This window comes from Nonomuraea sp. NPDC050451 (assembly GCF_044458585.1).
Window position 1 is genome coordinate 230,687 of the sequence record NZ_JBITHZ010000014.1, and the last position, 92,506, is coordinate 323,192.

The window sequence follows — 92,506 nt, forward strand, 5'->3', positions numbered from 1 at the left end:
CCAGGAGGTCGTCGGCGAGGTCGCGGGCGTCGAGGAGTTCGAGGGTGCGCGCGTGGACGGCGAACGCCCTGGTGATGTTGGGCTGTTCGGCACGCCGTTCGAAGAGGCGGCAGCGGACGCCGGCGAGGGCCAGCTCGCAGGCCAGCATGAGCCCGGTCGGCCCGGCGCCGACCACGATGACGTCGGTCTCGTTCATGGGGTTCTCCCATCGGATTCGATGCCCTCACGATGCCGCCGCAACCGGTCCGGTCGAATCGGTGACGTACACAGTCGTACCCACCGGTTTCGACACATGAGTAGGCCCTACTCATGCTGCCCTGTCCGATCCTGCCTACCTTCAAGGCAGAGATCGTTCCCGAAGGGCAGGAAGACATGAACAAGACATTTCGCATCGCGGCGACTGCGGCGATGGTCGTGGCCGGGTCGGCCTTCGTCGCCCAGCCGGCCTCCGCGAGCTCGTGCGAGATCCAGCCGTACGGGCTGATCGGCGACTACTGGAGCTCGCTCGGCGGGGAGAACGCCATCATCGGCTGCCCCACCGACGAGGAGCGCAGCGTGCCGAACCGCAACGGCCGCAGACAGAACTTCGACGACGGCCAGATCGCCTGGTCACCGGACCAGGGCCCGAAGATGATGGTCGCTGCCTACTCCGCCAAGATCAACGGCAGGAACGGCCTGGTCTTCCGCTGGGGGCCGACCACGCCCTTCAACTACGACTACTACAGGGTGACGCTCAGCGGCGGGCTGAAGGGCGAGCTGAAGCTGAAGGACCAACCGCGTACGCGCGGGCGCCTCGTGGTCTACCCCGGCGCGGGGAAGCGGGTCAGCTTCACCGTCATGGGCTGCGACAACAAGTTCCCCTCCGACACCTGCCGTCAGGGGTGGACCCTCTGGGTCGCAGCCACCTCCAGCTAGGGCCCGCCGAGCTCAGGCCCGGCCGCGATGCCCCGTGCACTGCAGCCCCGGGCCTGGCATCGGCGGCGCGGGCCGGACACAGCTTGAGCAGAGCGACGTGGCCACGGTCGTCCAGCAGCACGGTACCGGGCGAGCGGATGCGCGCGGCCGAACTGCTCGATGGCGACCGGATCCACCCGCCCCGATGGTCATGAAAATAAGTTGTAGTACGCGTGCCCCGCAGAAAGTATTCCTGCATGATCCGGGTCGAGGGGTTGGAGCTGCTGGTGTTTGAGTGTGCATGAAGGTGCATGATGTGACTCTGGTTACGCCATCGCCGCAGTGCGGACTCGACGGCATGTGCGCGCAGCAGCCAGTCCTCCTACGCTCATGCTGCTGTCGCGCCGGGCGCGGGTCCCAGCTCGGCCTGCGGAGGCTGCGTTGCGCATCCACCAACAGTCTCGTGCACATGTTCTACCCAGCAGGGTAAACTCTTGGTATCGTTACGGCCACGCAACGTGAACTCCGGGAGGGGGCCGAGTGCCAGTCATGCGAGCGTGCCCGTTCGACCGCCATCCAGCGGCGCCGACCGCCGGTGCTCGCCGGACGGCCCCGGATCGCGCTGTCATCGCATCGAAGGCCCTCCAGCATGGCTGAGTTGCGCCCGATCGCTGCCGCGTTCGTGGCACCTGGTCCGTCTGGTGTCGCCGTCCGCGACCGGCTCAAACACCTCACGCCCGAGGATGACAAGGTGTTGCGCCTGGTCGGCGCGCATCTGGGCGCGCTGGCTTCCGCCGACCTGAAGACCAGGTGCGCCGACGGGCTGGGGCACTGCGCCCAGACCTGGGCGGCGCGCAAGCGCGAGCTGACCGCGTTGTCGTCGGCGCGCTGGGCCGGGGCCATCACCAAAGCGTCCCACGATCAGTGGACGCTGGCTCGCCGCTGCCAGGCCGACCACATCCGCGACCTCCAGGCCGCCATCGCCACGATCACCCGCCGGCTGTCCCTGCCCGTCGGGAAGAAGGGCACCCGCACGGAGCCGGGCGGATACCGTTCGCGGCAGGAGTGGTTCGCCAAGTCCCGCCGCCTGCGCCTCCTGCAAGACCGGCTGCAGCGCCGGCGGGCCGACCAGCAGGCCGGGCGGGTGCGCGTAGTGCGGGGCGGCAAGCGCCTGCTGAACACTCGCCACAACGTGGAGGCTGCGGGTCTGACCGAGGCTGAGTGGCGGCAGCGGTGGGAGGCCGAGCGCTGGTTTCTGGCCGCTGACGGCGAGTCCGGGAAACGCTTCGGCAACGAGACCATCCGCATCAGCCCCGACGGCGAGGTGTCGATCCGGCTGCCCGCGCCGCTGGCGCATCACGCGAACGCGCCGCATGGCCGCTACGTGCTCGCCTGCCGGGTGGCCTTCGCGCACCGGGCCACTGAGTGGGCTGATCGGATCGAGGCCAACCGGGCCGTGGCCTACCGCATTCACCTGGACGTGCAACGCGACCGCTGGTACATCACCGCCTCCTGGCAGATTCCCGCAGCCCCGGCCGTGCCCATGACCACCGCGCTCGCCCACAGGGTGATCGGCGTGGACACCAACGCCGACCACCTGGCCGCCTGGCACCTGGACACCCACGGCAACCCGATCGGCAACCCCCGCCGCTTCTCCTACGACCTGAGCGGGTCGGCCGGGCATCGCGACGCCCAGGTCCGCCACGCCCTGAACCGGCTCCTGCACTGGGCAAAAGCCTGCGGCGTGAACGCCATCGCCATCGAAGACCTCGACTTCGCCAAGGAGAAGACCCGGGAGAAGCATGGCCGCCGCAAACGCTTCCGCCGGCTCATCTCCGGCATGCCCACGAGCAGGCTGCGCGCCCGGCTGACCTCGATGGCTGACCAGAGCGGGATCGCGATCATCGCCGCCGACCCGGCCTACACCTCCCGGTGGGGCGCCCAGCACTGGCAACAACCCCTCACCACCACCAAACGCACGACCACCCGCCACGACGCAGCCGCCGTGGCGATCGGCAGACGCGCCCAAGGGCATCCGATCCGGCGACGGACGGCACCGCCCCCTGCTCACCGGAGCGATGGACAGGGGCATCGGACCGTCCAGGCCGGACCGGAAGCCCGCGGGCGTGAGGGACCCCGCCCCCGCATCCCCGGACCACGGACACGATCCGTCGGCGCCGGACGCGGAGCGTACGCGGGCGACCAGAACGCTCAACACCGCTCGGAGCGTTCGACTGAGCATGTGCCACTCATGCTCAGTCCTTAGGAACGGTTGAGCGGGCGTAGCAGACGAGCCAATGGATGTCGTTCATGCCCATCAGGGGGATCATGGCCAGGGCGTGGGCCGTCAGGCGCAGGCCGTGCAGGAAGGCGATCTCCGCCAAGCCCCAGCCCGCCAGCGATGGGAAGGAGACGAAGGCGAACCCCTCGTCCAGCTCATGGGCAAGCGAATGGGCATCGCCCAATTCGGCAACCTGCTCGTGGGCTTGACGCTGCTCGCTGTGGCCAGCCAGAACGCACAGGTCCGGTGGAACGCCTGGCTGATCGTCTTCTGCCTGACGGCGATCATCGGCGGCGCCCTCATCGAGGCCGCCTTCTTCCTGGCGCTCTGCTCCCTGTCGCTCCGCATGATCGACACCTTCGCCCTGCGGGCCTTCGTCCACGACGTCTTCAGCAAGTTCGGCTCGTACCCGATGAGGATCTTCGGTGGCGTGGTGGAGTGGCTGCTCACGTTCGTGCTGCCGGTCGCGTTCGTGGCGTACGTGCCCGCGGACGTCGTGCTGGGCAAGATCGTCAGCCTTGGGCACTGACCGCCCTGCTGGTGGGAGTGATCCTGATCATGCTGGCGTACCTCGCCTGGCGGCGTCAGCTCGACCACTACCAGAGCGTCGGTCATTGATCAGTAGGAGTAGCCGCTTGCGGCCTGAGCGGCGCTGCAGGCGCGTTCGGCGGGCAGCACGGGAGGCGCCCATGGCCGCCATGGGCTCCATACCTGCACAGTCGGAGGCCACACCCGGGCGAACAGGCAGCCCCCGTCCGGCTCCTGCAGAGCGATGCCGATCTTGCCGTCGAACTCAGCCACGTCCTGGCGGATCCGCGGGTCGAGGTTCAGGCCACGCACCGCACGGCGGGCGGCCCCGAGATCAAGAGTCGTGAGCAGATGCTTCTTCAGCCACGGATGAGTCTGGGCCGGCAGCGCAGCCGGAGGGCGGAAAACGCGGGGCCTGCCCTCCGGGCAGTCGATCTCGGTGACGCTCACTCTTCGGTCATCTTTGGTGACCCTGGCATCCTTCGCTACGGGGTGGAAGAGCACCACCTCCAAGTCGAAGCACAGGGACACCGACACTGCAGGCGACGAAACACCTGGTGAGTGCACAGGAGGCCGGGGCGTGCGGTCCTTGCCGCGAACCTTGATCCGAACGCGTCTTGGGTCACCGCTGGAGACGTCGTATACCGTGACATATTCCTCGTCCCGCGTGAGGTAGTAGCCGACGTCTTCAGGAACCCACGGGTCGAAACCTGTCAGCAGGTCGGCGATCTGGTCGAGGTGATCCTGTGCATCCTGCACGGCCGGGTCGGCGGTGCACGCGGTGAGCGTGAGCAGCGAAGCCAGGGCGAGGAGCGTGAGTCGGTGCACATCTCCCTTCGACCTCGCCTCGGACACTCCTGTTCGCGCCAGTCACACAATGCCGCGATTTCGTGATCAGCGGCTGCTGGCCGCTCTCACGCCGCGCCGAGCCAGAGGTCCGGGCCGAACACCTCGTAGTGGATGTCGCGCGGGGCGACCCCGGCCGCGATGAGCTCGCCGCGCGCCGTCCGCATGAACGGCACAGGCCCGCACATGTAGACGACCGCGCCCGCCGGGATGTCCACGTCGTCCAGGGACATCCTCCCGGTACGGGGGTGGCCTTCCTCGTACCAGAAGATCCGCTCCCCGCCGGGCAGGGTGTCGGCCAGGCGTTCCATGTCCGCGCGCAGGGCGTGGGCGGCCGGGGAACGGTCGGCGTGCAGCACCAGGACCCGGCGGGTGTCGTCGGTGAGCGCCAGGTGCTCCAGCATCGCGGTGATGGGGGTGCAGCCGATGCCCGCCGAGACGAGCACGAGCGGGGCCTCGCCGCCGTCGAGCGCCACGTCGCCGAACGGCGCGGACAGGGTCAGTTCGTGACCCTCCTTGACGGTGGCGTGCAGGAGGCTGGACACCTCGCCGTCGCCGACTCGCTTGACCGTGATGCGGCGCAGGCCGTCCGCGCCGTGCCCTGACAGCGTGTACTGCCGGAGCTGGCGGACGCCGTCGGGCATCCGTACCCGTACGCTGACGTACTGGCCGGGCCGGGCGGGCGGGGCCGGCGCGTCGCCGACCGGTCGCAGCACCAGCGACACGGCGTCCGCGGTCTCCTCGCGCCGCTCCACCACCTGCCACTGCCGCCAGGTCTCGCCGTTCCGCGCCCCCGCCTCGGCGTACAGGCGGGCCTCGATGGCGATGAGCGCGCCCGACATCAGCCAGTACACCTCGTCCCAGGCCGCCGCGACCGCGGGCGTGACGGCGTCGCCGAGCACCTCGGCGATCGCGCCGAACAGGTACTTGTGGACGATCACGTACTGGTCGTCGGTCACCCCCACCGCCGCGTGCTTGTGCGCGATGCGCCCCAGCAGCGCGTCGGGGCGCTCGTCCGGTTGCGCGATCAGCGCGCCCGCGAACGCCGCGAAGGCGCCCGCCAGGGCCTGCCGCTGCTCGCCGTTGCGCTGGTTGCCGCGGTTGAACAGCCCGTCGAGCAGCTCAGGGCGGTCGGCGAACATGGACTCGTAGAACCTGGCCGTGATCGTCTCGAGCCGCGCTTTCACGACGGGCAGGGTTTCGGCCACGATCGCCGCGCTCTCAGCGGACAGCATGAAGACCTCCCAGAAAGGACCATAAATTGGTATCTGGGATTCATATTATGCAAGGGTGGGGTCGGTGCCCTTCCCGGGGGGCGTCAAGGACAGCAGGACCGGCCCGGTCGGCGATTCCACCAGGGACGCGACCGTGATCGTGTCGAGCGAGGCGTAGAAGGCCTCCTGAGCCTGGCGCAGCGCGGAGCGCAACCGGCAGGCCGCCCGCAACGGGCAGGGCGGGTCGTCCTCGCACCCCACCACGTCGCCCGCGGCCTCGAGCGCGCGGACCAGGCCCCCGACCGTCGCGTCGCGCCCGGTCGCGGTGAGCTGCAACCCGCCGCCACGGCCTCGCCTGGCCTCCACCACGCCCAGTTCGCTCAGCCTCGCGACGGCCTTGGCGGCGTGGGTGTAGGGGACGGCGAGCAGTTCGGCGGCGACCCGCGTGGTCAGCAGGTCGTTCGGATCCGCCACGGCCAGCCGCATCACGATGCGCAGGGAGATGTCGGTGAAGGCGGTCAGGCGCATGCACCCACGGTAGGGGGTGTCCCGCAGTGGTACGGCAGCCTGCTCCGCCGCGGTTTCCTCTATCCTGCCCAGCTATGGATCTTCGAGGCAGGACCGTCGTCGTGGCGGGCAGGTTCCGTACCGAGTCCGTCGCGAGCCTGAAGGCGCGGCTTGAGGAGGCCGGGGCGAGCGTCGTGGACGAGGTGTCGCGTTCCGTGGACGTCGTGTTCGACGGGTACGACGGCGGTCACCCGAACGAGCGCGTCCGTGCGGCGGAGCGGCTGGGCGTGCCGGTGTTGCCGGTGACGGAACTGCTGGCGCCGGCCGGACGTGCGGGGTACGGAGATTTCCCCGATCTGGAAGCGGCGCGCGACGATCCCGCGGCCCTGCTCGAACTGCTGGAGGAGGCCGACTGGTCGGCGTTCGAGCCGGAACGGGACCTGCTCCCGCTGCGTGCCCTGCTGGCCGGCGTGGAAGAGCGGCACGGCGTCACCGGTGCGCACCTGCTGGCCACCGAGCGCCTGCGCGAGCGCGGGGCGCGGCTGCGTCACCCGTACACCATGTTCGGGGGCGGTTTTCAGGACTACGCGCTCAGCCCGTGCGGCCGCTACCTCGCCACGGGCCGGGGCCTCACGAAGGACAACTACGACGGCACCGGTCCCCTGCAGGTGTGGGAGATGGCCACGGGGCGCGTCGTCAACTCGATCGACATCATGTACGGCGTCGGCTGGCCCGGCCGCCGCGACACCGTGCAGTGGTCGGCGGACGGCACCCGGGTCGCGCTGGCGTTCTGCACGAACAACGTCGGAGTGTGGGACCCGTTCGGCGCGCGTACCAGTCCGTACGGGAGCGCGGACGTGACGGACGGGTACGACGCCGCGGCCATCTTCGCCCTGGCCCCCGACGGCCGCCGGGCCTACATCTCGATGAGCAGCGAGCACGAGATGATGGGCTGCGTCGCGGCGCTGGACGAGGGCAAGGTCTTCTACAACGACTACCGCCTCCACAACACGGGCCCCGAGCCGGCCATGCTGACCGAACCGCTGCCGGAGGAGGCGAAGGAGCGACTCAAGGACGACTCCTTCTCCTTCCGCCGAGTGCGCTGGTCCCGCGACGGCGGGCGGCTGCTCGGCGACAACGAGACATGGGCCGCCGTGGTCGATCTCCCGGGCGGGCGGATGCGCTGGCTGGCGCTGACCGCCGGCCCCGTCGCGTGGAGCCCGGACGACCGGTACGCCGCGGCGCTGACGCCGGGCCGCCCGCGCCGGCTGACCGTCTTCGACGCCGACACCGGGCGGCCGGTGGGCGACCCCGCGCCCCAGGCCGAGGGGTCGCTGCACTGGGGCATGCGCGGGCCCGAGGCCCGGCTGGCGGTCGTGGTGGAGAACGGCGGCGGCGTCGACGTCTACGACGCGCACGGCCGCCACCGGTACCACCTGCCCATCGCCACCACGAAGCGCATCGGCCGGTACTTCTACGACGGCCGGCAGCGCCCCTGGGCCTGGGAGAGCGCCGGGGACTTCGGCGCGTGCCTGACCGCCGACGGGCGGGCGGAGGTGTGGTCGCTGGGCGGCGAACCGGCCCGGGTCGCGTCGATCGAGGTGCCGGAGGGGACGGAGGCGGTGTTGTGGGGCGCGGACGGGGTGCTCGCGCTGATCGGCGAGCAGACGCTCCGTTTCGTCGGCGCCTTCACCGGTGCCGTGCTGGGCGACTTCGTGTTCGGCCGGTACTTCGACAGTGAACGGAGTCCGCTCGACGACGACTGCGCGACCCTGCACGGGATGTTCCGGTCGGACGCCTTTCCCCTGGCGGACTCCTCGTGGTGCGCCATCGCCGACCCGGCTGTCGGTCCCGCCGCGGCCCTGGTGATCGCCGACGGGGACCGCCTGGACTCCCTGGACGCCGTCCTGGCCTGGACCGTCGACCGCCGCTTCTCCTGGCCTGTCCGCTGGGGCACGCTCGACATCGTCGCGAGCGCCGAGGCGGCCTCCGCTCGCCTCCGCCGGACCTGAAGAACGGCAGGCAGGGCCCGCTGAGCCGTCCGCACCCGCTGTTACGTGCCCTGCTGCGGTTCAGGCAGCGCCGTCCGCGCCCGCCGCCACGTGCCCTGCTCGAGGACCAATAGCGCCGGGCGGGCGTTGGCGGCCGCGGCCCGGGCCCGCCGTGAGCGCGGCCAGTCGGTCACCCGGATCGCCCGCGAGCTCGGTGCCGGCCGCTCCACGCTTTACCGGGCGCTGGAGAACGACGACCCGCCCGCCGCCGCGCCCTCACGCGGGACCGATGAGTTTCGGTGCCGCACGTGGTCAGAACTGGCGACATGCGTTCACTCCGAGGGAGACCGCGATGAGCAACGACCCCGCACTGCAGGCCCTGGCCCGGCTCGTCGGCACGTGGAAGATCACCGGCGGTCATGAGGGAACCGTCACCTACCGCTGGATGAACGACCACTTCCTCCAGCAGGACGTCCAGCTCGGTGACACCTTCGGCATCGAGATCATCGGCCGGGGGCGCAAGCTGATGGCCGAACCTGGCGCCGACATCACCTCCCGCTACTACGGCGATGACGGCAGCACCCTGGACTACACCTACGAGATCCTCGGCGACACCCTCACCATCTGGGCCGGCGAGCGCGGCTCACCCGCCTACTACCAGGGCACCTTCAGCGCCGACGACACAACCCTCAACGGCGCCTGGGTCTACCCGGGCGGAGGCGGCTACATCTCCAACGCCGAACGCGTCTCCTAGGCGCAGGCTCAGTGACCCGCGTCCCGTCCCCGAGCAGCCGAGGACGGGGCCGGCGCCCGCAGGGATCCAGCCGGGTGCCGAGGAACTGGCGGAAGTCCTCCACAAGCTCCTGACGAGCACGAGCCAGGTCGGGTCATCGAGCGGCCGGTCCTCATGGCGTTTTGCCGGGGAAGAGCGGGCAGGCATCCCCACAGCCCATGGTGATGACCGTACCGCCGGCCTGCACCGCCTTGATGGTGAACACCTTGGGCATCTCACCGGCCAGGTCGATGCCGGCCTCGGCCATGGCCGCCACGACGGCCGGGTTGACCTGGTCGGCGGGCACAGACCCGGCCGAGCGCACCTCGATCGCTCGGCGGGCCGACGGGTGAGGAAGGCGGCGGCCATCTGGGAGCGGCCGGCGTTGTGCACGCACGCGAACAACACCGAAGTCGGCGGCTGGTCGTCGTGCCGGAGGGAGGTCGAGTCGGACACCGCGATCTCTTGGGGGCCGGGTCGGCGGCTGCCTGCCGTACCGGCGCGGCCGCTCCGGCATAAGGCGGGATGCGGTCCGCAGTGGAGCAAGGCGCGGCGGGCGGGCTCTGTCGACTCGGGTAGAGCCAGCGGATGGTCAGGCCGCCGAGGACGACTCCTGGGCCTGCGTGCCGTGGGAGGCGACAGACCCTTTGGTGGTCGAGGAAGCGAAGAAACGATCGTTAGCAGGTCGGGGTGGGAGAGGGCCTGGCCTCGCTTGGTGTCGCCGGCCACTCAAGATGGTGATGAACGCGACGTTCACGATGGTGATGGAGCCGCGTGGAAAGACCCCGCCGGACGTGCCGGGCGGGGTCGTGGTGCGCAAGGTTCAGAAGGGCCTGGGCGGGGGATGGTGCGTCGGCTGGGAGGCCGCAGGTGCCGGCACGGATCGTGTAGCGGCGGCCTTCGCGGAACACCTCCTTGGGATCTGCCCCTCGCCTGTCACTTCTTGGAGATCAGGACCTCGTGGCCGTCCGGGTCGGTGGCCTTGATGTAGGTGCCCCAGGACTCCTCCACCGGGTCGGTCACGGTGACGCCGACCTCGCGCAACTGACGCACCGTCTCGTCGATGTCATCGCAGGCGAAGGTGAGATAGGCGCCCTCGCCTGGCTTCTTACCGAACGCCTCCGCGCTGTGCAAGGTGATCGAGGTCTGTCCGTTCGGTGGCTTGACCTCCACCCAGCGCGCGCCTGGCCACATCTCGGCGTCGACGGTCTTGGTGAAGCCGAGCTTGTCGACGTAAAAATCCACCGACTGCTGCTGATCGGCCACGTACATGACGGCGACGTTGATATGGGTGATCATAGATATCCCTTTCTGTAGAACCAGACCAGCTCTGGCCCGCGCAGACCGACGAATTCCTGGCGTGCATTTCGGCCGAATGGGCCGGTGGGCGCGGGACCACGTCGCCGATTTCGGCGACTGAGCCGGTCAGGCGGTGCCGTGGGGGTTGTCGATGACGTAGCGCCATCGGCCGTCGGGGCCGCGGCGGACGACGTCGGTCGCGGTGCCGCTCATGTCGATCTCGGTGCCGTCGCGTGCCGTGCCGCGCATGGACCAGTCGACGATGAGCAGGGCGATGTCGCCGGCCACGTACGCGTGCCTCGGACGAGCCTCGATCGGCAGCCCGAAGCTCTGCAGGTGCTGGTTGGCGGCGAGACGTGCGGGACCGGTGACGGGATGGCCGGGCACCGGTACGAGGACGGCATCGTCCTCGTAGACGTGATCGATCGCCTGGGGATCGCCGGCGTTCATGGCCGCGACGAAGCGAGCCGCGGGGCCGTCGGGGGCTCCGGCGAGAAGTATCTGAGGCTGAAATCTGTCATGACTATCCATGACAAAATGATCATATCACATTTCGGCCCGCGGTCGCGGCTGCTGTACGGGCACGCGCCGGTAGGGATCATCTGTCCGTCGAGCCATCACGATCGTGGTCACTTGTGGGACAGGAGGCGGTCGACCAGCGTGCCGGCGTAGTCGGGAGTGAGCGGGCCCGCTCCGAACAGGATCCGGATGTACATCGGGGCCAGGATGTGGTCGAGGACGTCCAGGACGTCCGGCGGGTGTTCGCCCCGGTCGCGGGCCCGGTCGAGCATGGCCTGGAGCTGGCGGGAGCGTTCGCCGAGGAACGTGTCGCGCGCCCGCAGGCCGTCCTCACCCGCCGTGGACAGGGCGATGACCAGGCGCAGGACCGCCAGGCCGTCGGCGCCGGTGACGTCGCGGGCCACGTTGGTGGCGTAGGCGCGTAGGTCGCCCGCCAGGCTGCCGGTGTCGGGGATCGGCGACTGCGTGGTCAGCCAGGTGATCGCCACGTCCATGAGCAGGGCCTCGAGGTTGCCCCAGCGGCGGTAGACGCTGGTGTCGGCCACGCCGGCGCGGGCCGCGACCTCGCCGACCGTGAAGTTCCCGTAGCCGCGTTCGGCGATGAGGTCGGTGACGGCTTGGTGCACCGCCGCCCGCACGCGGGCGCTGCGGCCACCGGGCACATGACCAGCGTCATCGAGCAGATCGACCGGGCCATCGACATGACGGCCGCCATCGTCAAGGGGGTCGACCCCGGCCAGCTCGGAGCCGGCACGCCGTGCCCGGAGTGGGACGTACGCACCGAGCTCAACCACCTGGTGGGCGGCATGCGCATCTTCGCCGCCGAGCTCACCGGGAGCGAGGCCGGGGCCGATCACGAGTCCGACTGGCTGGGCGCCGACCCGCACGGCGCCTTCGCCGTCGCAGCCGACCTCGACCGCGCGGCCTGGCACCGCCCCGGTGCCCTGGAGACGAACGTGCGCCTGGGGTTCGGCACCGTACCGGGGACGATGGCGGCGCTCATCCACCTCACCGAAGTGCTGGTGCACGGCGTCGACCTGGCACTCGCCACCCACCAGGAGCATCTCGTCGACCAGCGCTCCTGCGAGGAACTGCTGGCGGTCATGCGCGGCATGGACTTCGACGCCTTCCGCCGGCCGGGCATGTTCGGCCCCGAACTGTCCGCGCCGACCGGCGCCACCGCTCACCAGCGGCTCCTCGCCTTCCTCGGCCGCACCGTGACCTCCGAGACTGCGCGCTGATCATCCAGCCGGCCTGCCCACGCCGCCAAGGGCTACCCAGCAGAGGGTCCCGCCCTTGCACGGCCGACGTCCACCTGCCGACGTCCACCTGCCGACGTCCACCTGCCCTCGCCACGCCGGAGAGCAGGCGCCGGACGCCCGTCCACACCGGAGGCCAGGCCGTAGACGCCCGCTGCGCTGGAAGGCAGGCGGTAGGCGCCCCGCCACACTGGAGGCAAGGCGGCGGGCGCCCCGCTGTGCCGGTGGCAGGCGGCAAGATGCCCGGTTACGCCGGCGGCCAGCTTGCCCCCGGGCCGAGCTCTTCGGCGATCCCCGCCCGCATCGCCTCCAGCGTCTGCCGTCGCGCCCGCGCCTTGGTAGCCGCGTGCGCCCTCATGTTGAGGGCGGTCAGCGCCTCGGCCGTCTCACGAGCGGCGTCGGACACCCGACCGGGCTCCACCACCCGGTCCAGGAATCCGGCCGCCACCCCGTCGTCGGGCGAGAAGGTCTCGGCCAGCAGCACCGCCCGCGTGAAGCACGCGGGCGTCAGCCGCTGCCGGAGGATCTCCAGCGCCGCGTACGGCATCGTGATGCCCAGCGCCACCTCGTTGGCCACCAGCCGGTACGGCCCGGCCGCGCCCACGCGGTAGTCGGCCGACAGCAGCAGGAACGCGCCCATCGCCACCGCGTGCCCCGTGCAGGCGGCCACCACCGGCGTCGGGAACGACAGCAGCCGCGCCGCCAGCTCGAACCCGCCCCGCACCATCGCCAGGGCCCCGTCGCCGCCCGCCGCGAGCACCTTCAGGTCGAACCCGGCCGAGAAGACCCCCTCCCGGCCCTCCAGCAGCACAACCGCCGAGTCGGCGGCCGCCCGGTCGAGGGCGGCGCCGAGCTCGGTCAGCATCTGGACCGAGACCGCGTTCACTTTGCCGTCGTCCATGGTGATGGTGGCGACGGAATCCTTGAGCTGATAGCTGACGAGGGTGCCCATAGGGCTTAGAATAATGTTCTGGACGCTAGCCGTCACGCAGTCCCGCGAACAGGTCCTCCTCATGGTCGGGCGCGTCCACCTTGCACAGCTTCCGCTCGAACGCCTCGTGCGAGAACGCCTGCTGCTGCACCTCCTCGGGCATGCGCAGCAGGAAGATGTTTTCGCCCTGGCTCTCGTGCGCCCTGAGCGCCTTGAGCTTGCGCTCGACGAACGGCGCGATGTCGACGACGCTGGTGACCCGCTCGTCGGGGGTGCCGAAGTCGTCGGACGGCTGGAAGTCGCCGAGGTCGACCCCGTTGGCCCGCATCATCTCGAACATCTGCTTGATGCCGGAGCGGGGCATGGCCGTGTAGTAGAACTTGTCGGGAATGCCGGTCTGCTCGACGGCCGCCACCGTGACGCGGTGGGCCTGGACGTGGTCAGGATGGCCGTAGCCGCCTCCTCCGGTCTCGTCATAGGTCACCACGACCTGCGGCCGGTAGTGTTCCATCAACGCGCCCAGCTTTGCGGCGGCCGTCTCGACCGGCACGTTGGCGAACGCGTCGGGGTGGGCGTTGGCGTCCCAGCCCTGCATCCCGGAGTCGCGGTAGCCGAGCAGCTCCAGGTGGTCGATGCCCAGGTGGGACACCGACTCGCGCAGCTCGGCCAGCCGCTGCTCGGCCACCGCCGCGTCGTCGTGGCCGTCCTCGCCCGGCTTCACGCCGCCCTGGCCGTCGCCCTGCTCGCCGTTGGTGCAGGTGACCAGGACCGTGCGGATGCCCTCGTCGGAATAGCGGGCCAGGATGCCGCCGGTGCTCAGGCACTCGTCGTCGGGGTGTGCGTGTACGACCATCAGGGTGAGTTGCCGTTCCATGGCCGCAAACACTACCCGCCGGCTCCGACAGTTTCCCCGGCCAGGACCGGCCGCCGTTACAGGCCACTCCCCGGCTAAGACCGGCCGCCCTTCCGCGCCAGTTCGCCGGCGCGCAGGCGGGCGGCCGTGGCGGCGCCCCGCTCGCCCAGCTCATCGGCGAGAGCGGCCTGCTTGAGCCAGTTGTACGGGCTGCACGGCCGGACGCTGACGCGCTCGCTCACCAGCACCCGCGCGACATCCCGCCGCCCCGCCCGCAGGGCCGCCTCCAGCAGCGTCTTCTGCACGGCGTCCCGCTGCGCGTGGCTGCCGCCGAACTCGTTGACCCGGTGCCTGACCGGATAGAGCAGGTCCACGACCGCGTCGTAGTCGCCCCGCCCGAAGGCCACCAGCGAGCGGCACACCGGCAGGCCCACCCGGAGCGTCATGTCCCGGTTGGTGACGCCCGGACGCGGCTCCAGCACGTACGCCTCCCGCGTCGCGATCAGCTTCTCCGCCTCCCCGACCCGCCCGGCCCCCACGTACGACATGACCGCGTGCATGTCGTTGAACGCGTAGAACGGCTCGGCCACCCTGCCCGGCCACGCGTCGGCCAGAGCGCGCCAGCGTTCGTGCTGCTCGGAGCCCTCCAGGTGGAGCCGCCAGAGCAGGGCGGCGGCGTCCAGCAGCTCCATGCAGGTCTCCCCGCCCGCGAGCACCGAGTCGTAGATCGCCAGCGCCCGCGCCTCGTCACCGGACTCCAGCGCGTACAGGCAGTAGTGCCACCAGTTGTGGATGTTGAAGAACGTTCCAGTCGACCAGTCGGGGACCCGCGCGTCGAGGTAGCGCACCCCCTCCCCGAACCGCCCCTGCATCTCGTACGTGTGCACGACCGCGTGAATGCCCCACACGTCGCGCGCGTTCAGCTCGACCGCCCGCAGCCCTGTCTCCTCCGACAGGTCGTAGTGCCCCGCCTCCTCCAGGCCGAAGGCGTACATCCCCAGCACGTGCCCGAAGTGCGGGTCGTCCTCCCGCCAGGCGTTCAGGGCCCCGCCGACCCGGTCGCGCAGCGAGCGCGCGTCGCCGGTGAAGAAGTCGACCTGGTGCCCGGCCACCAGCGCCAGGGCGTCGCGCGGGTGCTCCACGGTGATCTCGCCGAGCAGCCGCCCGCACGTCAGCCAGTCGCCGTCGAGCAGCGCCTGCACGGCCGCCACGTGGGCGCGCTCGCGGGGCAGCAGCGACGTCTCGTCGACCCTGTCCCGGAAGGCGCCGAACCGCCCCCGCGCCTTACGCGCGTCATCGACCTCGGTGGTGAGCAGCCCGAGATACGCGCTCAGGACGTTGCCCATCGGGAAGTCGGGCGACTCGGCCAGCGCCGCCTTGGTCTCGGCGGCGACCTCCACCCGCAGGTGGAGCAGTTCGTCGATCGCGCGGTCGTAGTGCCGCGCCGCGGCGGCGCCGGCCCCGGTCATCGCCAGGCCGTGCTGGTCGTTCCTCACCGGACCAATGTACCCACTGATCCGGTGGGGAATAGGCCGACGCCCCAACGCGTCCCTACGCCTGCCGTCCGCTCACCACGGCCCTGCCCATGGCGGGGTCGTCGCAGAAGGCCCCGTCGATCCCCAGGTCGATCAGCTTCGACAGCCACGCCATCACGTTCCCGGTGGCCCGGGGGTAGACGGGGCTGGCCGGGTTGCCGAGCCGGTAGTCGGCGGGCAGCTGGGAGTTCTCGTTCCGTACCGTCCAGACGTGCACGTCCAAGCGGCGCCGGTGCGCGTCGGCGATCAGCGTGGTGGGTTCGAGGGTCTTGCCCGAGGCGTCCTGGGGCACCACGCGCCGGGTGTCCACCCCGATCCCGTTCGCGTACGAGGCCACCTCGCGCAGCCCGTCCGGCTTGACCATGTCGTCGTACGTGCGGGTACTCCCGGAGGCGACCCAGTCGTACGGCGCGCCCCCGAACGTGATCAGCTGGATCAGCGGCAGGCGGGTCCTGGCGCGCAGCTCGCGCAGGTTGGCGGTCTCGAAGGACTGGATGTACGCCTTGCGCACGCGATACCGGTTGAGCACGTCCAGCAGCGGCTCCTCCAGCGACAGGCCGATGGAGTCGAAGTACGTCGGGTGCTTGGTCTCGGGGTAGACGCCGACGCCGCGCTCCTGCGCCAGCTTCACGACCTCCTCGAACGTCGGGATCTCCGGCAGCCCGTCGAACGCGGTGTTGTCCGGCCGCAGGTCGGGAATGCGTTCCTTGGCGCGCAGCGTCTTCAGCTCGGCCAGCGTGAAGTCCTCGGTGAACCAGCCGGTGATCGCCCGGCCGTCCACGGTCTTGGTGGTGCGCCGGTCGGCGAACTCCGGGTGCGCGGCCACGTCGGTCGTGCCGGAGATCTCGTTCTCGTGCCTGGCGACCAGCACGTGGTCCTTGGTCGAGACGAGGTCGGGCTCGATGTAGTCGGCGCCCATGGCGATGGCGGTCTCGTACGACAGGAGCGTGTGCTCGGGCCGGTGGGCGCTCGCGCCCCGGTGGCCGATCACGATGGGTGCGTGGCCGCGGCGGTCGGCCGTGGCGGGAGTCGTCTGGGTCAGCACGACCGCGACCGTACCGCCGGCGACGACTCCGGCCAGCACACTCGCGAGTAACCTGCGCATTCTCATGCGCGCACCGTAGACCGCCCAGGTGGACCGCGAGTTACGCGTGAGCACACAGTGGAAGACGTACGGAAACGCCCCATTCCAACGTGCCGTCAACGTCTCTGTCACGGGGAAGATTGGGTGACATGACCCAACTCACTGGCCGCGTGGCCCTGCTGACCGGCGCGTCGGGCGGCATCGGGCAGGCGATCGGACGCCGCCTCATCGCCGCGGGAGTCAGGACCGCCTTGACGTACGGCACCCGCTCCGAGCACGCCGACGACCTGGTGGCGCGGGCGCGGGCCGCCGGCGTGGACGCGATCGCGCTGCCGGGCGACCTGGCCGACCCGCAGGTCCCGGTCGCCCTGCTGCGCGCCACGGCCGACGCGCTCGGCCCCGTCGACCTGCTGATCTCCAACGCCGGCTATGCCTTCCAGCAGGAGTACACGGCGGTGGACGCGGTGACGTGGGACCGCACGATGGCCGTCAACCTGCGCGCGCCGTTCCTGCTGGCGCAGCAGGCGCTGCCGGGGATGGCGGCGCGGGGGTACGGGCGGGTGCTGTTCATGTCGTCGATCGCGGCCTTCACCGGCGGCATCGTCGGCCCGCACTACGCCGCGTCCAAGGCGGCCCTGCACGGCATGCTGCACTTCCTGGCCGCCCGGGTGGCCTCGCACGGCGTGACGGTCAACGCCCTGGCGCCCGCCCTGATCGAGGACACCGCGATGCTCCCGGCCACGGCGAGCCCGAGCCACCTCCCGGTCGGCCGCTTCGGGCGGCCGGAGGAGGTCGCCGACCTGGCCCTGGCCGTCCTGCGCAACGGCTACCTGACCAGCCAGGTCCTCAGCCTGGACGGCGGCGCCTACCCCCGCTAGCTACCTGGGAGCGGGCAGCTCGCCCGAACCCCGGACGACCAGCCGGGTGGGCACCAGCGTCCTGCGGGCCTTGGAGCGGTCGCCGTCCAGCCGCGCCAGCACCTGCTCGGCCGCCGCGGCCCCCATCCGCGCCGGGTCCTGGGCCACGACGGTCAGCGGCGGGTCCAGGCACTCGGCCAGGGGCAGGTCGTCGAAGCCCACCAGCGCCACGTCCCTGCGGCGGGCCCGCGACAGCGCCACCACAGCGCCCGTGGAGGCCAGGTTGTTGCCCGCGAACAGGGCGGTCGGCGGATCGTCGAGGGCTAACAGCCGCATCGTGGCCTGGGCCGCGGCCTCCTGGTCGTGCCCCGTCTCCACCAGGCCCCGGTCGAACGGCAGCCCCGCGCCTTCGAGCGCGTCGCGGTAGCCCTGGAAGCGTTCGCGGCGCGTGTAGAGGGCGGCGGGCACGTCGCCGACGAAGCCGATCCTGCGGTGGCCGTGGGCGATCAGGTGGGCGACGCCGGCCCTGGCGCCCTCCCGGTTGGCGCTGACCACGCTGTCGGCGGTCAGGCCGACGGCCGGCCGGTCGAGGAAGACGATGGGCAGGCCCGCCACGCGTTCGTTGCGCAGGTGGCGGTGGTCGCTGGTGGCCGAGGGGACCACCATGAGCGCGCTCACCCTGCGGGCCAGGAACGTCGCGATCAGCGACTGCTCCAGGTCGGCGGTCTCGCTGGAGTTGCCGACGATGAGGGTGAGGCCGCGGGCGCGGATGGCGCTCTCGATGCCGCCCGCGACCGTGCCGAAGAACGGGTTGCCCATCTCGGGGATGACCAGGCCGATCGCGGCGTCGCGCGCGCCGACCCGCATGTTGCGGGCCATCAGGTTGGGCTGGTAGCCCAGCTTCCTGACGGCCGCCATGACGCGCTCGCGGGTCTCGACGGCGACCGGGCCGTCGTCGTTGAGCACCCGCGAGACCGTCTTCGCCGTGACGCCGACCTCACGCGCCACATCTGTCATCGTCGGACGCCGCATTGCGCCCATGTTAGTGGCCGCTCATCAGGACAACCCGATCGCCTCCGCGGCGCCCTGATCCGCCACCACCGCCTTGCCGTCCGAGACCTGGAGGGCGCCGGTCATGATGGCCACCACCTCGGCCATGCTGTGGTCGCCCGGCTTGATCTGGGCGACCCGGCGGCCGAGGCGCTGGACGTGGATGCGGTCGGCGATCTCGAAGACGTGCGGCATGTTGTGGCTGATCAGCACGACCGGCGTGCCCCCGTCGCGGACCCGCTTGATCATGTCGAGCACCTGGCCGGACTCCTTGACGCCGAGCGCGGCGGTGGGCTCGTCCATGACCACGACGTGCGTGGCCCACGCGACCGCCCTGGCCACGGCCACGCCCTGCCGCTGGCCGCCGGACAGCGACTCGACCGGCTGGGTGAGCGAGCGCAGCCCGATCTTGAGCTCGGCCATGTACCGGGCGGACTCCTCGCGCATGCGCTTCTTGTCGAGCATGCGGAAGACGCTGCCGAGGATGCCGGGCTTGCGGATCTCGCGGCCGAGGAACATGTTCGTGGCGATGTCGAGCGAGGCCGCCACCGCGAGGTCCTGGTAGACGGTCTCGATGCCCTGCCGGCGCGCCTCCAGCGGGTCGCGGAAGCGCACCGGCTTGCCGTCGAGCAGGATCTCGCCGGTGTCGGGCTGGAGCGCGCCCGTGAGCGCCTTGATGAGGCTGGTCTTGCCGGCGCCGTTGTCGCCGATGACGGCGAGCACCTCGCCGGGCATCAGGTCGAAGTCGGCGCCGTCGAGCGCGGTCACGTGGCCGTACCGCTTCACCAGGCCGCGGGCCTGGAGCACGGGGGTCGTCATCGGTTCCTCCTGCGGGAGAGCTGGTCGACGGCGACGGCGAGGATCACCAGGATGCCGGTGATGAGCGTCTGATAGATCGACGGTACGCCCATCAGCTGCAGCCCGTTGCGGAACACCCCCACGATGAGCGCTCCCACCAGCGTGCCGATCACCAGGCCGCGGCCGCCGAACAGGCTCGTCCCGCCCAGGACGACCGCGGTGATGCTGTCCAGGTTGTCGGTCTGGCCGGCCTGCGGGTCGCCCACTCCGGTACGCGAGACCAGCAGCAGGGCGGCGATGCCGTACACGAAGCCGGCCAGCGTGTAGACGCCGATGGTCAGCCGGCGCGTCCTGATGCCGGTCAGGCGGGCCACCTCGGGGCTGTTGCCGAGCGCGTACACGTGGCGGCCCCAGGCCGTGGAGCCGAGCAGGTACGCGAACAGCAGGAACAGCAGGATCGTCAGCAGCGAGCCGTAGGTGACGTTCGTCTGCCCGACCTGGAACGTCTGGCCGAGGAACGTCAGCACCGGCGGCAGGTCCGTGACCGTCTGCTCGTTGGAGTAGATGTGGGTCAGGGCGAAGACCACGTTCAGCATGCCGAGCGTCACGATGAACGGCGGCAACGAGATCCGTGTCACCAGCAACCCGTTGACCAGCCCGAACAGCGAGCAGACGGCGAGCCCGGCGGCGATGGCGAGGACCGGCGGCAGGCCGCTGTCCACGGCCAGCTTGGTCATCACGATGCCGCCGAACGCCATGATCGCGCCGTTGGACAGGTCGATGCCCGCGGTCAGGATGATCAGCGTCTGGCCGATGGCCAGCGTGCCGACCACCATGACCTGCTGGATGATCAGCGAGAAGTTCGGGCCGGTGAAGAACTGGTCGGTCCTGAGCCCGAAGAACACGCAGGCCAGGACGAGCGCGGCCAGAGGGCCCGCGACGGGCGTCGAGATCAGGCGGCGCGGCAGCGTCGCTTCCATGACGGCCATGTCAGCCCCAGCAGTTCGCCAGGCCGAAGGCCGTGTCCTTGGCCTCGACGCCGGAGACGGACTTGTCGGTGATCAGGGTGACGCCGGTGTCGGTGTAGCCGGAGGCCTTCTTGCCGCTCTTGGCGAACTCCGACACCGCCTTGACGCCGTCCTCGGCCATCTTCAGCGGGTACTGCTGGCTCGTGGCGGCGATCTCGCCCGACTGCACGGCCTTGACGCCGGTGCAGCCGCCGTCCACGGAGACGATCAGCACGTCCTTCTCGCGGCCCTTGGCCTTCAGCGCCGTGTACGCGCCCAGCGCCGCGGGCTCGTTGATCGTGTAGACGAGGTTGATGTCGGGGGCCTTCTGCAGGCAGTTCTCCATGGCGGTCTGTCCCTTGGCCTGGTCGCCCCTGGTGTCCTGGGAGCAGACGATCGACGGGTCGCCCTCCGCGATCCCGTACCCCTTCAGGAAGCCGTCGTGCCTGAGCTGGCCGACGGTGATGCCGGGGGCCAGGTCGAGGGTGGCGATCTTGGCGGGCTTGCCCGCCATGGCGGCCTTGGCGTACTGGCCGATCAGCTCGCCGGCCTTGAGGTTGTCGGTGGCGAACAGCGCGTCCGTGGCGTCCTGCGGGTCCGTCGGCGTGTCCAGGGCGATGACGAGCACGCCCGCGTCGCGGGCCTTCTTGACGGCGGGCACGATGGCCTTGGTGTCGCTCGGCGTGATGAGGATGCCCTTCACACCGGCGGCGACCATGTTCTCGATGGCGGTGATCTGGGAGGCGTTGTCGCCGTCGAACTTGCCGGCGGCGGTCATCAGCTCCATGCCGTTGGCCTGCGCCGACTTCTGGGCGCCCTCCTTCATCTTCACGAAGAACGGGTTCGTCTCGGTCTTGGTGATGAGGCCGACCTTGGGCGTCGCGGAGGCACTCTGCCCGCCGCCTCCGCCCCCGCCGCCACATCCGGTGACGAGAAGGGCGGTGACCAGGAGTCCGGCCGAAATCTTTGCATTCATGGGCGGTTCCTATCAGGGGGGACCCGATGTCATCGTTGACATATGTCAACGTTGACATCCGCTGTGCTGCGATGATGGACTCCCATCCGAGAAACGTCAATGCCCTCATGCCGTAACAAATCGGCAACGTGCCTGAAAGGCAGGCTCGATGATCGCTGTCCTGGGCGAGTGTGTCGCCGACGGCTTCACCACCCGCTCCCCCGGCGACCGGCCCCCCGCCGCCGCCCTGGCCGGGCAGGCCGATGAGGGGGTGGAGCTTTCGCTGCGGGTCCTGCCGGGCGGCGGCCCCGCGAACACGGCGGTGGCGCTGGCCCGGCTCGGCACGCCCACGCGCTTCCTCGGCCGCATCTCCGGCGACGTGTTCGGCGAGCTGTTCCGCCGCCACCTCACCGCCTCGGGGGTGGACCTCTCGGCCTCCGTCGACGCCGGCGAGCCCAGCACGCTCGCCGTCGCCGCCCTCGACCCCGGCGGCCAGGCCGAGTACACCTTCTACGCCGACGGCACCGCCGACTGGCAGTGGACCCCGTACGAGCTGGACCTGGACCGCCTCGGCCCGGTCACCTGCCTGCACACCGGATCGCTCGCCCTGGCCAAGGAGCCGGGCCGGACGGCGGTGGAGGCGTTCGCGCGGGAGGCCGCCGGGCGCGCCACGATCTCGATCGACCCGAATGTCCGCCCCAGCCTCGCCTCCCTGGCCGACTACCCGGTGTCGCGCTGGTGCGAGTGGACCGACATCCTCAAGCTCAGCGCGGACGACCTGGACTTCCTGCTGCCCGGCGTGCCGCTGGAACGTGCCTGCGACACCTGGCACGACGCCGGCGCCCGGCTGATCGTCGTCACGAGGGGCGCGGCGGGCGCGCTGGTCTCCCTGGACGGCGAGCGGGCGGCGGTGCCGGCCCAGAAGGTGGACGTGGTGGACACGGTCGGGGCGGGCGACTCCTTCACGGCCGGCCTCCTGCACAGCCTCGCCGCCAAGGGCCTCCTGGGCGGCCGCCTGGACGGCCTGGACCTGGAGACGGCGGTGGAGGCGGCCGAGCTCGCGGTCAGGGTGTCGGCACTGACGTGCTCGGTCGCGGGCGCCAACCCGCCCTGGACCGTGTGATCATTCCGTCGCGACCGTCCGGTAGCCGTTCCAGACGAAGCGGGCGGTCGTCACCGCGTCGTCCCCGTCGCCGGTGATGAGCTGGTGGACGGCGATCCCGTCGAGCTCGCGGTATTCGCACCACTCGTGGTCGGACGTGAGCACCAGATCCAGCCCCAGGTTCACCAGCAGGTCGAACACCTGCCCCCGGTTCGTCTTGTCCACCCCCACGAACACCTCGTCCAGCAGGATGAACCGGGGACAGCCCGGATCGCTCTGGTAGTGCGCGGCCACCGCGGCGAACAGCGGCAGGTGCAGCGCGATCGCCTTCTCCCCTCCGGACAGCGCCCCGTGCAGCTTCCTGGTGAGGTCCTGCCAGCCCTGCCCGTCGCCGCGGTCCAGCCTGACCACGAACCGGTGCCAGGCCGTGTAGTCGAGCACCTTCATGAGCTGGTCCTCCCAGCTCGCCGACGAGTTGTCGGCCCGCGCCTCCTCCACCCGGTCCCTGAAGAAGACGTACAGGGCCTCCCTGTCGGCCTCGTCCAGCCCGGCCGGGTCGCGCAGCAGCAGGTCGCGGGCGGCCCGGGTGCCGGGCGACTGCGTGGGATCGACCTGCCACACCAGCCGGACCGCCACCCGGGAGGCGGTGCGGACGCGTTCGAGGCGCTGGTTCATGCCCTCCACCAGCGCGGTCGCCTGCCGGATCCGGTCGGCGAGGTGCCGCCGCGTGTCACCGGCCAGCGTCCGGTCGAACAGGTCCCGCTCCGCCTCCGTGATGTCCGAGCGCCGCTCGTCGCGCTCCTCGCGCAGCGCCTCGCTGAGGGCGGCGGCCCCCGCCCGGACGCCGGCGACGGTGGCGGTCAGCAGCTGGACGTCCTCGTCGGGCGTCAGCTCCAGGTCCGCCCGGTCGGCGAGGATCTCCCTGGCGTGGTGGAAGGCGTCCCCCAGCCGCGCCTCCGCCTCCTTGACGCTCTTCTGCTCGTACGGCACCGCCGCGAGCTGCTCGGCGACGGCCCTGGCTGACACGAGCACGGCCCGCACCCCGGCGTCGCGCGCCAGCTCGACCGTCACCCGCGCGTCCGCCGCCAGGTGCCCGGACGTCAGGCCACGGAAGCGTTCGGACACCTCGTCCCGTACCCGCCCCGCCTCGGCGTGCTTGTCCTCGACGGTGCCCAGCTCGCCCCTGAGCTCGCCGAGCCGGGCGTGCAGCCGGGCCAGGTCGTCGTTGACCGAGCGGATGAGGCGGCGGCACGTCTGGTACGCGGCCTGCGTCTCCTGGAGCCGCTCCAGCACGCGCAGGTGCTCGACGCCGACCGTGGACTCGACGGCCGCGAGCTTCTCCGCCAGCGTGACGGCGCCGGCCGCGGCGTGCTCGGCGCGTTCGACGGCCCTGACGGCGAGGTCCTGGTATTCGCCCGCGGTCTCGGCGGCGTGCTCGGCACGCTCCGCGGCGGCGCGGGCGTCGGCGCGCCGGTCGTGCCAGGCGGTGCCGGTCGTCTCGGCGGTGCGCAGGGCCTCCTCGAGGTTGTCGAGCGCGGGCAGCGCCGTGGGCAGGGCGTGGCCGGCGGCCAGTTCGGTGAGCCGCCGCAGCGATCTGCCGACCTCCTTCTCCCGGTCGTGCAGGCGCTGCTCGTAGGCCCGGAGCTGGTCCTCCAGCAGCGCGACCTTCTTCACCGCCCCGTCGAGCGCGTCGAGCGCGTCCGCGTACGGCTGCCTGTCAGGCCGGCGCCGCAGCTCGGCGGCCAGCGTGTCGCGGTCGGCGTCGACCACGGCGAGCAGGTGGTCGCACTCGGCGACGGTGCCCGCGAGCTCGCCGAGCCGGTCGTCCAGCTCGGCGACGCGGCGGCGCCTGGCGCGCTCGCGGGCGGTGGCGCCGATGTAGGAGGGCTCGGGCTTGACCCAGCGGCCCGCGGCGGGCCCGAGCCGCCAGGTGCCGTCGGCGCCGACGACCGCGGGGTGGTCGACGCCGATCGCGCTGGGCGCGAACGCGATGCCCGCCAGCACCGTGTCGGCCTTCACCGGGGAGTCCGCCTCCGTGAGCAGCACGTGGGCCAGGCTGTAGCCGGGCGCGGGCTTGGCCAGCGCGGCCACGGCGAACGCGTCGTGCTCCCCCGCGTCGAACCCGCCGTCCGGGCGCAGCCACAGGTCCAGCAGGCCCGCCGCCTCCAGCGCCGCCTCCACGCCCGCCTGGGCGACGGGGTCGAGGCCCGACCTGAACGCCACGGCCCGCCACAGCGGAGCCCCCGGGCGTCCCTGCCTGGCGGCCATGTCGCGGGCGTGCGTGGCGGGCGGGTCGAGGACGGTCCGGTCGTTGAGACGTTCGCGTTCGCGGGACAGCTCGGCGCGCTCGGCCAGCAGCTTGTCGCGCAGGCCGGTCAGGTGCTGCTCGCGGGCGGCCAGCTTGACGGCCGCCGACGTACGGGCGGTGCCCACCAGTTCGTCGGCCTGCTCGAACCGCTCCGCCAGGCCCGCCAGCTCGTCGGCGTCGAGCTTGAGCTGCGCGCAGCCGGCCGCCCATTCGGACAGGGCGGCGGCCAGGTTGGCGGCCCGCTCGTCGCGCAGGCTCTCGGCCTCGTCGTGGGCGGCCTGGGCGGCGGCGAGGTCGTCGCGGGCGCGGTCGCGGTCCTGCTCGGCCGCGGTGCGCCGGTTGATCGCCTCCTGGTGCTCGACGGCTCCTGCGCGTACCTCCCGGATCTGGGCGGCGCGGCTGGTGACGGCGGCCCGCAGCAGCTCCCGCGCCCGGTGCACGGCGCCCGCGCCGTGCACCGGGCGGACGCCCTGTTCGCCCTCGTCCGGCTCCCGGCCGGACCCGGCTCGGTCGGACTCCTCGTGGGCGGCCAGCAGCCCGGCGCGTTCGGCCGCGTGGCGGGCCTCCGTCCTGGAACGTTCCGCGAGCGCGGCGGCGGTGCGGGCGGCGGCCTCGGCCAGCGCCGACAGCTCCTGCCTGGCGGTGGCCGAGCGGGCCGCCGCCCCCGCCTGGTCGCGGAGCAGGGCGGCCGTCTCGTGGGCGGCCTGCGCCTCCGTGCGGAGCCGGTGCAGCTCGGAGCCCGCCCGGTACGCCTCGCTCTCCTTGAGCCCGTCGATCTGCGCCGCCAGCGCCAGCTCCTGCGCCTCCTCCTCGCCGAGCCGCACGGTCGTGGCGTTCAGCTCGCCCTCGACCTCCTTGAGCGCCTCGCGCTTGGCCTTGGCCTCGGCCGCCAGCGAGTCGAGGGTGTGGCCCGCGGACGTCACCGCGGCCGCGGCGGCGCGCAGGACGCGCTGCGCGTAGCCGCGCTGGCGGCCGGCCAGCCGGTCGGCCTCCTCCACGTCGCGGTCGAGCAGCCGCAACTCCTCCCGCCGGCGGTCGAGCCGCTCGAACCCCTCGGCGATCTCGTGGATCTCCCCCTCGCCGAGCGGCGGCAGGGCGCTCGACAGCAGGTCGGACAGCAGGCCCGGGTCGAGGCGTTCGGAGAGCTTGGGGGTGCGCAGCTGGCGCAGGGCGGTGAGGAGCGAGTCGTAGCGCTGCTCGTTGAGCGCCCGGTAGAGCGTCCGGCGCACGACGGCGCGGTAGGCGTCGGCGGACTCGTGGACCTGGCCCGACGTGCCGAGCTCCTCGGCGAGCTGGGCCTTGGTCAGGGGCTGGCCGCCCTCGCCGGTGAGCCGGATGCCGTCGGGGGCGTCGACGCGGGCCTCGGTCGTGAAGTACGCGGCGGTGACGTTCTTGGTGTGGACGGTGGCCTGGAGCCGGGCGCCGCACGTGAACCAGCGCCCGTCGGCGTGCCGGAACTCCAGCCACACGTAGCCGACCCGGGTGGTGCCGGTGGCGCCGTCGCCCATCAGGTTCCAGTGCATGGTGCGCTCGGTGCCGCCGAACGTGGACAGCCTGCTCGGCTTCAGACTGGCGTCGAGCACGTACGGGAGCAGCAGCTCCAGCACCTTGGACTTGCCGCTGCCGTTGGGCCCGCGCAGCAGCAGCCTGCCCCGGTGGAACTCGAACACCTCGTCGTAGTAGCGCCACACGTTCAGGATCCCCGCGCGTACGGGGACCCAGCGGGCGTCCATGCCCTGCGCTGCGCGCGTGCCAGTGGTGAGTGCGGCGGTGAGCTCCGTGACTGTCATGAATCCTCCTGGACGGCCGTGCCGCGGTCGACCCGGTAGCGGGCCGCGGCAGGCAGGGCGGCGACCCGGTCACCCGTGCGGCGGGCCAGCCCGAACAGCTCGAGCACCTCCAGCGCGTCGGCGGCCAGCCGCGGCCCGCCGCCGTCGGACTGGTACGCCTTGGCCCACTGCGGGAAGCGGCGCAGCAGCTCCGCGGCCTCGGCGTCGATCCGGGCGGCCCTGACGGGGCCGGAGGAGACGAGCAGGTCGAGCATGAGCAGGGCGGCCACCTTGGCGTGGCTGCCGTCGTCGGGGAACTTGGTGTCCGTGGCGGTGGCGTCGGTGTCGATGAGCAGGAAGCCCTCGGCCCGTTCCTCCAGCACGAACCCGGCCTCCTCCGCGGCGCGGCGGATGATCTGGCGGCCGGTGAGCGAGGCGGCGTAGGCCGACTGCGCGGGGGTCAGCTCGTCGCGGTAGACGACGGGCTCGTCGAGGAGGCGGCGGATGAGGGAGTGCCGGGCCCACAGGTTGCGCTGGGTCTCGGTCGGCTCGTCGCCGCCGTAGCGGGGCTCGGTGGTGAGCGTGCCGAGCACCCGGTCCATCGGGTCGTCGCCCCCGGCGGCGATGCGGGACGGGGGCACCGGGGCGGCGAGGAGCCTGATCACGCGGGTGGTGTCGACGCGGTAGAGCACCTTGGCGTCCTCGTCGTCGAGGTAGGAGTCGGTCGCGCCGTCCATGGCCGTGATCGCGCCGTAGTGCTCCAGCTGTTTGAGCGCGTCCACGAACGCGGCCCGCTCCTCGCTCCTGACCGGGTCGAACGCGGGCACCGCCGCTTCCACGGCGGCGGCCTGGACCACGCGCTGGGCGAGCATGCCGATCGTGGTGACCGGCGAGGTGAGCAGCTCGGCGGCGCAGAGGCAGAGCAGGGTGTAACGGCGGCGGTCGAACGGTGCCCTGGTGGTGCGGCGGCGCCGGGCGGGCCGGGTGGCGCTCGCCTCTGATCTGACCTTGACGAGGCGGGCGTACCCCTGGCGCGGCTCCACGACCAGCCGCCAGCCGCAGAAGTAGTCGAACCACTGGATCAGCGGCTGGCGCCGCTTCCTGATCAGGTCGAAGGCGGCGGCGTCGTCGTGCAGGGACACGAGCGGCGTGCCGAGCAGGGTCCTGATCGCCCGCGCGATCTCCTCCTTCTCGGCCCTGACGAGCTGGTTGGCCAGGCTGCTCATGCGCCCGCCGCCTGCTCGCGGCAGGCGGGGGAGCCGCCCACGCCGCCGTTGAGAGACGCCCGGCCGAGCCCCAGCGTGCGCACGTCGATGAGGTAGTCGGGGCCGCGGAACCAGCCCTCCGAGGTACGCAGGACCGCCACCGCGCCGTCCTCCGGGGCCCGCAGCACGATCTCCACCCGCCCGTCCGAGGTCACGGCCCGCCGGAACCCGGTCGAGTCGGGCGGCTCGGCCAGGGCCCTGCCGAGCAGGTCGAGCAGGCGCCCGAACGTGTCGGGGTCGAGCTCCCCCAGCTGCGACAGCCGCGTCGCCCCGGTGGTGACCAGCGCCGACCAGGCGGCCTCCAGCTCGGCCCGCTCCTTCCCGGCCCGCTCCCGGCGCTCGGCCCGCAGGGCGAGGACGTCGCGCACCTTGCCCGTGCGTCCCATCCGCTCGGTACGCCCGCGCGAGCGCAGCAGCGCCGACACCTCCACGGGCTCGGCCTCCCGCCAGGGCACCCCGGCCGGGATCAGCTCGGCGTCCGCGTGCCCCAGGTGCGCGTGCCGGGCGGGGCCCAGCCCGAACGCCGCGTCCCACAGCCGGTGGGCGTCGTCCTCGCTCGGGGCACCCGCGAACCAGCGGGCCAGCGTACGGAAGTCGGCGGCGGCGCTGGAGGAGCGGCGGCGGGAGTCGGTGATCCGATCGAGCACCTGCAGCAGCGACACGATGGCCCGCCGCGCCACGTCGTGAAGCCGGCGGATCCGCGGCACCCTCCAGTCGTCCGGCCCGTTGTCCGGCCCGTTGTCCGGCCCGTCCTCGGGCGCGAACCACAGGCACAGGCCCTCCCACCTGGCCGCCCGCGCCGCCAGCCACGGCGTGGCGTGATCCGTGCCCGGCACCTTCGGCAGGTCGGCTCCGTCGAGCGCGCGGGCGTGCAGGACGGCGACCCCGTGCCCGGCCACCGCGCGCAGGGCGGCGGCGACGGTGTCGCCGCGCTGCTCCAGATTGGTCACGAACTCCTGCAGGTAGGCCACGGTGGCGCCCTTGACCTCGTGGAACGTGGTGAGGTCGGTCCCCTCGACGCGCAGCAGCCGCTGCAGCTCGCCGTTGAACCGCCTGGTGTTGTCGCGCAGCCCGTCGAGGTGGCCTTCGAGCTCCTGCAGGCTCGCGAAGATCCGCCGGTTGCGCCCCGGATCCGGATCTCGCAGCAGCGACTCCAGCTCCGCCAGCCGGTCGGCGATCGCGTCGAGCACCGCGGTCTGCAACGCTCCAACGGAGGTCAGCATCGCCATCGCGTGCTGCACGCCGGCGAAGGCCGCCTCGCCTCGCTTGGTCAGCGAATACTGCAGGTTCTTGCGCTCGTACTCCTCGGCGGTGGCGAAGCTCCCGGCGTGGTTGAAGATGACGTCGAGCAGCCCCCACCCCGCGAGCTGCTTGAGCGTCGCGGTCAGCTCCTGCTCGCCGACCGGCGCGTACCAGCCCACCGCCCGCAGCCGCTCCCGCACCGCCTCCACGGTGAGCGCCGTCTCCAGCCGCTCGTTCGCCTCGCCGAAGGCGTGGAGGACCGCGGTGTTCAGGTCTGCCCGGTCGGTGGTGGCGAACCGGAACATCTCCGGCGGCACCCGTGGCGGCTCAGCCATCGCCCCGCTCCCCTCGCCGCACGATTCCCACGCGCGCAACCGTAGCGGGAAGCCCTCACGACCCGGCCCCGGTTTGCGCGCAGATCACGAGGGTACGGCGCGCGCATGGGAACGGGAGCCGGGATGGCGGAGTTCGGTACGACACGTCCCCGCGCCTGACACGGAATCGGCGCGATCCGGCGCCCGAGCACTACCATGCGATTACTTCGCGCTTGCAAAGGATCTATGCCAGCGCTCTTAAAGGACGCCGCAAGCTTTCACATTCACGTTTTATTCATGCGACGTCTAATCACCATCATTTCGCCCGCCATCGCAGGCTTGATCGCCGCCGCCGGTCTCGCCGGGCCGGCGCGGGCGGCGGAGCCCGGCGGGCTCGACGCTTATTACGGTCAGCGGGTGGCCTGGTCCTCCTGCGGCAACGGATATGAATGCGGGAAATTGCGGGTCCCGCTCGACTATTCGAAGCCCGGCGGCAAGCAGATTAAGATCAGCCTGGTCCGGTTGCGGGCCACCGGAAAGAAGATCGGGTCGATCGTGCTCAACTTCGGCGGTCCGGGCATCTCCGGCGTCGATTCGTTGAAGGCCGCCAAGACCGTTGTGTCCCCTTCTCTCAGGCAGCGGTTCGACGTGGTCAGCTTCGACCCGCGCGGCGTGGGCGCCTCGGCCCCCGTGCGTTGCCTCGGCACGCTGGGCCTCGACGCGCTCTTCGCCACCGACCCGACGCCCGACAACCGCACCGAGGTCAAGCAGTCCAAGCAGTGGGCCAAGGCGTTCGCCGGCGCCTGCGCGAAGAACGCCGGCAAGCAGCTCCTCGCGCACGTCGGCACCGGCGAGTCCGCCAGGGACATGGACGTGATGCGGGCCGCGCTGGGCGAGCGGCGGCTGACGTACCTCGGCTGGTCGTACGGCACCTACCTCGGCGCCAGGTACGCCGACCTGTTCCCCACGAGGATCCGCGCCATGGTGCTCGACGGCGCCGAGAACCCGAACCAGACCGGCATCGAGTTCGCCCAGTCGCAGGCCAAGGGCTTCCAGGTGGCGACCGAGTCGTTCATGCGCGACTGCTTCAAGGCCAAGGACTGCCCGTTCAAGAAGCACTCCGTCAGCGCGGCGTGGAAGCGGCTGGACACGCTCTACAAGCGGGCCGACCGGGCGCCGCTGCGCAACACCTATGACGGGCGGCAGGTCAGCGAGGCCGTCGTGCGGACCGGTGTCATGAACGCCCTCTATGCGGTGGCCTACTGGCCGACGCTGCGGGTCGCGCTGGCGGACGCGTTCAAGGGTGACGGCACGAAGCTGCTGCTGCTCGCCGACGACTACAACGGCCGGCGGGCCGACGGCAGCTACGACAACCGGTACGAGGCGCTCGTGGCGATCAACTGCCTCGACCACCCCGAGTCGCGCTGCCCGTACTGGCCGGTCAAGGGCACCAGGTTCACCAAGAAGGTGCGGGCCCAGGGCTCGCCGCCGATCGTGGTGGTGGGCACGACCCGCGACCCGGCCACGCCGTACGGGCTGGCCAAGGCGCTCGCGTCCCAGCTGTCGAAGGGCGTGCTGCTGACCAACGACGCCGACGGGCACACCGCGTACAGCGGCGGTTCGAGCTGCGTCGAGAGGCAGATCGACCGCTACCTGATCACGGTCGTCCCGCCGCGGCCCGGAGCCTGCTCCGCCAACGCGTAAGTACCCTGACACCAGTCCCACACCACGGTGTGGGACTGGTGTCGTTCGGGTCAACCACGGTCGCGCCTGCGGGGCGCGCGTGCCGTACCGGGAGAGATTGGCGGACGTAGCCGGAAAAGTCCCTCCCGAGGAGCCCATGGAGTCGCTGCTGGTCCTGCACGCGGTGGCGGCGGTGTGCGCTCCCTGGCTGGTCAGGCGCACGTCCCTGGCCGTGCTCGCCCTTCCTCCGGGCGTCGCCTTCCTCGCCGTGCTGCTGTGGCTGCCCCCGCGGGAGAGCGCGGCCTGGGCGCCCACGCTGGGGCTGGAGCTGTCCTTCCGCGCCGACGCGCCGGCCGTGCTGATGATGTCGCTGGTCACCGGCGTGGGCGCGCTGGTCATGATCTACAGCTCCCGCTACTTCCCCCCGGACGACAAGGGCCTCGGGCGCTACGGCTGCTTCATGACGGGCTTCGCCGGGTCGATGCTGGGGCTGGTGGCGGCCGACAACCTGCTCCTGCTGTACGTCTTCTGGGAGCTGACCACCGTCTTCTCCTACCTGCTCATCGGGTACGACCCCGAGAGCAGGCTGAGCAGGCAGGCCGCCCTGAAGGCGCTGATGGTCACCACGTTCGGCGGCCTGTCCATGCTGGCGGGGTTCGTCCTGCTCGGGCAGGCCGCGGGCACGTACCGCATCTCGGACGTCGTCGCGCACCCGCCCCAGGTGGGCCCCGTCACCGTCGTGCTCATCCTGGCCGGCGCGCTGACGAAGTCGGCGATCTTCCCGTTCAGCACGTGGCTGCCGGCCGCCATGGCCGCCCCCACCCCCGTCTCCGCGTACCTGCACGCGGCCGCCATGGTGAAGGCCGGCGTGTACCTGCTGGCCAGGCTCGGCCCCGCGCTCGGGGACCTGGCGGTCTGGCGGGCGGTGGCGGTGCCGCTCGGCCTGGCCACGATGGTGCTGGGCGGGTGGCGGGCGCTGCGCGAGACGGACCTCAAGCGGCTGCTCGCCTACGGCACGGTCGGCCAGCTCGGCCTCCTCACGGTGCTGTTCGGCTCGGGCGACGGGGGCGCGGCGCTGGCCGGCGCGGGCATGCTGCTGGCGCACGCCTTGTTCAAGGCCGCGCTGTTCCTGGTGGTGGGCATCGTCGACCACGCGGCGGGCACCCGCGACCTGCGCGAGCTGAGCGGGGTCGGGCGGTCGATGCCGTGGGTGTGCGGGGTGGCGGTGCTGGCGGGGGCGTCGATGGCGGGGCTGCCGCCGCTGGCGGGGTTCGTGGGCAAGGAGGCCGCGCTGGAGGCGCTCATGGGCGCGCCGGTCGTGCTGGCGGGCGTGGTGGCCGGGTCGGCGTTGACGGCGGCGTACACCCTGCGGTTCCTGTGGGGCGCGTTCTGCGACAAACCGGGGGTGGCGGCGCGGGAGACGCATCGCATGCCCGCGGCCATGACCGGGCCTGCCGCGCTGCTGTCGTTGCTCGGGCTGGTCCTGGTGCCGTTCGCCGGGCGGTTCACCTCCGCCTTTTCCGGATATATCGGGACATTTCGCATTAAGGGGTATGACGTCCATCTGGTGCCGTGGGGTGGTTTCACCCTGCCGCTCCTGCTGTCGGCGGTGTCGGTGGCGGCCGGGGTGGCGCTGTTCCTGGCCAGGGAGCCCGTGGCCAAGGCGGGGGCGGCGTTGCACGTGGTCGACTCCGGGCAGCTCTTCTGGGCGCTCGTGCAACGCCTAGACCGCTTCGCCATCCAGCTCACCGGCCTCATCCAGCGCGGATCCGTACCCGACTACCTGACGCTCACCCTGCTGGCCGCGATCGGCGTCGGCGTGTTCTCCCTCGTCTACGGCGGCCCGCCCCACCTCGGCGTGCCCGTCGTCCTCTGGCAGCGCCCCGAGCAGCCCGTCGTCGCCGTCCTGACGGTGGCGGCGGCCGTGCTGGCGCTGTTCGCCCGCGCGTTCATCCTGCTGGCCCTGATCATCGGTCTCACCGGGTACGGCACGGCGCTGCTGTTCCTCGCGCACGGCTCGCCCGACCTGGCGCTCACCCAGTTCCTGGCCGAGACGGTGAGCCTGGTCATGTTCGCGCTGGTGCTGCGGCGGCTGCCGCTCGGCCCGGTCAGGGGGCGGCTGCCGTTCCCGTTCAGGATGGCGCTCGGGCTGGCCGTGGGGGTGGTGGTCACGGGCGCGGGCATGCTGGCGATGGGCGCGCGGACCGCCGAGCCGATCGGCGCGCACATGGAGGCGTCCGCTGAGCAGGCCGGCGCCAGGAACATGGTCAGCGCCCTCATCGTCGACCTGCGCGCCTGGGACACCATGGGCGAGAGCACGGTGCTCGTCGTGCTGACCCTGGGCGTGACGAGCCTGGTGTTCCTGCGGCGCAGGTCGTACCACATCGAGCCGGTCGCGACGGCGCGCGCCGAGCGCACCCGCTGGCTGTCGGCCACGCTGCCGCGCGGGCAGCGGGCGCTGGCGTTCGAGGTGGTGGCCCGGCTGACGTTCCACACAGTGCTGGTGCTCTCGGTGTTCCTGCTGTTCATCGGGCACAGCGAGGTCGGCGGCGGGTTCGCCGGCGGCATCGTGGCCGGGCTGGCGATCACCGTGCGCTACCTGGCGGGCGGGCGGAACGAGCTGGCCGCCGCCGTCCCGGTGCACGCCGGGGTGCTCATGGGCGCCGGGCTCACGCTGTCGGCGGGCACGGCGCTGATCGGGCTGCTGTTCGGGCGGGCGGCGCTGGACCTGCTGGCCGTGGACGTGAGCGTGCCCCTGATCGGGCACCTGCACGTCTCCACGGGGCTGCTGTTCGACCTCGGCGTGTACGTGTCCGTCGTCGGCATGGTCCAGGACATCCTGCGCTCCCTCGGCGCCGAGCTGGACCGGCAGGAGAGCGCGTGACCGTCACCCTGCTGCCCTTCCTGGCCTGCTTCGCGATGGTCGCGACCGGGGTCACGCTGCTGCTGGAGCGGAGCCTGGTACGGGTGCTGGCCGGCGTCATCCTCCTGGGCAACGGCGTCAACCTGCTGATCGTCACCGCGGGCGGCGACCCGGGCCGCCCGCCCTTCGTGGACGTCCGCGGGCGGGCCGACCCGCTGCCGCAGGCCATGGTTCTCACCGCGATCGTGATCACCCTGGGGGTGACGGCGTTCCTGCTGGCACTGGCGCACCGGTCATGGCAGCTGTCCGGGAGCGACGAGGTCCAGGACGACACCGAGGACCGCCGCGTACGGCTGCGCGCCCGGCGCGGCGAGCTGAGCGACGCCGTACGCGCCCGGCGGGACGCCTACCGGCGGCTGGTCGCCGAGCAGCGCGCCGAGCTGGCCAAGCTCGCGGCCGAGCAGGCCGAACGCGAGCGGTTGCAGGAGGCCGACCTGGAGCAGCGCATCTCCAGGGTGCACGACGAGCTCGAACGGTGGATGCACGAGCGGCGGCGGGAGGGGCTGACCGAGGAGGAGGTGCACCTGCGCTTCGAGGAGGCGGGGCGGCGCGAGGACGCGGCCGCACTGGACAACGCCGCCCTGGACAACGTCGAGCGCATCGAGCAGCTGCGCGAGCAGCACGCGCGGGGCCGGGAGGAGCAGGCGGCCAGGGAGCGGGCGATGCGGCGCAAGCTCAAGGCACGGCAGCGGGAGGCACGCAGGCAGATGCGGGCGGCCATCAGGGAGGAGCGGGAACGGCAGGCCCTCGCGCAGGACCCCGAGCTGGAAGGCGAGGACTGAGGATGAGGAGCCGCGTGCCCGAGCCGGAAGGCGAGGGCTGACCCCGTGGAGAGGCTGATCTGCGTGCCCGTGCTGCTGCCGCTCCTGGCCGCCGGCGTGAAGCTGGCGATCGGGGGGCGGCTGCGCCGGCTGCAGTCGCTCATCAGCCTGGTCACCCTGGCCATTTCGGTCGTCGTCTCGGCGCTGCTGCTGGTCGCCGCCGACAGCCGCGGCCCGCTGGTCACCGAGCTGGGCGGCTGGCCGGCGCCCGTCGGCATCTGCCTGGTGGCCGACCGCCTGTCCACGCTGGTGCTGCTGGTGTCGTCGGCGGTGACGTTCTGCGTCATGGTGTACTCGGTCGCCAACGCCTACGCCGCGCAGGAGCACGACGCCCCCATGGCGATCTTCCATCCGGCGTTCCTGGTCATGGTGGCCGGCGTCGCGGACGCGTTCCTGTCGGGTGACCTGTTCAACCTGTATGTGGCGTTCGAGCTGCTGCTGAGCGGCTCGTACGTGCTGCTCACCTTCGGCGGCACCGAGTCCAGGATCCGGGCGGGCGCCACGTACACGCTGATGGCCCTGGCCTCGTCGATGCTGTTCCTGATCGCGCTGGCAGTCACGTACGCGGCCACCGGGACGCTGTCGATGGCCCAGCTCGCCGAGCGGTTCGCCACGTTGCCGGTGCAGGTGGCGCTGCTGGTGGAGCTGACGCTGCTGCTCGCGTTCGGCATCAAGGCGGCGATCTTCCCCATGTCGGCCTGGCTGCCGGACTCCTATCCCACCGCGCCCGCCCCGGCCACGGCCGTGTTCGCCGGCCTGCTGACCAAGGTCGGCGTCTACTCGATCGTGCGTCTGGAGGCGCTGCTGTTCCCGGGCGGGCCGGTGTCGACGCTGCTCATGTGGGTGGCGCTGGCCACGATGCTGGCGGGCGTGCTGGGCGCGGTCGCGCAGACCGACCTCAAGCGCATGCTCTCGTTCACGCTGGTCAGCCACATCGGTTACATGGTGTTCGGCGTCGCCCTGTCCACGGTGGCCGGGCTGGCCGGGGCGATCTTCTACGTGGTGCACCACATCACCGTGCAGACGACCCTGTTCCTGGTGACCGGACTGGTGGAGCGGCGCACCGGCACCACCTCGGTGAACGGGCTCGGCGGCCTGATGACGACCGCGCCGCTGCTGGCCGTGCTGTTCTTCGTGCCGGCGATGAACCTGTCGGGCATCCCGCCCATGTCCGGCTTCCTCGGCAAGCTGATGCTGGTGCAGGCCGGCCTGGCCGACGGCCGCCCGCTGTCCGTCGCCCTCGTGGCCGGGGGCCTGGTGACGAGCCTGCTCACCCTGTACGCCGTGGCCCAGACGTGGAGCAAGGCGTTCTGGCGCGGCCCGCGGGCCGTCCGGGTGGGCACGGTCGTGGAGAGCGAGGAGTACACCGGCGAGGACCCGACCGTCACGACGACGGCCGTCCCGGGGGCGCTGACGGGGTCGGTGGCGGCGCTGGTCGTGATCGGCCTGTCGTTCACGGTGCTGGCCGGGCCGCTGTCGGCGTTCGTGCACCGGGCGGCCGCCGAGCTGATGGCGCGCGAGCCGTACGTCACGGCCGTCCTCGGGGGGGCGGCCGTGACGTCGCGGCTGGCGCTGATCGCCTGGCTGGCGGTGGTGTGGGTGACGTTGTGGGGCGAGCTGTCGCCCGGCAATGTGCTGGGCGGCCTCGCGGTCGCGCTGGTGGTGACGTGGCTGCTGCCGCTGCCCGTCCTCGACCCGGGCATCAGGATCCGTCCGGTGGCGCTGGTGGACTTCCTGCTCTGGTTCGGCCGGGACCTGGTGGTCTCGACCGTGCGGGTGGTGGTCTGGGTGGTGCGGCCCGGCGTGCCGCCCACCCAGATCGTCCGGGTACGGCTGCGTACGTCGTCGGAGTCCATGACCGTGATGATCATGGTCGCGCTGTCGACCGTGCCCGGCAGCCTCGTCGTGGAGGCCTACCCCGAGGAGCGCGAGCTGGTCCTGCACGTGCTGGGGCGTCCGGGAGACGTCACCGAGGCGGTGCGGGCGGACGTGGCCGCGCTGGAGTCGCGCATCGTGGCGGCGTTCGGCACCGGGCGGGACCGGGAGGAGCTGCCGTGAACGTGGTGTACCTCGTGACGCTGGGGCTGCTCGGATGCGCGGCGGCGGCCACGCTCTACCGGGTGGCGCGCGGTCCCACGATGCTGGACCGGGCCGTCGCGGTCGACGTGATGACGTCGCTGTGCATGTGCGGCGTCGGGGCGTTCGCCGTGGTCAGGGACGACTATTCGGACCTGCCGATCCTGCTGGTGCTGTCGCTGCTGGGGTTCGTCGGGTCGGTGTCGCTGGCCCGCTTCTTCTCGGGGAGGTCCCGGTGAGCTGGCTGGACATGGCGGCGGCGGCCTGCCTGCTGCTGGGCGCGGCGCTGGCGCTGTCGGCCGGGGCCGGGCTCGTCCGGTTCCGCACCACGCTGGACCGCATGCACGCGGGCACCAAACCGCAGGTGCTCGGCGTGCTGCTGGTGCTGCTGGCCATGTGGCTGCACCGGCCCACCTGGGCGAACGCCGGGCCGCTGCTGCTGGCGGGCATCTCCCAGGTGATCACCGTGTCGGTGGCGGCGTACGTGGTGGCGCGGGGCGCCTACTCGCGCGAGCGCGCGGACGACGACACCGAGCTCCCCTCCGAGGACTGATCGTCCGAGCGGTTGAGCGCCGCCTGGCCGAACCAGGTCCACAGGGCCAGCGCGGCCAGGATCCCGCCGGTGATCCAGCCCAGGGGGGAGCCGAACAGGTAGTCGATCACGAGCATGGTGGCCGCGGTCATGGACAGGGCCAGCGCGAGCGCGCCCAGGATGCCGTAGAGGTTGGAGCGCCGTACCAGGGTCTCCTTGCGCCCCTGCCGGAACAGCACGCGGTGCTGGGCGGTCGGCGCGATGTAGCAGATGGACGCGACCGCCGCGCTGACCAGCGCCACGTAGAACAGCCACCGGTCGGCCAGGTCCAGCCTGGCGAAACCGACCGAGAAAGGCACGGTGAGCAGGAACGCGAACAGCACCTGCACCCCGGTCACCGCCACGCGCGCGCCCTGTAAGAGCTCCACGAAGTTCCGGTCCGCGCGCTCCTGCTCCGACTCGTTCCGCACATCGCCTCCTGCCGCCGAAAGACTCCTCCTTCCTCGGCGGGGCGCGCTAAAACCTCGCCCGAAGGATCTTGGCCGGGGTGATGGGGAGATCGCGCACGCGGTGGCCGATGGCGTGGTGCACGGCGTTGCCGATGGCGGCGGCCGTCCCGACGATGCCGATCTCGCCGATGCCCTTGCTGCCCATGGGGTTGAGGTCGCCGTCCTCCTCATCCAGCCAGACCGCCTCGATCCGCTCCACGTCGGCGCAGGCGGGCACGTGGTACTGGGCCAGGTCACGCCGGAGGAAGCCGCCGAACTCCTCGTCGGTGTACGTCTCCTCCATCAGCGCCATCCCCATGCCCATCGTCATGCCCCCGACGAACTGCGACCTGGCCAGCTCGGCGTCCAGGATGTGGCCCGCGGCGAAGACGCCGAGCAGGCGCGACACCCGTACCTCGCCGGTCACGGAGTTGACCCGTACCTCGGCGAACTGGGCGCCGAAGGCGTGCCTGGACAGCTCCGCGTCCCGCTCGACCTCCTCGGTGGTGTCGGCGCGGCCCACCGTGCCGTTCACCTTGAGGTGCTCGCAGGCGCGCACGATCGCCGAGCCCCACGAGGCCGTGCCCATGGAGCCGCCCGCGAGCGGGGCCTCCGGCAGGTCGCTGTCGCCCAGCTCGACGTGCACCCGGTCGGGCGCGACGCCCAGCGCGCCGGCCGCGATCCCGGCCAGCGCGGTACGCGCGCCCGTGCCGATGTCGGCGGCGGCCACCTGCACGAGGAAGTCGCCCTGACGCATGGTGACGACGGCCTTCGACGGCCGGCGCCTGGCCGGGTAGGTGGAGGCGGCCACGCCGGTGCCGATCAGCCACTCGCCCTCCCGGCTGCGCCCCGGCTCGGGGTCGCGCCGGTCCCAGTCGAAGCGGCGGGCGCCCTCGCGCAGGCAGGCGACCAGGTTGCGGGAGCTGAACGGCAGGCCGCTGTCCGGCTCCGTCTCCGGCTCGTTGACGACGCGCAGCTCGATCGGGTCGATGCCGGCGGCGCAGGCCAGCTCGTCCATGGCGGACTCCAGCGCGTACATGCCGGGGCACTCGCCCGGGGCGCGCATCCACGACGGGGTGGCGACGTCCAGCCGGACGAGCCGGTGGGCCGTGCGCAGCGCGGGCGTGGCGTACATGACGCGGGCCGGGGTCGCGGTCTGCTCGGCGAACTCCACCAGCGTCGAGCTCTGCTCGTAGGCCACGTGCTCCAGCGCCGTGAGCCGGCCGTCGGCGTCCGCGCCGAGCCGCAGCCGCTGGATCGTGGGCGTGCGATAGCCGGTGACGTCGAACATCTGCTGCCTGGTCAGCGCGATCTTGACGGGCCGTCCGACGGCCTTGGCGGCCAGGGCGGCCAGCACGGCCTGCGGCCTGGAGGTGCCCTTCGCGCCGAAGCCGCCACCGACGTGCCGGGACACCACCCGCACCTGATCGCCGGCCAGGCCGAGGGTCCGGGCGATCAGGTCACGGCTCGCGGACGCGCCCTGCGTGGTGTCGTACACCAGCAGCCTGCCCTCGCCGTCCCACAGCGCCAGGGCGGCGTGCGGCTCCATCGGGTTGTTGTGCAGGACGGGGGTCGTGTAGGTCACGTCGACGACGGTCTCGGCGGCGTTGAGCCCGGCTTCGACGTCGCCCTTCACGGTGTCGGACGGGAAGCCGGGGTTGACGGTCTCCGGCTGGTACAGGTTGGGGTGGTCGGCACGCAGGGCCACGTCGTGGATGTCCTGCTCGTACTCGACGACGATCGCGTCGGCGGCGGCGCGGGCGTTCTCGTAGGTGTCGGCCACGGCGGCGGCCACGAACTGGCCGCGGTAGGCGACCTCCCGGCTCTGGAACAGCGCCAGCTCGCCCTCGGCGGCCGGGCCCAGCCGGGGCGGGTCCTGGCTGGACAGCACGGCCAGCACGCCGGGCATGGCGAGCGCGTCGCGGCCGTCGATGCGCTTGATGCGGCCCTTGGCGATCCGCGACTGCACGGGATAGGCGTAGGCGACGCCCTCGACCGGGTATTCGGCGGCGTACGTGGCCAGCCCGGCGACCTTGACGCGGCCCTCGACGCGGTTCACGGCGCCAGCTCCTCGAGTGTGCGGACGATCAGGTTGCGGGCCAGCGGCACCTTGAAGTCGTTGCGCGGGAGCGGACGGGCCCGTTCCAGCTCGGCCTCGGCGGCGGTGCGGAACGCCTCACCGGTCGCCGGGCCGCCGACGAGGACCTGCTCGGCGCGCTCGGCCCGCCAGGGCGCGTGGGCCACGCCGCCGAGCGCGATGCGGCAGCCGGCGACGGTGCCGTCGCGGATATCGAGCACGGCGGCGATGGACACGAGGGCGAAGGCGAACGACGCCCGCTCGCGTACCTTGCGGTAGAGCGAGGCGCCCGGCGGGGGCGCGGGCAACTCCACGGCGGTGATCAGGTCGCCCGGCTCCAGCACGGTGTCCCGCTCGGGCGCGTCGGCCGGCAGCCGGTGCAGCCCCGGCATCGGGATGATCTTGTCACCACCCTGGCCGGTGACGTGCACCTCGGCCTCGAGCGCGGCCAGCGCGACCGCCATGTCCGACGGATGGGTGGCCACGCAGGCGTGCGAGGTGCCGAGGATCGCCAGGTTCGTGTGGTCGCCCTCGATGGCCGGGCAGCCGGAGCCCGGCTGGCGCTTGTTGCACGGCCGGGTCACGTCCTGGAAGTACGGGCAGCGGGTGCGCTGCAGCAGGTTGCCGGCCACCGTGGCCATGTTGCGCACCTGTCCGGAGGCGCCGGACAGCACCGCCCTGGCCAGCATCGGGTAGCGGGAGCGCACCAGGGGGTGGGCCGCCAGATCGCTGTTGCGTACGGCGGCGCCGACGCGGACCCGGTCCCCGGTCTGCTCGATGGCGTCGAGCGGCAGCTTGGCGACGTCCACCAGGCGGTCCGGCTCGGCCACGCCCAGTCGCATGAGGTCCACCAGGTTGGTGCCGCCGCCCAGGTACATGGCGCCCGGCCCGAAGCTGCGCACCGCGTCCGCCGCGCTGCCCGCCCGGGCGTACTCGAAGAGTTTCACGGCGCGACCTCGGCGATCGCGCTGACGATGTTGACGTAGGCGCCGCACCGGCACAGGTTGCCGCTCATGCGCTCCCTGATCTCCTCCGGCGTCAGGCCGGGATCCTCGCGGAGATCGCCGGTGACCGCGCTCGGGCCCGGCTCGCCCAGCATCCCCACCGCCGAGCAGAGCTGCCCCGGCGTGCAGTAGCCGCACTGGAAGGCGTCGTGCTCGATGAACGCGGCCTGCAGCGGGTGCAGATCGTCACCCTCCGTCAGTCCCTCGACGGTGACGATCTCCGAGCCGTCCATCGCCACCGCCAGCGCCAGGCAGGAGTTGGCCCGCCGCCCGTCGATCAGGACCGTGCAGGCCCCGCACTGGCCGTGGTCGCAGCCCTTCTTGGCGCCGATCAGGCCCAGCCGTTCGCGGAGCAGGTCGAGCAGCGACATCCGGGGATCCACATGCACAGAGCGTGACGAGCCGTTCACCTTCAGGGTGATGTCCATGGCGCACGACTACCCGACCTCCAGACGAGCCAACCTCTGAGCGCGGTAAAGCGCGACCCTCCGGGTGGTGTCCGTTTTGTACGTGCGATGAGGGGTAGCCGAGCGGACATGGGGGTGTCGATCGACGAGCAGGTGACGGAGTCGGCGGCGATACTCACTGTCAACGCCGGGTCGTCGAGCTTCCGCCTGGACCTGGTGGAGGGCGGTTGCGTACTGGACTGCGTGCACACCGAGCGCGCCGTCGACCCCGGCTCGGCCAGGCGGGAGCTGTCGTCGTTCCTCGGCGGGCACTTCGGGCGCGACATCCGCGCCGTGGCGCACCGCCTCGTGCACGGCGGCGATCTCGTCCGCGCCCCGGCGGTGGCCGACGACGAGACGGCCGAGGGACTGCGCGGCCTGACGAGCCTGGCGCCGCTGCACCTGCCGCCCGCGCTGGCCCTGCTGGACGCGGCCCGCGCTGAGCTGCCTGCCCTGCCGCACGTGCTCTGCCCGGACACCGCCTTCCACGCCGGCCTGCCGGAGGAGGCCGCGGTCTACGCGCTGCCGCTGTCCTGGCGGGAGCGGTACGGGCTGCGCCGCTACGGCTTCCACGGCATCTCGTACGCGTGGGCGGCCGACCGGGTGGCCGAGCTGCTCGGCCGGCCGCTGGCGGAGCTGGACCTCGTGCTGACGCACCTGGGCGGCGGCTGCTCGGTGTGCGCGGTGTCGGGCGGGCGCAGCCTGGACACCTCGATGGGCTTCACCCCGCTGGAGGGGCTGCCCATGTCGAGGCGCTCGGGCAGCGTGGATCCCGGGATGCTGATGTGGCTGCTGGGGTCGGGCCGGCTCACGGTGGCGGAGCTCAGCGAGGGGCTGGAGCGCCGATCGGGCCTGCTGGGGCTGTCGGGCGGCTTCTCGGGGGACACGCGCGAGCTCGTGGCGGCCGCGCGGGAGGGCGACTCGGCCGCGGAGCTGGCGCTGGAGGTGTTCAGCCACCGAGTGGGCAGGGAGATCGCCGCCGCGGCCACCTCGCTGGGGCGGATCGACGCGCTGGTGTTCACCGGGGAGATCGGCTGGGACCAGCCCGAGGTGCGGGAGGCCGTCTGCGCCCGGCTCGGGCTGCTCGGCATCGAGCCTCCCGCGCTCGGCAACCGCCACGACGACGGGCCGGTCAGCGCGTACGACGCGGCCGTGCCCGTCATGGTGGTGCAGGTGCGCGAGGAGCTCCAGCTGGCCCGCGAATGCCTGCGCGTGCTCGCGGAGGAGGACGAATGACGGTTCTCGACGAGGTACGTCACTCGGCGCTGCCGCTGACCGGCCCGGGGGACCTCGACCCGCTGATGGAGCGCGTGGGCGAGGCGAGGTTCGTGCTGATCGGCGAGGCCAGCCACGGGACGCACGACTTCTACACCTGGCGGGCGGAGCTGACCCGCCGGCTGATCGCCGAGAAGGGATTCGGTTTCGTCGGGGTCGAGGGCGACTGGCCCGACTGCGAACGGGTGCATCGGGCCGTGACCGGCGACACCGATCCCTTCGAGGCCCTCTACACGTTCGAGCGCTGGCCGACGTTCATGTGGGCCAACGAGGAGGTCGTGCAGTTCTGCCGGTGGCTGCGGCGCTACAACGCCGCGCTGCCGCGGGAGGAGCGCTGCGGCTTCCACGGCCTGGACGTCTACAGCCTGTGGGACTCGCTGCGCGCCGTGCGCCGCTACGCCGCCGCCCGGCTGCCGCACGAGATGGAGCCGATCGTCGACGCGCTGTACTGCTTCGAGTCCTACGGCCACGACCCGCAGCAGTACGGCCTGGCCACCCGGCTGGTCCCGGAGGGCTGCGAGGACGAGGTCGTGCAGCTGCTCCAGGCCATGGTCCGCGCGGTGCCCGAGGACGAGCAGGGCTTCAGCGCGCGCCAGAACGCCGAGGTCGTGGCCGGGGCCGAGCGCTACTACCGCTCCATGATGCGCGGCGGCCCCGAGTCCTGGAACGTCAGGGACGTCCACATGGCCGACACCATGGCCCGGCTCGCGGACTTCTCCAACGCCAAGGGCGTGGTGTGGGCGCACAACACCCACGTGGGCGACGCCCGCGCCACGGACATGGCCGCCGCGGGCATGACCAGCCTCGGGCAGCTGGCCCGGGAGCGGTACGGTGACGACGCGGTGCTGGTGGGGTTCGGCACCCATCACGGGTCCGTGGTGGCCGCGACCGCCTGGGGCTCGCAGCACCACGTCATGCGGGTGCCGCCGGCACGGCCCGCGTCGCTGGAGGCGCTGCTGCACGAGGCCGTCGTCGAGCCCGAGGTCCTGTTCGTGGTCCCGCCCAAGTGGTCGAGGCCCTCCTGGTACGACGAGCCGATGGGCCAGCGCGCGGTCGGCGTCGTGTACCACCCCGAGCGGGAGCTCAGGGGCAACTACGTGCCCACGGTGGTGGGCGGCCGCTACGACGCGTTCATCTGGCTGGACGAGACCAGGGCGCTGCACCCGCTGCACGGCGAGCCGTGGGGCGACACCGAGCCGGAGACATACCCGACCGCCATGTGACCTTTGTCGGTGCCAGGTGGTTGGATCTGCGGTGTGGAGGCGTCGGTCGAGCAGCTCGTCTACGTCCGGGAGGACGAATACACCGTCGCGCGCATGAGCGCCGACGGCGAGCCCGACTTCGTGGCCACCGGGCGGGCGCTGGCGGGCGTGCAGCCGGGCGAGACGCTGCGGCTCTTCGGCGAGTGGGGCCGCCATGCCCGTTACGGGCGGCGCTTCGCGGTCAGCGGGTGCGAGCGGATCGTGCCCTCCTCGGTCCGGGCCATCCGGATCTACCTGGGGTCGGGGCTGATCAGGGGCATCGGGCCGCGCCTGGCGTACGCGATCGTCGACCACTTCGGCGAGGCCACGCTCAAAGTGATCGACAGCGAGCCCGAGCGGCTCACCGAGGTCGTCAACATCGGGCCGCTGCGGCAGGGGCAGATCGTCCAGGCGTGGCAGGAGCAGAAGGCGATCGCCGCGCTGATGGTGACGCTGCAGGGGCTCGGGGTCAGCCCGCTGCTGGCGGCCAAGATCTACCAGGTGTTCGGGCAGGACGCCGACGAGGTGCTGGCCACGGACCCCTACCGGCTGATCGGGCGGGTGCGGGGGATCGCGTTCCGCATCGCCGACAAGATCGCGCTGCAGTCGGGGGTGCCCGAGCGCAGCCCGCAGCGGGTCAAGGCGGCGCTGCTCGACCGGCTGGAGGCGGCGGGCAGCCGCGACGGCCACTGCTTCGTGCCGGTGCCCGCGCTGGTGCGGGAGACGGCGGAGCTGATCGAGCAGGACCAGGAGCTGGTGCGCCCGATGATCGACGCGCTCGTGGCCGACCGCCGGGTGGTCGTGGAGGTCGCGCCCGACCAGCCGGGCCTGGCGGTGGCGTACGCCAAGCACGTGCACGGCAGGGAGGCGGCGCTGACCGAGCAGATCACCCGGCTCATGCGGGCCCGCTCGACGCTCCCCCTGCGCTCCTTCCCCGACGACCCCGGGCTCCACGAGGACCAGCAGGCCGCCGTCAACATGGCCCTGACCAGCACCGTCTCCATCATCACGGGCGGTCCCGGGTGCGGCAAGAGCCACACGGTGAAGGCCATCGCGACCACGGTCAGGGCGGCGGGCGGCACGGTCACGCTCACCGCGCCCACGGGCAAGGCGGCCAAGCGCCTTTCGGAGCTGACCGGGCTGCCGGCGATGACCATCCACCGGATGCTCGCCCGCCAGCCCGATCCCGACCCGGAGACGCTGTTCGACGAGACGCCGTCGCAGGCCGACCTGATCGTGGTGGACGAGGCGTCCATGCTCGACCTCCACCTGGCCACCCGGCTGACCGCCGCCGTGCCGTCCGGGAGCCATCTGCTGCTCATCGGCGACGGCGACCAGCTGCCCAGCATCGGGCCCGGCGACGTGCTCGCCGACCTGCTGCGCGTGGAGGCGGTCCCGCGGGTGCAGCTCACCCACGTCTTCCGGCAGGCGGGCGGCAGCGGCATCATCGACGCCGCCCACCGCATCCGCGCCGGCCGGCTCCCGATCAGGACGGCCGGCGGCGGGTTCTGGTTCGAGGAGCTCGACGACCCCGCCCAGGTCGCGCGGCGGGTGGCCCACCTGGCGATGGTGGCGATCCCGCGCAAGCAGAACGTCGAGCCCGACCAGGTGCAGGTGCTGTGCCCGATGCGCAAGGGCGAGACGGGCGCCACGGCGCTCGGCCGCCTGATCCAGGACCAGCTCAACCCGGCGGCCGACGACAAGCCGGAGCACTGGTCGGGCGCGTCGGTGTTCCGGGTGGGCGACCGGGTGATGCCGATCCGCAACAACTACGACAAGGGCGTCTTCAACGGCGAGACCGCCACGGTGACGGCGGTCGTGCAGGAGGAGCGCACGATCGAGATCCTGACCGACGACGGTGAGCGGGTGCGCTACGGCTTCGACGAGCTCGACGACCTGACCCACGCCTACGCGATCAGCGTGCACCGGTCGCAGGGCAGCGAATACCCGTTCGTGGTGGCGCCCATCGTGGCCGAGTCGGGCGGAATCATGCTGCGCCGCAAGCTCCTCTACACGCTGGTGACCAGGGCGAAGGCGTGGGTGGTGCTGGTGGGCCAGCGGGAGGCGCTGGAGCTGGCCGTCCACCGGATCGGCCACCGGCGCAACACCGGCCTGGCCCGCCGCCTGGCCCTCGCCCTGGAAAGCTAGCCCGGCGGCGGTCCCCCGGAGCTCGGGCGGGACAGCGACGTGGCGAGGAGCTCGGCCAGGTGGCGGGCCTGGCGGCCGGTGCGGGAGGCGGCGATCTGGGTGCGGCAGGAGAAGCCGTCGGCGAGGATCGCCTGGTTCGGGCCCGCCGCCCGCACGGCGGGCCAGACCGACTCCTCCGCGCAGGCCACCGAGACGTCGTAGTGCGAGCGTTCGAACCCGAAGTTCCCGGCCAGGCCGCAGCAGCCGGCGTCCAGGACCTCCGTGCGGATCCCGAAGCGGTCGAGAACGGCGCGGTCGGCGTCGTAGCCCATGATGGCGCTCTGGTGGCAGTGCACCTGCGCCACGGCCTCCCCGCCCGAGGAGGCCGGGCGCCAGTCGGGTGCCCGCGACTCCAGCAGCTCCGCGAGCGTCAGCGTGCGCTCCGACAGCAGCCGCGTGTCCGGCGTGTTCAGCAGCTCCGGCCCGTCGGCGCGGAACACGGCGGTGCAGCTCGGCTCCAGCCCCACCACCGGCACCCCGGACTCCGCCCACGGCCGCAGCGCGCGCACGCTGCGGGCCAGCACCCGCCGCGCGACCCCGAGCTGTCCGGTGGAGATCCAGGTCAGCCCGCAGCACAGCGCCACCGGCGGCACGTGCACCTCGAACCCGGCCGCCTCCAGCACGCCCACCGCCGCCTGCCCGATGTGCGGGTCGAAGTTGTTCGTGAACGTGTCCGCCCACAACACGACCTTGCCCCGCGTGCCCGGCCGCGCCGGGCCCCGCCGCTTGAACCAGTCGGTGAAGCGCTCCTTCGCGAAACGGGGAAGCTCCCGCTCGGCCGCGACCCCCGCGACGGCCTTGACCAGCCGCGACAGGCCCGGCGTGTGCGCGAGCGCGTTGAGCGGGCCGGGCATCGTGGAGGCGAGCGCCGCCCACAGCGGCAGCCAGCCCATGGAGTAGTGCTCGCGGGGCCGGATCCGGCGCCGGTAGTGGTGGGACAGGAACTCGGCCTTGTACGTGGCCATGTCGACGTTCACCGGACACTCCGACCTGCAGCCCTTGCAGGCCAGGCACAGGTCGAGCGCGTCGCGCACGGCGGCCGAGCGCCAGCCGTCCGCGATCAGCTCGCCGCGTACCATCTCCCCCAGCAGCCGGGCCCGTCCCCGCGTGGAGTGCTCCTCCTCGCGGGTCACCCGGTAGCTGGGGCACATCACCCCGCCCTCGAAGGTGTGCTGGCGGCACTTGCCGATCCCGACGCACCGGGTGGCCGCGGGCCCGAACCGGCCGTGATCGCGCGGGTAGTCGAAGGACTTCTGCCGGGGCTCCAGCGGGTAGAAGTGCCGCTGGCCGAGGTCCTGGTCGAGGCGGTTGGGGTGGACGACTTTGCCGGGGTTCATCCGGTTGCGCGGGTCGAAGACGGCCTTGAACCGGCCGAACGCCTCCACCACCCCGTCGCCGAACATGCGCGGCAGCAGCTCGGCCAGCGCCTGCCCGTCGCCGTGCTCCCCCGACAGCGAGCCGCCGTAGGCGGCCACCAGGTCGGCCGCCTCCTCCGCGAACGCCCGGTATCGGGCGATCCCGTCGTCGGTGTGCAGGTCGAGCGGGAGCCTCCCGTGCACGCACCCCTGTCCGAAGTGCCCGTACAGCGCCGATTCGGCGTAGCCGTGGCGCCGCAGCAACTGCTCGTAGTCGCGCAGGTACGCGCCCAGCCGCTCGGGCGGCACGGCCGCGTCCGACCAGCCCTCGTACGTCTCCCGCCCTCCCGGCGGGTACGCCTCCACGCCCAGGCTGGCCTCGCGCCAGCGCCACAGCTCGTCCTCCTTGGCCGGGTCGCCGAGGAAGGTGTGGGTCGCGTGCTGCCCCACGTCGCGCATCAGCCCGTGCGCCCGTTCGAGCGCCTCCTCGGCGGTGTCGCCGCCGAACTGCACGAGCAGCCACCCCCGCCCCTCCGGCAGGTCGCGGAGCGCGGGATCGTCGGGGCGCTCCTGGCGGGCGAGCCGGCACATCCGGTCGTCCATGGCCTCCAGCGCGAGCGGCCGGTGCCCGGCCACGGCGGGGACGGCGTCGGCCGCCTCGAAGATGTCCTCGAAGCCGAGCACCGCCAGCGACCGCGCGGCAGGTCTCGGCACGACGGCCAGCTCGGCGCGCAGCACGGTCACCAGCGTGCCCTCGCTCCCGACGAGGGCGCGGGCCAGGTTGAAACCGTTCTCCGGCAGGAGCTGGTCGAGGTTGTAGCCGGAGATGCGCCGCTCCAGCTTGGGGAAGCGGGTGCGCACCAGTTCCATGGTGTCGTCGCGCAGCTCGCGCAGCTGCCGGTAGATCTGGGCCAGTCGCCCGCCCTTGGCCTGGATCCTGGCGTACTCGGCGTCGTCGGTCGGCCCGACCCACGCGCGCACGCCGTCGTAGGTGAGAATCTCCAGCCGCAGCACCGACTCCGACATCTTCCCGTACGCCTGCGCGGACGCCCCGCACGAGTTGTTGCCGATCATGCCGCCGATGGTGCAGGTCGGATGGCTGGACGGCCGGGGCCCGACCATCAGGCCCTCCGGCTCCAGCACGTGGTCGACCGCGTCCAGCACCGCGCCGGCCTGCACCGTGATCCGCCTGCCCGCGACGTCCACGGACTCGACCGCGCCGCAGTGCTTGGACCAGTCGATCACCACGGCCGCGTTGCAGCACTGCCCGGCCAGGCTGGTGCCGCCGCCCCGCGACAGGACCGGCACGTCGCGGGCCCGGCACGCGGCCACCGCCGCCACCCCGGCGTCGAGCGTGTAGGGCACCACGACGCCGATGGGCACCTGCCGGTAGTTGGAGGCGTCCCGCGCGTAGGCGGCGCGGCTGCCGGTGTCGAACCGGATCTCGCCGTCGACCGTCTCCTCCAGCCGCCGCCGCAGCGGCTCCACGTCGATCTCGCGCGCTCGGCGCGGGCGCGCGGCCGGGGTGCTGACCAGGCTGTCCATGGCTCCGCCCGCCATCGTCCGCCCCTCGCCCTAGACGCCGAGCAGATCGGTCAGGTCGTCGGCGTGTTCCTCTTCCTCTTCGAGGATCGCCTCCATGAGCCGCCGCGTCGTCGGATCGCCCTCACCCAGCCAGCGGATGATCTCCTGGTAGGTGGAGATGACGATGCGCTCGGCCCAGAGGTTCGCCTCCAGCAGGCCGCGCAGGTCGGTGTCGTCGGGGACCTGGTAGTCGGTGTGGGAGCGCCGCACGAGGCTGGCGGGGTCGAAGTCGGGCTCCCCGCCGAGCTGGCTCACGCGTTCGGCGGCGCGCAGCGCGTGCTGCAGCTCCTCCTGGGCGTGCTCGGTGAACTCCGCCGACACCTGCGCCCGGTCGATCCCCTTGGCGGAGATGGCGTGCCTGGTGTACCTGAGCCAGCACACCACCTCGGTCGCGATGACGTCGTTGAGGATGTTGATGACCTTCTGCGGGTCGTGCCCGAAGGTGCCGGTGATCGGACCTTCGTCCATCTTCTGCCGCACCTGGTCACGGATCCTGGTGACGTCCAGCACGAAGTCGTCGGTGTGGCTCATGTCTGTCCTGTCCTTCCCCCGGCGAGGAGTTCCCCCTGGTCAAAGGTAACTTTGCGGGACGTCGCAGGCGGGCTGCGACACCCGGGGACGGCCACGCCGAAACCCGGTTGACGGGCGCGGGATCATGGCGGTGATGGACGAGCGGCGTTTGATACGCGTTTCCAAATACCTGGCCAGGCACCTGCGGCACGACCCGGGGCGCATCGGCCTCACGCTGGACCCCAACGGGTGGGTGCCGGTGGACACGCTGCTGCGGGCGGCGGCCGAGCACGGGTTCCCGATCACGGCGGCGGAGCTGTGGAAGGTCGTCGAGGCCAACGACAAGCGGCGCTACGCGATCGAGGACGGCCGGATCCGGGCGAGCCAGGGGCACTCGGTGCCGGTGGATCTCGACCTGCCCGCCGTGCAACCGCCCGAGGTGCTCTATCACGGCACCGTGGGCCGGTTCCTGGCGGCGATCAAGGAGGAGGGGCTGCGGCCCATGAACCGGCACCACGTGCACCTGTCGCCCGACCGGGAGACGGCGACGCGGGTCGGCGCGCGGCGGGGCGTGCCCGTGGTGCTGGTGGTCGCGGCCGGGGCGATGCACGCCGACGGGCACGAGTTCCGGGTCAGCGCCAACGGGGTGTGGCTGGCCGACCACGTGCCGCCCGGTTACCTGCGGTTTCCCTCCTGACGCCGGGCGCGCAGGGTGTCGCGGGCGGCCATCAGCGCGAAGCCGAGCAGGTTGGCGCCCTGCCACGCGGCCGGTGACGCGGCCCGCTCGTCCGAGGCCGCCAGCCCGATGCCCCACACCCGGTCCAGCGGGCTCGCCTCCACCAGGACCCGGCCCGACGTGCCGAGCAGGAACTCCGCCAGGTCGTCGTGCGCCCCGAACTTGGCGACGTTGCCGCGCACCACGATGCCGAAGCGGTGGGCGTCCCACGTGGGCTCGTCGAAGCCCCGTACGGTCCGGCCCAGCTTCTTGGCCTCGCCCGGGTGACCGGCCGCGAGGATCTGATCCGCGCTCTCCCCGTCGCCGAACAGCCACGCCTTGTGCGCCATCATGTAGTGCTCGGCCGAGGCGTAGGTGTGGCCGTCCTCCATGAAGGTGACCGGCCACCACTGGCTGAGGCAGCCCGGTCCGGCACCGCCGTCGCGGGCGGGCTGGTGGCCCCAGAAGTAGAGGTACTTGACGTGCCGGCCGGACTGCTCGGCGGCGACGGCCTCGTCCACGGTCATGGGAAGTTCGTCGGACATGACCCCATACCTTACGCTCGCGAGCCCGCTCTCATGAGGCGGTCGGCGACCTCGCGCAGCACCGGCACCAGCTCCGGCGGGTCGAGCACCTCGAAGTCGAAGCCCTTGGCCGCGACGTGGATCGCCAGCTCGTCCAGCGAATTGGAGCCGGCCTGGAACAGGCACGTGCGCGCGTCCACCGCCTCCAGCCGCCCGGCCCCGGGCGAGGTGCGCGGCGCGACCGCCTCCATGGGCGCGTGGAAGAGGATGCGCGCCTGGTAGCGGTAGGGCGCGGAGGTGATGGCGCGCGAGACGTACGCGGCCGCGTCCTCCTGGGGCACCGCCCGCGGCGCGAACCGGGCCCCGGGCTCCCCCAACGGGCCCTCGATCCGGTCCACCCGGAACGTCCGCCAGTCCTCCTTGGCCACGTCCCACGCCAGCAGGTACCAGCGGCGCGGCGTGTGCACGAGCCGGTGCGGCTCCACCTCGCGCGCCGTGACGCCGTCCCGTCCCCAGTAGCGCAGCCGCAGGCGCCGGTGGTCGCGGCAGGCGGCGGCGAGCCCGGCCAGCACGTCGGCGTTCACCTCCGGGGCCGCCGCGCCCGCCAGCGGCACCGTCGCCGCCTGGAACGCGCTCACCCGGTGCCGCAGCCGCGACGGCAGCACCTGGTGCAGCTTGGCCAGCGCCCGCAGCGCGACCTCCTCCAGCCCGGCGACGCTGCCGGTCGCGGCCGTGCGCAGGCTGATCGCCACGGCCACCGCCTCCTCGTCGTCCAGCAGCAGCGGCGGCAGCGCGGCGCCCACGCCGAGCCGGTAGCCGCCGGCCACGCCGGGGGTGGCGTCCACGGGATAGCCGAGCTCGCGCAGCCGCTCGATGTCGCGCCGAACGGTGCGCAGGCCGACCTCCAGGCGTTCGGCCAGCTCGGCGCCGCTCCAATCCATGCGCGACTGGAGCAGGGACAGCAGGCGGAGCAGCCGAGCCGAGGTCTCCAACATGGATGCGATTCTGCCCGACATCGGTGCCAGAACCTGTCACCAATTCCTTCTACTGTCGGAGACATGACGAACACCTCCCAGGTCACGCCCTTCCACATCGACATCCCGCAGGCCGACCTCGACGACCTGCGCGACCGCCTCCGGCGTACGCGCTGGGCCCCTCAGCTGCCCGGCACCGACTGGGAGCGCGGCGTGCCCACCGGCTACCTGCGCGCCCTGGCCGAGCACTGGGCCGACGGCTTCGACTGGCGCGCCCAGGAGGCGGCGCTGAACGCGTACCCGCAGTTCACGACCACGATCGACGGCGCGAACGTGCACTTCCTGCACATCCGCTCCGCCGCGCCGGAGGCCACCCCGCTGCTGCTCCTGCACGGCTGGCCGGGCTCGGTCGTCGAGTTCCTCGACGTCATCGGCCCGCTCACCGACCCGGTCGCGCACGGCGGCGCCGCCGAGGACGCCTTCCACCTGGTCATCCCGTCGCTGCCCGGCTACGGCTTCTCGGGCCCGCTGCCCGGCACCGGCTGGACGGACGGCCGCACGGCGGCCGCGCTCGTGGAGCTGATGTCCCGGATCGGGTACGAGCGGTACGGCGTCCAGGGCGGCGACGTGAGCGCCTTCATCGCTCCCCTGATGGGCCGGGCCGCGCCGGACCACGTCATCGGCGTGCACGTCAACGGCCTGCTCACCTTCCCCGACCCGGCCGTGATGGGCTCGCTGAACGAGGCCGAGCAGGCGCGGATGGCCGGGATGCGCGAGTGGCAGGACAAGCTCGGGGCGTACATGCAGCTGCACGGCACCCGGCCGCAGACCATCGCCGCCGCGCTGCACGACTCGCCGGCCGGGCAGCTCGCCTGGATCGTGGAGAAGTTCAAGGACTGGACGGATCCCGCGGCCAAGCTGCCCGAGGACGCCGTCGACCGGGACCGGATCCTCACCGACGTCAGCATCTACTGGTTCACGCAGACGGCGGGGTCGACGGCGCACACGTACTACGAGCGGTTCAACGACTTCAGCGCGTGGGCGCCCAAGGAGCGGGGGACGGTGCCCACCGCGGCGGCCGTCCTCCCGACGGACTTCTCGGTGCGGCCGCTGGCCGATCGGGTGCACAACGTGGTGCGCTGGACGGAGTTCGACCGCGGGGGCCACTTCGCGGCGCTGGAGACCCCGGACCTGCTGGCGACGGACCTGCGCGAGTTTTTCCGCGGGCTCCGCTAGGGCAGCTCGGCGAAGCGCTCGACCTGCTCGGTCCGGCCGGAGACGAGGACGACGTCGCCGTAGGACAGCTCGGTCTCGGCGGTGGCGTAGGTGAACTCCTCGCCCGGCGCCTTGACCGCCACGATGGTGACGCCGTACTTGCGGCGCAGGTTGGAGCGGCCGAGGGGGACGCCGACGTATTCCTTGGGCGGGGTGGTCTTGGCCAGCGCGAAGTCCTCGTCCACCTGCATGTAGTCGAGCATGCGCCCGCTCACCAGGTGGGCCACCCGCTCGCCCATGTCGTGCTCGGGGAAGACGACGTGATGGGCGCCGATGCGGCTCAGGATCCGGCCGTGCTGGGTGCTGATCGCCTTGGCCCAGATGTCGTTGATCTCCAGCTCGACCAGCAGCGACGTGGTGAGGATGCTGGCCTCGATGTCGCCGCCCACGGCCACCACCGCCTGGTAGAAGTCGGGCACGCCGAGCTGGCGCAGCGCCTCCATGTCGGTGGCGTCCGCGGTCGCGATCTGCGTGATCCGCCCGGCCAGGCTCTGCGTGACCTTGGGCCGGCTGTCGATGGCCAGGACCTCGGTGCCGCGCCGGGTCAGCTCCAGCGCCAGCGACGTGCCGAACCTGCCGAGGCCGATGACCACGACGGGGTTGTTGTCAGCCAACGATGACTCGCTCCTCGGGTAGCTCGTAATGTCGGGTGCGCCGGTTGAGCGCCAGCGCGGAGCCCATGGTGAGCGGGCCGATCCTGCCGATGAACATCAGCACCGTCAGCAGCAGGTGACCGGCCGTGCCCAGGCTCGGGGTGATGCCGGTGGTCAGCCCCGCCGTGCCGAACGCCGCGACCACCTCGAACAGCACCTGGTCCAGGCCGTGCGGGGTGAGGGCGAGCAGCACGTACGTGGACACGGCGACCAGCGTGACGCCCAGCACCGTGATCGTGACGGCCTGGCGCTGCGTGGCCTCGGGGAGCCTGCGATGGCCGATGTTGACCCGGCTCTCACCGCGCACCTCGGCCCAGACGACGAACGCCAGCAGCCCGAACGTGGTCACCTTGAGCCCGCCCGCCGTGCCCGCGCTGCCGCCGCCGATGAACATCAGCACGTCGGTGGCCAGCCAGCTCGACGGGTACATCTGGGAGACGTCGAGGGTGTTGAACCCGGCCGAGCGCGGCATGACCGCGGTGAAGAACGCGGCCAGCAGCTTGCCGGGGTCGTCGAGCGCGCCCAGCGTGCGGGGGTTGCGCCACTCGGTCATGAGGAAGACCAGGGTGCCCAGCACCAGCAGGGTGACGCTCACGCCCACGGTGACCCTGGTCAGCACGCTCCACCTGCGCGGGTGCCGCCAGGAGCGGGCAAGCTCGAACACCACGGGGAAGCCGAGACCGCCGACGATGACCGCGAGCGCGATGGTCAGGCAGATCCACGGGTCGCCGACGAACCGCACGAGGTTGTCGGGCCAGAGCGCGAACCCGGCGTTGTTGAAGGCCGTGACCGAGTGGAAGGCGCCCAGGTAGGCGGCCCGGCCGAACGGCTCGCCGTAGCCGAGGGCGAACCGGGCGGTGAGCACGACGGCGGCGACGGCCTCGCACACGAGGCTGAACAGGACCACCTTGCGCACGACGCGGCGCACGTCGCTCATGCTCATCGTCTTGGTCTCCGCCTGCGCCGCGATCCTGGCCCGCAGCCCGAGCCGGCCGGAGACGAGCAGGGTGAACAGGGTGGCCATCGTCATGATCCCCAGCCCGCCCACCTGCACGAGCCCCGCGATCACCACCTCCCCGAACACCGACCAGTGCGACTCGGTGTCCACGATCACCAGCCCGGTGACGCATACGGCCGAGGTGGCGGTGAACAGGGCGACGACCCAGTCGGCGGGCGCGCGCTCGGTGGTGGCGATGGGGAGGGACAGCAGCACGGTGCCGATCGTGATGGCCAGCCCGAACCCGGCGGCCACGACCTGGGCGGGGTGGCGGAAACGGGTCAGGAACGACGGCATCATGCTCATCACCTGGCCCCGCCACACAGGTCACGCATCGATGGCGCCTCCCCCGTCGAACCCCAGCCGACATCCCTGCCGACCAGACTTCCCGGCGCACCGCGCACTACCGTAACAGGCCCGGGTGACGCCGGCGCACTTACGCCTTCTTGACGCGAACCCCACGCGATCTTGACACCCGCGTCTCCCCGCAGAAGGGGTGCGAGCGGGCGGCCGGGGCGACGTAGGCTGGGCGCCGGAGGCCACTGATGCGCGCACGCGATCTCGCCGTCGACTTCCCGACGGTCACTCTGGACACCCCGGCGCTGGAAGCCGCGAAGCTCCTGGCGGAGCAGGACCTGCCAGGGCTCATCCTGGTCGACCCCGACGGGCGCCCCCTCAGCATCCTGCCCGGCACCCAGGTGCTGCGGCTCGCGGTGCCGGCGTACTGCCAGGACGACCCGGCGCTGGCCCGGGTGGTGGACGAGGCCCACGCCGACCTGTTCCTGCGCCGGCTCGGGGGCAGGACCGTGCGGGAGTGCCTGCCCGAGCAGCCGAAGGAGCTGCCGGTGGCCGACATGAAGGCGACCGTGCTGGAGCTGGCGGCGTTGATGGCGCGTACGCGCAGCCCGCTGGTCGCCGTGGTCGACGGGGGCCGGCTGGTGGGGGCGGTCACGCTGCAGTCGCTGCTGGACCACGTACTGGAGCTGTGACCCGCGCGGCCCTGGGTGCCGGGAGGAGGCGGGACGGCGTCGTAGGGTGGTCGCATGGCCAAGACCGCGGCACGACAGCCCGTACCCGCCCGGCGCGCGGACGCCGAGCGCAACATCGCCGCGATCCTCGCAGCCGGGACCAGGTTGCTCAGCGCCGACCCCACGGCCAGCGTGGCGGACATCGCCAAGGCCGCCGGGGTGGGCAGGGTGACGCTGTACGGCCACTTCCCGTCGCGGGAGGCGCTGGTGGACGCGGTGCTCGACCATGCGGTCGAGACGGCGGACGCGGTGCTGGCGGACGACTCGCTCGACACGGCCCCCGCACCCGAGGCCATGGCGCGGCTGCTGCGCTCGTCGTGGGAGGTGCTCGACCGGCACCGCCGGCTGTTCATGGCCGCCGACCGGGTGCTGGCCACGGAGCGGATCCGGGAGCACCACGAGCGGCCGCTGCGGCGGGTGGAGCGGCTCATCGTGCGCGGGCAGCGGGCGGGCGACTTCCGTACGGACCTGCCGTCGGGCTGGCTGGTGACCACGTTCTTCTCGATCATCCACAGCGCCGCGCAGGAGCGTGAGGCGGGGCGGCTCGCGCCCGAAGAGGTCGAGCTGGTGCTGACCAAGACCATGCTCTCGCTGCTCGCCCCCACCGGCAGGCCCGCCCGCCCGTAGCCCCACCGGCCCGGCGCGCGGGCTCTCGCGTCCCTCGGCATGCCCTACCCACGTATGGTTCATGCATGCTAACTTGAACATCGGTGTTCGAGTTAAGGAGGGTATCGGATGAGTCTTGATGCGGCTCCCGCCGGGCGGCGCACCGGCGGTTGGGGAGTGCTGGTGCTGCTGTGCCTGGCCCAGTTCATGCTGATCGTGGACATCACCGTCGTACAGGTGGCACTGCCGACCATCGGCCAGGACCTCGCGCTCGACCGCGAGTCCCTCACCTGGGTCGTGACCACGTACACGCTCTGCTTCGGCGGCCTGATGGTGCTCGGCGGGCGGCTCGCGGACGCGCTCGGCGCCCGCCGCACGCTCCTGGCGGGCCTGGGGCTGTTCACGGCGGCCTCGCTGCTGTGCGGGCTGGCCGGCAGCGGCGCCGCGCTCATCGCCGGGCGGGCGCTGCAGGGGGTCGGCGCGTCGCTGCTCTCCCCGGCGGCGCTGGCCGTCATCACCACTACCTTCCAGGGCGAGCGGCGCGGCCGGGCGCTCGGCGTCTGGGCGGCCATCGGCGGCACCGGGGCGGCCCTGGGCGTGCTGGTCGGCGGCGTGCTGACCGCCGGACCGGGATGGGCGTGGGTGTTCTTCGTCAACGTCCCCATCGGGCTGGTGGTGCTGGCGGCCGTGCCCGCCCTGGTGCCGCCCGCGCGAGGGAGAGGCGAGCGGGTCGACGTGCCCGGCGCGCTGGTGGTCACGCTGGCGACGGCGCTGCTGATCTACGGGCTGGTGGCGGCGGGCGACGCCGGCTGGGGCGCGGCGGGCACGGTGCTGCCGCTGGCCGGGTCGGTGCTGCTGTACGTCCTGTTCGTGGTGGTCGAGCGGTCGGTACGGTCACCGCTGATGCGCGCCGAGACCCTGGCCAGGCGGCCGGTGATCTCGGGGACGTTCGTCATGCTGGTGGCGACGGGGCTGATGCTGGGGCTGTTCTTCCTCAGCTCGCTCTACCTCCAGCACGTGCTGAGGTTCAGCGCGCTGGAGACGGGCCTGCTCTTCCTGCCCGTGGCGATCGCGATCACGATCGGGGCCCAGCTCGGCGGGCATCTCGTCGGCAAGCTCGGCGGGCGGCCGGTGACGGTGGCGTCCTTCGTGGTCACCGCGGCGGGCGCGGCGCTGATGACGCGCATCTCACCGGACGCGAGCGCGTACACCACACTGCTGCCGGGCTTCGTCCTGGCGGCGCTGGGCATCGGGCCGGCGTTCGTGACGGCCACCACGACGACCATGGCGAACATCCCGCCCGGCGAGAACGGCGTGGCCTCCGGCGTCATCAACACCTTCCACGAGCTCGGCGGCTCGATCGGCGTGGCCGCCGTCTCGACGGTCGCCGCGGCGAGCCTCGCGCCCGGCGCGGCGGGAGGCCTCGGAGGTTTCGTCGCGGGGCTCACGCTGTGCGCCATGGTCGCGGGGGTCGCGGCGGCCGTCTCGCTAGGGCTGGTGCCGCCGGGCCGACCGGCCACGACGTTCGTCGGTCACGGCCACGGTCACTGAGTAGAGGCAGGGCCTCTGTCCTCCGAGGAAAACCGGGATATCGCCGAAGACTCCGGCGCATTATCCTTCATTGATGGTCACCTTAAGCCGGGCGAGAGCGGTGAAGGCGTAGATGCCGCGACTGAGGCTGGCGCACCAGCAACTGCCCGGCGTGACCGTGATCGCCGTGATCGGCGAGATGGACGCCACCAACCGCGCCCAGCTCGAGGCGTACGTCGCGCAGGTCCAGCCGGCGCCCGCGGGGAAGCTGGTGTTCGACCTGTCGGAGGTGCCCTTCATGGACAGCTCGGGGCTGCACGTCCTGCTGACCTGCGCCACCAACTGCCTCAAGAACGGCGGCGCACTCCACCTGGCCGCCGTCCAGCGCATGCCCGCCCGGCTCTTCGAGCTGACCGGCGTCATGGCCCACGTGCCCGTGCACGACACGGTCGAGGGGGCCATCACCGCCGCTCTGGCCTCCTAGGAACGCTCCACCCGGGCCCACTCGCGGACGTTCCCGCCCGCCCAGCGGTCGAGCAGCTCGGCGTCGTGGCTGACGGCCAGCACCCCCGCCCCCGTGCGCTCCCGGTACGCCTCGATCCGGGCGACCAGGTGCGCCTGGGTCGAGGCGTCGAGCATGGTGGTCATCTCGTCGCAGATCAGGTAGCGGGGTTCGAGGGCCAGCGCCCGGGCCACGCAGGCCCGCTGGAGCTGCCCGTCCGACACCTCGTGCGGCCGCCGCCCGTACAGCTCGGGCGTCAGCCCCAGCTCCTCGGCCAGCCGGTGCGCCCGCTCCAGCGGGAGGCGGCCGGCGCGCAGCGGCTCGGCGATCACCTCCAGCAGCGTGAAGCGGGGGTCGACGGCAAGCCGGGGCTGCTGGAAGATCAGGCCGATCGAGGTGCGCCGGGGCGCCCGGTGCCGCCACCGCGTCACCGGCTCGCCGTCGAGGGTGACGGTGCCCGCCGACGGGCGCAGCAGCAGGGCGAGTACGCGGGCCAGCGTCGACTTGCCGCACCCGCTGGGCCCGGCCAGCCCGAGGACCTCGCCGGGCCGTACGGACAGCGACACCCCGTCGAGCACGCGGTGGCGGCCGAACGAGGCCGTGATCCCGGTGGCGTCAAGCATGATGGCAGGAGACCCCCTTCTCGTCGGTGGCGGGCAGTTCGGCGCACGCGGCTGTGGCCAGCGCGCAGCGGGGCCGGAAGGCGCAGCCGTCCGGGAGCCGGGTGAGCTCGGGCGGCAGGCCCGGGATCGGGACGAACCGCCGCGTCGGCAGCGCGTCCAGCAGCCCCCGCGCGTACGGGTGCCGCGGCCCGGCGAAGAACGCGCCCGCCTCCGAGCGCTCCACGATGCGGCTGGCGTACATGACCGCGATGTCGTCGGCCACCCGCTCGGCGGCGCGCAGGTCGTGCGTGATGACCAGCACCGCGCGGCCCTCGTCGCACAGGCGGCGCAGCTCGGCCATGGTCGCGTCCACGAGGGGCCGGTCCAGGCCGGTGGTGGGTTCGTCGGCCAGGATCAGCGGCGGGTCTCCGGCCAGGGCGAGGGCGTTGGCGACGCGCTGCGCCATGCCGCCCGAGAGCTGGTGCGGGTAGCGGTCGAGGTCCTGCGGGCGCAGGCCCGCGCGTTCGGCGAGCGCGTCGGGGGTCTCGGCGCGGCCGAGCTCGCGCAGGGTCTCGGCGAGCTGGGCACGGGCCGTGCGCACGGGGGTGAGGTGGGCGGCCGGGCTCTGCGGCACGAGTCCGATCAGGCGCCCGCGCACCCGCCGCGCGAGCGTCTTCTCGGACGCCGCCATCAGGTCAAGCGGGCCCTGCTCCGGCACGTCGAGCCAGGCGTGACCCGTGACGGCGGCGTTGCCGGGGAGCAGGCCGAGCAGGGCGTGCGCCATCACGGACTTGCCGCACCCGGACTCGCCGACGAGAGCGAGGCAGCGGCCCGCGCGCAGCTCGAAACGGGCGTCCGTGACGGCGTGCACGACCGCGCCGGGGATGCGGAAGCGTACCGACAGCCCGTCCACGCGTAGCCTCACAGCGCCAGCTCCGATCTCCAGCGCGGGTTCGCGCGGTCCCGCACGTACTGGGCCAGCCCCGACACCGCCAGCGTGGGCAGCAGGATCAGCAGCCCGGGGAAGAGGCTGGACCACCAGTCGCCCGCCAGCAGCGACCGCTGACCGTCGTTGATCATGTTCCCGAGCGAGGCCAGGTGGGCGGGCAGGCCCAGCCCGAGGAAGCTGAGCGCCGTCTCGTGCCAGATCGCGTGCGGGATCATCAGCACGGCCGCCAGCAGCAGCTGCGGCGCCAGGTTCGGCAGGAAGTGCCGGACCACGATCCGCAGCCGGCTCGACCCGCCGGAGATCGCCGCGTCCACGAACGGCCGGCCGCGCAGCGAGAGCACCTCGGAGCGCACGATCCGGGCGGCGGTCGTCCAGTGGGTGACGGCCACGGACACCACCACCGCGGTGGCGCCCGGCGCGAACAGCGCCACGATGAAGATGCCGAACAGCAGGTGCGGCAGCGAGTTGAAGCCGTCGACGACCCGCATCAGCACCCGGTCGGCGAGCCCGCCGGCGGCGCCCGCCACGAGCCCGACCAGCCCGCCGATGGTCACGCTGACCACCGCGGCCACCAGTCCCACCAGGAGCGAGACGCGCAGCCCGTAGATCGAGCGGATCAGCACGTCCCTGCCGACCTCGTCGGTGCCGAACGGATGGGCCCAGGTGGGCGGCAGCCCCGCGGCCCGCAGGTCCACCAGCTGCTGGTCGAGCCGTACGGCCAGCGGCACCAGCACCGCGGCCAGGACCAGCACGGCGAGCGTCGTCGCCGACAAGCGGTTGCGCGTCATCAGCTCACCCCGAGCACGCGCACGCGCGGGTCGGCCAGCGCGTACGCCAGGTCGGCCAGCAGGTTGCCGGCCACCACGGCGACCGTGGCCAGCAGCGTGAGCGCCGCCAGCAGCGGGAAGTCCACCGCCAGCGCCGCCTTGATCGTGGTGCCCGCCACGCCCGGCCAGGAGAACACCGCCTCCACCAGGATCGCCCCCGTCACCAGCTCGGGCACCCGCGCCCCCATGATCGTGACGAACGGCAGCAGCGCCGAGCGCAGCGCGTGCCGCAGCAGCACGGTGCGCTCGCGCAGCCCCCGCGCCCTGGCCCCGGTCACGAAGTCCTCCCGCAGCACGCCGATGACCGACTCCCGCACGAACAGCAGCAGCCACGACGACTGCGAGAACGCCAGCACCGCCACCGGCAGCACCAGGTGCCGCAGCAGGTCGGGCAGCGTCACCGTGGCGGAGGCGGCGTCGGTGAGCCCGCCCGCGGGCAGCCAGCCGAGCGTCACGGAGAACACCCAGATCGCCAGCAGGCCCACCCAGAAGACCGGCGCCGCCTCGTTGGTGAACGCCGTCCCGGTGACGAGCCGGTCCAGCCACGAGTCGCGCCGCCAGGCGGCCAGCGTGCCCACGGCCAGGCCGGCCACCAGCATCAGGACGAGCGCGCAGCCGACGACGAGCAGCGTCCAGCCCAGCCGCTCGCCGATCACCTGGGCGACCGGCAGCCGTAGCGACCTGGACTCGCCCAGGTCGCCGCCGAGCAGGTTGCCGAGCCAGGTGGCGTACTGCTCGGCGAGCGGCCGGTCCAGGCCCCAGTTCGCCCTGATCTCGGACATGATCTGCGGGCTGGTGACCATCGCCCGCTCGCCCAGGTACTGCCGTACGGGGTCGAACGGGGACGCCTTGGCCAGCGCGAACATCCCGAACGTCACCGCCAGCAGCAGCGGCACGGCGAACGCCAGCCGCCACGCCACGATCCTGACCCAGGTCACGAGGCGGGCTTCCAGCTCACGACCGTGCCGAGCAGGCCGCCGGTGGCGTGCTCGTGCGCCTCGACGCCCGGGGTGAGGCCGGTCCAGTTCCCGCGTACGACGTAGGTGTGCTTGAGGTAGACCAGGTACAGCCAGACGGCGTCGTCGCTGATGCGCTGCTGCACCTCGTCGTAGGCCTTCTTGCGGGCGGCCGGGTCGGACGTGCCGCGGCCCGCGTCGAGCAGCCGGTCCACGTCCGGGTTCCTGTAGTGGCCGGGGTTGAGGTAGCCCTGGCCGGAGAAGGACGAGTGGAACAGCTCGTAGTTGGTGTAGTCGGGGTCGTACGGGCTGCCCCAGCCCATGATGAGCGCGTCCTTCGACATGCGCTGGTCGATGGCGTCCCAGTCGAGCCCGGCCAGGCGCACGTCGATGCCGACGTGCTTGGCGTCGGAGGCGACGGCCAGCGCGAGCTCCTTGCGCAGCGAGTCGCCCGCCGGGTACATGAGCGTGAACCTGGCCGGGGTGCCGCCCTTGGCCCTGATGCCGTCCGCGCCGGCCTTCCAGCCTGCCTCCTCCAGCGTCGCCACCGCCTTGGCCCGGTCGGGGGCGGCGGAGCCGTTCACGGCGGGATTGTGCCAGTCGGTGCCGGGCGCGACCGGCCCGAACGCGGGGCTGCCCGAGCCCGCCAGGATCGCCGACACCATGGCGGCGCGGTCCACGGCCAGGCCGAGCGCCTTGCGGATGGCCAGGTCGCCGGTCACGGGCTGTTCGAGGGGGAACATCACGCCCCGGTAGTCGGCGGTCGGCACCTCGTGGACCGTCATGCCCGCCTGGCCCTTGAACCGGGCGACCGCCTTGGGCGGCAGCTCGGTGGCGGTGAACTCGCCCGCGGCCATCCTGGTCGCCCGCGCGTTGTCGTCGGAGGTGTACGCGAGCACCAGCTTCTTGATCGCCGGTGCCGCCCCCCAGTGACGCTCGTTGGCCTTGAGCGTGATCTTGTCGCCCTTGGTCCAGGACACGAACGCGTACGGGCCGGTGCCGGCGGGCGTGCCGGACACATCGGACCCCGCGGGGACGATGCCGAGCGTGGCCCGCTGCAGGATGGGCGCGTACGGGTACTTGAGGCGGAAGACGACCGTCCGCGGGTCGGGGGCGTCCACCTTCTCGATGGCGGCGTAGTCGCCCCTGATCGGCGAGTTGTTGGCGGCCTTCAGCACCTGCTCATAGGTGTACGCCACGTCGGCGCTGGTCAGCGCCTTGCCGTCGTGGAACGTGACACCCTGGCGCAACGTGAAGGTGACCTGCTTGCCGTCCACCTCGGGCAGCGACTCGGCCAGCGCGGGCTCCAGCTTCAGGTCGGGCGTGCGCCGCACCAGGCCGTCGAACATCAACGCCCCGCCGTCCGGCGCGTAACCGAGGACCGGGTTGAGCGAGTCGGGCTCGGACCCCAGCCCCAGCACGACCGTGTCCTGCGCGGGCTGCGAGGGAGCCGAACATCCCGTTAATCCCAGGACAATTGCCGCAAACAGTGCCAATCTGCGCCTCATGCAGGCGACCTTAGAGCGAAAGACTATCTGTTGCAAGGAGCTTGCAATAGTGGACGATCAGCCGGCGCCGAAGCACATGAACGTCGCGGCGGGCTCCCCCGCCGACGCCGCCGCCAGCGCGTCGGCCGGGGCGGCGCCCTCGGCCACGCCCCGGTGGTAGGCCGTCATGACCTCCTCGGCGACGTGGTCAGGCACCCGGGTGGGGCTGGAGATGACGGTGGACGTGCCCAGATAGAGCAGCGCCGCGGTGAAGCCGAGCAGCTCGTCGCCCGCCCGCACCACCGCCTGGCCCACGTCGCACGCCGACAGGACGACGTGCCCGGGCGCCCTGCCGAGCCGCTGCAGGTCGTACGCCATGAGCGGCCCGTCGGCCAGGTCCAGGCGGGAGAAGAACACGTTCTCGCGCTCGTGGTGCCCGTGCGCGGCGAAATGGGTGAAGGACGCGCCGTCCAGCGCATCGAGCGTGGCCGACACGGTGGCCAGCCCGCCGATGAGCCGGCGCGCCTTGGGGTGCACCGCCGCGAGCCGCTCGACCTCCGTCTCGGCGTGGTCCAGGCCGGGCCCGGCGACCAGGACGGGCGGGCCGCCGGGCCCGTACGGCTCCCGCCCCCGCCCGGCCGACAACCACACCAGCGCGGACGGCGCCACCACCAGGGGCCGGCCGCGCAGGTCGGGCAGCAGGCCCCAGGGCACGGCGGACAGGCCCATCGTCGGGATGACGACGATCCCCCGCGCGCCGGACAACGCCTGCCGCAGGGGCGCCATGACCGCGTCGGTGATGGTCGCCAGCTGCCGCCGGACGGACGCCTCGATCACTTCTCTCAGCGCGGGCCGCAGGATGCGCCCGGCCTGCGCGTTGAGGTCTCCGGCGAGCCGGCGGGCGGCCTCGGCGACCGGTTCGTACGCGCTGAGCTCGTACAGGCGGCACCGGCCGCGCGCGAGCACCAGCGCCAGCAGCCTGCCTCTGACGTTGAGCAGGCTGACCATGGCCTGGTCGCCGGCCGCCAGCGCCTCCTCGACGGCGCCGACGGAAACCGGGGCCAGTCCGGGGCCGACGCCGGGGAGCTGCCAGCCGCGTTCCCTGATCACCTGCTCCAGCTCCAGGCAGCGCCTGCGCAGCCCGGGCTGCCGGCGTCCCGCGGCCTCGTCGGCGCGCATCCGCTCGGCGAGCTGGCGCAGCTCGGCCAGCGCCTCGGCGGTCGCGGGATCCTCGGGGGCGCGCGTCGGGCGATGGCGGAACGCCTGCGCCCGGCAGCGCTCCGACCACGCGAACACCTGCCTGGCCGATCCGCCGGCCAGCGCCGTGGTGAGCCCGTACGCGGCCAGGTCCGCGCCTAGCGCGGCGACGCCGGTCAGCAGGTCGAGGCTGCCCAGCCGGCCGCGGTGCGAGTGCACGAGCGCCAGCCCGGCCCGCACCCGGCGCAGCGCCAGGCCCCGCTCCCCGTGCGCGCCCGCCAGTTCGGCGGCGGCGAGGTGCCGCATCAGCCGCACCTCCAGCGACGCCCTCCGCGACACCACTACGCCTCCAGCCGCGGCGGCCGTTGCTTCGGGGAGGCGGCCTGCGGCGATCAGCGCCCTGACCGAGACCAGCCGGGCCAGCTCGGCGTCGTCCGCCATGTCGAACGCGGCGAACCCCGCCGACAGCTCCGCCGCCCGCCTGGCCACCCGCCCCGCCGCGCCCGCCTCCTCACCGCGCAGGCGCATGAGCGCCGCGCGCAGCGCCCACACCGTGCTCCCCCGGCGCCTGAAGTGCGTCTCCGCGCGCCGCGCCCGGGCGCGCGCCTCGGCGAGCCGGCCCGCGTCGAGCGCGCACTGGGCCCGGGCCAGCTCGGCCTCGGCGTAGTCCTGCATCAGGCGCTGCCTGCGGAACCCGTCGATGGCCCGGTCGAGCGTGCGCCCCGCCTCGTCCGTCAAGCCGACCGCCAGCAGCGCCCTGGCGCGGTCGAGCGCGAGCACCGGGCGGAAGCCGGGATTGACGTCCTCGTAGAGCCGGTCCACTCGGGCGAACACGGCCAGCGCCGCCGGCACGTCGCCGAGCAGCAGGTCGCAGTAGCCGTCGTTGTGCAGGGCCTTGGCCGCGATCACCTCGTGCCCTTGGGCGTGGGCGACCTGCGCGCTGCGGCGCGCGTCGTCCCTGGCCAGGCGGATCCGGCCGGCCATGAGGTGGATGACCGACCGGTTGAGCAGCACCCTGGCCAGCTCGACCCGGTCGCCGCCGGCGAGCATGGGCGCGGCGATGTCCAGCTCCCGGAGCGCCTCGGTGCCGGCGCCCATGCGCAGGTGCATCAGGCCGCGCTGGGCGTGCACGATGGCCAGCTCGGCCGGGGGCGCGCGGCGCTGGGCCCGGTCGAGCAGCTCCATCCCGAGCTCGGTCCGCCCCTGCTCGGCCTCGGCGTGCGCGAGGCTGGTCAGCACCCGGGCGACCAGGTCGTCAGCCCCGCCGCCACCCTCGACCGCGGAACCACCGTCGGCCGCGGAACCGCCGTCGGGCGCGGAACCGCCTTCGGGCGCCGATTCGAGCAGGGCGAGGGCCCGGCGGAGCCTGCGGGCGGCCAGGGCCGGGCGGCCGTTGTCGGTCGCCTCGACGCTGAGCCGGTGCAGGCGCTCCACCCGCTCCCGGAGCGACGCTGCACGCCCGCTGTCCCGCAATCGCGCCTCGCGGTGGTCAGAGAATGAGTGAGGGCGTCACCGCCAGTATCGTCGCCCGCGCCGGATCGTCCAGTCCCTGGCGCACCACGAGTTGCGACAGGCCACGCGGCACCGCGTCCAGGACGAAGCGGCCCTGGTCGTCGGCCCTGACCGTGCGCGGGCCCTCGCCGGTGCGCAGCTCGACCAGGTGGTCGCCGGGCGGCGCGAGCCAGCCGTCCACGCGTACGGCGTCCTCGTCCCGCGCGGTCACGCTGATCATGATCGTGAGGACCTCGCTGTCGAAGGTGATCGTACGGCTGTCCTCACCGCCCCTGACGCCCGCCGGCAGCGGGGCGTCCTCCTGCGGGCGGAGGACCTCGAAGTCCAGCTCGGGGGATTCGAGGGCCAGGGCGAACTGCAGGCGTTCGACCAGCGTGGCGGGGACGGGGTCGACGGTGCGGTAGACGTCGGCGATGTCCTCGATGAGGAGCTGGTCCTCGGCGGTGAAGAAGGGAGGGTCGGTCCCGTCGGCCGTGTTCATCGGGGGCTCCAATCCGGATCCTTCGCGAGCAGGCGGCGTAGCTTCGCGAAGCACCGGCCGCGCGTGGGTCCGATGCTGCCCATCGGCATGCCCAGAGCGGCGGCCACGGCATCGTAGTGCGGACGAGGCACGAAGGCGATGATCCTGAGCAGCTCGCCGCACCGCTTGGGCAGGCTCTCCACGGCCTGCCAGAGTGCGCGCCGCCGCTCGTCGTCCACGAGGAGCTCGTCCGGCGTCAGCACGGTGTCGGGCAGCTCCTCGAACGCGTCGTCGCCCGGCAGGTCGTCCTTGCGCGAGGAGGCGCTGACCCGCCACGCCTCGCGCCGGGCGGTGGTGACGAGCCATTCGATCAGCGCGCCCGGCGCCGAGATGGCGTGCAGGTGGCGCAGCAGGATCAGCCAGGTCGTCTGGACGACGTCCTCGGCCGCCTGCGGGCTCAGGCCCTGGTTCCTGGCGGTGTGCCAGAGCACGGGCGTGAGCTCGGCCACGATGGCGTCCAGCGCGCCGCTCTTGCCCTCCCGGGCCTCGACCAGCAGGGCGGCCAGCCGGTCGCGGCGCCGGCCGGGAGCGGGCGCGCGTTCGAGTGCGGGGTCACCGGTCATCAGATGGGTACGATCTCCGGCCGCACGGCCTTGTCGTCGACCATCGCGCCGACGACCTGCCTGGCCCGCTGGACGGGATCGACGCCCACCTGGCCGAGGGTCTTGGTGAGCTCGGCGGCGATGGTGCCGGCGACGATCGGGGCGGCGAACGACGTGCCGCTCCAGCCGCAGAACGGCCCCATGGCGTCGCAGTCGAGCGAGGCGCGCTCGCCCGTGGTGAGCATCGCGTTCTGGGCGCCCCTGAACTTCGGCGGGAACGTGCTGACCACCATCGCGCCTGGAGCGCGCCACCGCACGGCGGGGTGCTCGTTGCTGAAGATGGCGATCGTGCCGTCGGGGTTCTTGGCGGCGACGCCCAGCATGGGCGCCAGCGGCGGGCCGGGCACGGCGGTCTCGGACAGCGCGGCGAGGTAGAACGGCCTGGTCGTGGCGTAGTTGCCGGCGGCGTTGACCACGATGACGCCGCGCGCCCGCAGCTGGTTGACCTTGTCGAACAGCGCCTGCATGGCCGGGTCGCCCGCCTCGGAGAAGCCGCCGAAGGAGCAGCACAGCACGTCCACGGCGGTGCCGGAGGCCATGAGCGCCAGCAGCCGGTCGAGCGCCGCGTGCACGGCCTCGAGGGGGACCACGCCGTCGCTGTGCATGACCTTGTACATGAGCACGCGGGCGTCCGGCGCGATCTGCGCGACGAGGCCGGCGAGCATGAGGCCGTGCCCGGTGTGGGAGTTCAGTACGCCGATGAGCGGGTTGGGCAGCTCGCCGAGGTCCTCGTAGCCGACGAGCTTGGCGACGTCGCGGCCCTGGTAGGCAGGGTGGGAGTCCTCGATGAGCTGCTGCCCGGCCGGATCGACGGTGAGGAAGGCGTCCGGGTCGGTCACCGGCTTGAACCAGGGGTGCTCCGCCACGCCGGTGTCCAGCGTGACCACCGTGATCCTGCGCCCGCCGAGCTGGGCGAGCGACCTGCGGCGCGGCGGCCCGGCCACCACGGTCACGGGCACGCGCCCGTACCCCGGCCGGGCGCTCGTCTGCGGCTCCTCGATGACGGCGTGGCCGCTCGTGGCGGGCTCGCCGCCCAGGCTGAGCGAGCCGATGCCGGTCGTGGCCGAGCCCACGAACAGGTGGTCCAGCGAGATCGTGGCGAGCACCGCCTTGAACGGCCACCCGTCGGACTCGGCGCGCAGCGCCCTGCGCACGACGCGGAGGGCCCGCCAGGCGTCGACGTCGACGTCGTGCGCCTCCTTCTGGATCTCCAGCAGGCCGGGCAGCCAGACGGTCTCGCGCCCGTAGTCCCGCTCGCGGGCGCGTCTGACGCTGACCGGCGAGAGCTCCAGCTGGATCCCGGACAGCGCCCGGTTGATCCAGGAGACCACCTCGTCGGAGCGGAGCGCCTGCCCGGGGAAGAGCAGCACGTCCGAACGGTAGACCGTGGAGTCGGGCCGGCGCTCGCCCGGGTCGAGGGGGGCGTCCCAGGGGTCGAGGATCCTGGCGCCGTGCCGGTCCAGGATCTCGCGGGGAAGCGTGATGCCCTGCCAGGGCGGCCCGAAGCGTTCGGAGCCGCCCGATGTAGCTGGTTCGCGGATGTAGTCGATGGTCATCTCACCGTCTCCGTTCTTCCCTCTGTGGCGTACGAGAGCGGGGCACCCGCCTCGATACGAGAGGTCGATAACGGAATGGTCACGATCCCGTCGGGTGGATCCCGCGGAGCATCATGCCCTGGCCCCGGGAGCGGTGGACGTCGTCGGCGGGCTGGTCCTCGGGGTCGCGGTACTGGATGAGCAGGGTCGTACGCGCCTCGTCCGCCCGGTTGACCCCGGATCCGTGCACGGTGAGATAGCTGAGGAACAGCACGTCCCCGGCCTCCGCCTCGACCGGGACGGCGGCCTCCAGCGGCCACTCCGCGAGCGGCAGGTGCCACCCGCCCTCCTCCAGGTGCGGCAGCGGCCCGTACCTGTGGCTGCCCGGCACCACGCGCACGCACCCCTTCTCCTCGGGCGCGGCGTCGAAGTGGAAGATCGCCGCACCCACGGTGTGGCGGGTGTGCGGGAAGTGCGCGGCGTCCTGGTGCATGGGGAACGGCGAGCCCTTCTCGGCGGGCTTGACGAAGATCTTGGTGTGGTGGAGCTGCACGTTCTCCGAGCCCATCAGGGCCGCCGCCACGTCGGTGAAGCGCGGATCCACCATGAGCCGGGCGAAGGCGGCCGAGTGGAACTGCGCGTCGTGGCAGTGCCGCAGCTCGGTCCCCGCCCCGCCGATCTCCCGGGCGCTCCCCCACGTGGGGTCCGTCGGGCGCAGCCGCCCGAGCACCGCGTGACACTCCTCCCGGTACGCCCGCGCCTCCGCCGCGCCGAGCAGCCCTTTGACCAGCAGGTAGCCGTTGTCCTGGTAGAACCGCACCATCGCCGAATCGGTCATCGCACTCTCCCGCGCGTCCGCCCCGTGCCGTCCCTCCGAGTGATTCCCACTCCTGCGGGTGCGCTCGCAACCGTCGCCGCCGGTGCGGGAGACTGGCGGGGTGACCACCGAGAACGCCGATCGCCCCGGTCCACCCGTGACCAGCCCCTCGATCGTCCTGCTCACGCTGGCGCGCCGGATCGAGACCGAGCTGGCCGCCGCGCTGGCCCCGCTCGACCTCACGGTCGGCCGGCTGGGCCTGCTCGGTCACATCGCCGGCGTGCCCGGGGTGTCGTTCAGCGAGCTGGCGCGGATGTCGGGGACGACGGTCCAGAGCGTGCACACCGCGGTGAAGGCGCTGGTCGCGGCGGGGCTGGTGCGCGACAGCACGGCCCGCGCCGGGTCGGCGTCGACGATCGAGCTGACGCCCGAGGGCGCCCGCCTGCTGGAGGCGGCCACAGGCGTGGTGTCCCAGGTGGACGACCTGCTGTTCGGGCCGGAGGCCGACCCGATCCAGCGCCAGATCGCCGACGCCGTCCACGCCGCCTTCGCCGGGGTCAGGCCGGTACGCGGGAGCGACGCCAGGCGTACGAGCTGACCGCGATGCCCGCCACCGTGACCGCCGCGCCCACGACGTAGAGGGAGCGCAGCCCGAGCCCGCCGTCGATGACGCGGCCGCCGAGCCAGGCGGCGAACGCGGCGGCCAGCTGGTAGGCGGAGGCGTTCACCGCCATGGCCAGGGTGGGCGCCGCCGAGGCGGTGGCCAGGACGCGCGCCTGCATGCCGGGAATGACCGCGAACCCCGCCGCGCCCAGCACGAACACCATGACCGCCGTCACCGCCATGCTGCCGCTGCCCGCCCACATGAGGACGAGCACCGCCGCGAGGACGCCCATCAGCCCGAGCTGCGCGGCCATCGGGGCCCGGTCCGACAGCCGGCCGCCGAGGAAGTTGCCCACGGCCGCGCCCACCCCGTACACCAGCAGGAGGGCCGCCACCGCGCCGCCGGCGAAGCCGGTGACGTCCGTGACCAGGGGCGCGAAGAAGGTGAACACCATGAGCAGCCCCGCGTTGCCCACGGCCGTGACCGCGATGGCGAGCCGCACGTCCGGGGAGCTGAACACCCGCAGCTCGCTCATGGCCGAGCCCCCGCCGGACGGCTCGCGCACGTCCGGCACCAGCCGCGCGACCAGCGCGAACCCGGCCGCGCAGCACGCCGAGACCACCAGGAACGTGGCCCGCCAGCCGTGGTCGTTCCCGATGAAGGTGCCGATCGGCGCGCCCAGGATCATCGACAGGTTCATGCCGAAGACGAGCTTGGAGACGGTGGAGGCCTGCTTGCCCGGCGCGGCGGTGGACACCGCGATGACGATCGCGTTGGCGAAGAACGTGGACGTCACCAGCGCCGTGACGATCCGGGCCGCGAAGAGCACGCCGTACGCGGGGGCGAGCGCGGAGGCCAGGTTTCCGGCGATCGTGATCCCGAGCAGCACCAGGATGAGCGGCTTGCGCGGGAAACGGGCGGTGAGCGCCGTCAGCACGGGCCCGCCGACGATCATCCCGATGGCGTACGCCGTCACCAGCAGCCCGGCGGCCGGGATCGAGACCTTCAGGTCGGCGGCGATGCCGGGAAGGATGCCGGCGATGACGAACTCGCCGGTCGTGATCCCGAACACGCACAACATCAGCGACGGCACACTGAGCCTCATCGATCTTCTCTCTCTTTCTTTACAGATCAGTACAGAACTAGGGCGGCAAAAAGGCCGCGGCTCGATGGACCGCGGCCAGGTCTTCTACAGGGCGGCGACGGCCCCGTCGACGACGTCGAGGAGGGCGTCCCGGTCGTCGGTGACCTTCGCGAGCACGCGCAGGCCGTAGTAGGCGCTCTGGAAGGCCCGCGCCACCTGCCGCGGCGGCCGGTCCGACGACAGCTCACCCGTGCTCTGGCCGATCTCGACCAGCCGCTGGAGCGCCTGCTCCAGGTCGGTGAACTGCCGCCGCACCAGCCCCGCGACCGCCTCGGTGCGCCCGCTGGTCTCGGTGGCGGCGTTGAGCGCCAGGCAGCCGCGCCGGCCCGGGTCCGCCATGTCGGCGTCGATCACGCCGAGCATGAGGTCCCTGAGCCGCGCGCGCACCGACCCGGGCTCGGCCAGCATCGCCAGCTGCGCTTCGGCCCTGGTCTCGGCGTACCGGCGGATCGCCTCCTCGTAGAGGCGGTGCTTGCTGCCGAAGGCGTTGTAGAGGCTGCCGCGGCCGAGACCGGTGCGCTCGCACAAATCCTGGGTGGAGGTCGCCTCGTACCCCTTCTCCCAGAAGACCTCCATCGCGGCGTCGACGACCGCCCGATCACTGAACTCCCGTGGCCTGCCCATGGGAGGGAGGCTACCGGATTTTGTACAGACCAGTAAAGAACCCCGCGCTAGGGCGTGGCGGCGCAGTACTCGCCGCTCTGGCTGCCGGCGCGCATGCACACCCGGTCCCCGCTGACCAGCACCAGGGCGGGCCGGAAGTCCCCTTCGAGCGTGGTGCCGGCGGTGGTCGTCGTGAGGGAACCGGGGGTGAGAGAGCCGTTGACCGTGAAGGTGAAGGCGGCCGTGGTCGGCGCGGGCTGGATCGTGAACCAGTAGTAGTAGTCGCCGGGCACCCCGCGGACCTCCTGGCAGACGGCCCCCTCCGGTGGGCAGGTGACGCTCGCCTGGGCCGGGGACACTCCCCCGAACGAGAGGATCCCGGCGGCCACGGACACGGCGAGGGCACGGAGCATATTTCGTCACCTTTTCTTCCTCAGGAAACCCGGACCTTCATCATGCGATCGATCATCGGAGCTTTCCAGCCGGGCCCTCGGGGTTACACGGCGTCGATCCGTTGGCAGAGGCCGTAGACGAATCGGGCGCGGTAAGTCGCGCTCCCGTGGCCGAAGTCGACCGCCCAATGGTGCGGGGCCTGGCCCTCTTGGTGTACGGCGCCGGGGAAGCTCGCGGCGACGTCGGCGACCACGCAGCTCCAGGGCTCCAGCTCGGCGAAGGACAGCGTTTTGGGGTCCCCGGGGCGGACGAACCACTGGTTCCACGTCTCGCCGCCGGGCCCGTACAGGACCTCGAACTCCAGGCCGGGCCAGGACGGCAGGGCCCAGCGGAGCACGCCGCAGGTCAGGCTGCCCACGGCGGTCGTGCCCTCGTACGCGGGGCGGCCGAGCAGCGGCCGCAGCGTCTTCGGCGCCCGCGGCGAGTGGAGAACCCTCGTCCACTGGGCATGCGCGGCCCGAAGCTCCGCCCTGGACGCGCCCATGACCCCGAGCGCCTCCTCGACCCGCGCGGGGTTGAGATCGCGCATCCGGTGCATCAAGGACAGTTCGAACTGCCGCACGCCGAATCCCACTCCCCCGTTTTACCTGCTCCCGGCGTTGCACGAGGCATCGGGCGGGTGCCCTTTCCTACCATCGGCGGGTGAGCAAGGCGCGTCCCGTCCCAGGCCCCGGCTGGCTGACCCCGTTGGCGTTGCCCGCGTACCTCGTGCGGGGCGAGCATCTCCTCGACCGGGCCTTCGAACGCTACGGCGACGTGTTCGCGTTCTGGTCGCCGGGCATCGGGCGGGTCGCGTTGATGCGCGACCCCGCGCTGATCGGCGAGGTCATGACGGCGCGGCTGGACCCGTTCGAGGGCCGGCCCACGGCCGCGGCGTGGGGGCCGCGCTCGATCTTCGCGCAGCAGGGGGCCGACCACCATCGGATGCGCAAGCTGGTGCTGCCCCTGCTGGGCGGCAGGGCGGTGCAGCGCCACCGCGAGATCGTGGCCGACGTGGCCGGGCGGACGGTGGACGAGTTCCCGGCCGGGATGCCGTTCGAGCTGCTGCCGCTGCTGTGGGAGGCGCTGCTGGAGATCGCGCTGCGCTCGCTGCTCGGGCTGGACCGGCGGCGCCTTGAGGTGTGGCGGCCGCTGGTGCGGGAGCTCCTGAAAGTGGCGCTGACGGAGGAGCTCATGGTCCGCTTCGCCCTGCGCGCGCTGGGCGCCATCCGACTCTGGCCGTCCGCGCAGCGGCTGCGCGCCCGCTGCGCGCGGCTGGTCAGGGGCGAGATCGCCCGCCGCCACGACGGCGACACCGGTGACGACGTCCTGAGCCTGCTGATGGCCTCGCGCACCGCCGAAGGGTGGCGGCTCAACGACGAGGCGCTGGTCGACCAGGTCCTGACCATGCTGCTGGCGGGGCACACCACGACCGCGCTGGGCGTGGCCTGGGCGGTCGAGCGGCTCGTACGGCACCCGTCCGCGCTCCACCGGCTGACCGCGGAGGCCCTGCGCGGCGAGGACGACCGCTTCGCCACCGCGGTCGCCTGCGAGACGCTGCGCCTGCGCCCCTCGACCTCGACCGTGCCGCTGGGCGTGGCGCGCGAACGGCTCACGTTCGGCGGCTACCGGGTCGAACCCGGCACCAACCTGCTGGTGGCGCTGCGGGCGCTGCACCGCCATCCCCGGCACTTCGCCGACCCGTTGGACTTCCGGCCCGAGCGGTTCCTGGAGGGGCGTCCCGCCCCGTACAGCTGGCTGCCGTTCGGGACGGGGCCGCACGTGTGCGTGGGCCGGCACTTCGCGCTGCTGCAGATCTCGACGTTCCTGCACGTCGTGACCCGCCGGGTGATCCTGTCGGCCGCCGATCCACGCGACGAGGGGATGAACCGCGTCGCCATCACCCACCAGCCCGGCCGGGGCTGCACGGTGGTCGCGGTGCCGCGCGGCCCGATCACCCCGCGACCCTCCGGCGGCCGGCCCGATGCCTGACGCCCGCCCGCCGATCACCCCGCATCACGCCCGGCTCCGCGCCGCCCCGCGAGAGCCGGACCAGCCGCCGCCCGGGACGCCCGATCCCGAGGTGATCGTGGCCCGCGCGGGCGAGCGGATCGAACGGCTGCGCGAGGCGTGGCGCGAGCTCCGCTACGAGCGGTTCCTCACGGAGGCCTGGCAGGCCCAGCTCCACCGGTTCGCGACCGCCCTCGACGAGCTGGCCCGCCCCGGTCACCGCCTGGGCGCCGTCGTACTCGAGCTGCTGCGGGAGCACGGGCTCGCGGAGCCCGCGCCGGACGGCCGGTGGCGGCTGACCGGTCCGGCCAGGCCGTACGAGCTGACCCGGAGCCTGCTGCTGAGACACCCGGCCTTCGTCACGGAGGTCGCGCTGAACAGCCGCATGTACCACCACCTGCCGGCGGTCCTGCGCGGCGAACGGGACCCGCTGGAGCTGCTGAGCCGCGACGGCGGCGGCGAGCTGACCCGCCAGCTCTACGACATCGCCCCGCTCTGCCGCTTCGCCAACCAGGTGGCCGGCGCGCTGCTCGACGAGATCGTGGCCGCCTGGCCGCCGGACCGCCCGCTCCGGGTGCTGGAGGTCGGCGCGGGCACGGGCGGCACGACGGCGGCGCTGCTGCCGCGCCTGCCGTCCGATCGCACCCGCTACACCTTCACCGACGTCTGGCCCTTCTTCTGCACCTCTGCCCGCCGCCGCTTCGCCGCCCACGACTTCCTCGACTACCGGCAGCTCGACCTGAACGCCGACCCCGCGGCCCAGGGCTTCGGGGCGGGCGGCTACGACGTGGTGGTCGCCGCCAACGCCCTGCACACCGCCCGGGACCTGGTCCCGGCCCTGCGCCGGATCGGCGACCTGCTCGCCCCCGGCGGCCACCTGCTGGCCGTCGAGACCCACGACGCGCGCCTGCTGATCGGCACCTTCGGCCTGCTGGAGAGCTTCTGGCAGGTCGACGACCGCCACCTGCGCCCGAACGGCCTGCTGCTGTCCCGCGACCGGTGGCCGGCGCTGCTGCGCGAGTGCGGCTTCGCCTATGTGGCGCAGACCGGCGACGACCGGCCGCCTGCCCGTGACGGCTTCTCCGTCCTGCTGGCCTCCCGTCCCCCGGCCACCGGGGCTCGGCGGCGACCGCTTCCCGCGCCCGCCGACGGCACCCGCTGGGTCGTCGCGGCGGAGACGGCGTCCGAGCTGCCGCTCGCCGAGGCGGTAGCCAGGCTGCTGGGCGACCAGGCCGTGGCGGTGGTCGCGGATGGGGATCCGGCTCGCTGGCGCGCGTCGGTGTGCGGCGGCGGGACTGGGAGCGGGCGGGTATGCGTCGTGTTCGTGCTGGCCGAGCATGGCGAATGCGCCGGCACCGGTGACGAGCCGCGCCTGAGGGTGGAGCAGGCCGTCGAGCGGATGGGGGTGCTGCGGGCCGTCGTGGCCGCGTGCGACGAGCTGGCACCGGCCGTCGAGCGCACCCTGTACGTGGTGACCCGGCCCAGCGGCGCGTTGCCCGCTCCGGAGCTGCCCCTCGTGCCCGCCGACGCGGCGATCTGGGGAGCCGCCCGGGCCATCGCCAACGACCGTCCCTGCCTGCACCTGCCCAGGATCAGCCTGCACCGCGAGGGGACGGTCGCCGTGGACGCCCGCCGGCTGGCCCGCGAGCTGCTGGCCGGCTCCGGGGAGAGCGAGGTCGCGCTGACCCCGGGTGGCCGCTTCGTCGCCCGGGAGGTGCCGTACGAGGGCGTCGGCGACGGGGTGCGGCACTACGTCCTGGACCTCGGCCGGTCGGGGCGGCATGGGGAGCCTGCCTGGGCGGAGACCGGCCCTCCACCGCCGCCCGGTCCCGGCATGGTCGCCGTCGAGGTCCGGGCCGCCGGCCTGCCCGATCGCCCGCTCCCGACCACCGGGGACGCCGGGTGGGCGTTCGCCGGGTTGGTCACCGCGGTCGGGGCGGGTGTGCGCGATGTCGGGACCGGCTGCCGGGTGGTCGGGGTGGCGCCGGGCGCGCCGGCTTCCCACCTGATCGCCGACGCCCGGCTCGCCGGCGGGATCCCGGACGGCATGAGCTTCGCCGAGGCCGCCACCCTGCCGATCCCGTTCATCACCCTCGCCCGCCACGAGGCGCGCGGCGGCGCCACGGGGCTCGGGCTGGCGGCGCTGCAGGACGCGTGGCAGCGCGGCACGCCGATCGCCGCCACCGCGCGGACGGCGGCCCAACGCGAGCTCCTGCACGGCCTCGGCGTGCCGGAGGTGCTCGACGGCCCGCGCCCCGAGGACTGCGGGCCGGTGCCGAAGGTCGATCCCGAGGTGTTCCGTGAGGTCATGGAGCGAGTGCACGCGGGTGTTCACCGCCCGCTCCCGCACACCGTCCACCCCGCCGCCCGGGTGCGGGAGGCGGTCGCGTCCATGCGGCACGACCGGCACCTCGGCGCGGTCGTGATCTCCTTCGACCCCCTGGACGGCCCGGTGCCGGTCAGGACGCGGCCGGGGCGGCTCAGGCCGGATCCCGGAGGCACGTACCTCGTGGTGGGTGGTGTGGGCGGGTTCGGGGCCGCGGCCGCGTACCGGCTGGCGGAGCGGGGCGCCCGGCACTTCGCACTGGTCTCGCGCCGGGGCGGCGCCGCGCCGGAGGCGGCCGCCACGGTGGCCGGACTCCGGTCACGGGGCGCGGAGGCGTCCGTCCACGCCGCCGACGTCACCGACCTGGCCGCGATGGCGCCGGTGCTCAAGGAGATCGACGCCGGGGAGCGTCCCCTGCGCGGCGTGGTGCACGCCGCGATGGAGCCGGACTCGGGCGACCTGCTGCGCCTGGACCCCGCGCGGCTGGCCCGGGTGCTGGGCTGCAAGATGGCCGGCGCCCTGGTGCTGGAACGCCTCACCGAGGGGCGGGAGCTGGACCTGTTCTGGCTGTTCTCCTCGGTCAGCGGCACGTACGGAGGCATGCGCCAGTCCGCGTACGCGGCCGCCAACGTCTTCCTGGACGCCCTGGCCCGGCGGCGGCACGCCCGCGGCCTGCCCGGGCACGCCACCGCGTGGGGCACGATCGGCGACGCCGGGTTCGTCGCCCGCCACGGCATCGCGGAGGTGTTCGGCCGCAACGGCTTCCTGCCCATGACGTCCGGGGAGGCGCTGACGGCGGCCGAGGACCTCATCGCGGCAGGCGTCGAGGCCGGCGCCGTGTCCCGCTACGACTGGGACCGCTGCCGGGCCGCCCTGAAGGCCGAAGCAGATGTCGCGACCCGGCTCAGCCCGCTGATCGACTAGTCCAGGGCCGTTCTTGACCGGACACGAAAACTCCGGCGCCGCCCCGGCCTCCCGCGCGGCGACATGCTGGGACCCCCGACGGAAAGGCGAGAACTCTTGTCCGAGGAAGACATCCTGCGGCTCGTGCGCCGGTACTGTGCCGAGATCTACGTCGTCGACCCGGCGGCCGTCACCCCGCAGACCACGTTCGTGGACGATCTCGAGTCCGACAGCATGAGCGTGCTCGAACTGCGGGCGGCGCTGGGCGGTCACGGGCTGGACATCGACCCGTCCGACTTCACGATGGAGATGACCGTCGGCGACGTCGCCCGGCTGGCGCACCGTTCGTACCTCGCGCGGCAAACGGCCGGTTAGCCCGGCCATGCGAGTTGCTGGGACCGTACCGCTGACAGGGTCGGACCGGCTCTTTCTCGGCGAGCTCGGCTCGGCCCGCGACTACCGGCTGCACATCGCCCTCGCGGCGAGGATGCCCGGCCCGGCGCCCGACTCCGGCGAGCTGCGGCGGCTGGTCGCCGAGGCGGCCGCGCGGGCGCCGGTCCTGACCTACCGGCTGGCCCGCGGGGGGTGGGAGCCGGACCCCGCCTTCGACCCGGCCTGCCACGTGGTGGAGTACCGGGTGGCGCCGGGCCGTGACGTGGGCGCGGCCGTGGTGGACGCCGTCAGGGACAACCGGCTGCTGCCCGAGCACCCGCTGTGGAGCCTGATGGTCGTGCACGGGTACGCCGCGGACGAGCACCTGCTGTGCTACCGCGTGCACCACGCCTTCCAGGACGGCGTGGGGGCGGCCCGGATCGCGACGCGGGCCGTGCTGCTGGAAAAGAACGTCCCGGCGCCCGATCGGAACGTGGCGGTGCGGGCACCGGTCACGGCACGGATGCGGCTGCTCGCCACGGTGGCCCGGCTGGCGGCCCCGTCGGCGCGGCTCAGACCGCCCCCGGGCAGGACCGGCGGGGCGGAGGCCGGCGCGCGGACGTTCTTCCTGCGTCTCGACCTCGCCGCGTTCCGCCAGATCGCCGCCGCGACCGGCGCGAGCGTCCCGCAGGTCGGCCTGGCCGTGCTGGCCGGCGCCCTGCGGGCCTGGAACCCGGCTCACTGGCGCAAGGCGGGCCGCCGGGGCACGACCGTCTCCTTCCCGCTCAACCTGAATGGCCGCCTGCGCGACGGCGGCCTGGGCAACGGGGCGACCACCATGCCGGTCATCCTGCCCTGCGCCGAGCCGGCGCCGCGCGAGCGGCTGATCAGGGTCATGGAGGAGACGAGCTTCGAGCGGATGGCCGTTTACCGGCGCGACCGCTACCCCGTCAAGGCCCCGGCGGCGGCCTTCCGGCTGCTCAGGTGGCTCGTGCCGAAGGCGTTCCCGGGCCGGATGACGGTGAGCGTCATCGGGGTGAACCTGCCCCTGGACGGCTGCTTCGCCGTCCCGCCCACGTACGACACCCGCGGAGGGGCCGTGTCGATGGTCTACAGCGACACGACCGTCGTCGTCTCCTGCGTCCTGTCCCCCTCGCTCGCGCACGGCGACCGGCTCCCGCGCCTGATGGAGGAGGCCCTCGACGAGCTGCGGCGCGAGGTCACCCGGTGATCCGGCGGGGTCAGCAGGCGCGCAGGCGGAGGAGGGTGCTGGTGTAGCCGCCCCTGGGCGTCAGCGGCGGCAGGCCGCGGGACATCAGCACCGCGCCGTGGTGCACCGCGCCGGTGTCCTCGTCGCGGTAGCGGCCGTCCGGGTCGAGCCCGGCCGGCCGGAGCGGGGCGATCGGCGTGCCGAACGCGACCGGTCCGTGCCAGGCGAGCACCACCACCCGGTCCTCGTGCACGTACTGCACCCCGTACGGAAGCCGCCACAACCGCCCGAACTGCACGACGGGCCGGATGTCCTTGTAGACCGCCACGAGCTCGGCCGCCTCGGACAGCTCGGCCTCGCTCCAGTGGGCGAGGTCGCCGCCGAGCCCGAGCGCCCCGGCCATCGCCACGTGGAAGCGGAAGCGGAGCGGGACGGCCCGCCCGGTCAGCGGGTTCGGGCTGTCGGTGACCCAGGCGGCCATGGCGCGGGCCGGGTACACCTGGCTGAATCCGCGCTGGATCGCGATGCGGTCGTGGGCGTCGGTGTTGTCGGAGGTCCACACCTGGTCGGTGCGGGCCAGGATGCCCAGGTCCGTACGGCCGCCGCCGCCCGCGCACGCCTCGATGCGCAGGTGCGGATGGTCGGCGCGGAGCCGGTCCATGATCGAGTAGACGGCCCTGACGTGGTCGATCCAGAGCCGGTCCTGGTCCGGGTCGCCGGGCCGGCCCGCCTCGGTGAAGGCGCGGTTGAAGTCCCACTTCAGGAAGTCGACGGCATGCTCGGAGACCAGCTTGTGCAGCCACTTGTGCGCCCAGTCGGCGACGTCGGGCCGGGCGAAGTTCAGCACGAGCTGGTTGCGCAGCAGCGTGCGGGAGCGGCCCGGCATGTTCAGGACCCAGTCGGGGTTGGCGCGGTAGAGGTCGCTGTCGGGGTTGACCATCTCGGGCTCGACCCACAGGCCGAACCGCATGCCGAGCCGGTGCACCTCGTCGATGAGCGGGCTCAGCCCGTCGGGGAAGCGCTCCTCGTTCACCCACCAGTCGCCGAGCCCGGCCCCGTCGCCGGTGCGCCCGCCGAACCAGGCGTCGTCCATCACGAACAGCTCCGCGCCCGCCCGGGCGGCCAGCCGCGCGAGGTCGCGCTGGTTGGCCTCGTTCACGTCGAACCCGACGGCCTCCCAGGCGTTGTAGACGACCGGGCGCAACTCGTCCGGCCGGGGCAGCACGTGTCCGGCGATGTGGTCGTGCCAGCGCCGGCTGGCCTCGCCGTACCCGTCGGGCGCGTACACGCCGGCGAACACCGGCGTCACCCACTCCTCGCCCGCCTCCAGCCGCCAGGTGAGGCCCTCGTGGCCGAACCCGCCGGTCCAGCTCGCCCGCCCGGAGGGCGTGCGGGTGAGCGTGACGCGCCAGCTCCCGCTCCAGGCCAGGGCGCAGCTCCACACCTCGCCGTGCCGCTCGCCCGCGTCGCCGCGGTCGATCATGAGCCAGGGGTTCGCGTGGTGGCTGCTCAGCCCGCGCCTGCTGGTCAGCGTCGTCTCCCCCACCGCCAGTTCGGTACGGCTCAGCGCGTGCTCCGAGCTCCAGCCGCCCGTGACGTGGCTGAGCCGGTAGCCGTCCAGTGCCGGAACGCTCCAGGCCGCCGAGTCGCACCGCAGCACGGTCACCGGCACGTGCGGGCGCAGCACGGTCCAGCGCTCGATCACGTCGCTGTCCTCGTGCACCCGGTAGTGCAGCTCGACCAGGAGCGGGTGGCGGCGGTCGGAGAAGCGCAGCGTCAGGTGACCGCTGTCGATGCCGTCGCCGATGTCGTGGCCGTCGTGCCGCCACTCGATCCCCCGGTCGCCGCCCGGGAGGACGACCTGCAGCGACGGCGTCTCGAACCGCGCCCCCACCTCCGAGACCAGCTCCTCCTCGCCCGCGGTGCTGTCGAAGCTGCTGGCCCCGTACGCGGCGGGGCCGGGGAGGCTGGCGGCCTGCTCCGCGGTCAGCGCGGGGCCCCAGTGCAGGCAGCGGGGGGCGTCGTCGTCCGCGAGGGCGACGACGTAGCTCGTGCCCGGGGTACGCAGCAGCCACCTGCGGCTGGAGGCGTCGAAGGTCACCGATCTCATGACCCGGAGCCTAAGCACGCCCCTGCTCGAATTCAATTCTTGACGAAGTTAATTACTGTTACTATTGCACTCATGCACCCACGGCTCACCTCGACTCCCGCGGCGGCCACCGTGTTCACCATGGTGCTGACGCAGGGGCCGGTCTCCCGGGTGGAGATCGCCAAGCGGAGCGGGTTGTCGTCCGCCGCAGTCACCAAGGCCGCCCGGCCGTTCATCGAGGCGGGCTACCTGGAGGAGCTGGAGGCCACCGAGCGTACGGCACCGGGTGCGGGCCGCCCGGCCAGCCCGCTTTCCATCAGGCCGGAGCGGGAGTTCTTCTGCGGGGTGAAGATCACGCACGAGGAGCTCATCGGCGTGGTCGCCGACCTGCGCGCGCAGCCGCTGGTCTCGGCGCACCGCCCGCTGGCCACGACGTCGGCCGAGGGCGTGGTCTCGGCGCTGGCCGAGCTGGTCGCCGAGCTGCTGGCCACCGACCCGGCCTACGGCGAGCGCTGCCACGCGCTGGGCCTGGCCGTGTCCGGCGACGTCGACAAGGCCCACGGGGTGGTGCGCTACTCCCCTTTCCTGCAGTGGCACCAGGTGCCGCTAGCGCGGCTGGCCGCCGAGGCCACGGGCCTGGTCGTCACGATCGACAACGACGTCAAGTCGCTCACCGTGGCCGAGCAGTGGTTCGGCGACGGGGTGGGCACGTCGTCGTTCGCCCTGGTCACCGTGGGGGTGGGGATAGGGTGCGGGCTGGTGGTCAACGACCGGGTGGTGGCCGGCGCGCACGGGGTGGCCGGGGAGATCGGCCACATCCCCGTCGGGGGTGACGAGCCCGAGTGCCACTGCGGCGGGCGCGGCTGCGTCGAGGCCATCGCCGGCACGGCGCCCCTGCTGGCGGCCGCGCGTGCGGCGTCCGGCGACGCGTCGCTGACCGTGGACGCGGCCATCGACGCCGCCCGCGCGGGCGATCCGGCGGTGCGCGAGGTGTTCGCCCGCGCGGGGCACGCCATCGGGCTGGCCATGGCCGCGATGGCCAACCTCTTCGGGCCGGAGCGGATCATCGTGACCGGCGACGTGCCGGGGCTGGCCTCGTACGACCTGTTCGAGGAGCAGCTCAACCGGTCGTTCGCGGCCCAGGCGTTCGGCGCGGCCGCCGACTGCCGCCTGCTGCTGCGCCCGCGATCGTTCGAGCAGTGGGCCCGCGGCGCCGCCGCGGTCGCCATCCAGCAGCACTTCGCCCTCGAGGGAGCGCCGCTGCCTGGACTGAGGAGCGCAGGGAGCGAAGCGACCGCAGCGACGAGGGAAGGCAGCGGATTCCAGCGACCGAGACGCCTCACGAAGTGAGGCCATGAGCAGGGAGATTGAGTGACCGCAGTGCCCGGCATTTGGCAGCCGCACGATCGAGCGTTCGAGCAGCCGGAGGAGGTGCGGGTCGAGGCGGCGGGGCTCGCGTTCGAGTGCTCGGCGGCGGCGGTGCTCACCTGGACGGCCTCCGAGCCGTCCCCGGGCGTCCTGGAGCTGCGCGTCGTCCCCGACCGGACCGCGGACGTGCGGGTGGCCTGGCGGGTGCCGTGCGTGGACGCGACCGCGTTCTGGGCCGCCGACGGCGGCGAGCACCGGGGGCTGCCGCCGTTCTGGCGCCGCCCCCGCACGGCGGTGCTGGAGAAGAACGCTCCCGTCGGCTGCCTGGTGGGCGCCGGTGACGTGGCGCTGTGCACCTACGCCGCGGGCGAGGTGGTCAGGCCCGTGCGGACGCGCACGGGGGTGGTGGAGGAGACCGGCGAGTTCGGGTTCTGGGTGGAGCACGAGGCCGAGCCGGACGCGGGGCTCGTGCTGCGGCTCGACCTCACCCGGCGGCACTTCGCGACCACGCTGGCCGACGTGGCCGGCTGGTGGCGCGCGCTGCACGGCCCGATCGCCGACGTGCCGGGGGTGGCGCGGATGCCCGCGTACTCGACCTGGTACGCCATGCAGCAGCACGTCAGCGCCGAGAGCGTGGAGCGGCAGGCGGGGCCGGCGGCCGAGCTGGGCTGCGAGGCGATCATCGTGGACGACGGCTGGCACAGCGACGACCGGGGGCGCGGGTACGGCTATGTCGGCGAGTGGGAGCCGTCCCCCACCACGTTCCCCGATATTTCGGGACACGTGGCCAAGGTGCGGGGAGAGGGACTGGCCTACCTGCTCTGGTACGCCCTGCCCTTCGTCGGCCGCCACACGGCGCTCTGGGAGCGCGTGCGGGGGTACACGCTGGCGTACAAGGAGCACATGAACGCCGCTGTCGTCGACCCCCGCTACCCGCACGTCCGCGACCTGATCGCCGGCCACCTCACCCGGGCGGTCACGGAATGGGGCATGGACGGCCTCAAGATCGACTTCATCGACCAGTTCGCCGTGGAGGACCCGCCCGAGCCCGGTCCCGAGGCCGACTGCCGGACGGTGAACGAGGGCGTGCGCCGGCTCCTGGCGCAGCTGCCGCGCGACTGCCTGGTCGAGCTGCGGCAGCCGTACGTGAGCCCGGGCCTTTGGCCGTACGCCACGATGGTGCGCGCCTCCGACTGCCCGCTCAGCCCGGCGCACAACCGGCAGCGCACGGTGGACCTGCGGCTGATCGCGGGACCCCTGGCCGTGCACGCGGACATGCTGATGTGGCACCCCGGCGAGCGGCCCGAACACGTCGCCACACAGCTCGTCAACGTGCTCTTCTCGGTGCCGCAGATCTCGGTGGACCTGACCGCGCAGACGCCCGAGCAGGGCGAGGTGCTGCGGTTCTGGCTGGGCTTCTTCCGGGAGCACGCCGAGGTGCTGCAGCGCGGCTCCTTCGAGCCCGCCCGGCCCGACCTGGCCTATCCGCAGGTGACGGCGCGCTCGGGCGACACGGTGATCACGGCCCGCTACGCGCCGATGCCGGTGGCCGCACCCGCCACCGGCACGCTCTGGCTGGCCAACGGCGACGCCTCCACCGACGTGCTGCTGCGAGTGCCCGACTCGGGTACGGCCCATGCCACGATCCTCGACTGCCGCGGCCGCACCGTCACCGAGGGCAACCTGCCCCTGCGCCCCGGCATCGCCCAGGTCAACGTCCCCGAGGGCGGCCTCCTCCGCCTGACCCGCTGACGCCGCCCCCGCCTTCTTGCGAACCGAGCACGCCCGCCGCTCTCTTGAGGGGCCGAGGGGGCTCGGAGCGCCCGCCCCCCTGGGCGACCGATGCGGCAGCGCAGGGCCGCCAACCGGGCAAGGGGGGCGACAAGGGGGCGCGGCGGCACGATGCCCGCGACGAGCACAGCGGATCGGCGACCAGGGGCGGCCATCGCCCATCGCGTTTCCGCAGGAACGATCGTCCCGAAAAGCTTGCCCTGCCCGGCGTCACCGGCCAGGCGGAGGAGTTCATCCGCCTCGCCCGCTGACCGGGCGATGAGGTCGTCCTCGACCTGACCGGGATCCCGTTCATGGACTGCAGCGGGCTGACGATGCTCTGGCGTCTGCACCAGGACGCAGGATGCGACGGCGGCGCGCTCCGCCTGGTCGCGCTGCAGCCCGAGCCCGCCCGGGTGCTTCGCCTTACCGGCGCGGGGCTTGAGCAGCAACCGAACTGTCAGTGGCGTCAGCGAACCGCCGAGAGCTGGCCATGTCGGTGGAAACGAGAGCCGAATGTCCCGCTTTTCCGGGAGCCGCTTCAGATGCTTCTGAGCTGCGCGCATGTCGCTTAGTTCGGAAGCCGCTCGGCCGGCCTGCGTGAGGGGTGGGGAAACACCAGCCCGTGTCTCGGTCGATAGCGAGCGGGTGGGTGTTCAGCGACAGTGATGCTGCGCCGGGCTCAGCATCGGCGGTCGGTCACGGTTCAGGCGCCAGTGAAATCCAGGCTGGAGGTGATGACGACGTCGGCGTGGCGGGCGACCCAGGTGACCAGAGGCATGGGTGGTCGACGAGGTCGACGTCCAGCGGGGTGAGGGCGTATTCGACGCGGGGCGGGGCCTTGGGGTGGGAGGTACCGCCCTGGCCGGTGTTCATCGACGTGCCAGACGGGTGGACCGTGGTGCACCTGGAGGACACCCGTGAGGTCTGCCTGGAGTACATCGAGGCCGACTGGACGGACATGCGGCCGCTGAGCCCGCGCGCCGGTCCGGACTTGATCTCTGTTGGCCGTCATCTTTGGTTGACGTAGGCCGGTCGTCAACCTAGGATGACGGCATGGAGCCCGACCGCATCGCAGTGCTCGCCCAGGCGGTGAACGCCGACGACGCGATCAGCTCGCTCGCGGCCATCGCCGAGCTCCGCCGTGAGATGGCGCGCCTGGAGGCGGTGGCGGTCCGCCGAGCCCGTGCCCAGGGCAACAGCTGGACGGAGATCGCCGCCACTTTGGGCATCAGCAAGCAGGCGGTGCACAAGAAGTACGGCGGCCGGGGCCTGTTCCGCAGCCAGGAATAGCCCGCCCACACACCCGACACACCGGACGTCAGCGATCGCGACTTGACGTTCCGATACATGCTGCCCGGAAACGGTTTGGGCGGCCGGCGAGGAGGACGAACAATGGCGGCGCCATCAGTGACACGAGAAGCTCTCGCGGTCGCGGTGACGGCCAATCTGCCGGTCATCCTTTGGGGTGCGCCGGGTACCGGCAAGACGTCCGCGGTGACCGCGCTCGGCGCGGCCGTCGGCCTGCCGGTGGAGGTGGTGGTCGGCTCGATCCGCGAGCCCAGCGACTTCTCCGGGCTGCCGGTGCTGCGTGACGGCAGCACCTGGTTCGCGCCGCCGCGATGGGCCGAGCGGCTCGCCGCCGAGGACGGCGGACTGCTGTTCCTCGACGAGCTGACCACCGCGCCGCCGGCCGTGCAGGCCGCCATGCTGCGGGTGGTGCTGGAGCGCACGGTCGGTGACCTGGTGCTGCCGGACGAGGTGAGGATCGTGGCCGCGGCCAACCCGCCAGAACAGGCCGCCGACGGCTGGGACCTGTCCGCACCGCTGGCCAACCGGCTCATCCACCTGAACTGGACGGTGTCGGCCGAGGACATCGCCGAGGGTTTCGTCGGCGGGTTCCCCGTGCCGGAGTTCGACGTGAAGGACACGGCCGGGCCCGCCGAGGTGGCCGGCGCGCGGGCGCTGGTCGGGGCGTTCCTGCGGGTACGGCCGGAACTCGTGCTGGCGGTGCCCGACAGTCCCGACCGGGCGGGCCGCGGCTGGCCCAGCCCGCGTAGCTGGGAGATGGCTGCACGGGCGGTCGCCGCGTGCGAGCACATGGGTGCCGGCGAGCCGGTCATGGCCGAGCTGGTGCTCGGCGCGGTCGGTGAGGCGGCCGGGTTCGAGCTGCTTTCCTGGCGCCGCAACCTTGACCTGCCCGACCCGAAGACCCTGCTGAACGACCCCCAGGCCCGCCTGCCCGAACGCCTCGACCGGCTGCATGCCCTGCTCGGCGCGGTGGTGGCGTACGTGCACTCGGACGGCACGGCCGACACGTGGGAGCGGGCGTGGGCGGTGGTGGCCCGGGTCGCGCGCACCGCGCCGGACGTGGCGGCGGCCGCGGCCCGGTCGCTGGCCCGCTCCCGGCCCGAGGGCGCGCCCCTGCCCAAGTCGATGCTCGAACTCGCGCCGGTGCTGCGCTCGGCGGGGCTCATGCGATGAGCGCCGACGGCCCCCGCGCCCCCGCCTACGAAGAGGCGGTGCGCGCCCGGATCGCCGCCGCGCGGCTGTGGGCGGCGCACCAGGCGCCGTACCTCGCCTCGGCCGTCTTCGCCCTCAACCCGGTCATCCTGGAACCGGCCCGGGACGAGGACACCGGCGTGCCCGTCGCCGATCCTGACTTCCGCGCCTTTCCCGCCGACACCCGGTGGAGCCTGTACGTGGAACCGGGCACCGCGCTGGCCACCCCGGTCGAGGAGGTCGGCTGGTGGATGCTGCACCAGGTGGGCCACCTGGTGCGCGGCCACGCGGCCCGCTCGCCGGTGCGGCCGGAAGCGGGCCAGGAGGTGAGCCACGCTGCGGGCGCGGTCCTCGACGAGGAGGCCCACCGCTGGAACCAGGCCGCCGACGCCGAGATCAACGACGATCTGGAGGCCGAGGACCTGCGCGGCCCGGCGGGCGTGGTGTCGCCCGCCGAGCTGGGCCTTCCGGCCAACCGCACCGCCGAGGAGTACGTGCCGATGCTCGAGGTGCTGGCCCAGGCCATGGGCCGCGGCGGGCGGGCACTAGCCGAGGCGATCGACTGCGGCAGCGCCGTGGACGGGCAGGAGCGCACCTACGAGGACAGCGGCTCCGGCGACGGGCTCACCCAGCTCGACCGGGAACTGCTCGAACGCTCCATCGCGGCCGACATCCAGGACAGGATCAGCGCGCGCAGCGAGGTGCCGTCGGGGTGGCGCCGCTGGGCCGAGGAGCGCCTGCGTCCCTCGGTGAACTGGCGGGCCCGCCTGGGCGCGATGATCCGGCGCGGGGTGAGCACGGTGGCCGGGCAGGTCGACTTCAGCTATCGCCGCCCGTCGCGCCGCGTCGGCGCCTACACCGACATCGTGCCGCCGTCGATGGTGCGCGCGGTCCCAGATACCGTACTGGTGATCGACACCTCAGGCAGCGTCACCAACGACGTGCTGAACCGGCTGCTCGCCGAAGTGACCGGGATCATCGAGGGCGTGGCCGGTCCGAACCGGCGGCTGCGGGCGTTCTGCTGCGACGTCCACCCCCACGCGGTCCAGGTGGTGCGCCGGGCGAGCGACATCGAGCTCGTCGGTGGCGGCGGCACCGACATGCGGGCCGGCATCGCCGCGGCGATGGCCCTGCGGCCCCGGCCCGACCTGGTCATCGTGCTGACCGACGGTGAGACGCCGTGGCCGGAGCAGCGCCCTCCGGCGCATGTGGTGGTCTGCCTGATCGGCGACGGCGGGCACGCGCCCGAGTGGGCGTCCGTGGCCCGCGTCCCGGCGGACCCGCCGCGGCGGGTGCCGGCGAAAGGAGAGTCATGACCACGGGCTACGCCGACGAGCCGAGCCCCGAGCCGCTGCACGAGTGGCGGGAACGCGGTTTCACCATCGCCGACGCCCGGCAGTGGATCGAGGAGGGCTTCTCGATCAACGACGCCGAGCGGTGGCGCAAGGCCGGCGTCTACACCGCCGCCGACGCGCGGCCCTGGCGCACCGCCGGAGCCACCCCGTACACCGTGGATCTGTGGCTGCGGGCCGGCATGACCCCACGGGACGCGGTGCAGTGGCGCGAACTGGGCTACTCCCCCCAGGAGGCCGCCGACCGGCACCTCGCCGGGGAACGCCCGCACCCGCGGGGCCGGCTGTGGCGGCTGCTGCACCGGGGCGAGAAGCCGGGCGAGGCGTTCGCCGACGAGGAACGCCCCGGCAGCATGCGGGAGCTGCTGCGGGCGGGCGTCCCAGCGAGCCGGGCGCGCGCCTACGTGGAGGCGGGCTGGACCGACGGCGCCGCGGTGGAGTGGGCGAAACGCGGCATCGAGGCGGGACAGGCGCGGGTCTTCGACGCGCTCGGCCTGTCCGCCCGCGAGGCCGAACGGGTGCTCGTCTCGGGGCAGGACGCTACTTCCCTGATGACTGAGTTCTGGCGCGCCGGGGTGCCGATCGACGAGGTGGCGGCCTGGCGTGCGGCGGGTTTCACCGCCCAGGAGACGGCCCGGATGCGGGCCGAGGGCACCGACGTCGAGCAGGCCAAGGTGCTGCGGGCCTTGACCGAGGGCGACGATTCCTGACCGAGAGGGGCGAGAAGCATGAGCTGATCCAAAGCCGCGATCCTCGCCGAGGGGCTACGCAAGAGCTATGGCGGGCGACCGCGCTGGACGGCCTGGATCTCGCGGTGCCGACAACGCGCAGGTTCACGCCGGCAAGTGTTCGCGCCGCAACGTCTGCCGCTTCCCAGCTCGGCTCGGCGGGCGTCAGGTACAAACGGACCCTGCCCTGCTGAACGAACAGACACGCACGACCGGGCTGGGGATCCTGGCCGGGCTCATCATCGTTTTCCCGGACGGTGAACCCGACGTGCGTGAGTGCCTTTTCGGCCTTGTCCCGCATCTGCTGCACGTCCACGCTGGCGCTCCTACGAGTCGAAAACGAGGCCCTGATCGTCCACGATGCCCCGGTGAACCACGGGTGGCGTCGAGATCGCGCCGCCGGGCTGAGTGGACTGGCAATGCTTATCTGCGGTTTGGCCAAACTGATTGATGCCCTGGCCAGTTCTGCCGTGGGTCATCTTTTGGGCTCGCGCGGCCACCGCTGCAACTCAGGGACGGCGGTGAGCACCTCGGTCAGTGCCAGAACAGGCCGACAGCCACTGCGCCTCCGAAGCGCTCGCCCGCCCGCCAGGTTTGCCCCACCAGCGCCGGATTCCCCTCGCTCTCCTGAGCGGGAACCTTCGCCGCGGTTCCCGGGACACGGTCCGCATCCGCATCACCGCTGTGTGAGCTCGTTCTCCAGCAGACGGGCGATCGGCCATGCTCCGGGGGAGGAGTTGGAGATCACGGTGTGCGTCAGCTGCGCCTGGGGCCGGTGAACGCTGCGGAACGAGACGCCGGCGTCGTATCCCGAAAGCATCACCGCGTCTTTCGATCCTGGCGATTCGGGGAGCCAGAAGCCGAGGCCGTAGCGCCTGGACTGCGACGGCACATGGCTGCGCGGCCGCAGCATTTCCCCCACCCAGCTCGATGACACGATCTTCCCGCCGAACAGGGCACGCCAGAAGGAACCGACGTCCCGCACGGTGGAGTAGATCCCGCCGTCGCCGCTGCCGCGCACTGGCAGGTGGAGCACGTTGGTCCTCGATGTGCCCTCGATGGGCAGGTAGCCGACAGCGGTGCGGCCCGGTAGTTCGTCCGAGCGCAGGAACTCGGTGTCGTGCATGCCTGCGGGCTCGCAGACCCGGTGACGTACCAGGTCGTGGAAGGACCGGCCGTCGACGCGTTCTGCGATCAGCGCGAGTACCACGTAGCCGGAGTTGTTGTACGAGAAGCGCTCGCCGGGGGCGAACTTGCTGGGATGCCCGTCAAGCACCGCCAGGTACTGTTCGGTGGTGGCCAGCGCGTGCACGGGGATCGGCAGCACATGGTCGGTGATCTCGTGCCCGGCGTTCTCGTCGAAGTAGTCGCCGATGCCAGACCGGTGGGCCAGCAGGTGCTCGACGGTGACGCCGTCGTCGATGAGCGGGAGATCCTCGCCGAGTACCGAACGGGCGGTTGTGGACAGCTCGAGCACGCCCTGTTCGATCAGGCTGACGACCGCGAGCGCGGTCAGCCCCTTGGTGCCGCTGGCGATCGCGAACCGGGTGTCGACCGTGTTGGCGATCTTGTGAGCGCGGTGGGCCAGGCCGTACGCCTTGGCGAACTCGTTCTCGCCACCGCGATCCACCGACACCACACCGGCGAACCCGGTCGCGTGGGCTATCGCGTCGACCACGTCTTCCAGAGGGGACATGTGAACCCTTTCAGAGTGGCAGCTTGATCAGATATCGATAACGGCTGTCCGCCGGCTCCTCAACCCGGGCCTGGAGAAGGGGCTTGTCGCCCCAATCCATGCCTGTCCAAGTCCACTGCGTCTACTCGCGATCCATCCGCGTCGCTGACATAACTATGAGTAATTGATCATCGAGAGTGCGCCAGAGCCCACTCTCGTGGCAATTGGCACAAACAGGCGCCGTCCGGGCCTATCCCTCCATCCCCCGGCGCGCCCAGGGGGAGATCCGGCTGCCTCGACATGGCGAAGGCCTCCCGTGCGTCGTTCGGCGCGGGAGGCCTTCGGAAGGGAGGGATCGTCAGCGTGAGGGCGCGGCGTCCGCGGCGGCGGGCGGGTCGTCGCTCTCCAGCGCCCGGTAAACGGCCTCGGGGAACATCGGCACAGCGGTTGACGCTAAGCCGGTGATCTTGTTCAGTCCGGAACTCCTAGGCCGGTGACGCGGTTCTCGTACTCGCGCCGGGCTTTGCGCTGGGCAGGGACGGTAGGGACACCCTGGCCGCCGTCGAGCGGTTGGCAGCGGGCGAGTAGCTGGCGGTGGACCCCTGGCACGGCCGTGATGCGCGGGCTGTAGCCCTGGCCGCGCCGTACGGTCACCCCTTGGTCGAGCGCGGCCCGCTCGGCGGGCTCCAGGTCGGACGCGCGGAGGAAGTCCGCGACCTTGCCCGGCATGTCGAGGGTGACCGGCAGCTCCGGAGCGGGGATGTCCTCCTGCGAGATGGTGTTGTGGTCGGGCATGAGGTCGGCGACCGCCGTGCGGATCGCGCCGCGGCTGACGCCGTGGTCGCGGGCGCCGGGTTCGGTAGCGGCCGCCCAGGTGAATTCTGTGCTCGTGTGGCCTGGTCAGCCCCGGTCGACACGGACGAACACGCCCTTGGAGGGCACGTGGTTCTGGGTACACGCGAACAGCAAGTAGTAGCCGGGAACGGCGACGGCCTGCACAGGGATCTTGGCGGCGTAGCGGCCGGGGCCAGTCGATTCGGCGATCAGCCCCAGGTAACGCTGGTCACTGTTGAATGCATGCGTGGCACTGCCGCAGCGTACGAGCGCGAGCCAAGTGATCGGTTCCGTTCCACGGACGTCGACCTGAAGTGTGTTTCCCGGGCGAACGCTCTTAGGGACGTGGAGGATGCGGGGGCGGGGCCGGCATGCGTACCAGGGTTCATAGATCTCCAACTCGAGTCGAGGGACGTCCTCACCACCGGGGCTGGAGGTCTTGTTTCCGCCGCCGGTGAACACGCGGCCGTCCGGCATCAGGAGGGCGGTCGAGTGGTAGTTGCGGGGGATCCTGGCCCTGGCGAATGGTTGCTGATCCCACGTCCGGCCTGCGGCGGTGCGCACCGGGCGTTGCTCGAGATGGTCTGTTTCAGGATGCCTTTCGGTCGGCGGGCTTCTCGATCTCGGTGGTCACCCGTGCCCCTCGGAAGAGCACCGGGAGCCACAGGAGACATGCCAGCAGGGGGACCGCGGCGTAGGTGGCCATGCCCACACTGGAGCCCAGCCCGTCCATGAGCGCGCCGAGGACGAGATAGCCGATGCCGATGAGCGCCGACTCCACGAATGCGATCATCGACAGCAGGCTCGCCCGGTGGCGCGACGGCACTGCCTCGTTGAACACGTTGTCCACGATCACGGCGGTGATCTCGGGAATCCCGACCAGGACCAGGAACGCGGCGATGGTGACCCACACAAGGCCGAGGCCGCTCAGGCCGAGTGCCGCGGCGAGCGTCAGGAGAGACACCGGGACTATGACCCGATACCCGATGCGCCGGTCCGCGCGGTCCGACAGCAGCGGAGTGAGCCCGCCAGCGAAGAATCCCGCCGATATGACCACGCTGACCAATGCGGTGCCCGCTCCCTGATCGGAGAGGGTCTTCTGCGTAAAAATGATGTACGGCGTCAAAGTCGCATGCATCAATCCGGACACCACGACAAGCGTCACGAGCGCCGGCGTGGCGACCCGGAGCATAGCGCGCCATGCTGTGGCGTCGCCGTGCTCCTCCTCGGCTCCGTCCTGCTCGTCCACCGCGTCCGCGCCGCGGATCTCGGGCACCCGTGACATCAGCACCACCACGGCTAGGAGCTGTTTAGAGTTCGGATCATGTGGTTGAGGTGAGGAGTCTTAACCACATGATCGAGCCTCGGAGGTAGAGTCCGGCCTCGTAGCTTTC

The 92,506-nt window shown here is 72.5% G+C and carries 85 protein-coding genes and 2 pseudogenes (1 of these 87 only partly in view); 38 read left to right on the top strand and 49 right to left on the bottom strand.

Going from position 1 to position 92,506, the window contains the following annotated elements:
- A protein-coding gene (locus tag ACIBI9_RS36135) for an FAD-dependent oxidoreductase (protein WP_397228845.1) crosses the window boundary here: on the bottom strand, positions 1–196 show its 5' end (the start). Its footprint begins 515 nt before the window's first position; only the first 196 of its 711 coding nucleotides appear in the window; its start codon is at positions 194–196; the stop codon falls past the left edge of the window.
- Between the two features lie 176 nt (positions 197–372).
- Between ACIBI9_RS36135 and ACIBI9_RS36140 the strand changes: the two genes are divergently transcribed.
- Together ACIBI9_RS36140 and ACIBI9_RS36145 are read left to right on the top strand one after the other, a co-directional pair.
- Entirely contained in the window at positions 373–915 is a 543-nt protein-coding gene (locus ACIBI9_RS36140) for an LGFP repeat-containing protein (protein WP_397228847.1), read from the top strand.
- Positions 916–1,543: 628 nt separating this feature from the next.
- Positions 1,544–3,160 (top strand): IS200/IS605 family accessory protein TnpB-related protein, encoded by a 1,617-nt coding sequence (locus tag ACIBI9_RS36145; protein ID WP_397228849.1) that lies wholly within the window; start codon positions 1,544–1,546, stop codon positions 3,158–3,160.
- Here ACIBI9_RS36145 and ACIBI9_RS36150 read toward each other — a convergent pair.
- Positions 3,150–3,359, bottom strand: a complete 210-nt coding sequence (locus ACIBI9_RS36150; protein WP_397228851.1) for a hypothetical protein — start codon at positions 3,357–3,359, stop codon at positions 3,150–3,152. The two genes, ACIBI9_RS36145 and ACIBI9_RS36150, sit on opposite strands and share 11 nt — an antisense overlap.
- Here ACIBI9_RS36150 and ACIBI9_RS36155 point away from each other — a divergent pair.
- A complete protein-coding gene (locus tag ACIBI9_RS36155; RefSeq protein WP_397228853.1) occupies positions 3,345–3,704 on the top strand; it encodes an ABC-2 family transporter protein in 360 nt (119 codons plus the stop codon). The genes ACIBI9_RS36150 and ACIBI9_RS36155 overlap by 15 nt on opposite strands.
- Positions 3,705–3,793: 89 nt before the next feature.
- On the opposite strand, the gene ACIBI9_RS36160 is transcribed toward ACIBI9_RS36155, so the two are convergent.
- The 3 genes from ACIBI9_RS36160 to ACIBI9_RS36170 form a co-directional block, all read right to left on the bottom strand.
- Positions 3,794–4,531, bottom strand: coding sequence for a hypothetical protein (locus tag ACIBI9_RS36160; RefSeq protein WP_397228855.1), 738 nt, complete (start codon positions 4,529–4,531; stop codon positions 3,794–3,796).
- 86 nt (positions 4,532–4,617) lie between these two features.
- The gene (locus tag ACIBI9_RS36165) at positions 4,618–5,784 is read right to left on the bottom strand and encodes a globin domain-containing protein (protein WP_397228857.1); all 1,167 of its coding nucleotides are present in this window, start codon (positions 5,782–5,784) and stop codon (positions 4,618–4,620) included.
- Between the two features lie 45 nt (positions 5,785–5,829).
- Positions 5,830–6,291: an RrF2 family transcriptional regulator gene (locus ACIBI9_RS36170; protein ID WP_397228859.1), complete on the bottom strand. Its 462-nt coding sequence runs from the start codon at positions 6,289–6,291 to the stop codon at positions 5,830–5,832.
- 74 nt (positions 6,292–6,365) lie between these two features.
- On the opposite strand from ACIBI9_RS36170, the gene ACIBI9_RS36175 reads away from it, so the two are divergent.
- The 3 genes from ACIBI9_RS36175 (at position 6,366) to ACIBI9_RS36185 (ending at position 9,015) form a co-directional block, all read left to right on the top strand.
- Positions 6,366–8,282 (top strand): hypothetical protein, encoded by a 1,917-nt coding sequence (locus ACIBI9_RS36175; RefSeq protein ID WP_397228861.1) that lies wholly within the window; start codon positions 6,366–6,368, stop codon positions 8,280–8,282.
- Between the two features lie 90 nt (positions 8,283–8,372).
- Positions 8,373–8,684, top strand: a complete 312-nt coding sequence (locus ACIBI9_RS36180; RefSeq protein WP_397229013.1) for a helix-turn-helix domain-containing protein — start codon at positions 8,373–8,375, stop codon at positions 8,682–8,684.
- Positions 8,614–9,015: a hypothetical protein gene (locus ACIBI9_RS36185; RefSeq protein WP_397228863.1), complete on the top strand. Its 402-nt coding sequence runs from the start codon at positions 8,614–8,616 to the stop codon at positions 9,013–9,015. The genes ACIBI9_RS36180 and ACIBI9_RS36185 overlap by 71 nt, the downstream gene beginning before the upstream one ends.
- Positions 9,016–9,166: 151 nt before the next feature.
- Here the strand turns inward: ACIBI9_RS36185 and ACIBI9_RS36190 are convergent, their stop codons facing one another.
- From ACIBI9_RS36190 to ACIBI9_RS36205, 4 genes are all read right to left on the bottom strand, one after another.
- On the bottom strand, positions 9,167–9,340 hold the full coding sequence (locus ACIBI9_RS36190; RefSeq protein WP_397228865.1) for a hypothetical protein: 174 nt from the start codon (positions 9,338–9,340) through the stop codon (positions 9,167–9,169).
- A gap of 629 nt (positions 9,341–9,969) precedes the next feature.
- Positions 9,970–10,332 (bottom strand): VOC family protein, encoded by a 363-nt coding sequence (locus ACIBI9_RS36195; RefSeq protein ID WP_397228867.1) that lies wholly within the window; start codon positions 10,330–10,332, stop codon positions 9,970–9,972.
- 126 nt (positions 10,333–10,458) lie between these two features.
- Positions 10,459–10,863: a YybH family protein gene (locus ACIBI9_RS36200; RefSeq protein WP_397228869.1), complete on the bottom strand. Its 405-nt coding sequence runs from the start codon at positions 10,861–10,863 to the stop codon at positions 10,459–10,461.
- Between the two features lie 98 nt (positions 10,864–10,961).
- On the bottom strand, positions 10,962–11,513 hold the full coding sequence (locus ACIBI9_RS36205) for a TetR/AcrR family transcriptional regulator (protein WP_397228871.1): 552 nt from the start codon (positions 11,511–11,513) through the stop codon (positions 10,962–10,964).
- Between ACIBI9_RS36205 and ACIBI9_RS36210 the strand changes: the two genes are divergently transcribed.
- Positions 11,514–12,092: a TIGR03086 family metal-binding protein gene (locus tag ACIBI9_RS36210; RefSeq protein WP_397228873.1), complete on the top strand. Its 579-nt coding sequence runs from the start codon at positions 11,514–11,516 to the stop codon at positions 12,090–12,092.
- Between the two features lie 265 nt (positions 12,093–12,357).
- Here the strand turns inward: ACIBI9_RS36210 and ACIBI9_RS36215 are convergent, their stop codons facing one another.
- The 4 genes from ACIBI9_RS36215 to ACIBI9_RS36230 form a co-directional block, all read right to left on the bottom strand.
- Positions 12,358–13,062, bottom strand: coding sequence for a crotonase/enoyl-CoA hydratase family protein (locus ACIBI9_RS36215; protein ID WP_397228875.1), 705 nt, complete (start codon positions 13,060–13,062; stop codon positions 12,358–12,360).
- A 25-nt stretch (positions 13,063–13,087) separates the two neighbouring features.
- Positions 13,088–13,915, bottom strand: a complete 828-nt coding sequence (locus tag ACIBI9_RS36220; protein ID WP_397228877.1) for a PIG-L family deacetylase — start codon at positions 13,913–13,915, stop codon at positions 13,088–13,090.
- 74 nt (positions 13,916–13,989) lie between these two features.
- A complete protein-coding gene (locus ACIBI9_RS36225; protein WP_397228879.1) occupies positions 13,990–15,390 on the bottom strand; it encodes a tetratricopeptide repeat protein in 1,401 nt (466 codons plus the stop codon).
- Between the two features lie 55 nt (positions 15,391–15,445).
- On the bottom strand, positions 15,446–16,540 hold the full coding sequence (locus tag ACIBI9_RS36230; protein ID WP_397228881.1) for a glycerophosphodiester phosphodiesterase: 1,095 nt from the start codon (positions 16,538–16,540) through the stop codon (positions 15,446–15,448).
- A gap of 122 nt (positions 16,541–16,662) precedes the next feature.
- Between ACIBI9_RS36230 and ACIBI9_RS36235 the strand changes: the two genes are divergently transcribed.
- Positions 16,663–17,391 (top strand): SDR family NAD(P)-dependent oxidoreductase, encoded by a 729-nt coding sequence (locus ACIBI9_RS36235; protein WP_397228883.1) that lies wholly within the window; start codon positions 16,663–16,665, stop codon positions 17,389–17,391.
- Here the strand turns inward: ACIBI9_RS36235 and ACIBI9_RS36240 are convergent, their stop codons facing one another.
- The 4 genes from ACIBI9_RS36240 to ACIBI9_RS36255 are packed head-to-tail and all read right to left on the bottom strand — an operon-like array spanning position 17,392 to position 21,201.
- Positions 17,392–18,402 carry a LacI family DNA-binding transcriptional regulator gene (locus ACIBI9_RS36240; protein WP_397228885.1) on the bottom strand — a complete coding sequence of 337 codons (1,011 nt, stop codon included), beginning with the start codon at positions 18,400–18,402 and terminating at the stop codon, positions 17,392–17,394.
- Between the two features lie 24 nt (positions 18,403–18,426).
- The gene (locus tag ACIBI9_RS36245) at positions 18,427–19,239 is read right to left on the bottom strand and encodes an ATP-binding cassette domain-containing protein (protein WP_397228887.1); all 813 of its coding nucleotides are present in this window, start codon (positions 19,237–19,239) and stop codon (positions 18,427–18,429) included.
- Positions 19,236–20,198, bottom strand: a complete 963-nt coding sequence (locus ACIBI9_RS36250; RefSeq protein ID WP_397228889.1) for an ABC transporter permease — start codon at positions 20,196–20,198, stop codon at positions 19,236–19,238. The genes ACIBI9_RS36245 and ACIBI9_RS36250 overlap by 4 nt, the downstream gene beginning before the upstream one ends.
- 10 nt (positions 20,199–20,208) lie before the next feature.
- Positions 20,209–21,201, bottom strand: coding sequence for a sugar ABC transporter substrate-binding protein (locus tag ACIBI9_RS36255; protein WP_397228891.1), 993 nt, complete (start codon positions 21,199–21,201; stop codon positions 20,209–20,211).
- A gap of 148 nt (positions 21,202–21,349) precedes the next feature.
- Here ACIBI9_RS36255 and ACIBI9_RS36260 point away from each other — a divergent pair, with 148 nt between their 5' ends.
- Positions 21,350–22,303, top strand: a complete 954-nt coding sequence (locus tag ACIBI9_RS36260) for a carbohydrate kinase (RefSeq protein WP_397228893.1) — start codon at positions 21,350–21,352, stop codon at positions 22,301–22,303.
- Here the strand turns inward: ACIBI9_RS36260 and ACIBI9_RS36265 are convergent, their stop codons facing one another.
- From ACIBI9_RS36265 to ACIBI9_RS36275, 3 genes are read right to left on the bottom strand one after another with little or no spacing between them, the layout of a single operon-like run.
- Complete coding sequence (locus tag ACIBI9_RS36265; protein ID WP_397228895.1) at positions 22,304–26,380, bottom strand: TIGR02680 family protein; 4,077 nt, start codon at positions 26,378–26,380, stop codon at positions 22,304–22,306.
- Complete coding sequence (locus ACIBI9_RS36270; RefSeq protein ID WP_397228897.1) at positions 26,377–27,585, bottom strand: TIGR02678 family protein; 1,209 nt, start codon at positions 27,583–27,585, stop codon at positions 26,377–26,379. Before ACIBI9_RS36270 ends, ACIBI9_RS36265 begins: the two co-directional genes overlap by 4 nt.
- Positions 27,582–29,201 carry a TIGR02677 family protein gene (locus tag ACIBI9_RS36275; RefSeq protein WP_397228899.1) on the bottom strand — a complete coding sequence of 540 codons (1,620 nt, stop codon included), beginning with the start codon at positions 29,199–29,201 and terminating at the stop codon, positions 27,582–27,584. Before ACIBI9_RS36275 ends, ACIBI9_RS36270 begins: the two co-directional genes overlap by 4 nt.
- Before the next feature lie 276 nt (positions 29,202–29,477).
- On the opposite strand from ACIBI9_RS36275, the gene ACIBI9_RS36280 reads away from it, so the two are divergent.
- The 7 genes and pseudogenes from ACIBI9_RS36280 (at position 29,478) to ACIBI9_RS36310 (ending at position 37,236) form a co-directional block, all read left to right on the top strand.
- Positions 29,478–30,884 (top strand): alpha/beta hydrolase, encoded by a 1,407-nt coding sequence (locus ACIBI9_RS36280; RefSeq protein ID WP_397228901.1) that lies wholly within the window; start codon positions 29,478–29,480, stop codon positions 30,882–30,884.
- 136 nt (positions 30,885–31,020) lie between these two features.
- A complete protein-coding gene (locus ACIBI9_RS36285) occupies positions 31,021–33,747 on the top strand; it encodes a Na+/H+ antiporter subunit A (RefSeq protein WP_397228903.1) in 2,727 nt (908 codons plus the stop codon).
- Positions 33,744–34,568: a Na(+)/H(+) antiporter subunit C gene (locus tag ACIBI9_RS36290; protein WP_397228905.1), complete on the top strand. Its 825-nt coding sequence runs from the start codon at positions 33,744–33,746 to the stop codon at positions 34,566–34,568. The genes ACIBI9_RS36285 and ACIBI9_RS36290 overlap by 4 nt, the downstream gene beginning before the upstream one ends.
- Positions 34,569–34,613: 45 nt before the next feature.
- Positions 34,614–36,155: pseudogene (locus ACIBI9_RS36295) on the top strand (Na+/H+ antiporter subunit D); the annotation flags it as partial.
- Between the two features lie 42 nt (positions 36,156–36,197).
- A complete protein-coding gene (locus tag ACIBI9_RS36300; protein ID WP_397229015.1) occupies positions 36,198–36,665 on the top strand; it encodes a Na+/H+ antiporter subunit E in 468 nt (155 codons plus the stop codon).
- Positions 36,662–36,922 carry a monovalent cation/H+ antiporter complex subunit F gene (locus ACIBI9_RS36305; RefSeq protein WP_397228907.1) on the top strand — a complete coding sequence of 87 codons (261 nt, stop codon included), beginning with the start codon at positions 36,662–36,664 and terminating at the stop codon, positions 36,920–36,922. The genes ACIBI9_RS36300 and ACIBI9_RS36305 overlap by 4 nt, the downstream gene beginning before the upstream one ends.
- Positions 36,919–37,236 carry a cation:proton antiporter gene (locus ACIBI9_RS36310; RefSeq protein ID WP_397228909.1) on the top strand — a complete coding sequence of 106 codons (318 nt, stop codon included), beginning with the start codon at positions 36,919–36,921 and terminating at the stop codon, positions 37,234–37,236. Before ACIBI9_RS36305 ends, ACIBI9_RS36310 begins: the two co-directional genes overlap by 4 nt.
- Here ACIBI9_RS36310 and ACIBI9_RS36315 read toward each other — a convergent pair.
- The 4 genes from ACIBI9_RS36315 to ACIBI9_RS36330 are packed head-to-tail and all read right to left on the bottom strand — an operon-like array spanning position 37,185 to position 41,212.
- Entirely contained in the window at positions 37,185–37,685 is a 501-nt protein-coding gene (locus tag ACIBI9_RS36315) for a DUF6328 family protein (RefSeq protein ID WP_397228911.1), read from the bottom strand. The two genes, ACIBI9_RS36310 and ACIBI9_RS36315, sit on opposite strands and share 52 nt — an antisense overlap.
- Before the next feature lie 46 nt (positions 37,686–37,731).
- Positions 37,732–39,762, bottom strand: a complete 2,031-nt coding sequence (locus ACIBI9_RS36320) for a xanthine dehydrogenase family protein molybdopterin-binding subunit (protein ID WP_397228913.1) — start codon at positions 39,760–39,762, stop codon at positions 37,732–37,734.
- Positions 39,759–40,727, bottom strand: coding sequence for an FAD binding domain-containing protein (locus ACIBI9_RS36325; RefSeq protein ID WP_397228915.1), 969 nt, complete (start codon positions 40,725–40,727; stop codon positions 39,759–39,761). Before ACIBI9_RS36325 ends, ACIBI9_RS36320 begins: the two co-directional genes overlap by 4 nt.
- Positions 40,724–41,212, bottom strand: coding sequence for a (2Fe-2S)-binding protein (locus tag ACIBI9_RS36330; protein WP_397228917.1), 489 nt, complete (start codon positions 41,210–41,212; stop codon positions 40,724–40,726). The genes ACIBI9_RS36325 and ACIBI9_RS36330 overlap by 4 nt, the downstream gene beginning before the upstream one ends.
- An 87-nt stretch (positions 41,213–41,299) precedes the next feature.
- Between ACIBI9_RS36330 and ACIBI9_RS36335 the strand changes: the two genes are divergently transcribed.
- From ACIBI9_RS36335 to ACIBI9_RS36345, 3 genes are read left to right on the top strand one after another with little or no spacing between them, the layout of a single operon-like run.
- Positions 41,300–42,466: an acetate/propionate family kinase gene (locus ACIBI9_RS36335; protein WP_397228919.1), complete on the top strand. Its 1,167-nt coding sequence runs from the start codon at positions 41,300–41,302 to the stop codon at positions 42,464–42,466.
- A complete protein-coding gene (locus tag ACIBI9_RS36340; RefSeq protein ID WP_397228921.1) occupies positions 42,463–43,728 on the top strand; it encodes an erythromycin esterase family protein in 1,266 nt (421 codons plus the stop codon). Before ACIBI9_RS36335 ends, ACIBI9_RS36340 begins: the two co-directional genes overlap by 4 nt.
- Positions 43,729–43,761: 33 nt before the next feature.
- Positions 43,762–45,894 carry an ATP-dependent RecD-like DNA helicase gene (locus tag ACIBI9_RS36345; RefSeq protein ID WP_397228923.1) on the top strand — a complete coding sequence of 711 codons (2,133 nt, stop codon included), beginning with the start codon at positions 43,762–43,764 and terminating at the stop codon, positions 45,892–45,894.
- Here ACIBI9_RS36345 and ACIBI9_RS36350 read toward each other — a convergent pair.
- A complete protein-coding gene (locus ACIBI9_RS36350; protein WP_397228925.1) occupies positions 45,891–48,848 on the bottom strand; it encodes an FAD-binding and (Fe-S)-binding domain-containing protein in 2,958 nt (985 codons plus the stop codon). The two genes, ACIBI9_RS36345 and ACIBI9_RS36350, sit on opposite strands and share 4 nt — an antisense overlap.
- Positions 48,849–48,863: 15 nt before the next feature.
- Positions 48,864–49,403 carry a DUF892 family protein gene (locus tag ACIBI9_RS36355; protein ID WP_394491675.1) on the bottom strand — a complete coding sequence of 180 codons (540 nt, stop codon included), beginning with the start codon at positions 49,401–49,403 and terminating at the stop codon, positions 48,864–48,866.
- A gap of 133 nt (positions 49,404–49,536) precedes the next feature.
- On the opposite strand from ACIBI9_RS36355, the gene ACIBI9_RS36360 reads away from it, so the two are divergent.
- A complete protein-coding gene (locus tag ACIBI9_RS36360) occupies positions 49,537–50,079 on the top strand; it encodes an RNA 2'-phosphotransferase (protein WP_397228927.1) in 543 nt (180 codons plus the stop codon).
- On the opposite strand, the gene ACIBI9_RS36365 is transcribed toward ACIBI9_RS36360, so the two are convergent.
- Together ACIBI9_RS36365 and ACIBI9_RS36370 are read right to left on the bottom strand one after the other, a co-directional pair.
- The gene (locus tag ACIBI9_RS36365; protein WP_397228929.1) at positions 50,058–50,642 is read right to left on the bottom strand and encodes an NADAR family protein; all 585 of its coding nucleotides are present in this window, start codon (positions 50,640–50,642) and stop codon (positions 50,058–50,060) included. The two genes, ACIBI9_RS36360 and ACIBI9_RS36365, sit on opposite strands and share 22 nt — an antisense overlap.
- A gap of 11 nt (positions 50,643–50,653) precedes the next feature.
- Positions 50,654–51,616 carry a helix-turn-helix transcriptional regulator gene (locus ACIBI9_RS36370; RefSeq protein WP_397228931.1) on the bottom strand — a complete coding sequence of 321 codons (963 nt, stop codon included), beginning with the start codon at positions 51,614–51,616 and terminating at the stop codon, positions 50,654–50,656.
- 63 nt (positions 51,617–51,679) lie between these two features.
- Here ACIBI9_RS36370 and ACIBI9_RS36375 point away from each other — a divergent pair, with 63 nt between their 5' ends.
- The gene (locus ACIBI9_RS36375; RefSeq protein ID WP_397228933.1) at positions 51,680–52,831 is read left to right on the top strand and encodes an epoxide hydrolase family protein; all 1,152 of its coding nucleotides are present in this window, start codon (positions 51,680–51,682) and stop codon (positions 52,829–52,831) included.
- Here the strand turns inward: ACIBI9_RS36375 and ACIBI9_RS36380 are convergent.
- Positions 52,828–53,484, bottom strand: a complete 657-nt coding sequence (locus ACIBI9_RS36380) for a potassium channel family protein (RefSeq protein ID WP_397228935.1) — start codon at positions 53,482–53,484, stop codon at positions 52,828–52,830. The two genes, ACIBI9_RS36375 and ACIBI9_RS36380, sit on opposite strands and share 4 nt — an antisense overlap.
- Positions 53,477–54,817 (bottom strand): TrkH family potassium uptake protein, encoded by a 1,341-nt coding sequence (locus ACIBI9_RS36385; RefSeq protein WP_397229017.1) that lies wholly within the window; start codon positions 54,815–54,817, stop codon positions 53,477–53,479. Before ACIBI9_RS36385 ends, ACIBI9_RS36380 begins: the two co-directional genes overlap by 8 nt.
- A 248-nt stretch (positions 54,818–55,065) precedes the next feature.
- Between ACIBI9_RS36385 and ACIBI9_RS36390 the strand changes: the two genes are divergently transcribed.
- From ACIBI9_RS36390 to ACIBI9_RS36405, 4 genes are all read left to right on the top strand, one after another.
- Positions 55,066–55,509, top strand: coding sequence for a CBS domain-containing protein (locus ACIBI9_RS36390; RefSeq protein WP_397228937.1), 444 nt, complete (start codon positions 55,066–55,068; stop codon positions 55,507–55,509).
- 54 nt (positions 55,510–55,563) lie between these two features.
- Positions 55,564–56,175, top strand: coding sequence for a TetR/AcrR family transcriptional regulator (locus tag ACIBI9_RS36395; RefSeq protein WP_397228939.1), 612 nt, complete (start codon positions 55,564–55,566; stop codon positions 56,173–56,175).
- Positions 56,176–56,283: 108 nt separating this feature from the next.
- Complete coding sequence (locus ACIBI9_RS36400) at positions 56,284–57,705, top strand: MFS transporter (RefSeq protein ID WP_397228941.1); 1,422 nt, start codon at positions 56,284–56,286, stop codon at positions 57,703–57,705.
- A gap of 112 nt (positions 57,706–57,817) precedes the next feature.
- Positions 57,818–58,168: an STAS domain-containing protein gene (locus tag ACIBI9_RS36405; RefSeq protein ID WP_397228943.1), complete on the top strand. Its 351-nt coding sequence runs from the start codon at positions 57,818–57,820 to the stop codon at positions 58,166–58,168.
- On the opposite strand, the gene ACIBI9_RS36410 is transcribed toward ACIBI9_RS36405, so the two are convergent.
- From ACIBI9_RS36410 to ACIBI9_RS36455, 10 genes are all read right to left on the bottom strand, one after another.
- Complete coding sequence (locus ACIBI9_RS36410; RefSeq protein WP_397228945.1) at positions 58,165–58,809, bottom strand: ABC transporter ATP-binding protein; 645 nt, start codon at positions 58,807–58,809, stop codon at positions 58,165–58,167. The two genes, ACIBI9_RS36405 and ACIBI9_RS36410, sit on opposite strands and share 4 nt — an antisense overlap.
- Entirely contained in the window at positions 58,802–59,713 is a 912-nt protein-coding gene (locus ACIBI9_RS36415; RefSeq protein ID WP_397228947.1) for an ABC transporter ATP-binding protein, read from the bottom strand. The genes ACIBI9_RS36410 and ACIBI9_RS36415 overlap by 8 nt, the downstream gene beginning before the upstream one ends.
- A complete protein-coding gene (locus tag ACIBI9_RS36420; RefSeq protein WP_397228949.1) occupies positions 59,710–60,525 on the bottom strand; it encodes an ABC transporter permease in 816 nt (271 codons plus the stop codon). Before ACIBI9_RS36420 ends, ACIBI9_RS36415 begins: the two co-directional genes overlap by 4 nt.
- Positions 60,525–61,502: an ABC transporter permease gene (locus tag ACIBI9_RS36425; protein WP_397228951.1), complete on the bottom strand. Its 978-nt coding sequence runs from the start codon at positions 61,500–61,502 to the stop codon at positions 60,525–60,527. The genes ACIBI9_RS36420 and ACIBI9_RS36425 overlap by 1 nt, the downstream gene beginning before the upstream one ends.
- Positions 61,499–62,941 (bottom strand): ABC transporter substrate-binding protein, encoded by a 1,443-nt coding sequence (locus ACIBI9_RS36430; RefSeq protein WP_397228953.1) that lies wholly within the window; start codon positions 62,939–62,941, stop codon positions 61,499–61,501. Before ACIBI9_RS36430 ends, ACIBI9_RS36425 begins: the two co-directional genes overlap by 4 nt.
- Positions 62,942–63,085: 144 nt before the next feature.
- Positions 63,086–65,638, bottom strand: coding sequence for a CHAT domain-containing protein (locus ACIBI9_RS36435; protein ID WP_397228955.1), 2,553 nt, complete (start codon positions 65,636–65,638; stop codon positions 63,086–63,088).
- 55 nt (positions 65,639–65,693) lie between these two features.
- A complete protein-coding gene (locus tag ACIBI9_RS36440) occupies positions 65,694–66,197 on the bottom strand; it encodes a hypothetical protein (protein WP_397228957.1) in 504 nt (167 codons plus the stop codon).
- Entirely contained in the window at positions 66,194–66,799 is a 606-nt protein-coding gene (locus ACIBI9_RS36445; RefSeq protein ID WP_397228959.1) for an RNA polymerase sigma factor, read from the bottom strand. Before ACIBI9_RS36445 ends, ACIBI9_RS36440 begins: the two co-directional genes overlap by 4 nt.
- On the bottom strand, positions 66,799–68,394 hold the full coding sequence (locus ACIBI9_RS36450; RefSeq protein WP_397228961.1) for a S8 family peptidase: 1,596 nt from the start codon (positions 68,392–68,394) through the stop codon (positions 66,799–66,801). Before ACIBI9_RS36450 ends, ACIBI9_RS36445 begins: the two co-directional genes overlap by 1 nt.
- A 79-nt stretch (positions 68,395–68,473) precedes the next feature.
- Positions 68,474–69,211: a phytanoyl-CoA dioxygenase family protein gene (locus ACIBI9_RS36455; protein ID WP_397228963.1), complete on the bottom strand. Its 738-nt coding sequence runs from the start codon at positions 69,209–69,211 to the stop codon at positions 68,474–68,476.
- 100 nt (positions 69,212–69,311) lie between these two features.
- On the opposite strand from ACIBI9_RS36455, the gene ACIBI9_RS36460 reads away from it, so the two are divergent.
- Positions 69,312–69,788 (top strand): MarR family winged helix-turn-helix transcriptional regulator, encoded by a 477-nt coding sequence (locus ACIBI9_RS36460; RefSeq protein ID WP_397228965.1) that lies wholly within the window; start codon positions 69,312–69,314, stop codon positions 69,786–69,788.
- Here the strand turns inward: ACIBI9_RS36460 and ACIBI9_RS36465 are convergent.
- The 4 genes from ACIBI9_RS36465 to ACIBI9_RS36480 all read right to left on the bottom strand — a co-directional run bounded on the left by ACIBI9_RS36465 (position 69,748) and on the right by ACIBI9_RS36480 (position 72,556).
- Entirely contained in the window at positions 69,748–70,899 is a 1,152-nt protein-coding gene (locus ACIBI9_RS36465; protein ID WP_397228967.1) for an MFS transporter, read from the bottom strand. The genes ACIBI9_RS36460 and ACIBI9_RS36465 overlap by 41 nt on opposite strands.
- 84 nt (positions 70,900–70,983) lie before the next feature.
- On the bottom strand, positions 70,984–71,562 hold the full coding sequence (locus ACIBI9_RS36470) for a TetR/AcrR family transcriptional regulator (RefSeq protein ID WP_397228969.1): 579 nt from the start codon (positions 71,560–71,562) through the stop codon (positions 70,984–70,986).
- 47 nt (positions 71,563–71,609) lie between these two features.
- Positions 71,610–71,954 (bottom strand): hypothetical protein, encoded by a 345-nt coding sequence (locus ACIBI9_RS36475; RefSeq protein ID WP_397228971.1) that lies wholly within the window; start codon positions 71,952–71,954, stop codon positions 71,610–71,612.
- Between the two features lie 83 nt (positions 71,955–72,037).
- On the bottom strand, positions 72,038–72,556 hold the full coding sequence (locus ACIBI9_RS36480; RefSeq protein ID WP_397228973.1) for a hypothetical protein: 519 nt from the start codon (positions 72,554–72,556) through the stop codon (positions 72,038–72,040).
- An 80-nt stretch (positions 72,557–72,636) separates the two neighbouring features.
- Between ACIBI9_RS36480 and ACIBI9_RS36485 the strand changes: the two genes are divergently transcribed.
- The 4 genes from ACIBI9_RS36485 to ACIBI9_RS36500 all read left to right on the top strand — a co-directional run bounded on the left by ACIBI9_RS36485 (position 72,637) and on the right by ACIBI9_RS36500 (position 78,815).
- Positions 72,637–73,965, top strand: coding sequence for a cytochrome P450 (locus ACIBI9_RS36485; protein ID WP_397228975.1), 1,329 nt, complete (start codon positions 72,637–72,639; stop codon positions 73,963–73,965).
- Positions 73,958–77,233 carry an SDR family NAD(P)-dependent oxidoreductase gene (locus ACIBI9_RS36490; protein ID WP_397228977.1) on the top strand — a complete coding sequence of 1,092 codons (3,276 nt, stop codon included), beginning with the start codon at positions 73,958–73,960 and terminating at the stop codon, positions 77,231–77,233. The genes ACIBI9_RS36485 and ACIBI9_RS36490 overlap by 8 nt, the downstream gene beginning before the upstream one ends.
- 96 nt (positions 77,234–77,329) lie before the next feature.
- Positions 77,330–77,587, top strand: a complete 258-nt coding sequence (locus ACIBI9_RS36495) for an acyl carrier protein (RefSeq protein WP_397228979.1) — start codon at positions 77,330–77,332, stop codon at positions 77,585–77,587.
- Positions 77,588–77,594: 7 nt separating this feature from the next.
- The gene (locus ACIBI9_RS36500; protein ID WP_397228981.1) at positions 77,595–78,815 is read left to right on the top strand and encodes a wax ester/triacylglycerol synthase domain-containing protein; all 1,221 of its coding nucleotides are present in this window, start codon (positions 77,595–77,597) and stop codon (positions 78,813–78,815) included.
- Positions 78,816–78,825: 10 nt separating this feature from the next.
- Here the strand turns inward: ACIBI9_RS36500 and ACIBI9_RS36505 are convergent, their stop codons facing one another.
- Positions 78,826–80,904 (bottom strand): alpha-galactosidase, encoded by a 2,079-nt coding sequence (locus tag ACIBI9_RS36505; protein WP_397228983.1) that lies wholly within the window; start codon positions 80,902–80,904, stop codon positions 78,826–78,828.
- A 72-nt stretch (positions 80,905–80,976) separates the two neighbouring features.
- Between ACIBI9_RS36505 and ACIBI9_RS36510 the strand changes: the two genes are divergently transcribed.
- From ACIBI9_RS36510 to ACIBI9_RS36545, 8 genes and pseudogenes are all read left to right on the top strand, one after another.
- A complete protein-coding gene (locus ACIBI9_RS36510) occupies positions 80,977–82,233 on the top strand; it encodes an ROK family protein (protein WP_397228985.1) in 1,257 nt (418 codons plus the stop codon).
- 21 nt (positions 82,234–82,254) lie between these two features.
- A complete protein-coding gene (locus tag ACIBI9_RS36515) occupies positions 82,255–84,003 on the top strand; it encodes a glycoside hydrolase family 36 protein (RefSeq protein WP_397228987.1) in 1,749 nt (582 codons plus the stop codon).
- Between the two features lie 302 nt (positions 84,004–84,305).
- A pseudogene (locus ACIBI9_RS36520) lies at positions 84,306–84,596 on the top strand (STAS domain-containing protein); the annotation flags it as partial.
- 293 nt (positions 84,597–84,889) lie between these two features.
- Complete coding sequence (locus ACIBI9_RS36525; RefSeq protein ID WP_397228989.1) at positions 84,890–85,051, top strand: MbtH family NRPS accessory protein; 162 nt, start codon at positions 84,890–84,892, stop codon at positions 85,049–85,051.
- Between the two features lie 26 nt (positions 85,052–85,077).
- Positions 85,078–85,314, top strand: coding sequence for a hypothetical protein (locus tag ACIBI9_RS36530; RefSeq protein ID WP_397228991.1), 237 nt, complete (start codon positions 85,078–85,080; stop codon positions 85,312–85,314).
- 117 nt (positions 85,315–85,431) lie between these two features.
- A complete protein-coding gene (locus tag ACIBI9_RS36535) occupies positions 85,432–86,505 on the top strand; it encodes an AAA family ATPase (protein ID WP_397228993.1) in 1,074 nt (357 codons plus the stop codon).
- The gene (locus ACIBI9_RS36540; RefSeq protein ID WP_397228995.1) at positions 86,502–87,839 is read left to right on the top strand and encodes a VWA-like domain-containing protein; all 1,338 of its coding nucleotides are present in this window, start codon (positions 86,502–86,504) and stop codon (positions 87,837–87,839) included. The genes ACIBI9_RS36535 and ACIBI9_RS36540 overlap by 4 nt, the downstream gene beginning before the upstream one ends.
- Entirely contained in the window at positions 87,836–88,585 is a 750-nt protein-coding gene (locus ACIBI9_RS36545; protein WP_397228997.1) for a hypothetical protein, read from the top strand. Before ACIBI9_RS36540 ends, ACIBI9_RS36545 begins: the two co-directional genes overlap by 4 nt.
- A 694-nt stretch (positions 88,586–89,279) precedes the next feature.
- Here ACIBI9_RS36545 and ACIBI9_RS36550 read toward each other — a convergent pair.
- From ACIBI9_RS36550 to ACIBI9_RS36565, 4 genes are all read right to left on the bottom strand, one after another.
- Positions 89,280–90,299, bottom strand: coding sequence for a serine hydrolase domain-containing protein (locus ACIBI9_RS36550; protein WP_397228999.1), 1,020 nt, complete (start codon positions 90,297–90,299; stop codon positions 89,280–89,282).
- A gap of 450 nt (positions 90,300–90,749) precedes the next feature.
- On the bottom strand, positions 90,750–91,073 hold the full coding sequence (locus ACIBI9_RS36555; protein ID WP_397229001.1) for a hypothetical protein: 324 nt from the start codon (positions 91,071–91,073) through the stop codon (positions 90,750–90,752).
- A gap of 105 nt (positions 91,074–91,178) precedes the next feature.
- Positions 91,179–91,676, bottom strand: coding sequence for a galactose oxidase early set domain-containing protein (locus tag ACIBI9_RS36560; RefSeq protein ID WP_397229003.1), 498 nt, complete (start codon positions 91,674–91,676; stop codon positions 91,179–91,181).
- 25 nt (positions 91,677–91,701) lie between these two features.
- A complete protein-coding gene (locus ACIBI9_RS36565) occupies positions 91,702–92,361 on the bottom strand; it encodes an MFS transporter (RefSeq protein ID WP_397229005.1) in 660 nt (219 codons plus the stop codon).
- Positions 92,362–92,506 lie beyond the last annotated feature (145 nt).

Coding starts and splice junctions, on each gene's coding strand:
- ACIBI9_RS36140 (WP_397228847.1), top strand. CDS start 373: ATGAACAAGACATTTCGCATCGCGGCGACTGCGGCGATGGTCGTGGCC.
- ACIBI9_RS36145 (WP_397228849.1), top strand. CDS start 1,544: ATGGCTGAGTTGCGCCCGATCGCTGCCGCGTTCGTGGCACCTGGTCCG.
- ACIBI9_RS36155 (WP_397228853.1), top strand. CDS start 3,345: ATGGGCATCGCCCAATTCGGCAACCTGCTCGTGGGCTTGACGCTGCTC.
- ACIBI9_RS36165 (WP_397228857.1), bottom strand. CDS start 5,784: ATGCTGTCCGCTGAGAGCGCGGCGATCGTGGCCGAAACCCTGCCCGTC.
- ACIBI9_RS36170 (WP_397228859.1), bottom strand. CDS start 6,291: ATGCGCCTGACCGCCTTCACCGACATCTCCCTGCGCATCGTGATGCGG.
- ACIBI9_RS36175 (WP_397228861.1), top strand. CDS start 6,366: ATGGATCTTCGAGGCAGGACCGTCGTCGTGGCGGGCAGGTTCCGTACC.
- ACIBI9_RS36185 (WP_397228863.1), top strand. CDS start 8,614: ATGAGCAACGACCCCGCACTGCAGGCCCTGGCCCGGCTCGTCGGCACG.
- ACIBI9_RS36195 (WP_397228867.1), bottom strand. CDS start 10,332: ATGATCACCCATATCAACGTCGCCGTCATGTACGTGGCCGATCAGCAG.
- ACIBI9_RS36200 (WP_397228869.1), bottom strand. CDS start 10,863: ATGGATAGTCATGACAGATTTCAGCCTCAGATACTTCTCGCCGGAGCC.
- ACIBI9_RS36210 (WP_397228873.1), top strand. CDS start 11,514: ATGACCAGCGTCATCGAGCAGATCGACCGGGCCATCGACATGACGGCC.
- ACIBI9_RS36215 (WP_397228875.1), bottom strand. CDS start 13,062: ATGGGCACCCTCGTCAGCTATCAGCTCAAGGATTCCGTCGCCACCATC.
- ACIBI9_RS36220 (WP_397228877.1), bottom strand. CDS start 13,915: ATGGAACGGCAACTCACCCTGATGGTCGTACACGCACACCCCGACGAC.
- ACIBI9_RS36230 (WP_397228881.1), bottom strand. CDS start 16,540: ATGAGAATGCGCAGGTTACTCGCGAGTGTGCTGGCCGGAGTCGTCGCC.
- ACIBI9_RS36235 (WP_397228883.1), top strand. CDS start 16,663: ATGACCCAACTCACTGGCCGCGTGGCCCTGCTGACCGGCGCGTCGGGC.
- ACIBI9_RS36240 (WP_397228885.1), bottom strand. CDS start 18,402: ATGCGGCGTCCGACGATGACAGATGTGGCGCGTGAGGTCGGCGTCACG.
- ACIBI9_RS36245 (WP_397228887.1), bottom strand. CDS start 19,239: ATGACGACCCCCGTGCTCCAGGCCCGCGGCCTGGTGAAGCGGTACGGC.
- ACIBI9_RS36250 (WP_397228889.1), bottom strand. CDS start 20,198: ATGGAAGCGACGCTGCCGCGCCGCCTGATCTCGACGCCCGTCGCGGGC.
- ACIBI9_RS36255 (WP_397228891.1), bottom strand. CDS start 21,201: ATGAATGCAAAGATTTCGGCCGGACTCCTGGTCACCGCCCTTCTCGTC.
- ACIBI9_RS36260 (WP_397228893.1), top strand. CDS start 21,350: ATGATCGCTGTCCTGGGCGAGTGTGTCGCCGACGGCTTCACCACCCGC.
- ACIBI9_RS36265 (WP_397228895.1), bottom strand. CDS start 26,380: ATGACAGTCACGGAGCTCACCGCCGCACTCACCACTGGCACGCGCGCA.
- ACIBI9_RS36270 (WP_397228897.1), bottom strand. CDS start 27,585: ATGAGCAGCCTGGCCAACCAGCTCGTCAGGGCCGAGAAGGAGGAGATC.
- ACIBI9_RS36275 (WP_397228899.1), bottom strand. CDS start 29,201: ATGGCTGAGCCGCCACGGGTGCCGCCGGAGATGTTCCGGTTCGCCACC.
- ACIBI9_RS36280 (WP_397228901.1), top strand. CDS start 29,478: ATGCGACGTCTAATCACCATCATTTCGCCCGCCATCGCAGGCTTGATC.
- ACIBI9_RS36285 (WP_397228903.1), top strand. CDS start 31,021: ATGGAGTCGCTGCTGGTCCTGCACGCGGTGGCGGCGGTGTGCGCTCCC.
- ACIBI9_RS36330 (WP_397228917.1), bottom strand. CDS start 41,212: ATGGACATCACCCTGAAGGTGAACGGCTCGTCACGCTCTGTGCATGTG.
- ACIBI9_RS36335 (WP_397228919.1), top strand. CDS start 41,300: ATGAGGGGTAGCCGAGCGGACATGGGGGTGTCGATCGACGAGCAGGTG.
- ACIBI9_RS36340 (WP_397228921.1), top strand. CDS start 42,463: ATGACGGTTCTCGACGAGGTACGTCACTCGGCGCTGCCGCTGACCGGC.
- ACIBI9_RS36350 (WP_397228925.1), bottom strand. CDS start 48,848: ATGGCGGGCGGAGCCATGGACAGCCTGGTCAGCACCCCGGCCGCGCGC.
- ACIBI9_RS36355 (WP_394491675.1), bottom strand. CDS start 49,403: ATGAGCCACACCGACGACTTCGTGCTGGACGTCACCAGGATCCGTGAC.
- ACIBI9_RS36360 (WP_397228927.1), top strand. CDS start 49,537: ATGGACGAGCGGCGTTTGATACGCGTTTCCAAATACCTGGCCAGGCAC.
- ACIBI9_RS36365 (WP_397228929.1), bottom strand. CDS start 50,642: ATGTCCGACGAACTTCCCATGACCGTGGACGAGGCCGTCGCCGCCGAG.
- ACIBI9_RS36370 (WP_397228931.1), bottom strand. CDS start 51,616: ATGTTGGAGACCTCGGCTCGGCTGCTCCGCCTGCTGTCCCTGCTCCAG.
- ACIBI9_RS36375 (WP_397228933.1), top strand. CDS start 51,680: ATGACGAACACCTCCCAGGTCACGCCCTTCCACATCGACATCCCGCAG.
- ACIBI9_RS36385 (WP_397229017.1), bottom strand. CDS start 54,817: ATGCCGTCGTTCCTGACCCGTTTCCGCCACCCCGCCCAGGTCGTGGCC.
- ACIBI9_RS36390 (WP_397228937.1), top strand. CDS start 55,066: ATGCGCGCACGCGATCTCGCCGTCGACTTCCCGACGGTCACTCTGGAC.
- ACIBI9_RS36395 (WP_397228939.1), top strand. CDS start 55,564: ATGGCCAAGACCGCGGCACGACAGCCCGTACCCGCCCGGCGCGCGGAC.
- ACIBI9_RS36400 (WP_397228941.1), top strand. CDS start 56,284: ATGAGTCTTGATGCGGCTCCCGCCGGGCGGCGCACCGGCGGTTGGGGA.
- ACIBI9_RS36405 (WP_397228943.1), top strand. CDS start 57,818: ATGCCGCGACTGAGGCTGGCGCACCAGCAACTGCCCGGCGTGACCGTG.
- ACIBI9_RS36410 (WP_397228945.1), bottom strand. CDS start 58,809: ATGCTTGACGCCACCGGGATCACGGCCTCGTTCGGCCGCCACCGCGTG.
- ACIBI9_RS36420 (WP_397228949.1), bottom strand. CDS start 60,525: ATGACGCGCAACCGCTTGTCGGCGACGACGCTCGCCGTGCTGGTCCTG.
- ACIBI9_RS36440 (WP_397228957.1), bottom strand. CDS start 66,197: ATGAACACGGCCGACGGGACCGACCCTCCCTTCTTCACCGCCGAGGAC.
- ACIBI9_RS36445 (WP_397228959.1), bottom strand. CDS start 66,799: ATGACCGGTGACCCCGCACTCGAACGCGCGCCCGCTCCCGGCCGGCGC.
- ACIBI9_RS36450 (WP_397228961.1), bottom strand. CDS start 68,394: ATGACCATCGACTACATCCGCGAACCAGCTACATCGGGCGGCTCCGAA.
- ACIBI9_RS36455 (WP_397228963.1), bottom strand. CDS start 69,211: ATGACCGATTCGGCGATGGTGCGGTTCTACCAGGACAACGGCTACCTG.
- ACIBI9_RS36465 (WP_397228967.1), bottom strand. CDS start 70,899: ATGAGGCTCAGTGTGCCGTCGCTGATGTTGTGCGTGTTCGGGATCACG.
- ACIBI9_RS36470 (WP_397228969.1), bottom strand. CDS start 71,562: ATGGGCAGGCCACGGGAGTTCAGTGATCGGGCGGTCGTCGACGCCGCG.
- ACIBI9_RS36475 (WP_397228971.1), bottom strand. CDS start 71,954: ATGCTCCGTGCCCTCGCCGTGTCCGTGGCCGCCGGGATCCTCTCGTTC.
- ACIBI9_RS36490 (WP_397228977.1), top strand. CDS start 73,958: ATGCCTGACGCCCGCCCGCCGATCACCCCGCATCACGCCCGGCTCCGC.
- ACIBI9_RS36500 (WP_397228981.1), top strand. CDS start 77,595: ATGCGAGTTGCTGGGACCGTACCGCTGACAGGGTCGGACCGGCTCTTT.
- ACIBI9_RS36505 (WP_397228983.1), bottom strand. CDS start 80,904: ATGAGATCGGTGACCTTCGACGCCTCCAGCCGCAGGTGGCTGCTGCGT.
- ACIBI9_RS36510 (WP_397228985.1), top strand. CDS start 80,977: ATGCACCCACGGCTCACCTCGACTCCCGCGGCGGCCACCGTGTTCACC.
- ACIBI9_RS36530 (WP_397228991.1), top strand. CDS start 85,078: ATGGAGCCCGACCGCATCGCAGTGCTCGCCCAGGCGGTGAACGCCGAC.
- ACIBI9_RS36540 (WP_397228995.1), top strand. CDS start 86,502: ATGAGCGCCGACGGCCCCCGCGCCCCCGCCTACGAAGAGGCGGTGCGC.
- ACIBI9_RS36545 (WP_397228997.1), top strand. CDS start 87,836: ATGACCACGGGCTACGCCGACGAGCCGAGCCCCGAGCCGCTGCACGAG.
- ACIBI9_RS36550 (WP_397228999.1), bottom strand. CDS start 90,299: ATGTCCCCTCTGGAAGACGTGGTCGACGCGATAGCCCACGCGACCGGG.
- ACIBI9_RS36555 (WP_397229001.1), bottom strand. CDS start 91,073: ATGCCCGACCACAACACCATCTCGCAGGAGGACATCCCCGCTCCGGAG.